We start from the raw sequence: 115,343 nt of genomic DNA on the forward strand, positions 1-115,343 counted from the left end.
ACAAAAGGGAGGGACAGGTATGTACAAAGTCGCAATATGTGATGATTCTCAAAGCTACATCTTGTATCTGAAAAATCTGATCATTCAGATGGGGGTACAGAATCTGGAAATATCAGAATACACATCAGGAAAGCAGCTGTTACAGGATCTGTCGCAGATGCATGATATTATCATCCTGGATATTCAACTGGGAGATTCCAATGGAAACCAGGTTGCTGCAAAAGTCAGGAAAGTGAATAAGAATGCCGTGCTGGTGTTGTGTTCCGGAGTGATGCAGCCTACGCCTATGGCATTCGTAGTGGATGCATACAGATATCTCATAAAGAGTGATTCAGATGCAAAGACGAAGCGGGTATTAAAAGAGATCTTTGACGAAGCAGACCGCAGGTTTGCGCGGGATTTTCTGCTTGTCACTGTGGAGAATGCCCAGGCCCGTGTGAGGATCGATGACATCATGTATATTTCCAAGATAAAATACGGCAGTGAGTTGCATATGGATCCCAGGCTCTCATACTTTACCGGGAAACAGGTCACAGTAAAAAAGCATCTGGATGAACTGTATGAGACAATGAAGTCCTACGGATTTGAATATGCCCACAGCAGCTATATTGTCAATTGCAGATGGGTACGCGAGCTGCAAAAAGACCGTGTCATGTTATTCAATGATGAATCGCTGCCGGTGTCCCGGAATATGCGCAAACGTTTTGCAGGAAGCCTGGCAGGCAGCCTTGCAGAAAAATATCACTGATCCGGAATACCAATTTTTCCAAAGACAATACAGTTTTTTCCATAAATATTGTCGAAATCCCTCCCGAAATATAAAGTTAAAGTATTATATTTCGGGAGGGATTCTGTATGAGTACAAAACCAAAAAAGGAGCAGCATAAACAGCATACATGGACACGGCGCGCCTGCAAACAGGCAGTCAGCTGGCTTTTATGCATCAGCATGATCGCGCCCAATATGGCGCCGATCGTGTCCCAGGCGGCGACAGCTCTGGACAACATGCCCCGGCGGGTGGATTTTTCCAGGCAGAAGGCGCTGACCCTGAGGGATATCGGCCTGCGCTCTGCCTCCGGTTCCAACGCCCAGGGAAGCTATGACGTCATTGATATGAACGACCTGATCCTGGATGAGGACAACTGGATGGAGGAGCTGGAGGAATTGGGTTATGGCTATATGCTCCCCTATGCATCCGACTCTGACCTGGCTACGGACGCAGAGTGGCGTCTGCCGGAGGACTATTATGACCTGGACAGCCTGATCGATGAGCCGGACGGCGAGCTGATCCAGTTCAACGACTATTACCGCACCTATGAGATCGCTGAGCACGAATACATCACCGTGATGGGCGGCTACAGCGGCATGTACCAGGATGAGAACGGCGAGGTCTGCCAGACCGACAATACCCTGCGTCTGGCGGGGAACCGTTCCCGCTCTGCATCCGGCATGAAATATTACAACACCGCGGGACGCTGGGATATCGTGATCCCGGCGCAGATCACGTCCTCCGACGGGATCACCATGGAGAATAACGACATCCGCATCGAGCTGGTCCCGGAAGGCGACTTTACCAGGAGCCTGGCTGCGGGCAACGCAGTGCGCTTTGCGGATGTGTACGAAAACATCGACTACCAGTACACGGTGCTCGGCGAGACCTTAAAGGAGGATATCATCCTTCTGGAGCCGTCCGATAGGAACACCTTTACTTACCGTCTGAAGACTCCGGGCCTGAAAGCGGCAAAAGAAGGGCGTTCCATCATCGTCTACAAGTCCAGGAAATCCGAGCCGCTCTTTACCCTGGAGGCTCCTGTGATGATCGATAACGCGGGGGAGACCAGCGCGGATCTAAAGCTTGCCCTGACCGGCACGGACGGGAACTACACGGTGCGGCTGAAGGCAGATGAGGACTGGCTGAACGCGGCGGACCGCAGCTATCCGGTGCGGATCGACCCTGCGAACATGGTGCCGTCCAATGAGTTCCTCCTGTGCCTGACGGCGGAAGATAAACCCGGCCAGGTCCTGGGCTGGAACCAGGACGCTTATGTGGGATATTTGGATGGTATGGGCAACTGCCGCCTTTACATTGCGTTCAATGAGACCAACTGCCCGTCCATCCTGTCATTTTTTGACGGGTCGGGCGCTGTGGCGGAGGAAGCCATCCTGCGGATGACCACCCAGACGGGGAACGCTGTGGGAAAGACGGTATTCCAGCTTGCTTATCCGACCACCGCATGGAATGCCCATTCCGTGACCTGGAACCATGCCCCGGCCTTAGATGAACAGCCCGAGGGCGCGCCCGCTCCGGGGCCGGACCAGTTCATCGAGTTTCATATCACGGACCGTTTAAATGAATGGATCCAGGGGACGAAGCTCCAGGCGGGATTTGCGGTCAAGGCCATGATCGAGGCCGGGCCGGACCACCGTCCGGAAGACATCATGCCGGCGGAGCGTTTCTACAACCAGAACCATGAGTCCATGGGGCCGCGGATCGAGGTCCACTGGACCGGCGAGGCCATCGAGACGGATATGGCATCTTACCCGCTGGCAGACACCACGACGGAGGTAAAACCATCCATCATCAAGACCGGCATCGAGGGAAGGACAGCCACCGGCGTGATCGCCCATGGCAAGACCACCGCGGATGCAGAGGTAGAGTATACACTGATCGACGAATCTGAAGATGAGGTTGACAACGGCAAGGACACGGCCCATGGTTCCCTGGATCGTCCGGACTTTGACGAGGCAGGCCTGGAGCATGACCAGATATTCTTAAAGCAGTCCAACTGGCAGAGCGCCGGTTATCCGTCGGATAGCCTGGAGTTGGATACAAAGTACCATTTCAGTGTCACAGCCACAGCCCCGCCTGAGGAGGAAGAAGGGGAAGCGGGCGGTGACGGCGGCGATGAGGAGCCGGAGACCTTCGGCCCGAAGGACACCGACACGTTCCTGTTCTACGAGGTCCAGTTAAATGACATCGTACAGCGGATCGCCCAGCACTACGGCGTCAATCCCAATGTCATCGGCAGGGACAACTCACTGTACCGGGGACAGCTCACAGAGGCGGGCACGATCCTGTTTATCCGCGAACCGCAGACCAGCGATCCCTATACGCCAAAGCCCATGTCGACCTTGGAGCAGGACATCTTAAACGGCCTGCTTTTAGGAGCGAACCCGGAGTGCCTGATCGACTTAGAGCCGGTGAACATCAATACCGGTAACTTTTACATGAACCAGTCGGACGCGGAGATCCCGGAGTTAAACGGTGACTTCGGCGTTTCCAGAAGCTACAACTCCCTGATCCCGGACCGCCGTTCCGAGTTCGGCATGGGCTGGTCATCGCCCCTTGGCGAGCGCCTGACCATACTGGGGGACGGACGTATCCTCTATAAGCGGGAGGACGGCGCGTTCATCACCCTGAAGAAGGACGGGGACGTCTATAAAGGGGAGAACGGACGGGACCTGGTCTTAGAGACCCTGGACTCCCTGGACGTGGATATGGCGACCCGTTCCAACGCATGGGAGGACGACGGGGACGAAGAGGAAGACGAAGAAGGGGAGAGCGGAGCGTACAGAAGCTCTGCCGGATACAGCACAGCGGCGGCCGGATCTGCGCAGGACCCTGCCGCAGAGGATGATGCTGACGGAGATCCGGACAGCGATACAGAAGAAGGCGGGGAAGAGGAAGAACCCGTACCGGCTATGCCGAACGTGGCGGGCTTTAAGCTGACCTCTTTAGACGGCAGCGTGCGCGTGTTCGATGCCCTGGGCTTTATGCAGTACCGGGAGGACCGCAAGGGGAACCGTACCACCTTTATTTACGACGAGGACTATAACCTGCTCCAGGTGATCTCACCGACGGACAAGATCCTGGAGATCACCATGGACGAGGAGTACCGGATCACGGAGATCGGCCTTCCGGACGGCACCAGCCTCACCTATGAGTATGACGATGACGGTAATCTTATATCCTTCACAGACCAGAAGGGCGACTCCCGCCACTACGAGTATGATGCCATGCATCATATGACCGCATGGCAGGATGAGAACGGCAATACCGTTGTAGAGAATCTTTACGATGAAAATGGCCGGGTGACCCAGCAGACGGACGCAAACGGCGGCACGGCCTCCATCCGCTACGAGGATGACCGCAGCATCATGACCGATAACCGTGGAAATGACACGGTCGTATACACGGATGAACTGGGCCGGAGCATCCGCGTGGAGTATGCGGACGGGACCGGGACGGAGAGTAGCTACGATGCAGAAGGGCATCTGGCATCCCACACGGATGAGAATGGAGCCGAGACCCGTTACACCTATGATGAGAGTGGAAATATCCTGACCGAGACCCGGGATGACGGAAGCAAAGCTGTCTATACCTACAATGAGTCCAACCTGCCGCTGACGGCGACGGATTATGAGGGGAATACCACCCGTTTCACCTATGATGAAAAGGGCAATCTGACCTCCATGACCGACGGGGAAGGCAATACGACCCGATACGGGTATGATGAGATGAGCCGTCTGGTCTCTATCACAGATGCCAATGGCGGGACCAGCAGGTTTGAGTATGATGGGGCGGCAGTGACTGCTTACACCGACCCGGAGGGCAATACCAGTACCTTCACCTACGATGAGATGAACCGGGTCCTGACCCAGACCGACCCGGAGGGCAATACCACAGAGCATGATTACAATGCAAACGGCTGGGAGACCGCAGTGACGGCCCCGGACGGCGGCGTGACCGCCTACGAGTTCAGCCCCGCAGGGGAAGTCCTCTCCATCACCGACCCCATGGGCGTGGCGACCACCTTCACCTACGACGCCATGCACAACATCCTCTCCGGTGAGGACGCACTGGGCAATACCCTGCACTATGAGTACGACGCCAACTACAACAAGGTGGCGGAGACCAATGCCAAGGGGGACAAGACCGCCTATGAATACGACGCCCGCGACCGGATGGTGAACGTGACCGACGCCCTTGGGCAGACCGTCTCTTACACCCTGGACGGCAACGGCAACACTACCGGGATGGCCGACCGCCGCGGCAACACGACAGAGTCCTGGTACCATAAGGTCTTGAACCTGCCCACCATGACGAAGGACGCCCTGGGGAATGAGACCTACTACCAGTACGACCATAATGGCAACCTGACCAAGATCACCTACCCGGATGGCACATCCATCACCTATGCCTACGACCGCGCCGGACGCCTGGTGCGCACCACCGCCCAGAACGGCCTGGTGACGGAGATCGGTTACGACGGCAACGGCAACATCACCCGCATCACCGATGATGAGACCCGCGTCTACCGCTTTGCCTATGACGGGAACAACCGGTTAGTGAAGGCCACCAACCCGCTGGGAGGCGTGACGGAGTACGCCTACGACGGCGCAGGCCGCCAGACCCTTGTGACGGACGCCAACGGCAACAGCACGGCCTATGCCTATGACGCCGTGGGACGCTTAAAGGAGATGCAGGACGCCCTGGGCGGCACCGCTTCCTCTGAGTATGACTTAAACGGCAGGACACTGAGCTTCACTGACCAGAATGACCATACCACTACCTGGCACTACGACGTGATCGGGCAGGTTCTGGCCCAGGTGGACGCTGCGGAAAATATCACCGCCATGGAATACGATTCCCTGGGCAACGTGACGAAGGTCACCGACGCCTTAAAGGGCGAGACCGCCATGGATGTGGACGCCCTGAGCCGTACTGTGAAGATGACCGATGCACTGGGCGGGGAATATACCTACGATTACGATGAGAACGGGAACCTCTTAAAGGTGACCATGCCAGATGGGGATACGGTGAGCATGTCCTATGACGCCAATAACCGGATGACCTACTACCGGGATGAGGCAAGCGTGGTGACCCGCTATGAGTATGATTCCATGGGACGTATCACCAAAGCGATTGATACCGCGGGCAATGTGATGACATATCAGTACGATGAGAGCGGTAACCTGGTGAAACAGACCGATACCATCGGGCGGGACGCTATCTATGAGTATGATAAGTTCAACCGTCTTGTGAGCGTGACCGGAACCGATCTGGCGACCACTACTTACACGTATGATGCCTTAGACCGTCTTGCCAGCGTGACCCAGGCGGACGGGACGGTGACAGCTTACGAGTACGACCCAGTGGGCAACCTGGTCAAGACGACAGAGCCGGGCGAGGCTGTTTATACCTATGCCTATGACGCCATCAACCGCCTGACAGGGAAAGTGAACCCGCTGGGGGCATCCACTGCTTTCCAGTACGATGCCAAGGGCAACTTGACCGGGACTGTGGACGGCGAAGGCAATACCAATGCCTACGTTTACGACGTGATTGACCGCCTGACTTCCTTCACAGACGGCAGGGGCAACGACACGGCCTACGAGTACGATGAGCTGTCCCGCCTGCTGTCCCATACGACGCCGGAGGGCAATAAGACCGAGTACCGTTACGATGCGCTGAGCCGCATGACCAAGGCGAAGGATCCCAACGGCCTGATCACCGAGTACCAGTACGACGTGATGGGAAACCTGGTGGAAGCCATTTCCCCGAAGGGGGCAAGGACTGCCTACACCTATGATAAGCACGATGAACTGACCAGCATCACCGACCCAGCAGGCAACGTCACCCGCTATACGGTGGACTTAAACCGCCAGGTGACGGAGATGACCCAGAAGAACGGGGCGAAGTATGCCTATACTTACGATCCGGTGCACCGGCTCACCAGCATCACCACGCCGCTGGGGCTGAAGCGGGAGCTGACTTATGATGTAGCGGATAACGTGATAAAGGATACGGACAACCTGGACCGGAGCAATACTTATGAGTATGACATCATGCACCGGATGACGAAGTCCACCAATGCAAAAGGCGGCGTAACGGAATTCGGTTATGATATCCGGGGTAATCAGAATCAGATGACCAATGCCATGGGACATACATGGAACTACCGGTATGACCTGATCGACCAGCTGACGGCCAGTGTGGACCCGGAAGGGAAAGCGACGGAGGCGGTCTATGACCTGGTGGGCAATATCACCAGCATCACCAGGCCGGGCGAGCGGACCACCAGCTATACCTATGACCAGAATTATAATCAGACCAGCATTTCCGATCCGAAGGGCTATCTCTACGGGTACACCTACGACCGGGATAACCGCCTGACCGGAACTGTGGACCCGTTAAACCAGACCCAGAGTGTCACCTATGACCCGGGCAGCCGCGTGACGGAGCTGAAGGACAAGATGGGCCTTACCCAGGCATTCACCTATGATCCGCATGGAAATGTGCTGACCAGCCGGGCCACTAACGGTCTGATCACCCAGTTCCAGTATGACATCCTGGACCAGCTGGTGCGTGTGACCGATCCTATGGGTTATCAGACGGCTTACCAGTATGATGTGATGGGCAATATCACATCCATGACCAACGCGAAGCTGAAGACCACCACCTATGAGTATGACGCCGAGGGCAACATGACCTCCCTCACCAGCCCCATGGGACGTAAGGAGCAGTATACGTATGATGTGGGCGGACGGATGACCGGGCGTCTGACCCCGTCCGGCGGAAGGATCTTCTACGATTATGACACCTTAAATGCCCTGGCGGATAAGTCCTACAGCAGTGCAAACGAGCTGGGCAATGACCGCCCGGTGAAGATGGTCTATAACGTGATGGGCCAGCGGATCTCCATGGAGGATATCACAGGGGAGAGTACTTATACCTATGATTCCTTAGGCCGCTTAAAGACCGCGACTAATGGCTCCGGGAAAGTGGTGGAGTATTTCTATGATGAAGCGGATAACCTGGAAGCCATCCGCTATCCGGACGGCGGGGAAGTAAGCTATGAATATGACAAAAACGACAACATCACCAAACTGACCGACCGTGATGGACGGGCGACCGCCTATGAATACGATCCGTTAAACCGTCTGACCCATGTAATACGTGCAGACGGCAGCGAGAGCGTATACACCTACAACGCCAGGAACCAGGTGCTGGAGGCAAAGAACACCTGTGTCTGCGGCATTTTGATTAGTGATTACCAGTATACGTACAATGACGCAGGACTGATCACGAAAGAAGTGGCAAAGGAAGACCTGTTCACCTCCAACAAGGATCACGGTCACAATGGAGGAGATAAGGACAAGTGCGCCCATGCAAATGGAAGCGGCGGCAGCGGCAATGACCCGTGGTGGAACGGCTGGGACAGCCAGAACCCGTGGCAGAACCAGAATCCGGAGTGGGAGACCACAGTGCGCACCTTCACTTATGACGATAACGGCGAGATGACCGGCTGTGAGGAGAGCAAGGGGCAGTTCCATAAGGTGACCTATACTTACAAGTATGATGAGGCGGGAAACCGTACTTTTGCAAAGAAAGCCAAGACATTCCCATACAGTTACCTGGAATCCTGGCAGAATATTTACACCTACAATGATGACAACCAGATGGTGGCGGCGACGGTCTGCGAAGGAAATCTGACGAAGGACTACACGTTTACCTACGACGCCAACGGCAACCTGACCCATGAGTGTTACCAGAAGCAGGCGGAAGTGGTGTACCAGTATGATACAGAGAACCGTCTGACGGCAGTGTATGACCAGCAGAAGCTCCTTATGGCGTCCACCTATGACGGCGACGGGAACCGCGCGTTCCAGCTGAACTACAACCCGGCGGCGGAATGCGGCTACGGGATCGGCTGGGGCGGTGAGATCTACATGCCGGAGCACAGCCGGAATGAGGATGAGAGCCTGACGGCGGAAGGCCAGCTGTTCAGCTATATCTGTTCGGATACGGGAAGGGCCTATGACCTGACCGAGTATGTGAATGATACCAACCGGGAGTATACGGAAGTGCTGACGGCCTACACAGTCAACAGCGGTGCGACGGAGTCTTACAGCTATGCAGGTACCATGCGCAATTCCAGGAATGATATCTGGACGGAGGCGCGGGATGTGGTGCGGAATGAGATGAGCTACTACCTGTATGACGGACGGGGGAGCGTGACGGCGAACACCTGGTATAATGGCAGAGTGACGGATGTGTACCAGTATGATCCTTATGGACAGGTGACGCTGGGAAGTACGGAGCATAGGGACTTCTACGGGTATAACGCGGAGAGCTATAACCCGAATACCGGGCTTGAGTTCTTAAGGGCGAGGTATTATAATGCTAAGCAGGGGAGGTTCTTCCAGGAGGATACTTATCTTGGAAATATCGCGGATCCGCTGACGTTGAACCGGTATGCATATGTGAAGAATAGTCCGCTGAATTATGTTGATCCGAGTGGACATGATGCAATGAGTAATCCTAATACTGGGACCTCTCCGTATTATAAACCAGAAACTTCGAATGGAAGTGAACCCATCACTCAATTAAGAAAGTGGGTTGAGGATAAACTTTTTGATAGTAATAATAGGTTTATAGTTCTGGAATCAAGTAAAGCTGAAGCCAGTATACGGGTGTATATGGAGAAGGCGGCAGAGAGCGGCGAAGTGACAGTATGTATGGATACGGATTCCAAAGCACTGGTCAGCATGTATCTGGGAATGTTGATGGGCATTGATTGGAACTCTAATTCGATATCAAACTTTACCAAGCCGACAGATAGACTTGTTAAAAAACTTTTAAATCTGAACAGGATAGAAGATACACTGGTAAATCAATTTCTGGATGCAGAATCTTATTATTATGGGAAATATTTAAGCAGCGTTATACAAATGTATGCTGTTGGGATTATGACAATATCAGAATTTGCGGCAGCATTTTCTATGATACCATCGACAGGACCGATGGTAAGTGCAGCGGTGTCTGGTGATTCCATGATTTTAAGTATAGTGCTTTCAGAAAATGCTGTGGCAACTTTGGAATTAGCAGGGGTTGCTGTGGTAGAAATCGCGTCCGAGGCAGTGGGTATATCATATTTTAAAGATGAGGCGCAGAGAAACCAGAATAAGATTAAGCAGGCAATTGAAGGCAAGGGGGAATCTGATGCCAAGGTATCTAAAAGTAAACTAAAACATATTAATAATCGACATAATCCAAATAGTTATGCTCAGCAAATAAAGAATAGACCAGAAGCTGATGTGTTAAAGGAATTAGAGAACACCTCATTCTTTAATAAGGATTGGAGTGCGGCACAAATAGAAGAAGCTGTAAATGCAGGATATAAAGAGGCATTAGAGAAAGGAATTACTTCTGGGCAATATACATTCTCTTATGCCGGAGAAAATGTAACTGTCGCATTAGAAAATGGAGGACTTAAAACAGCTTTTGGAGATTTCCAATATACGTATGAGCAGTTATTAAATTTAATAAAGTAGGTGATAAAGAAGTGTTTGAAATAAAATATAGAATTGTGGATGATTTTCAACAGTTGAAAGTGATTACAGCTGATGATTTTAATGATGAACGGAACCAAATTACGGGCTTTTTTCAAATTTGTTTTAATGAACATCAAGAAGGCTCATATTATCATGACAATCCATTGGCTGATGGGGAGGAAGGAGGAGAGTTATTAGATTACTGGTTTGAAAAATTATTACAGGTCATTATTTTGTTTAAATCCAAATCCGAATACGTTGCGATTAAAGAAATCGAAACAGTTAATAGATGGTTGGAGTTTAAAAAGCAAGGTGATAACATTTTGATTAACGTTGCAGTAGATGACTCATGCCAAAACAATAAGCTGCTAATAACTGAAAAGGGAGAGTTTTCTTATATTACACCACTGGATTTTGGAATTCCATATAAGTGTTTAGAAGAACAAATAGTATTGATTTCGTCAAAATTCTTGAATGAATTAAAATGTATGAATCAAAAGTTATGTGATACAAAAATGTTTGTGGAGCTAAGCCAAAAAGTCTGGAATTGTCAAGAAGTAATTTATTAAATATTCGCCCGGCTTTGCCGGGCGATGTCCCCAGAGGTTATGCGTTTTCCAGCATAACCTCTTTAACCTGCTCACTTTTCGACCCTGATTATATTGGCCGATTTGGGGAGAAATGCCTCTGTTTCACATTGGCTCAACGAGCCAGAATACTTGCTTCATGGTATATCTTTCCGAGCAGGGGCTTAAAACCGGCACACAGGCCGTCACAGTGCGTCACAGGGCTAAGAGATGGCGGGCCGGAGCCGCTTGTTGGCATAGGATTGGGATATCCCCCCTGTTTTGCACGGAAAAGCCGGGAATCCGCTGAATATTGTGGTTGAATCAAAGGATTCCCCTGCCAGAAGCCGGAAAACGCCTTAAAACCGTTGGCTTTGGTAAGATCAGCTCTGGCTCGTGGCATAAGTTTTTCTGAAATGCCGGAAAAAAGTATTCAAAAATCAGGGGCATCCAGCATAACAAATCCGGGCTTTTTCACCCGGCAGTTTTCTCATTTTCAGCGGTGGTTTAGAAGGACTGAAGTAAGTTTTCAGTAAGAAAAACGCAAGAGAATCGAAATTGACAGTCACCCCGACGCTATGTTACAATGGCGCACACCCGGGGGTTTAAGGGGGTGGAAACACACCGGAAAAATCCCAGCAAGACAAACACACCGGCTGCTCCAAGATGGATCTGGTCGGTGTGTTTTCTTTCTGCTGTTACAGACCGTTGATAAATTTCACAGACCAGGCTTCGTCTTCCAAGCCGTAAACCTGTCATCCATTCTTCTGTTAGCTGCTTCATATATTTTTTCAGCTTGTGAGGAAGTCGATACCACAATGGAACAAATATCTGCTCCATAGATGAAGCACCTTACACAAATCGAAAAAAGAGCCGGGAAAGGACTTGAATCCACCTGTCCCCAGAGGTAACATACGACACACTTCCAGAGTGGTTTTCTCCGGAAGAATAACCTGTGAAGTTCGTAGGTTGTGGAGATGGATAGGCTTATTCCCCCTTGCGATGGCCGTAGCCCTGGGCGTAAATCGGCACATAACGCTTATCAGCTGAGGTTGCCGACAGATTTACAGTTACGGATGGAGGCAGGAAAAGAAGGAAGGATGGCATCTGAGAAAAGAAAACATCATCTATGTGGGGATTGACCTGCATAAGGAAACCCACACAGCGGTCATGCTGGACTGCTGGAATACGAAGCTGGGAGAGATTACGTTTGGTAATAGACCATCGGAGTTTCCGAAGCTGATCAGAAAAGTCAGCCGGTTTGTAACCGAAGAAAAGACGGCGGTCTATGGTTTGGAAAACGCCTATGGCTATGGACGTGCCCTGGCGGTATGGCTGATTGAAAAAGGATTCCATGTCAAGGATGTAAATACAGCATTGTCCTATGCCCAGAGAAAAAGCGTACCGATGTACCAGAAAAGCGACAGCTATGATGCAGAAGCGGTTGCTCTGGTACTGATCAATATGCTGGATAAGCTGCCGGACGCGATACCGGATGATAAGTATTGGACGCTGGGCCAGTTAGTGAACCGGCGGGATAATATCTGTACCCATCTGCACAGGCTGAAGAACCAGCTCCATGAGCAGCTTTGCATGGCATATCCCAGCTATAAGCAGTTTTTCAGCGATATCAGCCGTGCAACAGCATTATATTTTTTCAAGGAATATCCATCGCCGGAACATCTGCTGGGAAAGACAGCGGAGGAATTGGCAGAGGAGCTGCGCCCGGTCAGCCACAATAACTGCTCGGTCAAACGGGCGGAGAAGATACTGAATCTGGTTAAATCTGATGGCGAGACAAGACGAGAACACCAGGAGAGCCGTGATGCCATAACTCGGAGCTTAGTCAGCGATTTGGAGCATTACCGTGCCCAACTGGAGGAAGTAAATGAGGCAATCGAAAGCCTACTCCCGGAATTTAACTGCACCCTGACCACCATGCCGGGGATTGACGTGATAACGGCGGCGAATATGCTGTCAGAGATAGGCGAAATCACCCGATTCCCCAGTGCGGATAAGCTGGCGAAGTTCGCCGGGATAGCGCCAGTCAATTTTTCGTCGGCAGGGAAAGGAAAGGATATGTGCCCGAAGCAGGGAAACAGGCGGTTACAGGCGATTTTCTACTTTGTGGCAATCCAGATGATACAGGTTTCAATAAACGGGACTCCGAGAAATAAGGTATTCCGGGAGTATTATCTGAAGCGGGTTGCGGAAGGCAAAAATAAACAGCAGGCATTGATCTGTGTATCCCGGCGTTTGGTAAATATCGTGTATGGAATGCTGAAAAACCATACAGAATATCGGGAGCCGGAGTAATAAAGGCTGTTGGTTATGAACAGTTTGTGCTAAGATAGAACCAGAAGAAACACAATGATTGGTTTACCACCTTTTCCAAAAGAACAGAGAAAAAGGTGCGAAAGTTATAAGCTGAATGACTCAGTGCCAAGGGGGAATCTGAGGCTCCTACAGTGGATTATAAAGGGGAAGAGCGCCCAGTATATCGTGGAGGTGACGATTTTACCGTAAAAAACAATGAAATAAAAATAAATCCTGAAACAGGTAATGTAAAAACTTCACATGGTGTTTCGCTAGATGTAAACTCAGAAACGGTTTCTAAATTTGGAGGTGCATATAAGATTGAATCACTTCCTGAAGGATTAAAGATAGTCCAAAGAGGCGCAAGAGCGGAACATTTTGAAATTGTGCCCGCTTATGAAATGCCATTGGATACTTTCCAAAATTTATTAAATCAGATAGTTGTTTCAGGACCGTATTAAGAGTTAAAGGAGGCTATAATGGAACTAGAAATAATTTTTGAAGATGATACAGAACTAGCAGAATTTGAAGCCTTAAATAAAGGATATAGAGGGGATGTGATAGTAAAGGTTGATAAAAAGGTTTATAAGGTATATGTTATTTCGATGATTAGATTACAGCAAGATTTTGAAACGGAAATTCAGGATTCCGGGTACTATCTTTCTGAACCTAATATGATAATCGTAAAAGAAACTACCAAACAAGAAATAGAAGAGACTATTATTCATATGTTTAAATGCAAGTATTTTGAAAGGATTGATAATTGCGGGTTTTAATAATCAAGTATCGCCCGGCTTTGCCGGGCGATGTCCTCAGAGGTTATGCGTTTTCCAGCATAACCTCTTTAACCTGCACACTTTTCGACCCTAGTCATATTGGTTAATTGGGGGAGAAATGCCTCTGTTCCACATTGGCTCAACGAGCCAGAATACTTGCCTCATGGTACATCTTTCCAAGCAGGGGATTAAAACCGGCACACAGGCCGTCACGGTGCGTCACAGGGCTAAGAGACGGCGGACCGGAGCCGCTTGTTGGCATCGGATTGGGATGTCCACCCTGTTTTGCACGAAAAATCCGGGAATCCGCTGAATATTGTGGTTGAATCAAAGGATTCCCCTGCCAGAAGCCGGAAAACGCCTTAAAACCGTTGGTTTTGGTGAAATCAGCTTTGGCTTGTGGCATAAGTTTTTCTGAAATGCAAGAAAAAAGTATTCAAAAAACAGGGGCATCCAGCATAACAAATCCGGACTTTTTCACTCGGCAGTTTTTCCATTTTCAGCGGTGGTTTAGAAGCACTGGGGGCAGAATCCGGAATACGGGAAAAACCGGATGCCGCCGCGCCACCCATGTAAGACATGTTCGACCTTTTGAAATTCATGGCAAGTAAGTTTTCGGTAAGAAAAACGCAAGAGAATCGAAATTGACAGTCACCCCGATGCTATGTTACAATGGCGCACACCCGGGGGGTTAAGGGGGTGGAAACACACCGGAAAAATCCCAGCAAGACAAACACACCGGCTGCTCCAAGATGGATCTGGTCGGTGTGTTTTCTTTCTGTTGTTACAGACCGTTGATAAATTTCACAGACCAGGCTTCGTCTTCCAAGCCGTAAACCTGTCATCCATTCTTCTGTTAGCTGCTTCATATATTTTTTCAGCTTGTGCGGAAACCGATACCACAATGGAACAAATATCTGTTCCATAGATGAAGCACCTTACACAAATCAAAAAAAGAGCCGGTAAAGGACTTGAATCCATCTGTCCCCAGAGGTAACATACGACACACTTCCAGAGTGGTCTCTCTCCGGAAGGAATAACCTGTGAAGTTCGTAGGTTGTGGAGATGGATAGGCTTATTCCCCCTTGCGATGGCCGTAGCCCTGAGCGTAAATCGGTGCATAACGCTTATCAGCTGAGGTTGCCGGCAGATTTACAGTTACGGATGGAGGCAGGAAAAGAAGGAAGGATGGCATCTGAGAAAAGAAAACATCATCTATGTGGGGATTGACCTGCATAAGGAAACCCACACGGCAGTCATGCTGGACTGCTGGAATACGAAGCTGGGAGAGATTACGTTTGGCAATAAGCCATCGGAGTTTCCGAAGCTGGTCAGAAAGGTCAGCCGTTTTGTGGCAGAAGACAAAATGGCGGTGTATGGTCTGGAAAACGCCTACGGTTATGGCCGCGCCTTGGCGGTATGGTTGATCGAAAAAGGATTCCATGTAAAAGACGTAAATACTGCTTTGTCTTACGCCCAGAGAAAAAGCGTGCCGATGTATCAGAAAAGTGACAGTTATGATGCGGAAGCCGTGGCTTTAGTGCTGATCAATATGCTGGACAAACTGCCGGATGCGATACCGGATGATAAGTATTGGACGCTGGGCCAGTTAGTAAATCGGCGGGATAATATCTGTACCCATCTGCACAGGCTGAAGAACCAGCTTCATGAGCAGCTCTGTATGGCGTATCCCAGCTATAAACAGTTTTTCAGCGATATCAGCCGTGCAACAGCACTGTATTTTTTCAAAGAGTACCCATCGCCGGAACATCTGCTGGGAAAGACAGTAGAGGAACTGGCGGAAGAGCTGCGCCCGGTCAGCCATAATAATTGTTCGGTCAAACGCGCAGAGAAGATATTGAATCTGGTAAAGTCTGATGGCGAGACAAAACGGAATCATCAGGAGAGCCGGGATGCTATAACCCGGAGCCTGGTCAGCGATTTGGAGCATTACCGCATCCAGCTGGAAGAAGTAAATGAGGCAATTGAAACCTTACTTCCAGAATTTAACTGCACCCTGACCACTATGCCGGGAATTGACGTGATAACGGCTGCTAATATGCTGTCAGAGATAGGAGAAATCACCCGATTTCCCAGTGCGGATAAGCTGGCAAAATTCGCCGGGATAGCGCCAGTCAATTTTTCGTCGGCAGGGAAAGGAAAGGATATGTGCCCGAAGCAGGGAAACAGGCGGTTACAGGCCATCTTCTATTTTATGGCGATTCAGATGATACAGATTTCAACAAACGGAACTCCAAGAAATAAAGTATTCCGGGAGTATTATCTGAAGCGGGTTGTGGAAGGCAAAAATAAACAGCAGGCATTAATCTGTGTATCTCGGCGTTTGGTAAATATCGTGTATGGAATGCTGAAAAACCATACAGAATACCGGGAGCCGGAGTAAGAAAGGCTGTTGGTTATGAACAGTTTATGCTAAGATAGAACTAGAAAAACACAACAATGGGTTTACCACCTTTTCCAAAAGAACAGAGAAAAAGGTGCGAAAGTTATAAGCTGGATGACTCAGTGCCAAGGGGGGATCTGAGACTGAATATAAGAAACCTGTATCTGGAAAGACAGGAAAAGAGGCGGCAAATGATGTGCCAAGTTGGGCAAAAGGTAATCGTCCATATAAAGGTGAAAGTGGTAAAGATTTTGCGAAACGTTTAATGGACGAGAAATATGGTGCTGGTAATTATAAGACTGGTCCAGCAAGTGAATACAATAAAATTAAAAAGTGGGGTGATCGCGGATTTGAATAGAATTATACCAAAAGAACTTTATATTATAAAATTTAAAATAAAGCAAGAGGAGTATTATACTTTTTGGTATACAGACGATGTGGATGGATTCCTTTTAGAAAGTAATGAAAAACTGAAATCTTTCGCAAGCGAGAAAGAGGCAAAACGTTTTGCGGAAGACAATAAATTCAAACTAGATAATGAAATTCTACTAATATCGTCGGATATACTAATTAGTTTAAAAATGGAAGAACTAGATTGCAACCTTGTTCTAACATATTGGAATATAATGTCAGATATGGCTCAATCAGTGCACGGTAAGTTTTTAGGAGATAGTGAAGACGATGAAGTTCAAAGCATTTATAATAAACTTTTTTATGGATGCAACTTACCAGCACTTAAAAAGGATGGAGAAGATTTTTCGCCAAAATGGAACGGATATGAAAAAAATTGGATTGTTAAAGTAATTGAAAACGGATTTGAACTTTTATTAAAAGCGTTAAATTAAACTGTTTTCCGCCCGGCTTTGCCGGGCGATATCCCTCGGTCGGGTGGCGTAAAGCCACCTGACCTTTAACCTGCACACTTTTCGACCCTGGCAATATCGGTGGATTTGGAGAGAAATGCCTCTGTTCCACATCGGCTCAACGAGCCGAAATACTCGTTCCATAGTACATCTTTCCGAGCCGGGTCTTAAAACTGGCACCCAGGCGGTCACGCTGCGTCACAAGGCTAAAAGAAGGCGGGGGAGGAATCGCTTGACGGCATACGGCAGGGATATCCGCTCTGCTTTGTAGGAAAAATCCGGAAATCTGCTGGATATTGCGATTGAATCAAAGGATTCCCCTGTTTGATGCCGGAAAATGCCTTAAAACCGATGGTTTGGGCGAAATCAGCTTGTCTGGCGGCATAAGTTTTTTGGGAATACAGGAAAAAGTTATTCAAAAAACAGAGGCCTCCAGCATAACAAATTCGGGCTTTGCCACCCGGTAGTTTTCTCATTTTCAGCAGCATTTTAGAGGCGCCGGGTGGCAGAATCCTGCACATTAAAAAACTGGGTGCCGCCAAGCCACCCATGAATAACGATTGATATCTTTTTTCGACCCATTGAAATCCATTTGTCAGTAAGATTTCAGAAGGAAAACGCAATGGAATCGAAATTGACAGCTACGGCTGCTCTATGTTACAATGACGCACACCCGGGGGTTTAAGGGGGTAAAAACACACCGCTTTCCATACCCCGGAAAAACAGATATTGCAGGAAAAAAACAGAAAAAAGAACACAGCCGGTTCTCCTGCACCATGGAGAGTGGCAGTGTTCTTTTTTTCTGCTGTTACAGGTTGTTGATAAACTTCATAACCCGGATGCCATCACGGAATCCGCCGGTGTGCAAAGCTGGCTCCACATCGGCCATGCGGTCTGTCATGGAATCCAGATACTGTTCCATGAGAGTGTGTTCCTGCTTTGACAGCCGGTTCAGTATGCCCTCTGCCTGGTCCATCAGCAGGCGGGAGTTTTCCTGTTCTGCCGGAGTCCGGGCCGACTTCATTTCCTGCACAAGAATTGAATCCGCTCTGTAACCATCATGTCCAGTAATTCTTGCTCGTTTATGGCAATCATCTCCTTCTGTACGACAGAGGATACCGGATATCTGTTTCAAAGTCCATACTGCTATGTGACAAACCAGAGCGTCCATACTGCATCACATTTCACAAATCGGAGAAATCAACGATAAAAGATTTGCAATCACCGGAAACCAGAGCTAACATACACTACACCTCGAAAGAGGAGTAACCTGTAAAGTTTGTAGGTTGTGGAGATGGATAGGCTTATTCCCCCTTGCGATGGCCGTAGCCCCAAGGCGTAAATCGGTGCATAACGCTTATCAGCTGAGGTTGCCGACAGTTCGGCGATTAGGGATGGAGACAGGAAGAGAAGGAAGGATGACATCTGAGAAAAGAAAACATCATCTATGTGGGGATTGACCTGCATAAGGAAACCCACACAGCAGTCATGCTGGACTGCTGGAATACGAAGCTGGGAGAGATTACATTTGGCAATAAGCCATTGGAGTTTCCAAAGCTGGTAAGGAAGGTCAGCCGTTTTGTGACAGAGGATAAGGCGGTGGTATACGGTCTGGAGAACGCCTATGGATACGGACGTGCTCTGGCAGTATGGCTGATTGAGAAAGAATTTCATGTAAAAGACGTAAACACGGTATTATCCTACGCCCAGAGAAAAAGCGTACCCATGTACCAGAAAAGTGACAGTTATGATGCAGAAGCCGTGGCTCTGGTGCTAATCAATATGCTGGACAAACTGCCGGATGCGATACCAGATGATAAATATTGGACGCTGGGTCAGTTGGTGAACCGGCGGGACAATATCTGTACCCATTTGCACAGGCTGAAGAACCAGCTCCATGAGCAGCTTTGCATGGCATATCCCAGCTATAAGCAGTTTTTCAGCGATATTAGCCGTGCAACAGCATTATATTTTTTCAAGGAATATCCATCGCCGGAACATCTGCTGGGAAAGACAGCGGAGGAATTGGCGGAAGAGCTGCGCCCGGTCAGCCACAATAACTGTTCGGTCAAACGTGCGGAGAAGATACTGAATCTAGTTAAATCTGATGGCGAGACAAGACGGGAGCATCAGGAAAGCCGGGATACGATAACAAAAAGTCTTGTCAGCGATTTAGAGCATTACCGCATTCAACTGGAGGAAGTAAACGAGGCAATCGAAAACTTACTGCCGGAATTTAACTGTACCCTTACCACCATGCCGGAGATTGATGTGATAACGGCGGCGAATATGCTGTCAGAGATAGGTGAAATCACCCGCTTTCCCAGTGCGGATAAGCTGGCGAAGTTTGCCGGGATAGCGCCAGTCAATTTTTCATCGGCAGGAAAAGGGAAGGATAAGTGTCCGAAACAGGGAAACAGGCGGTTACAGGCAATCTTTTATTTTATGGCAATCCAGATGATACAGGTATCAACAAACGGAACTCCGAGAAATAAGGTATTCCGGGAGTATTATCTGAAACGGGTTGCGGATGGAAAGAATAAACAGCAGGCATTAATCTGTGTATCCCGGCGCTTGGTAAATATTGTGTAGGGGATGCTGAAAAACCATACAGAATACCGGGAGCCGGAGTAATAAAGGCTGACAGTTACGAGCAGTTTGTGCTAAGATAGAACCAGAAGAAGCACAACGATTGGTTTACCACCTTTTCCAAAAGAACAGAGAAAAAGGGGCGAAAGTTATAAGCTGGATGACTCGGTGCCAAGGGGGATTCTGAGACTTAATATTCAGGAGAATTAAAGAAAGTAGATAGTAAAGATGCCGCAGCGGATGCTTTAGCAGAAAGAATTGGCGGAGAATCCAGAGTAAAGTTCTCTAATGACCCCAACGGGCGAGAATTTGATGTAGTAAGTGATGATTATATTGCACAAGCAAAACCAGATTTGAAATCTTATGGTCAAAGTTGGAGAAAACAGACTAAAGCAACCTTTGAGGCAGCAAAAGCAACTGGAAGGAAGGCATATTTCCAATTTGAAGGTACACCTGCAGATGATATATTACGCAAAATCGCTAAATATGGTGAAAGATATTGGAAGTCCTGAGGAAATGCGGGAAAAAGCAAAAGAAGGTTATTTTGTCAGAGATCCGGAGAGAAACCAGGTATACTGTCCGGCAGGAGAGATTCTGAGACAGAAGAGCATAAAGAAAAACGGAAACATTCGCTATGTGAATAAAAATGCCTGTAAACACTGCCCAAACCGTAATAAGTGTTACAAGGGAAAAGGTGAATGGAAAGAGATTGATTTTACCAAAGACCAACGGATAAAACCATGTAAGGACTGGCTGAAAGCAGAAGGAAAGAAAGCGGAGGAAACGAGAGCAGATGAAAAATGGCACTATGAGAAAAGAAAGGTTGTGAAATTTTTTCTGAAACCAGACAAAGAAAAAATGAGCCAGAGAATGTGCCTGTCGGAGCATCCATTTGGAACAATAAAACGAGCGATGGGAGCCACTTATTTTCTATTGAGAGGGATACGAAAAGTGGCTGGGGAGTTTGCGCTCTTTTGTCTGGGATATAACCTGGAACGGGCGAAAAATCTCCTTGGATTTCAAAAAATGATGGAATTGATGGAACAGGCATAAGCCTCTTTGTTCACTCTGTGTATTTTATTCAGTTTTCAATGTCACAGATGAAAGAAAGGGGCTAAATTTATACCTAAAGATAAGGTTTTCGGACAGACTGAGGGGGGAACTTTGATGAAGAACATATTGAAATACTGTACTTTGATTTTTCTGCTTAGTGCCATTTCTTTTCCTGCATATGGCGGAACTTGGCTTCGTTATGGGGTGAACTATACTTTTACGGCGGGCAGCCGGGGAACCGTGGTGCAGTGATTAATGCATCTGTCAAAGAAGTGTGGAACGATGTATATGAGGCCAAACTGGATGGGCAGATTATGAAAAGCCAATGGTTGGGATACTGTCATCCAATCTATAATCCGGACGAGCCTAAATGGTGCTATTTTAAAGAGAATGGCAAGGAGGCTATGGATTGGACTCAGATTGATGGAAATTGGTATAATTTCGGCGGCGGCGGAACAATGATTACCGGTTGGTATCGGACGGATGGAAATTATTATTATTTTGACCCGGTTACTGGAATTATGCAGACATCTGGAACAGCAATGCGAGATGGGGTAACCTATGAATTTCAACCGGATGGACTTTCCCAAAAAATCGATGGACTTCTGATAGCGGAAGCGGGCGATACCGATGGTTGGGTTGAAGAAAATGGGATATGGTATTACTTGCGTGACGGTCAAAAAGTGATGAATGAGTGGCTGCAGGATGGGGATAACTCTTATTATGTAGGGGAAGATGGCGCTATGTATACCGGTAGTCATATTATGGACGGCTGTCTATATATGTTTTCTTGGAATGGCAGGTTGATGAAGGACGGAAAACAAACATATAGTAATGGAGTGAAGTATGTTTTTGATGGGACTGGGAGAGGTGTCCCGGCAGAAATGAACGCTGAGGAACGTATGCGCTATTCAGCGAGTACTATTTGGTGCGAAATGACGTATGAAAAGAGTACCCTTTTCCGAAAATGCGTTGCATTTTGCTTGTTGGGAAGTATCCCAAACCCTCTGAAAAATCTCTCAAACCTTATCTGTCTGGATAAGGGGGATCTGTTGCATTTCTTCCCTCACTATATACAACACCGGACAAGGCGGTTTTGCCGAAGTTTTGAGGAAAAATCGCAATGCCTTTATGGTTTATTTTACTGTCTACTCCACACTACAAAGTTTGTAATTTCCTTTCCCGATTTTCATTACAATTCCGTCTGCTTCATATTGATTTAGGATTCGCTGTAACTGGCGTGCGCTGCAATTTAAGTGAAAAGCCGCCTGCTGCAAGCCTTTCATTTCTCCGCCGCTGCATTTATATTTCATGTATGTTAAGACACGCTGCTTCAAACTTGCCGGGGCAGCGTCAAGTATGGTAATAGATTCCATTTTTTGAGTTAAGGATTCACATACCAGTTGTAAGAATTTGCAGTTTTGAAGCAGTGCGCTTTTACTTGCTTCGACAGACAAGGTAAGACAAACGACATCATCATTTGCTTCTGCATAAACATTGCTTGGTTTACTTGGGAAAATTTCCATTTCGCCGAGCAAATCATTTTTTCTGCCGTTTGCAAGAGAATACACCGACCCATCATCTCTGATAAAATAAATACTTACTATACCTTGAATAATGATTTGGAATAGGTGTTCTTTTTGCAATGGGGTGGAAATAAATTCGCCCTTTTTATACTGCGTAACAAATAAATATTCTCTTAAGTTGCCCATTACGGATTCAAATTTGGTTTGCTTCAAATAAGTTTCAATGCGTGCACTGTCATAAAATCTTTTCATACAATTTCTCTCCAAACAAGACACATGTCCGGTTCTTTCTTTGTAAGTATAGCGTATAATGATGACGATTACAAGAAGCAGAATGTGGAGGTTTGGGATTGATGACAACAGTATTTGAAGAAGAAAACATTTCAAAAGCAATTTTGCGTATGGGATTACCCGCCATGTTAGGGCAGCTCACAACGCTGATTTATAATATTGCAGACACCTTTTTTGTGTCCTTGATGAAAGAGCCTGCAATGATTGCCGCAGTGACGCTATGCACACCAATTCTTTTGATTATCATGTCGATTGCGTCCATTTTTGGCATGGGCGGCAATAGCGTGATTGCAAGGCTATTAGGAGAGGATAAATCCAAAGAGGTCAAAAGAACACTGAATTTTTGTTTGTACGCAATGGCATTTGCTGGGATTACCATTCTGCTCGTCGGCATTCTCTTTATGGGGCAGATTGCAAAGCTGTCGGGTGCAGACGCAGAAAATATAGCTTATACCAATGATTATTTGAGATATGTTTTTCTGGGCGCACCCTTTATTATCCTTTCCAATGGATTAGTCCACTTATTTCGCTCGGTTGGATTTATTAAAGAAAGTACGATTGGATTGGCACTCGGAAACTCTATCAATATCGTGTTTGACTTTGTTTTTATCGTATTATTTGGCTGGGGAACGGCGGGTGCTGCTCTTGCCACGTCCTTTGGTTTCTTCGGTTCCACGATTTATTACCTGGTCTGTATGATAAAAGCGGAGAGAAACGGAAATCCGTTGGTATCACTTGCGATAAAAGATTTTGCACCGAACAGAAAAATGGTGGACAGCGTAGTAAGTATCGGAATCCCCGGTGCGCTGATTACCGTTCTGCTCAGTGTTTCCAATATCGTTCTCAATAACTTTATTGGAAATTACGGCTCCGACGCGGTTGCATCATACGGAATTGCCTATAAAGTGGATATGGTTCCGATTATGCTGTCGGTTGGTCTTTCACAGGGCGTTGCACCGTTGAGTGGGTATTATTACGGCGCAGGGAAAAAAGAGCGTGTGTCGCAGGCGATGAACTTATCTATTATTTATGGAATCTGTTTGGGAGCAATCTTTTTAGTAGTATTTTGTTTGTTGGGGGCAGAACTGGCAGGCGTATTTCTTCATGATGAGTCATTGGTACAGCAAGCGGGATATTTTATCAGCATTTTAGGTTTGTCAGCCCCCATGCTCGGTATCATCAACATGGTAACAAGCTATTTTCAGGCGCTGGGCGTTGCGATAAAGTCTTTGATTATTACAATGATGAGAAACGTTGTTTTGTTTATCCCGGCAGTGGTACTTTTAAACAACTTGTGGCAATTAAACGGTGTTATCGCTGCACAGCCGGTTGTGGAAACGGTTTTGGCGATTGTCTGCATTGTAATGTATGCAAGAGATTCAAGTTTGAAAAAGATTGTACAGACTGCGGGGTAAACTGATCCATAGTAAGATTAGTGCCACCTGCAACAAAGCCGTTACTCTAACGGAAAACGATTGTTACAGCGTTAAGCGGCGGTATCAAATGCTTAACGTATTGGGAGGTATTGCCATGTCCTGTTTTTATGTGCTGAATCATTGTGAATCATCAAAAAAATCCTGTTTCCTGCAAAGGGATTTTGCGGCTATGAAGATGAACAAACAAATCATATTGACTGCTTAAATAATTCATATTACCCAAATGCCTATGCCGTTTTATGCAGTGTGGGCGTTTGTTGTAATACCCCCTACCGGGAAGAAAGAGGGTGATTTCAGATGATTTATTCCGAGTAGTACAAGGAGCGTATAGAATGTGCTTTTGCCGCCTTTTGCAAGGTTGTCCTTCGCCATACCGCTTTCAATGCCTATCGTGACATTGGCAGAAAGCAGAAGCATGAAATATCCCTTGAATATCTCATGGAAGAAAAATATTTCAAGCCGTCTACAACAGACAGCTACTTTGAGAAGCAGAGCAAGCCAACTGTCTATCATGTATGTGGTAAGACTGTCATTATCGGGAATGAGCAGTTAGGACAAGCCTTTTCTGTTCTGTCAGAGCAGAGGAAAAACGTGCTTGTTTTGTACTTCTACTGCCATTACACAGACGCAAAAATCGGGCAGATATACGGGAAGAGCAGAAGCACAGCAAACTACTGGAAGTTAGCGACGTTGAAACAGTTGAGAAGAGAATGGGAGAGGTTGGAACATGAGCGAGAAGCTGATACCATTTGAAACGATTGAAAAGGCAGTTGCCGGAGAACCGGAAGCGGTCAATGCTGTCCTGCAACATTACCGAGGGCGCATAAAGTATCTGTCTATGTATCAAGGACACTTCAATAGCGACATTCAAGACAGTTTGTAAATGCAGCTTGTAAAAGCAATCCTTAAATTTCGCATTGACAGGTAGTGAATAGCAAAGCCTTGCAGCCTTTCGTTTCCATTCCGGCAACTTACAGGTAGAAAAGAATTGGGAGAACGGAAAGGAAGGGAATTGATTAAATCAGTAATTATTTCATCTTTACTTTATATATCTTTATTTAATTGCGTTGGATTTTCCAACGTAGGTTTTTCCAATGTTGGAAAATCCAATGTAGGTTAATCCAACACTGGAAGTCGTAACTGCACGATCACTTTATTTCATGTAAACAACTGCATGAATTGCCATAGTATTGTTACGCAGTAGGGGGTAAAAAAGCCTTGATTTATGCGCTTTACAGACACGAAAATATCAAGAGCAAGGGTTTTATACCTTTTCCCTCAAAAATGACGTTCTACTGCGTAAGAAAATAGAAAAACGGTGTGTACCGTTTTCTTGCAGTACACACCGCTTTCGTTGCAATCCTGTTTGTCAGCCGTTAAGTTAGTTTTCTTGTGATACTTCCTTATCGGTGTTCATCATATGGAAATCCCCTGGATAGTTCGTTAAATATACATAGACCTTACCGTTCTTCCATTGCATGTACCAGCTCCACGATCAGTTCATGGGTGGGAGCAGGCACGCCGCATTTTTTGGATGCGCGGACTACGGAACCGCTGATGGTATTGACCTCGGTCTTCCGTCCGGCGCGCAGGTCGGCGCAGATGGAAGTGATGCCCTCCGGTGAATTCTCGGAGGCGGAGCGCACTTTTTCTGTGATGGCCGCCTCATCAGCAGTAAGGCCGAGACCATGCGCCACCTCTACGGCTTCGTGGATCAGGCGCCTGGTGATGTTCCATGCATGTTCATTTCCGGCGATAAAGCCCATGGGAACCTGCAGCACCCCGGTCACTGCGCTTAAGGAAACGTTGGTGAACAGCTTATCCCAGATCAGCTGTTGGATATTGTCATGGATATGCCCCTGAAAGCCGCAGTTATCCAGTACTTCGGCAAGCTTTGGGAGAAAGCCTTCCCTGTCTGCTTCCAGCATTCCGATGTTGGTGTTGCCTGCTCCGCCGCGGCGCACATGGCCAGGCGCCAGGACCGCGCCGTTGTCCCCTGTGGTTCCGATGATAATACGGTCCACCGGGACAAATTCAGATAAAATGTCTTCATGGCCGGAGCCGTTCTGCAGGGTCATCAGATAGGTATCCGGTCCGATGATGCCCCTGTTGTTGTCAAGCGCAGAACGGGAGAACAGGGCCTTTACAAACAGGATGATCAGATCCATCGGCTCCAGTCCCGCTGTGGAGGTGACGGCCGTCGGGTGATAGACGACGTCATTTCCGCCCTCCTGGACGGTCAGGCCGTGCTCATTGATGTGATCCACAATTGCCTGGTTGGTGTCCACCAGATATACATCGTTATGTAAGGATAAATGTCCGCCGTAGATGGAGCCCATGGCTCCGGCGCCGATTACTGCTATTCTCATAAGAATTACCGTCCCTTCTACATCTGTGCTTATCTGGAGAATTCAGCCAGCCCTTCGATCGCATAGGCGCGGATCGGGCAGGAATCCAGTCCCTTGATCGGAAGCGGGGAGTAGGACATGAAGAAGGTATCGGTGGTCAGCTCCTCTAAGTTCTTGAGCACTTCCAGGAACACACAGTTTACTTCCATCAAAACATCATGGAATGCACATACATCCGTGTTGTTGCTCTCGATGGAGACGCCGTCGCCAAAGCCCACGCATTTTACCTTTTTGTCACGGAACCACTCGGCGGTCTCACGGCAGATGAAGAGACGTTTGTCCTTTTCCGTGTTGGAATCCGGGGTAAACGGAGCCAGCTTCATCGGGGAATCGATGATAACAATATCGCCCTCCTGGATGCGGTCGCCGCAGGCTTTTTCCAAGTCCTCACCGGTGATCTTGTGGTTCGGCTCGCAGCCTTCAATGTTTACATAAATAGCACGTCCCATAAAGGTGGTGATCGGAAGGGCTTCTACGTCCGCCCAGTTGTCATTGTGATGATACGGACACTCCACATGGGTTCCCAGATGGCTGGTCAAGTCCATGATCGTGTGGAAATCCGGGATCGGGCCTCCGGTGTTGAAGCGGGTCAGCCCGCAGCGCCTGCTCTCGGTCTTCGGATCTAAAACCTTCGTTAAATCTACTACACGTAAATTGCCTAACTGAAATGCACTCATCTTGAAATACCTCCTGAAAATATTTGATAGTGGGACTGCAAAAATTCCTGTATGCCGGAATCCTTCTGCTACCTGCATTATAGCAGTATACCGGTATACCGGTCAAGCGTTTTTTTGTTGACGGGAAAAGAAATTTAAGTTATGATGGTATATATTGATAACAGGAAGATGCGCTGCGGGTTCAGGGCAGAGGAGAAGCAGGGCAGCAGGGGAGCAGGAGGATACATACATGGTCAGCAAAAGTCCATTGCAGATTCAGGCATACGATTATCTGAAAGAGATGATACTTTCCGGGAAGCTGGACCCGGATGTGCTGTACTCAGAAACACGTATGTCTGCGGAGATAGGAGTTTCCAGAACACCTATGCGGGAAGCCATCCAGTGCTTGAGCCAGGATGGTTATATCACTGTAGTACCCAGCAAGGGTTTTATGCTGAGGAAGCTGAACGAGAAGGATATGGAGGAGACCATTCAGATCCGCTGTGCGATCGAAGGCTTCTGTGTCCATGTGGCTGCAGCAGAGGCAGATACAAAGAAAGGGCAGAAGCTGTTGGCGGTTTTGGAAAAACTGCTTGATAAGCAGGAGAAGGCGTTAAACAGTAAAAATGGTCCCAGCCGGGACAACCTTGAGAATGGGATCTGGAGTACAGCCAGCTTTAACCAGTTCATGGAATATGATCACCAGTTTCATCTGGCGCTGGTTGATTATGTTGGGAATCAGGAGTTTAAACAGACGTTCCAGCGTCTGATGTATTTGATCCATCTGACAACAAAGGGTGCATTGGCGGTTCCTGGCCGGACAGAAGATACACTGAAGGAGCACCGCCTGTTCTATTCTTATCTGAAAGAGGGGGATGGAGATGCGGCATATAAGCTGATGATGGTACATCTGATGATGCCGCTGACGATGCATATTGCGTGATGATTTCAGCGATCAGCCTTTTCCAACTGATTTCCACCTTGCCTGCCCCACGAAAATAAGCTATAGTAGATACAAAATGTAAAGATACGGGGTGTTTGCCAATGACAATTTATGATATAGCAAAAGAAGCTGGTGTGGCAGCCAGCACAGTTTCCAGGGTGATCAATGAGAAACCGGGCATCAAGGCGGAGACAAGGCAGAAGGTACAGGAGCTTTTGAAAAAGTATAATTACATACCGGATGCAGCGGCAAGGGGGCTGGTGATGCAGTCCACTAAAATCATCGGGATACTGATCGTGGATATCCGTGTGACCCATCATATAGACAGTGCATTTGTGATCGAACAGGAGCTGACGAAGCGCGGCTACTGCTGTATTACCATGAGCACCGGCCCAACGGATGAGAAGAAGGCAGAATACATCCGCATCCTGGAGCAGCGCCGGGTAGAGGGCGTGATCCTGATGGGATCCATGTTTACAACGGATGCAGTCAAAGAAAGCATCCAGCGGCATCTGCCGAAAGTCCCGGTGGTGATGGTGAACGGTTACCTTGATCTGCCGAATGTTTCGGGGGTGATCGTGGATGAGGACGCCGGGGTGATGCAGTGCGTGGACCTTCTCATGAAAAAGAACAAGCGGAAGATCGGTTTTATACTGGACTCCCATTCGCCGGCCAACTCAAGGAAACAGCAGGGATACCGTGACGGGATGCGCCGCGCTGGTATGCCGGAGGAGGCACTGTGGATGTACGAGGCTGAGGAGAGCTCCGTAAAGGGTGGTTATGATACCACAGTACGGTTGATAAAGGATCATCCGGATGTGCAGGGGATCATCTATTCTATTGATCTTGTGGCTGTTGGAGGGATCCGCGCGGCATATGACTGTGGATATTCGGTGCCGGATCAACTGGGGCTGATCGGAATTGACAACAGTATTTATGGGGAGATCTGTATGCCCAGGCTTACGACTCTCAATAACAAGCTGCAGGAGCTGAGCGAGGCGGCAGCGGGGATTCTCCGGGAAGGGCTGGAGGGAAAAGTACAAAGTAAAAAAATGATGCTGTTCTCGGAGATCATTGAACGGGAGAGCACTTGAGATGGAACAGGAAAGACCCGGAGGGCGGCAGTAAAAAGATGTATTCTTTTTCTGCCGTTCGCCGGGTCTGTTGTTTTTGGCGGAGGTAAATCGTGATGCAGAAATGATTTACTGTATGGAGATTAGGAGAATACAGAGCGACATAAACTGCAATCGATTTCTAAATTGAAAGAGTGGGAAACTCTATGGGTGTACAATGTGCATAAAAATAAGCCAAAAAAAACGTGCAAAAGTACAATAAATATATACTTGAAAACCATAAATCCATATGATATTATAAAAATACAAACCGCAATCGATTGCAAAAAAACAAAACATCTACAAGTGTAAAGCAGTAGAGATGCAGATGACCATAAAGGTTGTTTTAAGACATGACCGCATCACAGGTCTGAAAAAAGCGGCTGAAACTGCCAGGAATATTTCCAGGGGAGCAGTGAAAGCGTAATTTGTACATAATACGACCATACTTGACAAGGTTTGCATAATGTGTACGTGAATTTCGCAAAACATATAAAATCTTAACAAAATATTTATGGTTATTTTGTATAATTTTGCGATAAAAAGTAATTGAAACAGTTAAAAAATTGTGATAAAATCATAACACAATCGATTGCAAAAATTGTAGATGTACCAAAATGACGTAGAAGGGGATTAAAACAATGTTAAGAATCAAGTACGAGGATCTGGCAGCAGAATTCAAGCGTGTATTGGTCAGCAGAGGTTTTAACGACAAGAATGCATTGGACGCAGCAACAGTTTTTGCACAGAATAGTCTGGATGGTATTTACAGCCATGGGATCAACCGCTTCCCAAGAGTGGTTGAGTATCTGGACAAGGGTGAGATCGATCCTGATGTGGTAGCTACCTGTGAACTGTCTATGGGCGCGATCGAGCGCTGGGAAGGGCACAGAGGTTTCGGTCCGCTGAATGCAAAACAGGCGATGGACCGGGCCTGTGAGCTGGCAAAGCAGTATGGGATCGGTATGGTCGCGCTGGGGAACAGCAATCACTGGATGCGCGGCGGCAGCTATGGCTGGCAGGCAGCCAATGCCGGTTGTATCGGTATCTGCTGGTCCAACACCATGCCCAATATGCCGGCATGGGGCGGCAAGGACCGGAAGATTGGCAACAACCCGCTGATCCTTGCGGTACCGAAGAGCAATGGAGACCATGTGGTTGTGGACTGTGCGGTGTCTCAGTTTTCTTATGGAAAGATAGAGGAGGCCAGGCTTAAGGGACAGCAGCTTCCGGTACCGGGCGGTTATGATGAGGAAGGCAATCTGACTACAGACCCGGCGGCGATTGAGAAGACCTGGAGGGTGCTTCCGATGGGATACTGGAAGGGCAGCGGCATTTCCATCCTGTTGGATCTGATGGCTACGGTTCTGACGGATGCCAATTCGGTACAGAAGATCGGGACCTTTGGCGATGAGATCGGATTGTCACAGATCATGATAGCCATCGACCCGGGCAAATTCAACGACACAGAGACCACTGACCGGATCGTGGATGAGCTGGTAGCAGATATTAAGTCCTCCACGCCAATCCAGGCGGGCGGCAATATATTCTATCCGGGTGAGATAGAGATCAATACCCGCAGGGACAATTTGGAAAATGGCATTCCGGTCATCGAAGAGAAATGGGAAGCAATCCTTAAAATGTAAAGGAGAGAGCAATGATTTTTTCATCTATATATGCAAAGGATGGTTTCGGAAAATATCCGCAGGCGATCCAGACTGCACTTGAGTATTTAAAAGCGAATGATTTTACAAAGATGGAGCCCGGTGTTTATGAGATCCAGGGCAGGGATATCTACGCCCAGGTTATGGATGCCCAGACCGGGGATATCACGGAGAAACGTCCAGAATGCCATGAGAAGTTTGTGGATGTGCAGTTTTTGGCATCCGGAAGGGAACGCCTGGGATTCACTCCGGACACCGGAGACTATGAGGTGGACGAGCGCTTTGACGACAGGGATCTGATCTTTTACAAGGCTGTGGAACATGAAGGCTTTGTGGAGGCAGTACCGGGATGCTACAGCATCTTTTTCCCGGCGGATGTACATCGTCCGGCTATCGCGTCCGGCGAGCCTATGAAGATCCGTAAGGTTGTGGTAAAAGTGAGTGTGGACCTGCTGTAACGACGGCTGGGATGAGCGCCGCCAGGGTCCGTGCGGCATTGGAAAATATGTGATTTACGGCACTGCCTAAGGGAGGGCGGGCGTAAAAATATTATAAAAAGAGAAGGGAAAGAGTTATGAAGAAAAAAGTATCACTTGTATTGGCAGGAGCTATGGTAATGGCATCACTGGCAGGCTGCGGCGGAGGAGCATCTGCTACCGCAACGACAGCAGCGCCGGCAGCAGGCGGGGATGCGGCAGGAACCACTGCAGCAGCGTCTGATGTGAAGGCAGACTTAAACCTGATCATTGCCTCCAACCAGACTTCTTTAGACAATCCTTATTCTTATGGTATGGACAAGTTCAAAGAGGTTGTGGAGGAGAAGTCCGGCGGCAAGATCCAGGTAACCGTACATAAGGGGACCCTGGGGGAGAACGAGAACGAGCTGGTTGAGAAGCTGGAGATGGGCGCTGTTTCCATGGTAGTTGCGTCCCCGGGCTTTATGACTGCGATTGGTGTTCCGGAGGTGGATATCTTCTCCTTAAACTACCTGTTTGACAGCTTCGACCACTGGGAGAAGTGCCTGGACGGTGAGTTCGGCGCCAAGATGAAGGATATCGTAAAAGAGAAGACCGGAAATAACTTCCGTATCATGGCATACTGGTCCTCCTCTGTGCGTGATTACTATGGTAAGAAAGCAGTTACCAAACCGGAGGATTTAAAGGGCATGACCATCCGTACCCAGTCTTCCCAGGTACAGCAGGAGTTCTGGAAAGCCTGCGGCGCTATCCCCACTTCAGTAGCATGGGGCGAGCTGTATCAGGCACTGCAGCAGGGCGTTGTGGATTCCGCAGAGAACGACTACACCAGCTTCATGCTGAAGGAGCACCACAAGACCCCCAACGGGCATTTTATCTCTGAGACCCACCATGACTACACCACCCGTCTTCTGCTGATGAACGGCAGCTTCTATGACAGCCTGACCGACGAACAGAAGCAGTGGATCGACGAGGCGGTTGAGGCCTGCACCAAGGAAGAGCGTGAGGTTGTTTACCGCATGTTCAAAGAGTCCAAAGAGAAAGTTATTGCTGACGGCGCAGAAGTAACCAACTTTGAGGATGTGGATATCGATGCATTTAAGGCGCTGGCCCTTCCGATCCAGGACAAGTTCGCAGCAGACAACAATATGGCTGCAGAGCTGGAGATGGTTCGTGCGGCAGCAAAATAAAAATATCAGATGATTCATGAGACTCAGCAGCCACCTGGGAGACTGGGTGGCTGCTGCTCCGTTTGAAAACCGGCTGTGTACCGGCTGAGAGCGTGTTGAGATTATAAAAGGAGAACCAAGTATGAAGAAAGCGATTGATTGGTTGCAGAAAATCCAGATTGCAGTCGGCGGCTTCTTCCTGTGTGTATTCCTGCTTACTGTTGTCTATCAGATGTTTTCCCGCTATTTGGGGATTGCGGCTACCTGGACCGAGGACGTGTCCATGTATTCCTTTATCTGGGCAGTATTCATGGGCGCAGGCGCCATGGTATATGAGAAACGTCACTTTGCCTTCACTTCTATCAGTGACATGATGAAGAATGACAAGATCAAAAGCATCATTGCGGTTATTATTTCCCTTATCATGCTGTTTTTTGCCATACTGATGGCGTATTACGGATATAAGGTGACAAAGCAGTTCTGGAACTATACCTGGAACAATATCCCCTCTTTCAAGAGAGGGCCGACCTGGCTGTGCCTGCCGATCTGCGGCGTTACCTCGGCTATTTATCTGGTGCAGCAGATCATTGAGGAGATTGGCAGTATTGTGAAAGGAGGCGGAAACTGATGGGTGCTTTGTTGGTTATCATGTTTGTTGTTTTTGTGGCGATCGGTGTTCCGATCTCCTTTGCACTGGGAGTTGTGTCCTTTACCGGTATCGCTTCCCTGGCGCAGATCCCGAACACGGTTGTGTTCTCCAAGATGTTCAATGGTTTAAACAGCTTTACCCTTTTAGCGGTCCCGCTGTTCATTCTCGCGGCGAACCTGATGAATGAAGGTGAGATCACCGAAAAGCTGATCGACTGCTGCAACTCCATGGTCGGACATTTCCGCGGCGGCCTGGCTTATTCAAACGTATTGGTATCCATGATCTTTGCGGGGATCTCCGGTTCATCCCAGGCGGATACGGCCGGTGTCGGCAAGATCTTCATCCCGGCTATGGAAAAGCAGGGATACGACAAGGGGACTTCCGTTGGCGTCACAGCGGCGTCATCTACCTTGGGGTCGATCATTCCGCCCAGTATCACCATGGTCGTGTACGCGGGTATTGCCAATGTCAGTACGGGAGCGCTGTTTATGTCCGGCCTGGTGCCAGGTATCTTGCTGGGCCTTGCCATGATGGCGGTGGTCAAATTCTATTCCAAGAAAAAGAATTTCCCGAAATGTGAGCGGGTGCCGGTGGCAACGGTGATCCGTCAGACATTGCAGTCCTTACCGGCCCTGTTTACTCCGATCATCCTGATCGGCGGTATTGTATCTGGTATGTTCACTCCGACAGAGTCCGCGGCTTTTGCCTGTATCTATGCGCTTTTTGTAGGTATCTTTTTCTACAAGACCATTAAGGTGAGGAACTTACCCAGGATCCTGATCGAGACCATGAAGCTGTCCTCCCTGTCCCTGTTTGCGCTGGCTACGGCAAACGCGCTGGGCGAGCTGCTCAGCTACTATCAGCTGAACGTGGTGGTACAGCAGTTCTTTACCAACATGCCTGGCGGCAGACTGGTATTCTTACTGGTGGTGGTTGCATTCTTCATGTTTGTTGGTACCTTTATGGATGCGGTCCCGGCTATGATCCTGTTCGTGCCGATCATCCTGCCGTCATCTACGCTGTTGGGGATCAGCCCGATCATCCTGGGCCTGATCATCGTTGTTACCCTGGCTCTGGGCCTGGTAACTCCGCCTTACGGCCTGTGCCTGCTGATCGCTTCATCCATCAGCGGGATCAAGATCGAGGACGCGTTTAAGGGAACCTTGCCTTACTTCCTGTCCTCCCTCGCAGTATTGTTTTTACTGGTACTTTTCCCAGATCTGTGGCTGGCGATCCCGGCTACCCTTTTCCCGGGGTTGTTCTAAACAAAAAGGAGCCTGTCCTGGATGCGCGGGCAGGCTCCTTTTTGTTTTACATCAGGTGAGCTTTCCTGCATATCCGCAGCAGCTTTCCGTCCAAAGGGCATATCCGTCAGTTCCTCCTCCGTGACAGTTTTTGTCAGGATAATAAGGATGCCGTAGATCACCATGGCAAGCGGAACGCTTACAAGGAGGCCAAGCTGGTAGCGATGGGTTACTGATGTGACAGCCGTGTATACACCGTATGCGGCTGCGCCCATAACTGCGGAAGAGACAAGGGGGAGAAGGAAGGTGGTCTTTACTTCCTGCTTATAATCCAATGTTTTTCCAATGGCGATCCAGTTGAGGATGCACACCACCAGGGCGAAGGTCACGTTGCCGATCACAAGGCCGTAAACGCCCATGCCCATAAAGTTCAGCATGATATACACTAACGCTGCGTGGATCACCAGTGAGATGGCGGAGTGGGTGACCGACTTGCGCATCAGGTCAACGCCCTGCAGCACCGAGTTGGTGACGGTGGAGAGGGAGAAAAAGATGACGGCGGGAGAGCCGATCATCATCAGTTCAGCAGTCAGCTTCTGGCTGTCTCCAAAGATCAGGCGCATGATGGGGGCGGCTAAGACGCCCATACCCACAGCGCAGGGGATGGCGATCAGCATGTTGAACTTGACTGTCAGGCTGATCTTATACTTGACCTCATCATGGTTTCTCTGCACCCGGGAGTGCACGATGCTGGGGATCATGGAGGTGCCCAGGGCGGAGGCGATGGCGACCGGGACATTGCTCAGCAGACGGTATTTGCTGCTGTAGATGCCTAACAGGTTGGCCCGTTCTTTCTCCACAAATCCCTTTGCGTCCATGATCTGGCCGAACATGGCGTTGTCCACGGAGCCGCTGAGCTGGTAGACGAACTGGCTTAAGATGATGGGGGTCAGGGTCAGAAACAGCATGGTGTAGGTGCTTTTCCAGGACTCCACCGGAATGGACTGAGGCTGGCTCAAGATCCGCGCGTTCTGCCTGCGGTACCGGATCATTAAGATCACCAGGAAGACCAGGGCGGCGACCGCGCCGGATAAGGTACCCAGGGTACCGCCGGATGCCCCGTAGGAGCCCACATTTTCCCGTGCCGCAAACCAGTTCATGAAGAACCAGGATGCAGTAATGCTGACAATGGCGTTGACCACCTGCTCGATGATCTGGGAGATCGAGGTGGGTACCATATTGCCCTGTCCCTGGAAATATCCGCGGATCACCCCCATAATGGAAAATACAAGGATCGTTGGAGCCATGACTTTAAGGGGAAGGGCGCTGTTGGGGCTCTTGAAGATGGTCGTAGTGATCCAGTCTGCTCCAAACAGCAGAATCAGGGTCATCAGGCCGCCGGCTGTGATGCCGAACATCAGACCGCTTTGAAATATGCGTTTTGCGTCCTGATACTGTTCCCGCACCCGCCTGGCTGCGATCAGCTTGGATACCGCCAGCGGCAGGCTGTAGGAGGAAAGGATCAGGCCAATATTATAGATCTCATATGCCGTGCTGTAGTAGCCGTTGCCGTCCGCGCCCAGGATCCGGGTCATGGGGATACGGTACAGCAGACCGATGAACCTTACGATGATCCCGGCGGCAGCCAGGATACTTCCCTGTACTAAGAAATTGCCGGCGCTATTCTGCTTTCCTGGTGCATGATTTGTCTCATTGCTCATAATGGATTCTCCTCATATGTAACTGACGTGGCAGATCATTACTGCAAAAACTGTGGTTCCTCCGGTTAGTATCCGCCGGACCGGCAGGAAATAAACGGAAGGAGCAAAAAAATCTGTCCGTTATAGTATAGCGCAATCCGGGCGGACAGGCAAATAAAATATCGGCCTTAAGTAATTTGCGGCGGTCTGGCGTCAGTCTGGACTGAGTAACCGGGAAATGCCAGTGGAGGAAAAGCAGATGTAGGTTTTGGGGAGTTCCGTCGCTTCGCCGGAAGACATATACTTACCGGAGGCTAGCAGATCCAAATCCACGTCGCCATACACCACGGTCACATTGACAGCAGGCAAATTAAAATTCCAGCCTTCCTTAAGACGGTAGGTGCTAAACTGGTTAAATATATTTGCCAGGGTCTTGTCTAAACCGGTATGGTCCTCTAATTGCCCCCACTTGAGGGCAAGGTGCACTTCATATTCGTCGTCAACCCATACCTTTCCCGGAACTTGATTCTGACGCGCGAAGGCCAGGAATATCTCCGGTATATAAGTGGATGCTAAAAGCCGGTAGGTAGAGGGATTCGTTCCGGTCTTTTCAATGTAGAGCCGGTAAGTGATCTCGGGCGTGCCCTCACGAGTGATCTCGGGTATGCCCCCACGAGTGATCTGATAGATGGCAGGCTGCTTCATGGTGGCCTCCTGGATACAGTCAACCATTGCATCCGGTTGACGGTTTTCCAGTAGATATATGTCTATCAGAAGCTGGTCCCCTTCAGCAATCTTTCCGCTCTTTTCTTCACTCTCAGTCAATGGATAGCCATCCGGGAACGCCCGGGTAAACAGGTCATCGGACTGCCACGGGCTGGCGGTTCTGTTAAGATGGTATGCGGTGGTATAAGCTTCCGGCACAACAGCTTCCCGGGAGAAAAGCTTGCGGGACAGATACAGCGGCATGGTCACTAAGAGCAGCAGAAGGATGCAGAAGCCGCACAGCAGGAAGTTGCGCCGCTTCTGTTTCCGCTCCAGCTCTGTGGCCGGATCCGGCCCGGAGTAAGAGGCAGCCGGGGCTGGCATTCCTGCATAGGAGATCAGATCCGGCCCGTATTTGCCGGTCAGGGACAGGATCATTTCCCGCAGGGATGCTAAGGGTTCTGAAACATCGGGCGGAAGAACGTCCTCTTCCGGGAGCCGTTCCAGATGATAGACCCGGTAAAAGGAGATGACCTCAGCGCGGTTAAGCTCCTCCAAGTGTTCATTCAGCCAGCCGGTCAGGGCGGATAAAAAGTCCGCCTGCCACTGGCAGCGGAAGAACAGCTCTGATTGAAACAGCTCGTCCCAGCGGTCCATGGCCCGGTGCATGTTGCTGGTATAGATATCTACGCCGGACGGCATGTGCTCATGGATGAAACGGATCTTGCCCATGAGATGGTCCACACGCCCGGCAGCGTCCTTTTCCATGCCCTGGAGGATGAGTTGTTCTATATCCGGGGGAGCGCCGGTGTCTCCGGAAGTCCCGGTGTTGGCGGAAGTTCCGGTGTCGGCGCCATCGGAAGTCCCGGAGGCACTGCCGGAATGACCGTAACTATTCTGGCCGCCCCCATGTTTAGCCGCGTCAAGAGCGGCTTCGTAGGCGTCATGAAGCCGTCTGAATTCCTCCGGATGTTCTTCCGGGTGGCACTCACTGCTCTTGCGGGCGTATGCCTGGCGTATGATCTTCTTATCTGTGGTAGGGGAAATTCCTAATTCCTCCCAGCAGGTTTTCAATTTCATCATGTGCTCCGTATGATCTTCCCGGTTTGGGACCGGTCAATAATCCTGATTTTCCAAATAATCAAAGGTTTCCTCAAGCTTTTTTCTGGCGGCAGCAACAGATGCGGGGCTGCCGGTTTTTAAAATATCCGAAAACCACTTAAGCAGGGCAACGATGGTTTCCCGGTCCCGCCCGGTAGTTTCCGTATAGAGCCGTTCTCCACGGGCGATCAGAAGCTGTGCGCCAGCATCCTCCGCCTGATTGAGCTTTACTTTTTGCAGTTCTTTGACCCGGGCGTTCAGTTCCTCGCCGCTCATGCGGAACCGTTTGCTGACAATGACGGTCTCGGCGGTTTCCCCTTTCCGGTTCTGAACCTCCACCTGAAGGATCCCGTTGATATCATAGGTGAACCGTACCAGTACGTCCTCCATGCCCTGCCGCGCAGGCGGCACCGGAAGCTCCAGGGAACCGAGAAACAGATTGTCCCGGCAGTTCATGGACTCACCCTGAAAGACCCTGATCATGATCTTTGTCTGGAAATCCCGGGTGGTGGTATATACCCCGGTCTTACTGACCGGAAGGACGCTGTTGCGCTCAATGAGCGGCGACATGAGAAGATCGTCGGGCGAGCGGTCGCCTAAAACACCGACCCCTAAAGTAAACGGGCAGATATCGGTCAGGATCACATCCTTGATACCGTCCTTCCGTTCTTTGATCCCCGCGTAGATCCCTACGCCCAGGGCGACGGTCTCGTCCGGATTGCCTGCCAGATAAGGTTTCTTGCCGAGAATCGTGGCTATGTACTGCTGCACGGCGGGCATCCGGCAGCTTCCTCCCACCAGGACGATCTGGTCAATGTCGGAAATATGCTTTCTGGCATCCCGCATGGCGCGACGGATAATGCCGTCTAAACGGGTCAGCAGCGGTGCACAGATCTCAATCAACTGGGCCTGGGTCAGAAAAAGGCCCAGCTTTTCACCGTTTCGCTCAAACTCCATCATGGCGGCGGACGTGCAGGTCAATGTCCGTTTGCACTGCTCTGCCCTTTTTAAGAGGAGTGTCTTTTCTTCGGCGGAAAGTTCCTCAAAGACCAGATGATGCTCCCGGCAGAAATGTTCGGCAATGCACTGATCGAAATCATTTCCCCCCAGATGATTGTCTCCGGAGACCGCCTGTATCTCAATGATCTGTTCAAAACATTCCACTACGGACACGTCAAGAGTGCCGCCGCCAAAGTCAATGACCAGGAATTCGGAATTCTCCTCCCCGGTCTGCATCCGGCAGGCCAGGGCGGCAGCAGACGGTTCATTTACCAGGCGCTCTACCTTAAGGCCCGCCAAAAGCCCGGCTTCCCTGGTGGCATAGCGCTGCTCGTCATTAAAATAGGCCGGAACGCTGATCACGGCCTCCTCCACCGGTTCCCCTAAAAATGCTTCCGCGTCCTGCTTAAGCTGTTTTAATATCAGGGAGGACAGTTCCTGGGGGGTGAAACGCCGGTTCCCGATGTGAAATACCTTTTCGGTTCCCATATGACGCTTGAAGGAGGCTGCGCCCCGGTCAGGGGAATGCAGCAGCTTCTCCTTTGCCATGGCCCCTGCCCAGACAGAACCGTTCTCCTCCGCAAACACGATGCTGGGGGTCAGAAATTGTCCCAGAGCATTGGGGATCAACGTAGAGATGCCGTCCCTCCAGACTGCGGCAAGACTATTGGTAGTTCCCAGATCAATACCGATGATTGCCATAGTGTGAAAACCTCCTGAATTAATACCTTTATTTTACATGATGAAGGCATGTTTGCCTACCCTTAAGTGTGGAAAAGAATACGCAAAAAACAGCTGTTATACTAAAGAAAATATGCTATATTTAATAGGCATTGTATCTGTCGGGCAGGGATTTTGTCTGCAGATGCCGGAGGGCTAAAAAATAACTTTTGAAAGGGGAAATGCAAAATGAAAAAAATAGGATTTATCGGCGTGGGGATCATGGGCAAATCCATGGTACGCAATTTGATGAAAGCGGGATTCGAAGTGGCGATCTATACCAGGACGAAAGCGAAAGTGGAAGATGTGATCGCGGAGGGCGCCGTTTGGCGCGGCACAGTAAAGGAATGTGTCGAGGATCGGGAAGCTGTCATTTCCATCGTTGGTTATCCAAAGGATGTGGAAGAGGTTTATCTGGGGGAAGGCGGTATCATAGCTAACGCGCCGAAGGGCACTTATGTGATTGACATGACCACCAGCAGTCCGAAGCTGGCGGTAAAGATTTATGAGGCAGCCAAAGCAGCGGGGCTTTATGCTCTGGATGCTCCGGTCACCGGCGGAGACAGCGGAGCCAAAGCGGGGACCTTAACGATTCTGGCGGGCGGAGATAGAGATGCGTTTGATGCCTGTCTGCCGGTATTTGAGGCCATGGGGAAGAATATTAATTATGAGGGCAAGGCGGGCAATGGACAGCATACCAAGATGTGCAACCAGATTGCCATTGCAGGAGCCATCGCAGGAGCCTGCGAAGCCCTTGCTTATGCCAATGCCGTGGGATTAGATCCTCAAACTATGCTGGATTCGATCTCCACCGGCGCGGCAGGCAGCGCGCAGATGAGCAATGTGGTTCCGCGGATCTTAAAGGATGATTATGATCCGGGATTTTTTATCAAACATTTTATTAAGGATATGAAGCTGGCGGAAGAAGAAGCCACAGGTGCGGACGCGAAGCTGGGGACGCTGGAATACGTGCTTGGCATGTATGAAGAGTTGGAACGACGGGGAATGGGAGACCTGGGGACACAGGCGCTTATCAAATTTTATCGGTAGGTGGTTTTTAGTGGTGAAGGGGGTTCGTCCGAGAATGGGGGCGGGGAGGCGGAAAAACGGGATCGGCGGCGGATTGTCGTCGGTGAGCCCGTTTTTCCCCTCCCCGCGCTTACGTTACATTCGCGAAGCTGCATCATAGGCCAGATCTGATCTCTCGCATTCTTCTGATTTCATGGTGATCTGGAAGCAGAGGGGGCTGCCTTTCATGCGGTCGGAGGCATAGCTTAAGCCGTTGGTCCGCTCATCCAGCAGTGGGTTGTCTATCTGCATCGGGTCGCCTAACAGGATGACCTTGGTGCCGGAGCCTACGCGGGTGATGAGGCCTTTGGCCTGTTTTGGGGTCAGGTTCTGAGCTTCGTCGATGATCAGGTAGGTTTGGGATATGGAACGCCCGCGGATAAAATTCATTGCTTCGGTGGTGACGATCCCGCGGGCAAAAAGTTCTTCTACCTTGCCGCTCAATTCTTTTTCATTGCGGTAGCGCTCTCCGTCGTCCTGGTCAACTAAGAGCTCCAGGTTATCGATGACGGGGCGCAGGAGCGGGGCGATCTTATCCTGCTCAGAGCCGGGCAGGAATCCAATATCGTCGTCGAACTGGACATTGGGTCTGGTTATCAGGATCTTGCGGTATTTTTTGGAGTCTTTTTCGAAGGTACGCTGCAGGCCGACAGCGAGGGAATAGAAGGTTTTTGCGGTGCCGGCGGCGCCTTTTACGATGACAAGGGGCGCTTCTTCCGCACTGAGCATCAGGGCTTCCTGTAAAAATCGCTGTCCCACATTGCGCGGGCATACGCCGAATGGCTTTTCTTTCAGATATTTCAGAGGTATGACGTTCTTTCCGTCAAAACGGCCCAGAACGGTTTTTTTATCACTGGTTTCAGAATGAATGATGAAAAACTGGTTTGGTACAGGTGAGACGGGAAAACGCTTTTCATCCTGTATGATGTAGATTTCCTGGGGCGGGATCCCTTTTTTACGGAAACTGTTGATGGATTCATCGGGGGCGTAAACGTCCATGCGTCCTGTATATTGTTCTTTAATCGAGGGGGATTGTTCATTGGTGAAGTCTTCGGCAGGAATGCCCAGGCTCTGTGCCTTTAAACGGACCATGATGTCCTTGGTGACGAGGATCAGAGAGCTGCAGGTGGGGGCGAGACCCACGCAGATCTGCAGGATACGGTTGTCATTTATGTCGTTTCGGAAATCATCCGGGAGCCTGACAGAGGTAAAGTTGCTTTCAATGCGTAAGGTTCCGCCGGATTCTAAGGTTACACCTTCTAACAGATTGCCGGACTGGCGGAGCTGTTCTAAAAAGCGGATCACATGGCGGGCGTTGCGGCCGCGCTCGGCATCGTCGCTTTTGAACTTGTCCAGTTCCTCCAGGACAACCATGGGAAGTATGATCTGGTTATCTTTAAAGGCTAGGAGAGCAAGCGGAGACTGGATCAGTACGTTTGTGTCCAATACGTAGGTCTTCTTCATGGGCGTTACCTCGCTGGGATATTTTATTTACTGCTGTTTCTATTACTAATATGTGAGGGCAAAAGGCTTTTGTCCCTGGTATCATTATATAAAGGGGAAATGGGAAAAACAACCTGTTTCAGGTAAAATTTTTGTTAGGTATATAGGGGATGGCGTAAGGGAAAAATAATTGACCTTGTTTCTTGGAGTGGAATTGAGTATAATGACAGCATACGCGACAAAAAGGAGACGATTATGATTTTCAGGATAAAAAGGCTGGCTGCATGGCTGATCCTGTCTGTCATGGTGCTGTGCATGGCGGCTGGCTGTTCTGTCTATGGGATGGCGCCGGAAGATGAGACAGGGCCGCAGGGCAGTACGGAAGTGATATCGCAGTCAGATGGCAGCGCGGGACTGGAGGAACACGGCAGCTACAACACAAAGGAGGAGGTGGCGCTTTACCTCCATACCTACGGACGGCTCCCGGACAACTATATCACCAAGAAGGAAGCACAGGAGCTTGGCTGGGACAGTAAGAAGGGGAATCTTACGGATGTGGCACCGGGCAGGAGCATCGGAGGCAGTCATTTTGGCAATTATGAGGGGCAGCTTCCGGAGAAGGACGGGCGGAAATACTATGAGTGCGACCTGGATTATGACGGCGGTTACCGCGGGGCAAAAAGACTGATTTATTCCAATGACGGTTTGATTTTTTATACAGAGGATCATTACAAGTCCTTTGAACAATTGTACTGAGGAGGGGCAGGATATGAGAAAGATACTGCTGGATTTTAAAGTGACCGGGACACCGGAGCTGGTGCAGGACTATCTTGCGCTGGTATTTGACTTCCCGGAGCACTATGGGAAGAATCTGGATGCGCTTTACGACATGCTGACGGAGATGACGGAGGATACCTGTGTGGGGATCTTCAAGCCGGAGGAGGACCGGCCCGTGAATGCATACCTTAAAAAGGTAAAGCGGGTATTTCAGGATGCGGAGGAAGAAAATCCGCACCTGTGTGTGATTTTCTCCTGTCTGGAGGACAACTATGAAGAAGATGAAGGTATGTTATTATGAAGATAAAATCCATTCGTGATGTAAAGATCAGCGTCAAATTAATGCTGCTTGGCATAGTGAGCATTTTGGGACTGTTCCTGTTGGGGAGCGAATCTGTCTCAACGGCGTGGAAGATCGACCAGGTCGGCGAAGAGCTGAGTGATGTCTGGATGAATGCCGTGATCGTGGCGGAGGAGCTGAATACCACCACTTCAGATTACCGGATACGTGAGAGCCGGCATGCCATCACAACAGATCCGGAGCTGATGGCGAGCCTGGAAGAAGAGCTGGTACTTCTGGAAAAGGATATTGAAGCCAAGTTCCGCGCTTATCAGATGCTTCCCACCCGGGAGACGGACCAGGAGTATATCAGGCAGGCCCAGGAAGTGTGGAGGGATTATCTGGAATGCAGCCGGAATCTGGTCGAGACCAGTAAAGGCAATGACCGGGAGCAGGCTACCGAGCTGATGATGGGAGAATCCCAGGAGCTGTTTAACAAAGCCAGCGGATTGTTCTTACAGGCGGTGGATTATACGAAAGAACAGACTACGCTGGAGCGGGAGCAGGCCAGCCGCCTCTATCAGAGGCTGTCCCACATGAAGCTTTTAGTGATCGCGGGAGTTTCCCTTGTGGTGATCGTCCTGATCCTTTCCCTGATCCGTTCGATCAAGGAACCCTCTGAAAAACTGGCGGACGCGGCACGGAGGGCGACCAATGGGAACCTGGATATCCAGTTGGATTATCAGTCAGAGGATGAGATCGGTATTTTGACCGAGGCCATGAACCTGCTGATCCAGCGGCTCAAGGATATTATCTATGATGAGACCCGGATGTTCCGTGAGATCGCGAACAAGAATTATGAAGTGCGTTCCAGCTGTGAGCAGGCATACCGCGGTGATTTTGCGCCGCTTTTGTATGCGTTCACCAGTCTGCAGAGCTGCCTTAAGGAGCGGAATAAGCAGCACGAGGAGGAAGTGGCGCAGTTGAAAGCACAGATTACGGAATTGGAGAAAAGGATAGAAGAATATGAGCAGAAATGATCGTCAGAGGAGCAGCGCTGTCTGGATGCTGCGGACGAAACGGGCGGATTTTGCGGCGGTGGCAGAGCGGTTCCATATAAGCCCTGTTACCGCGCGGATCATCCGCAACCGGGAGGTAGTTGAGGACAAGGATATAGAGCGGTATCTGCACGGCACGGTCCGGGATCTTTACGATCCCCATCTGTTAAAGGATATGGACCGTGCCGCTGCTTTGATCCTTACAAAGATCCGGGCAGGCGCTCCGATCCGGATCGTGGGGGATTATGATATTGACGGCGTTTGTTCCACGTATTTGCTGTATACGGGCATTTCCCGATGCGGAGGGAATGTGAGCTGCCAGATCCCGGAGCGGATCAAGGATGGATATGGGATCAACGAATCGATCATCCAGAAAGCGAAGGAGGACGGCATCGATACGATCGTCACCTGTGATAACGGCATTGCGGCGCTGGAGCAGATCAGGCTGGCGAAGGAGCTGGGTATGACGGTGGTGGTCACAGACCACCATGAGGTGACGCGGGGGGAGGACGGCGAACAGATCCTTCCCATGGCAGATGCAGTGGTAAATCCCAAACAGGACGGATGTACCTATCCGTTTAAGGAGATCTGCGGAGGCGTGGTGGCATACAAACTGGTGCAGGTGCTCTACGAACTGGCAGGTATCCCCGCAGAAGAGTGGGAAGAAATGATGGAATTTGCGGCGATCGCTACGGTTGGGGATGTGATGAGGCTGCAGGATGAGAACCGGATCATTGTCCGCCTGGGGCTGCGCAGGATGCCGCAGACCAGGAGCCTGGGCTTAAAAGCCCTGGTGGAGGCGTGCGGTTTGGACATCCGGACGCTGACTGCGTACCATATCGGTTTTGTGATCGGACCATGTTTAAATGCCAGCGGAAGGCTTCAGACGGCGAAACTGGCTCTGGAGCTTCTGCTCTGCCGGGAAGAAACTGCGGCGGGAGCGATGGCGGAGGAGTTAAAGCTGCTCAACGAGGAGCGGAAGGACATGACCCAGGACGGGGTGGAGAAAGCCCTTGCTCAGGTGGAGGAACAGCTTTCGGAGGACCGTGTTCTGGTGGTCTTCCTGCCGGAATGCCATGAGTCCCTGGCGGGGATCATCGCCGGACGTGTGCGGGAGGCGTGGAACCGGCCCACCTTTGTGCTGACCAGGAGCGAGGGCTGTGTGAAAGGCTCCGGCAGGTCTATTGAGGCATATCATATGTATCAGGCGCTGTGCGGTGTCCAGGAGCTTTTGCTGAAGTTCGGCGGGCATCATATGGCGGCAGGATTTTCCCTGAGGGAAGAGGATGTGGAGGAATTCCGCCGCAGGCTCAATGAACAGGCACAGCTAAAGCCGGAGGATTTCGTTTCAAAAATATGGATCGACGTGGCGATGCCGTTGGAATACATATCAGAAAAACTGGTGACGGAGCTGAAGGTGCTGGAGCCGTTTGGGCAGGGCAATGAAAAGCCGCAGTTCGCCCAGAAGAATTTAAATATCCGGAGTGTCCGGGTGCTGGGGAAGAACCGGAATGCGGTAAAGCTGGCTCTGGTGACGGAACAGGGCCTTGCCATGGACGGGATGTTGTTCACGGAAGGCGACCGGTTCCTGGAGGAGATGGAAGGGAAACGGGGGATCGATGTGGTGTATTACCCCGATGTGAACGAGTATAACGGGAACCGGACGCTGCAGATCGTGATACGGGAGTATAAGCTGCATTGAGGATGAGGCATCAGGCCCCATCCCCTTTGATCCGGCAGACCGCCCGCCCTTCCCTTGCATCCAGGATCAGGCTGGCGCCGCTGCCGCTGACATCATAGATTTTTATGATCTCGCCCAGCTCCCCGGCATCTGGACAGATCTCATCCAGCACCTCCGGATAACTTTTAAGCATCTCCGGCTGGTACAGGCGGGTCTTGCTGTTGTCGTTGATCGCACCGTAATACACATCAGCCTCTACCATATCCTGGAACATGTGGCTTCCGTAGGACAGTTCCGGGTGATAACCTGCGTCGTTGTAAGCCACTTCGCAGATGGCGCTGAACTGGCTGATCTCCGCGTAGACCACCGGAACCCCCAACTCCGGCGAGGAGGTCCCGATCCTTCCAGGCACCAGGAGCATGAGCTTTTTGTCCGTTTCCTCAAAGTGTTCGTTGATGCTGCCGATCAGACGCGCCACATCTGTTTTCTTCCCATAAGGATATTCATAATAGGTCTGCGGGTTTACCCACACGATATAGTCGATCCGTTCCTCCTTGGAACGGCGCATGGAGGTCCGCCGGATATCAAATAAGATCTCGTGATCGATTCCGGACGGGATCTTAACCTGCTCGGAGCTTGCTGTCTGCTGGGGGCGGCACTGTAAAAGATTCAGTCTCCAGACGCCGTCCTCCGGACTGGTTATGGCGAATTCCACATCTACCGGGCGTTCGTATTCTGCCTCCAGCATTTTTAGAAGCTTCCGCATCATACGGATAAATTCCCGGTTTTCCACCATCCCCTGGCAGTCCGCAAAATAGATTTTCCGGTATATGTGCCTTTCAGCCAGCATCTCCTCCGCGTCCTCGTCGCGGCTGAGCACCATTTTCTTCTGCCATTTGGGCAGCAGCTCTATGATCTGCTCCAACGGTTTGGTGCAGAGCTTTTTCTGTGTAAAATCAAGCACATCCACCTGGCGCTGTGAGAATTTGTGGCGTTCTGCCATGGTGGTCCTTAAGTTGGCCTGTGCGCGGTCCAGCCCGATCAGTCGCGGGTAGTCGTAGGGCGTCCGTTCCACCGCGCGGGTTCCCAGCCCTGCCACCATACGGAGCATACCGGCTTCCGGATTCAGCGATTCCATCCATTTGTAGGGATTGTAGGAACAGCCGACGCCTGCGGCTACAGGCAGATAGAGGTTTTCATAGCTTTGGCCCGCCACCTGCTGGATCAGCAGAGCCATCTGTTCGTCCATGTCCAGGAGATGGCGTTTTCTGCGGTATTCGATGGCCGACTCGTTCATTACGCTGGAGTATACGCGGCGGATGGCGGCTTCCAGTTCCAGAAGCCGTTCATCTGGCGTTCCCTGATTGATACAGAACACGGATTCATATTTCCCTGAGAATGCGTTGCCGTATCCATCCTCCATGATACTGCTGGACCGCACGATCAGAGGGGTATTCCCGTAATGCTCAAGCATCTTTACAAGCTCTTTCTCTATATCCTCCGGTATCTTTCCGTTTCTGAGCCTTCGCTCCAACTCCTCCGTCTCCTGAAAATGCTCCTTCTCAATGCGGTGCCTGGCCTTCAGCTCTTCGCAGTGATTTAAGACCAGATACTGGTAAAACACGCCAGTCCCTATAAAAAAGGAATTGTGCGGCTCTATCTGCTCTGCATATTCCGGCATATGCGTCCGGATCAGTTTTCTGGCAACCACCAGGCCGCACGCTTTGCCGCCGATCACCCCATCGCCGATCTTGCGCTCCCAGACCCGCCTGAAGTCATCTTCTGTAAAATATTTTAAGATCAGATGTTCCATGTGGCTTTCGGTGGTCATAAGCTGGCTGCAGACATAGTTCCGTTCCTCGTCTGTCATCTGTTCTTTTGAAAGAATTTCCGGTAAACTGTTCATTCTTGTCCCCCATTTTCTGTATGATCTGTATGATAAATGTTTCGCGTACCCTGGAAAAGATCTGTTGTTTTTATTCTAATTTATTTTGTGGGCAGAATCAAGGATAACAGTTCAGACGGCGGGAAAATTGGTGCAGAAAACAGTGTCAAGCCTGAACTGTTGCAATTAAGGACAGATGGCAATGCTTGACATCCATTGATTTTGTGAATTATAATTAGTTTTATCAACAAAAAGCAAAGGCGCTGGCGCTTCGCCGGTGCCTTTGATGCTTTCGCGGGAAGGGATTGAACATGGGAGAAGATAAGAGAGTGATACGTACGGTAGTGATCGGTTTTGGCGGTATGGGAAGCAAATATGCGGAGATTTTGGCGGGAGGAAAAGTGAAGGGCTTATGTCTCCAGGGAATATGCTGCCGGAATGCAGCAGGGCAGGAGAAGATACGGGCCCTGTATCCTCAGGCGGCGGTCTATAAGGACGTGGAAGACACCTTTGCGCACAGCGGGGATTTTGACGCGGTGGTGATCGTGACGCCTCATGCCACCCATGTGGAGATCGGGAAAATGGCGTTTGCCCACGGAAAACATGTGATGTGTGACAAGCCCGCCGGTATCAGCGCAAAGGAAGTGCGGGAACTGTTGTCGGCAAAACGCGACGATACAGCTTTTGCCATGATGTTCAACAACCGGACGTCCCCGGCCTTTAAAAAGGCGAAGGAGCTGTTGGACGGCGGCATACTGGGGCGGATGACCCGCGCGGTATGGGTGTGCAACAACTGGTTCCGTTCTCCGGCTTATCACCACAGCGCCCCCTGGAGAAGTACCTGGAGCGGGGAGCACGGCGGTCTTCTGATCAATCAGTGCCAGCACTATCTGGATCTGTGGCAGTGGCTTTTGGGGATGCCGGATGCGGTGGACGCAGATATTGATTTCGGGAAATACAATGATTTTGATGTGGACGACAGTGTAGATATCCGTTTTTTATATCGTGGAACAGGAGACAGGCCGGTCCTGCGCGGTAGTTTTATAAGTGCCAGCGGGGAGAATCCGGGGGTAAACCGCTTTGAGATCTGGGGAACAGGTGGACGGCTTACGATCGATTGTGGAAAAACACTGACCCTGGACAAGAATCTTGTGGATACAGACATCTTCAACCGGGAGAATGCAGAGATCTACGGGCAGCCCGAGCATGAACTTCAGACGATCCATGTGGAGGAGGAACCGGAGGCATATGCAGTGATGTTCCAGAATTTCAGTGACCATTTAAGATACGGCGTTCCCCTGATTGCACCGGGAGAAGAGGGGCTGAAAAGTATTCTGTTAGCCAACGCCTCCTATCTGTCTGCCTGGACCGGCGCTAAGGTGGAATTTCCGATGGATGAGGATCTGTACGTGAAGCGGCTGGAGGAGCTGATCGATCCGCCGGTATAAAAATGTGGGTCTATTTGTGGTAGTTCAGGCCGTTGGTCAAACGGAAGATCATTTAAATATCAACTAAAATGTCAATAAGGAACGTCGACTAAGAGGCAGCTGGAAGATGTTCCTTTTTGATTGCTTACAGATAAATTTTGTGTTATACTGAGTCCCATCCGATAAGCTTTCTTCGCTTATCAGTAATCTGGTATCATGTCCGGGTTTCACCGGCAGATTCCAAACTTAAAAACTACAACACAGGAGGGAACAGCATGAGAAATAAGAATGCAGTTTCAAAGAGTTATCTGTCGGACAGCCAGCGGTTTGCACAGATCTGCAACAATCAGTTGTTTGGCAGCAGAAGGGTCATTGAGCCGGAAAGGCTGCGGGAGCTGGATACGGGCGAACTGGCAATCCTAGGAGACCGGGCTCCAGCTCTGGAGGTTTTAGAGAAATACAGGGATGTGCTGCGCATTTATGACGATCAGGTCATGTTTCTGATTCTGGGCATCGAAAACCAGGAGGAGGTACATTATGCGATGCCGCTGCGCCAGATGCTTTACGACGTGTTAAAGTATGAAAACCAACGCGTCAGGCTTCAGAGGGAGCATCAGGAGAAGAAGGATCTGCAGGGGGCGGAATACATGAGCGGCATGGCAAAGACGGACCGGCTGATGCCGGTGATCACACTGACCGTTTACTGGGGAAAAGAGGCGTGGGACGGGGCAAAAAGCCTTTATGAAATGCTTGACATTCCGCCGGTTTTGTCCCAATATAAAGATATAATAAACGATTACCGGATGAATCTGCTGGAGGTCCATTCCATGGAGAATTTGGAGGCTTACAGCGGAGAATTGAAGGCGTTGTTTGGATTCGTGAGGTACCAGAAGGACAAGACGGCACTCAAGCAGTTTGTCAGTGAGAATGAAGATATCTTTCAGTCCCTGACTTCGGAAACCATACGGGCTATCTCAGTTTTGGGAAACGTGCGGGAACTGGACCGTTATTTGGAAAACAGGAAAGAGGATGAGGAGGTGTATGATATGTGTGAGGCACTGCAGGAGATGATTATGGATGGCAAAGCAGAGGGGAGAGCAGAAGGAAAAGCAGAGGCCGTGGTGGAACTCCTTACAGAACTGGGCGATATTTCCGAGGAACTGCGTGCAGAGATCATGGCGCAGAAGGATCTAGATATTTTAAAGAAATGGCTGAAGCTGGCGGCCAGGGCAGAGTCGGTGGAGGATTTTGTAAGCAGGATGCATACATCTTGACATCCGCCGCTCCCATGTACTATAATCGAAACTATCGATATCAACGAAAGGCGCTGGAGCTTATCCCCAGTGCCTTTGTCACAATCCGGCAGCTGCCGGGCAGTCAAGGACACTCATACAGAGAGAAGGAGTATAACCATGGTTAATGAAGTAATGAGATTTATCACAGAGCATGACCCGGAGGTGGGTAAAGCCATCGAACAGGAAGCCGCGCGCCAGAGAAGGAACTTAGAGCTGATCGCGTCCGAGAATATCGTTTCAGAGCCGGTCATGATGGCGATGGGAACGGTGCTGACCAATAAGTATGCGGAAGGATATTCCGGCAAGCGGTATTACGGCGGCTGCGAGTATGTGGATGTGGTAGAGACTATTGCCATCGAGCGTGCAAAGGAGCTGTTTGGCTGTGATTATGCCAATGTACAGCCCCATTCCGGAGCTCAGGCAAACATGGCTGTCTTTGTTGCCATGTTAAAACCGGGCGATACTGTGATGGGCATGAACTTGAACCATGGCGGTCATCTGACTCACGGAAGCCCTGTGAATTTCTCCGGCCTGTATTTTAACATTGTGCCTTATGGCGTGGATGATAACGGCTACATCGATTATGACGAGATGGAGCGGATTGCCTTAGAGTCCAAACCGAAGCTTATCGTAGCGGGAGCCAGCGCCTATGCGCGGGAGATCGACTTCAAACGCTTCCGTGAGGTTGCGGACAAGGTGGGTGCATACCTTATGGTAGATATGGCTCATATCGCCGGTCTGGTAGCGGCAGGCGAGCATCCAAGCCCGATCCCCTATGCGGACGTGGTGACCACCACCACCCACAAGACCCTGCGCGGTCCGAGAGGCGGTATGATCCTGGCGAATCAGGCGGCAGCGGATAAGTTTAACTTCAACAAGGCGATTTTCCCGGGTACCCAGGGCGGTCCTTTAGAGCATGTGATCGCAGGAAAGGCTGTGTGCTTCGGCGAGGCCCTGAAACCGGAGTTTAAGGAGTATCAGAAGCAGGTGAGAAAGAACGCCGCGGCGCTGGCTGAGGCTTTGACAGCTCAGGGCTTTAAGCTCTTGACCGACGGGACCGATAACCACCTGATGCTGGTTGACCTGCGGGGCATGGACATCTCCGGTAAGGAACTGCAGAACCGCTGCGACGAGGTCTACATCACCCTCAATAAAAATACCGTGCCCAACGAGCCGAGAAGCCCGTTTGTCACCTCCGGCGTGCGCATCGGTACCCCGGCGATCACAACCCGCGGCTTAAAGGAAGAGGATATGCCGAAGATCGCTGAGTGCATCTGGCTGGCAGCAACTGATTTTGAAAATAAGGCAGATTATATCCGTGCGGAAGTGACAAAGCTGTGCGAGAAGTACCCGATCTATCAGTAGGAGATCTGATTTGCCGGTAATATCAGTGCGTAATCATATAAAGAATACAAACATTCCCGGAATTAGCAGAGACGCTGGTTCCGGGTTTTTTTGCTGCGAAAATGTTTCTTCCATATAGATTTTACATTCTCACTTTCGGATTTTACATTCCCATATGCATAAAATCAAAACTTTACACACATTTTACATAACGACCCTTTTGGATTTTACATAAGAATTTTACAATGCACAGTGTAAGGCAAAAGGCTTTGAAAACCCAGGGCTCCCCCACAAAAAAGCCCTTTGATCATGATAGATTATTATGGAAAGAAATGTGTAAAGACCAGACTACAAACTAAAAAAGAAAAAGAGGAGAAACAAAGATTATGAAAAAGACATTGGCAATGATTTTAACCATGGGGATGATCGCAGCCAGCCTGACCGCATGCGGCGGCAGCAATGCAGAGACGAAAGCAGCAACCGAGGCGGCAACGACGGCAGGCAGTGCGTCAGATCAGGCAGCGGATGAGGCTGGTAGCGAGGCGGGAAACACCACGGCAGCAGAAGCGGGGAATGGAGCCGGAGCTGCAAAAGGACCGATCACGGTGGTATCCCGCGAGGACGGGTCCGGCACCAGAGGCGCCTTCATCGAGCTGTTCGGCATCGAGGAGAAAAATGATGCGGGAGAGAAGGTGGACAACACCACAGAGGATGCAGAGATCACCAACAGCACCTCGGTCATGATGACCACGATTTCCGGTAATGATGAGGCGATCGGATATATTTCCCTCGGTTCTTTAAATGATACCGTAAAAGCGGTAAAGATTGACGGCGCAGAGGCGACCGTGGACAATATCAAGTCCGGCGCGTATAAGATCTCCCGTCCGTTCAACATTGCGACGAAGGAAGGCTTAAGCGATGTGGCGGCAGACTTCATCAAATACATCATGAGTGAGGATGGACAGAAGGTTGTAGAAGAAAACGGGTATATCAGCCAGGGGAATGAGGGCGCTTACACCGCGTCCGGCTTAAAGGGCAAGGTTGTAGTAGCAGGTTCCTCCTCCGTAAGCCCGGTCATGGAGAAGCTGAAGGAAGCGTATGTGGCTCTGAACCCGGATGTGACTGTCGAGGTGCAGCAGTCTGATTCCACTACAGGTATGACTTCCGCTATCGAAGGCGTATGTGACATCGGCATGGCATCCAGGGAGCTGAAGGAGAGCGAGACCAGCGCAGGTCTGACCCCATCCGTGATCGCCATGGACGGTATTGCAGTGATCGTAAACAACGACAGCCCGGTGCAGGAGCTGACCAGCGATAACGTAAAATCCATTTTCACCGGCGAAGTGACTGATTGGGAAGATGTGAAATAACTGAAAATACGAGCAGCTTTAGTCCGACCCCCTCTGCAGACCATTTACAGAGGGGGTTTTGAAGAATTGGGAGTTGTTTATGAGAAATGTGAAAGAAAAGGGAATGCACATGGTATTTTTGATCTCCGCCTGTGCATCCATCCTGTCGGTGGCGATGATCTGCCTGTTTTTGTTTGCAAACGGTGTCCCGGCGATCGGAAAGATCGGAGTCTTCCAGTTCCTTCTGGGAGAAAAATGGAAGCCGGGCAATAATATATACGGGATCCTGCCGATGATCCTGGGAAGTATCTACGTGACTGCCGGTGCCATTGTGGTGGGCGTGCCGATCGGAATCCTGACGGCGGTGTTCATGGCAAGATTTTGTCCAAAGCCATTGTACCGGGTGATCAAGCCGGCCATCAACCTGCTGGCGGGAATCCCGTCGGTGGTATACGGATTTTTCGGTATGGTGGTCATTGTGCCGGTCATGTCTGTATTGTTCGGCGGCAGTGGAAAAAGCATGGCGACGGCATCCGTACTTCTTGGGATCATGATCCTGCCGACGATCATCGGAGTGTCGGAGTCGGCGATCAACGCAGTTCCGTCCAGTTATTATGAGGGCGCTCTGGCACTGGGAGCCAGCCATGAGAGGAGTGTGTTTTTTGCCACTCTGCCCGCAGCAAAGTCCGGCATCCTGGCCGGTGTCATCCTGGGAGTGGGCCGCGCCATCGGAGAGACTATGGCGGTCATCATGGTAGCGGGAAATCAGGCGCGGATGCCAAAAGGACTGTTTAAAGGCGTGCGCACTATGACGGCGAATATTGTACTGGAGATGGGATATGCCACGGATCTGCACAGAGAAGCGCTGATCGCCACTGCGGTCGTGCTGTTCGTGTTTATCCTGATCATCAATCTATCCTTCTCCGTTCTCAGCAGAAAGGAGGGCACGTGATGAGTGAGAGACATACCAGGGAGGATCATCCCGAAACAGATAATCCGGGATCTGCCGCTTTGGCGATCAACCGCCAGACATTGCGGCAGCGCATGAAATCTTACCGGCGGAGTCCATTGTCATTCCTGCTTCTGTTGCTGGTGAGCCTTTCAGCGCTGGTTACCGTGCTGACCCTTTTATTCCTGATCGCGTATATCCTGATAAAAGGAGTTCCCTACCTGACGCCCAGCCTGTTTGCCTGGGAATACAACAGTGAAAACGTATCCCTGATGCCGGCGCTGGTCAATACCGTTATCATGACGGGCCTGTCCCTGCTGATCGCCGGGCCGCTGGGAGTCTTTGCGGCAATCTATCTGGTAGAGTATGCAAAACGGGGCAACCGTCTGGTGGCGCTTGTGCGGGTGACTGCGGAAACTCTGTCAGGTATTCCTTCTATTGTATACGGCCTGTTTGGATTCCTGCTGTTTGCAGTAACGCTGGGCTGGTCCTATACGATCATCGGCGGAGCCATGACCCTGGCGATCATGATCCTGCCTCTGATCATGCGGACTACGGAGGAGGCATTAAAGTCCGTACCGGATTCTTACCGGGAGGGCAGCTTTGGTCTGGGGGCAGGAAGGCTGAGGACCGTGTTTCAGATCGTACTGCCGTCAGCGGTGCCGGGAATTCTTGCCGGGATCATCCTTGCGGTGGGCCGCATTGTGGGTGAGACCGCAGCTCTTATGTACACCGCCGGCACGGTGGCGGGGATTCCGGATAACCTGTTCGGCTCCGGCAGGACCCTTGCGGTGCATATGTATGTGCTGACCAACGAGGGGCTTTATACCAACCAGTCCTATGCAACAGCGGTGGTGCTTCTGATCATCGTGGTATGCATCAATGCTCTGTCCGGGATCATTGCAAAAAAGGTAGCCGGCCGGTCGTAGGCGAAAGGAAGGCTAAAAAACTAACAGCAGGCCGGTCGGGCAAAGCACCGGAAACACAGAAAGGGATATTATGGATAAGCTGACGATCAAAGATATGGAATTATATTACGGGGATTTCAAGGCTTTAAAGGGGATTGATTTGAGTATCCAGGCAAATGAGATCACCGCATTTATCGGGCCTTCCGGCTGCGGAAAGTCCACATTGTTAAAATCCTTAAACCGGATGAACGATCTGGTGGAGGGCTGTAAGATAACCGGGAGTATCCTGCTGGACGGGGAGGATATCTACGGGGATATGGACATCAACCTGCTGCGCAAGCGGGTGGGGATGGTATTTCAGAAACCGAACCCGTTTCCCATGAGCGTTTATGACAACATAGCCTTTGGCCCGCGGACCCATGGGATCCGCTCCAAGATGCAGCTTGACGATATTGTGGAGAAATCTCTGCGGGATGCGGCGATCTGGGATGAATTGAAGGACCGGCTGAAAAAAAGCGCTCTGGGGCTGTCCGGCGGGCAGCAGCAGAGGCTGTGTATTGCCCGAGCCCTTGCGGTGCAGCCGGAGGTGCTTCTGATGGATGAGCCGACTTCGGCCCTGGATCCCATTTCCACCTCCAAGATTGAAGACCTTGCTGTGGAGCTGAAAAAAGATTATACTATAGTCATGGTTACGCACAATATGCAGCAGGCTGCCCGTATATCTGACAGGACCGCTTTTTTCCTGCTGGGAGAGGTGATCGAGTTCGGGGAGACGGAAAGCTTGTTCTCCATGCCGAAGAACAAGAAGACAGAGGATTATATTACGGGGAGGTTTGGTTGATATGCGCAATCGTTTTGATGAACAGCTGGAGATATTAAATGTGGAATTGATCCGTATGGGGGCCCTGTGTGAGGATGCCATCTCTTATGCGTCCAGGACCCTGATGGGCGAGGGGGATTTTTCAGAGGACGTATACAGCACGGACAAGGAAATCGATCAGAAAGAGCGGGATATTGAGAACCTGTGTATGCGGCTTTTGCTCCAGCAGCAGCCGGTGGCGCGGGACTTACGCCAGGTATCTTCGGCCCTCAAGATGATCTCCGACATGGAACGGATCGGAGACCAGGCGTCGGATATTGTGGAGATCTGCGGATATATTCAGGGACGCGAGGCGGAGAGCCGCCTGCATATCCGCGATATGGCGGAGGCCACCATGAAGATGGTGACCCAGAGTATTGATTCCTATGTAAAGCGGGATCTGAACATCGCTCATGAGGTGATCCGGTATGATGACGTGGTGGATGATCTGTTCGGGAAAGTAAAACAGGAACTGATCGGGCTTTTGAGCCAGGGCAGTACAGATGAGAAAATGGGAGAATTCTGTATTGACATGCTGATGATCGCCAAATATTTTGAGCGTATCGGCGACCATGCCACCAACATAGCGGAGTGGGTGGAATTTTCTATCACAGGAGCGCATATGGAGTGATGGCTCGATCATAAAAAGGAGACAGATTATGATATATCTGGTTGAGGATGACAACAGTATTCGTGAGTTGGTGATCTATACGCTGCAGACAACAGGATTTGCGGCGAAGGGATTTGCATGTGCGAAGGATTTCTGGGATGAGATGAAGCAGGAGGCGCCGTCCCTGGTGCTCCTTGATATCATGCTTCCGGATGAGGATGGGCTGACGATCCTTAAGAAGCTGCGGGCGGGCAGCCACACGGCAAAGCTCCCGGTTATTATGCTGACGGCCAAAGGCACAGAGTATGACCGGGTGGTAGGGCTTGACAGCGGTGCAGATGACTATATACCCAAACCCTTTGGCATGATGGAGCTGGTTTCCAGGGTGCGGGCGCTTTTAAGGCGGACAGAACCGGAGAAGAAAAACGGGACCCATCAGGTGGGGCCCATCGTGGTAGATATGGGCAAGCACACCGTCAAGGTGAATGACAATCCGGTGACTCTGACGTTTAAGGAATTTGAACTGCTCTGTTATCTGATGGATAATGAGGGCATTGTGCTCACAAGGGACCAGCTTCTGTCGAAGATCTGGGGCTATGACTTTGACGGGGAGACCCGGACTGTGGATGTGCATATCCGTACGCTGCGCCAGAAGCTCGGAGTGGCCAGCAGTTACATTGAGACCATCCGTGGAGTGGGCTATAAGATGGAGGAGATCGGATGAAACGGAAAATATACTGGAATATGTGCCTGGTGGCGCTGTTTTCCATGGCGCTCGGCACGCTCCTCACCACCTGGCTGCTGTGCCATGACCTGCAGAAGCAGATGCGTCAGGCGGTAGCCACGGAGGTGCGCTATCTGGAATCGGCTGTGGAGGTGTCGGGAGAAGCATACCTGGCCCATCTGGCAAGCCGTGGCGACGGAAACAGCATCAACCGCATTACCTGGGTGGACGCAGATGGAGAAGTGCTCTATGACAGCTACGCGGACAGTGAGAGCCTTGAGAACCATAAAGAACGGCCGGAGATCATCCAGGCCTTTCAAAATGGAAGAGGGCAGAGCATCCGCCTCTCCAATACGCTTGCAGAGCAGACCTATTACAATGCGGCCCGCCTCTCGGATGGGACGGTCATCCGCGTGGCGAGCACAACCCGGAGCGGGCTGGCAGCTCTTGTTCAGACGGTTCCGTGGATGATCCTGATGGCGGCGGGAATATTTGGAGTGACCATGATCCTGGCGGAGGTGCAGACCAAGAGGATCGTGGACCCGATCAACCGGCTGAACCCGGACTGCCCGCAGGAAGAAAAGGTGTATGACGAGCTTTCTCCGCTGGTGCGGCGGCTGGAGAAACAGAAGGTGACGATCAAAGAGCAGATGGAAACCCTCAGGGAAAAGCAGGAGGAGTTCACTGCGATCACGGAAAATATGCGGGAAGGGTTTATTGTGGTGGACAGCAAGGCGGATGTGATCTCCTACAATTCAAGCGCGATCCGGATTCTGGGAGGCGGAAGAGGGTTTCGAGACGGAGACGCCGACAGCGAAGAAAACGCCAACGAAGGAGAGGATGACGACAGAAAAGAAAATGCCGACAGCAGGGACCGCGCAGACAGCAGGCGCGGCGCGAATCTTCATGTTCTCAGCTTAAACCGTTCAAGCAGCTTCCGGCAAGTGGTGGACGCCGCTCTCAAAGGGCAGCGTGGAGAGCAGGTCCTGGAATTAAATGGCCGTCATTATCAGATCATCGCCAACCCGGTGGTGGAGTCCGGCGACAAACGGGGCGCCGTGGTAGTGATCCTGGATGTGACGGAGCAGCAGAGCCGCGAGGAGCTGCGCCGTGAGTTTACAGCCAACGTTTCCCATGAGCTGAAGACCCCGCTGACCTCTATTTCCGGTTATGCGGAGATCATGAAGAGCGGTCTGGTGCAGCCGGAGGATATGGGCAGGTTTTCGGAAAAGATCTATATGGAGGCACAGCGTCTCATCACACTGGTGGGAGATATCATCAGGCTGTCGCAGCTTGATGAGGAAAAGATTGAGGTGGAGAAGACGGCTGTGGATCTGTATGCGGCGGCATTTGCAGTGGTGGAACGTATGAAGGATGTGGCGAAGAATGCGGGAGTGTCCATTGCCCTGGGCGGCAGGCCTGCGGTGGTACAGGGTGCGCCCCAGATCCTGGATGAGATGATCTTTAACCTCTGCGACAATGCGATCAAGTATAACAAACCGTCCGGCAGGGTGGAGGTGACCGTAGATATGGAGGCGGGTCACCCGGTCCTTACTGTGGAGGACAACGGTATCGGCATCCCCGCGCAGGATAAGGAGCGCATCTTTGAACGTTTTTACCGGGTGGATAAGAGCCATTCCAAACAGATCGGCGGCACCGGCCTGGGGCTGTCCATTGTGAAGCACGGCGCTATTTATCATAAGGCAAAGGTGGAGATGGAGAGCGAGCTGGGAAAAGGGACCCGGGTGCGGGTGGTGTTTTAAATCAGGTATACCATAGAAGCTTTCTGGAGCCAGGTCTTTTCGTGGGCCTGGCTCCAGAAAGCTTTTTTTTTGAACAAAATGGAAATAAGAGCTGCGTATAGCAATACGATCGTTGGACAGCTGCGTTACTCTTCCTTACCCAGCCTTCGCCACCACAGGTAGGATGCAATATAGACTGCGGCAGTCGAGCCGAATACCAGCACCATCAGAATGACCACGGTGATCTGCATTGGCAGAAACAGGGCGGACAGCAGGATGATGATACCGCTGCCTACATACAGCTTGCCGCCAAGCCGGTGGGTCTTGCGCCAGATATCCTCATTGCTGAGGGTCCACGGCGTTTTGATACCCATGAAAAAGTTACTCTGTATCTTGGGCATGAAGTTCCCGATGCACAAGAACAGGATGGACAACATCAAAAGCACGATCTTGCTGGCGTTGATCCTGCCGGGGTGAAAGCTCTCGCTGACAATGATCCCCACAGTGATCGTCAGGAAAACCTGCATCCCGACGCAGAAATAGTCGTATACTGCCCCGAATTTCTGGTAATTTTTTCTCCGGGGATCAATATAGGGAAGGTAGTCATATAAAAAAGAAAAACACACAAGCATCCCGGTTATGGTCCAGATGGTTCTTTTGGGACCATAGCTCACATGCCCGTCAAAGCCCCACTGGGTAGGGATTTCAGCGGGCAGATGCGGGTAGATGAAGAGGATGCATATCAGGACCAGCAGGGAGATCCCGTAATTGATGGCCCGAAGCTTTTTATTTTTCATGAGAATCGTCTCCTTTCAGTGAAATCATCCAGCTCAAAACATCGTCCAGAACTGAAGTGTTTAAATAATAATAAATATACTTCCCACGTTTCTCGTCATCTATGATCCCTGCCTGTTTCAGGATGGACAGATGGTGGGAGATGGTGGCTCCTGTCATATCAAAATGTTCCACGATCGCTCCGGCTGCAAGCGGCCCGTCTCTCAACAGATTCAGGATCTCCCGCCGGGTTGGGTCTGATAGAGCCTTAAATGTTTCTGCAAATCCCATGGCCTCCTCCTTTCCGGTGCAGCATGGTATAAGTCCTACATTTAGATATTTAGAAAAACATCTAAATGTAGGATACAACAACCAGCTGGATATGTCAAGCGTCCGAATCATCCAGAAATGGAAATTTGTGTGTTTTGCAAATAAAAAACCGGCATACAAGACCGCAATGGCCTTGTATGCCGGCAATATGCCGGTCACATATTAATAAGATGATACCCAATCTGATTGGCCGTCAGCATCTGCGCCTCCCTCCTGTGGCAGGTGAAGATGATGATCTGGGTGCTGTAAGCCCCTGCCAGCCATTTCAGGGCGGTGCGCAGCCGTTCATCGTCATAGAGCACGAAGCTGTCGTCAAAAATGAGCGGCATCTGGTCGCCTTCCGGCTGGATCAGGCGGGCGGCTGCCAGGCGGAGCGCCAGGTAAACCTGATCCATGGTGCCGCTTGAGACCTGGTCCACGGGGACCAGCTTGGTGCGGGTATTCATAAAGATATTGAGGTTTTCATCCACGCTCATGCTGTTGTAGATGCCTCCGGTAATGCCGTCGATCAAGTCGGAGGCGGTCTTGTTTAAGTAGAGGCCAAAGGAATCCCGGATGGTGGCGGAAAGCTCCGTCATGGTATCCAGCGCAAGATCGATGGCGGTGATCTCTTCGCGGATGCGTTCATTTTCCGTCAGAATCCGTTTCAGGGCTTCTACCTGGTCTTTGCAGTGAGTCAGATGGTCCAGTTTCTTCTCCAGCTCCCACTGGGTCCTCTGCTGCTTGGAAATCACGTCGTCACAGTTGGTTTCCCGTTCCTGGAGGGAAGCGATCTCCGCCGCCTGTTCCGCCACGGAAGCCTCTGAGCGTTCCAGAACCTGGCTGAGGCGGAGAAACTCGGTCATCCGCGCCTCAAACGCGCTCATGGCTTCATCTGATATGGCAGAGTCCCCCAGGTGTCTGGAGAAGATCTCCTGCAGGATCTTGCTGACCATGGCAACCTCTTTTTTCAGGCTCTTGTTTTTAAGGAGCAGGGCGATCCCTGTGATGGCAAAGAGAAGGGCCAGGATCGCAGACACCATGGGCAGGATGCCTGCGCCGCCTGCAAGAAAGCTGCCAAAGCTGCCGACTGCGGCAGTCATGGATGCGTTGGAGGCGGAGGGAAGCATGGCATCCGACATTACATCGGGAGTGAGCCATACCAGCCGTCCGGCGTTCTGGAGCGTCATCACCACAGCGGCGCCGCCCAAAAGGATGCCGAACAGGAAGGCGATCATGGCAAATACGGTTCGTGATTTCTTCTCGCTGGCTGTCTTCACGTTACAATATTCCGCATATGTGTTTTTCGCCTCGTCCCGGTAAGCGGTGATGGAGGCTTCATCGGTAAACTGCGCCCCGCTGAGGGCCTGCCTGCCCTTTGCGATCTTCTGCAGCAGAGCCTCCCGTTCCTCCTGTTTTTCCATCAAAAGGTTCTTCACCTGAGAACGCATATCCTGGTAGGCTTTCAGCTGGTTTTCATATTCCGGCGAGGCGATCTCTTTTTCGATATTTCGGATCTCCCCAAGCAAAGAGGTGTAGTTCCTGGCGGCCTCTGCGTCCAACTGACGCTCAAAATCCTTCCGTCTGGCTTTTAAGTAGGCGGTGGCTTTGGTAATGTTCAGAGCCATGTTGCCGGAAGTGTTCATGTTGGCGATATAGTTGCGCAGCTCCGCCACCATGCCGCCGTCCGTGGCGCTTTTCAGCTGTCCAATGCTGATGGTGTTGTTGTAGGTGGTCTCTGTCAGCCCGCCAAGCAGAGAATCCATGAAGCTTTTGGTGGGTTCCACTTCCCTGCCGGCAGTCTCATTGATGACGGTAAGGGATCTCTGGTCCTTCTGAAAATTCCTCTCGATGCGGTAAATGATCCCGTTTTTCTCCAGCCGGAGCTGCCCGCCGTAGGCGGCCTTGTTCTGCCATGGCTCACAGCGGCTGTACAGGTCATTTCTGGAGGCGCGTCCCCGTCCGCGCTCCAGGCCAAACAGCATACAACGGATGAAGGTATGGAGTGTGGACTTGCCGGCTTCATTTTTGCCGTACACGATGTTCATGCCATCTTCAAATTTGACGGTGCGGTCATGGAATTTACCGAAACCGTCAATATGTAAATCCAGTAATCGCATGGCTAACTCCTCTCATCCGTTGTACGAAGCAGTGCGTCAATTCCGTAGTACAGCGCTTTTTTCTCCACAGGGCTTGATTCTTCCTTCTGGAGAGCGCGGATATAAAAGCCGATCATGTCGCTGGGATGTTCTGCGAACAGACGGCTGAAATCATACTGGGGTTCCGACTCATCGATCACTTCGATCACCTGCAGCCGTCTTGTCAGCGGTTCAAAATCAAATTCAATGTCAGGGTCGCGCATTCCGCGGACACGGAACCGGTAGATATGTTCGGTCCCGCGCTTCTGGATCTCATCTGTGATACGCGCATTTAACTCGCCGTTTGTGGTGGCGGGGGTTACGTGGACCACCAGCGGGACATATTGGGCCTGCGCCATCGGCACAAACTCCAGAGAGGTCACGCGGAAGGTGGAATTGCTGATCTCACCCACGATCATGCCGTGCTGCCCGGTCTCAGTTTTGTCCAGGGGCTCCAGAGAACCGGGATAGGCGTAGGAGTGGTCCGGCGCCAGCTCCGGCTTGTGGATATGTCCCAGAGCAACATAGGAAAAACCGGCTCTGGAAAGCAGGGTCTTGTCCAGGGGGAGATGCGCCGCGTCACCGCCGTGAGCCAGCAGGATGTGGATGCGCCGTGTGGCGGGAGCCTCGATATTGTTGAGCCTGGACTCTGTGATCTCGGCAGTGTGGTAGGAAAATCCGGTCACTTCCATATTCAGTTCGTCAAAGCAGACGGTGGTCAGTTCATCCTCCATGATAAAAGTCACGTTGGGACACCAGGTAAAACTCATCAGGGCAGAGCTGGGCCGCACCCGGTCATGATTGCCTGCAATGATGACAATCCGGATGCCGGGTATGGTGGAAAACAGATAATTCAGCTCTTTTAAGTCCCGCAGAAGAGGCTGGCGGTGGAATAAGTCGCCTGCGATGAACAGGCAGTCCACGTCCCTGGCCCTGGCCTGCCGTATGACTTCGGCGAAGGTGTCTTTGATCGCCTGCGCCCGGTCGCGGCTCCACGGCCTGTCATTGTCGGGGTTCATGCCCCAGTGGACATCTGCAATGTGGATGAATTTCATGGAAATGCTCCTTAATCAGTGTACATTTTTACAGTTCGCAGTCCCTGCGGTCCCAGCAGACAGCCTTACAGTTCGCAGGTACCAACGGTGCGCGGGAACGGGATGACGTCGCGGATGTTGCCCATGCCGGTCAGATACATCACACAGCGCTCAAAGCCCAGCCCGAAGCCGGAGTGGCGGGTGGAACCGTATCTGCGCAGATCCAGATAGAACCCGTAGTCTTCTTCCTTCAAGCCCAGCTCGTGCATACGTTCTAAAAGCTTGTCATAATTGTCTTCACGCTGGCTGCCGCCAATGATCTCGCCGATGCCCGGCACCAGGCAGTCCATAGCCGCCACGGTCCTGTTGTCCGGGTTCATCTTCATATAGAAAGCCTTGATCTCCTTCGGATAGTCGGTGACGAAGATCGGCTTTTTGAACACTTCCTCGGTCAGGTAACGCTCATGTTCGGTCTGAAGATCGCAGCCCCAGGAGACTTTATAGTCAAAGTGGTCGTTGTGTTTCTCAAGGATCTCGATGGCTTCGGTGTAGGTCACATGCCCGAACTCAGAGTTTAAGACCCCGTTTAACCGGTCTAAAAGCCCCTTATCCACAAACTGGTTGAAGAATGCCATCTCCTCCGGTGCATGCTCCAGCACATACCGGATCACATATTTTAGCATACCCTCTGCCAGAGCCATGTTATCATCCAGATCCGCAAATGCCATCTCCGGTTCGATCATCCAGAACTCAGCCGCATGGCGGGTGGTATTGGAATTCTCCGCGCGGAATGTCGGCCCGAAGGTATAGATGTTGCGGAAAGCCATGGCGTAGGTCTCACCATTTAACTGTCCGCTCACGGTCAAGTTGGTGGGCTTTCCGAAGAAGTCCTGGCTGTAGTCCACGGCGCCGTCCTTTGTCGTGGGGATATTCTTCAAATCCATAGTGGTTACCTGAAACATCTCGCCGGCGCCTTCGCAGTCGCTTCCGGTGATCAGCGGGGTGTGCACATACACAAAGTCCCGGTCCTGGAAATACTGATGGATCGCATAAGCGATCAGGGAGCGGACGCGGAACACGGCCTGGAAGGTGTTGGTCCTGGCGCGCAGATGGGTGATGGTGCGCAGGTATTCCAGGGTGTGGCGTTTCTTCTGGAGCGGGTAGTCCGGCGCGGACGGCCCCTCCACGCAGACCTCCGTGGCCTGGATCTCAAACGGCTGCTTCGCCTGCGGCGTTGCCACAAGTGTACCCTTTACGATGATGGCTGCGCCCACGTTCAGCTTGCAGATCTCATCGAAGTTGGACATGGTGTCATGATACACGATCTGAAGCGTCTCAAAATAACTGCCATCGCTTAAGACGATGAACCCGAACGCCTTGGAATCCCGGACACTGCGGACCCAGCCGCCCACGGTGATCTCTTTGTCCAGATAAGCTTCCCGGTTCTTATACAATTCTCTTACAGTCACTAAATCCATTTTGCTTCTCCTTCATATTAAATAATTCTGTTTGAACAATATTTTTTTGCATACCTAAACAAGAGTATACTGTATTTTTCGTTTTGATTCAAGGGTGGGAAGGCAAATTCTGCCGTGCTCTGTCATGTTTCTGCTATTTTTTGCAGTGATGGGGCAGATTCGCAGTATTACGGCATTATGCAGAGACGTCTGTAATTGGTGCCGCAATCAGACAGTAGCACCATATATTGACAAAATTGTAAACAATACGAAAAATGTCGGAAAATGCACAAAAAATCTTAAGATTAATTACAATATTTGTTCACTATTTGGAAAATGTGTGCTATAATAACAAGTACAAGAAAATTCTACAGCGAGGTGATAACGTGATTAAAAAAGAAATGATTGCCATGCTTTTGGCGGGAGGACAAGGCAGCCGTCTTGGTGTATTGACACAGAAGGTGGCAAAGCCGGCTGTTTCATTTGGTGGTAAATACAGAATCATTGATTTCCCACTCAGCAACTGTATCAATTCAGGTGTTGACACGGTTGGGGTTTTAACACAATATCAGCCATTACGTTTAAATACCCATATCGGTATCGGTATACCGTGGGATTTGGACCGTAATGTGGGCGGTGTTACCGTACTTCCACCGTATGAGAGGAGCAAGGGCAGCGACTGGTATACCGGTACCGCCAACGCGATCTTCCAGAACCTGGAGTACATGGAGACCTACAATCCGGACTATGTCCTGATCCTGTCCGGAGACCATATCTATAAGATGGACTATGAGGTGATGCTTGAGTACCACAAGGCGAACAACGCGGACGTGACCATTGCGGCCATGCCTGTTCCGATCGAGGAGGCCAGCCGTTTCGGTATTGTTATCACCGATGACAACAACCGTATCACCGAATTTGAGGAGAAACCGGCCCAGCCCAGGAGCAACCTGGCTTCTATGGGGATTTACATATTCAGCTGGCCGGTATTAAAGGAGGCCCTGATCAAGCTGTCAGACGAGCCGGGCTGCGATTTCGGCAAGCACGTGATTCCGTACTGCCACGGCAAGGGCGACCGGATCTTTGCGTACGAGTACAACGGTTACTGGAAGGATGTAGGTACTCTTGGTTCCTATTGGGAGGCCAATATGGAACTGATCGACATCATTCCTGAGTTCAACCTGTATGAAGAATACTGGAAGATCTATACCAAGAGCGACATCATCCCACCTCAGTATGTAGCAGAAGACGCGGTTATTGAACGGAGCATTATCGGCGAAGGTACGGAAGTGCACGGGGAAGTTTATAATTCTGTTATCGGAGCCGGCGTTACGATCGAGCCGGGTGCGGTTGTCCGGGATTCCATTATCATGCGTGATACGGTGATCGGAGCAGGGGCAGTTGTGACCAAGGCGGTCGTGGCAGAGGATACAAAGATTGGCGCAGGAGCTGAGCTGGGCGTAGGCGAGTATGCGCCGAGCAAATATGATCCGAAGGTGTACCAGTTTGATCTGGTGACGATCGGTGAGCACAGCGTAATTCCGGAAAATGTAAAGATCGGCAAGAACACTGCCATTTCCGGCCCTACGGCTGCAGAGGACTATCCTGACGGATTACTGGCAAGCGGAGATTACATTATAAAGGCAGGTGACGTACGATGAGAGCGATTGGTATAGTATTAGCAGGCGGAAACAGTAAGAGAATGCGGGAATTATCCAACAAGCGGGCGATATCCGCCATGCCGGTTGCAGGAAGCTACCGGAGTATCGACTTCGTACTCAGCAATATGAGCAACTCCCATATCCAGAACGTTGCCGTATTCACCCAGTACAACTCCCGCTCCTTAAATGAGCATTTAAGCTCCTCAAAATGGTGGGATTTCGGAAGAAAGCAGGGGGGACTCTTTGTATTCACTCCAACCATCACAGCAGAGAACAGTGACTGGTACCGCGGCACGGCAGATGCCCTTTACCAGAACCTGACCTTCTTAAAGAACAGCCATGAGCCGTACGTTGTGATCGCTTCCGGCGACGGCGTATACAAGCTGGATTTCAACAAGGTCCTGGAGTATCACATCGAGAAGAAAGCCGACATCACCGTGGTCTGCAAGAAGATGGCTGAGGATGAGGACGTGACCCGGTTCGGTCTGGTGAAGATCAATGACGACGGCCGCATCGTGGAGTTTGAGGAGAAACCTATGGTGGCAACCTCCAACACCGTTTCCTGCGGGATCTATGTGATCCGCCGCCGCCAGCTGATCGAGCTGATCGAGCGCTGCGCAGCAGAGGACCGCGTAGACTTTGTACGCGATATCCTTGTCCGCTACAAGAACTTAAAGCGCATTTATGCGTACAAGATGGATCATTACTGGAGCAATATCGCGTCTGTGGAGTCCTACTACAAGACCAATATGGATTTCCTGAAGCCGGAAGTGAGAAATTATTTCTTCAAGGAATATCCGGATATTTACTCCAAAGTGGACGATCTTCCGCCGGCTAAGTACAATCCGGGCGCCAAGGTGAAGAACAGCCTGATTTCCAGCGGTTCCATCATCAACGGTACGGTTGAGAATTCCATCCTGTTCAAGAAAGCTTACGTGGGGAACAATTGTGTGATCAAGAATTCCATCATTCTGAATGACGTTTATATTGGAGACAATACGGTGATCGAGAACTGCATTGTGGAGAGCCGTGATACCATCCGTGCGAATACCACTTATATCGGTACACCGGAAGATATCAAGATCGTGATCGAAAAGAACGAACGGTATACATTATAACAGTAACTATTCGGGACGGCGGGGATATAGACACAAAAGGCGGCGTCAAGCTTGCTTGTAAGCAGACTTTTGTGTCTATATCCCCATCGGAGGAATCTCCGATGCTTCTTGTATGGCCGCAGGTCATGCAAGAAGATAGCCCGTCCTGAGTAGTTACTATAAACGTACATAATGAGGCATAGTGTGTGGGGATGCACGTGCCAACGGAAGGGGCTTACAGGAATGCAGATTACAGACGTAAGAGTGAGAAGGATTGAAAAAGAAGGTAAAATGAAAGCCATCGTTTCCATTACCCTGGACAACGAGTTCGTGATCCACGATATCAAAGTGATCGAAGGGGAGAAAGGGCTGTTTATCGCTATGCCGAGCCGCAAAGCTGCGGACGGTGAGTACCGCGATATTGCCCATCCGATCAATTCGGAGACCCGCGATATGATCCAGAGCGTGATCTTAGATAAGTATGAGACTACGGCGCTGGAGAGTGAGGCGCTGGCGTAAAAGCAAAGCAGCATGATATTTAAACAAGCAAACAGAAACACCATGTTCTATGAACCTGAAGACAGGGGACAGGACATGGTGTTTTTTTGCGTTGGTTTTTGAAACTCATTTTAAACGTTATTCTTCCCGGAACTCATCCAGATAGCAGTCCACCGACCGGCTCATCTCACGTGAAAACTCGGAATTGTACTTGCGGTCCAGGAACCGGCGGCACCACTCGTCAAAGGAGAGCTCTTTTGCCTTATAGCCCAGCATATCGCGCAGCTCCTGGCCGTCCATGTGGCGGTATGTATTTTCGTGGACGATATGTTTTAAATCGCAGCGCTGCGGCTTCTGGCGGTCTTTCTGCTGCTTGGTGGGATAGCCGAATACCACCATGGCGGCGGGAAACACATAGGGCGGGAGATTTAAAAGCTCCCGGTGCTTCTCGCAGTGCTCCATGATGTCCCCAATATAGCAGGAGCCGATGCCAAGGCTCTCGGCAGCGGTCACAGCGTTCTGGGCGGCGATGGCGGCGTCGGTGACGGCAAGCATCAGGTCGCCTGCGCCCGGATGGCGCGGGGAGCAGCCGGCTTCTAAGTAGGCGTCATACCATTTCTGGCAGTCGGCGCAGAATATGAGAACCATAGGCGCCCTGGCGATAAATGGCTGGTTGTCGCAGGTGACGGCAAGGGTCTCCTTAAGCTTCGGATCCGTGATGTCCAGGATCGTGTAAAGCTGTTGGCAGCCGGCGCTGGGAGCTTCCGTGGCGGACTGAAGGATGATCTGTTTGGCCTCTGCCGGGATCGGACGGTCCTCGTAGGCGCGGACGGATTTGCGGGATTTCAGGTTTTCGGTAATGGGATTTGTATTCATAGTTATAAACTCCTTTCAAGTGAGATTAACAGGCGTTGAATGCCCGGCAGCGAGGATGTCAGCTTAACGGGCAACACGTTCCCCGGGCACCGGTGCATTTACACAACAATCTGCGCAGTGTACCACGCGGCCGCGGCAAACAGCAGTATAATGGCGGCGGCGATCCAGATAACGGCGTGATCCCACCAGTAGCGGATGTTGCGCAGCTTGTTTTCCAGAGAGACATTGCGCTCCTCAAAACGCAGGTAGATCTCGCCGAGAAGCTGTGTGGCGCCGTCCTCAGCGGGGCGGATGGATGCGACGGCCTGCTGCCACTGCTCATTTCCTGGCTCTTTAGCGCCCTTTGGCCCCTGCGGTGTTACGAAAGTCTTGTGCGAAGCGTTTTTTGTTAAATCATTTCCTTTCAAGATAAGCCGGGTGCGCTCTGGGGCAAAACCGAGATAATCGTTAAAAAAGACCGCCGCCTTTTTCTGTAACGGCAGCCCTAAAAGTTCCCACAGGCTGTCGGAAACCGGGAATGGAACCTCCTGTTCAAAGAGCTCCCGCCGTTTTTTTCGCCGTATCTTTCGATAATAGTAGTCTGTACAAGTGCGGACGCACCAGCTAAAAAGAGCGTTCTGCTCTGCGGTTTCATCCGGGAATGGTTCGGCTATTGTCCCCATATACAGAAAAGTCTGAAAGGCAGTCTGCCACGCGCTTGAGGGATCTTTGGTGAGCAAAAAGCACAGCCGGTAGACATCCGGGAAATGATTGGTCACCAATTGGTCGAAGGAGGGATAGGATATCTGCATAAAACCCCTTTCTTTAAGCAAAAAATGTAGATAATTTTCAACTTGTTATTGCCAAAATCGGCTTAATTATGTTACCATATAACAATATACCATATTTTTATTGCCGGTACAAGTTACAGCAAAGAGATGGTAGCAGAAAGAAAAGAGGAGGAATTTGTATGAGAAAACGATTTATAGCTCTGACACTGGCATGTGTTATGGCTGCGTCCCTCGCAGGATGCGGCGGCGGTGGCGCTGCTCAGACCACAACGGCAGCAACGACTGCGGCAGCTGAAGGCGGAAGCAGTGCGGAAGGCGGAAACACAGCAGAAGGCGGAAATGCTGAGGGCGGTGCCGCAGCGGCAGCCGGCATGGTGAACCCGAATGCAGGAAAAGGCATGTATATGGGTACTTCAGAGCCGGGAGCGATCAATGTGTGGATCCAGACTATGTCTGTGTTAAACACCACCCTGATGACTTATGCGGATGAGAACACGATCGCACGTCATTGCTGGGATGCGCTTGTTAAGCTGGATGCGAACAACAACGTGACTCCGGCGGCGGCTGAGTCCTGGGAGTCCTCTGAGGACGGCATGAAGTGGACCTTCCACCTGCGCAAGGATGCCAAGTGGGTAGACCACACCGGCAAAGAGGTAGGCAATGTAACTGCAAACGACTTCATCTTTGCATGGAGCGAGCTGTTAAATCCTGAAAATGCAGCAGAGTACTACCAGTTTGCAACTGTATTTAAGAATGCACAGGCATATTATGACTACAAGTCCGGCGTATCTACCGAGGAGGTTACCCTGGATCAGGTAGGCTTTAAGGCAGTTGACGATTATACCCTGGAGATCGAGCTGGAGACCTTCCTTCCGTATTTCCTGCAGTATATGAAGTTTGAGGTTATGAGCCCGATCTACCAGCCGTTCTATGAGCAGGTTGGCGCGGACAAGTATGGCACCTCTCCTGACACCGCAGTTTACAACGGCCCGTTCTATATGAGCAACTGGGTGATCGAGAACAGCGTTACGGTTGAGAAGAACGAACTGTGGCGTGATGCGGCTAATGTTGAGCTTCAGAAGATCAACTTCGTAAAATACACTGACTTCAACGCCCGTTACAATGCATTCTTAGGCGGCGAGCTGGATGTGACCGAGGTTACCGGCGAGGAGCGTGCAGCTCTTGAGGCTGAAGGCTTTGACGTGAGCTCTTATGTAGGCGGCTACAGCTTCTACGCATGGGTGAACACACAGGATACTTCTGATTTCAGAAGTGCGAACCTGCGCCATGCAGTGGATGAGGCGCTGAACCGTCAGCAGCTTATCGATACTGTATTTAAGAATGACAATGAAGTTCCGAAGAGCTTTGCCCTTGGTATCAGCGGTGTAGAGACAGATACTTTCTCTGACGCGGTGGTAGCTGAGAACGGCGGCCAGGGCCTGTATTCTGATACTGCTAATCCGGACAAGGCGAAGGAATATCTTGCAAAGGCGCTGGAAGACTTAGGCTACAGCGATCCCAGCCAGATCAAGATCAGCCTGATGACCAGTGAAGGCACCCAGAACGAGCTGTTATCACAGGTTGTTCAGGAGCAGCTTCGCCAGAACCTTGGCATTGAGATGGATATTGAAGTTCTGACCATTACCGAGTGGCGCGCACGCCGTAACGCGAAGGAATTTGACTTCTGTATCGGCGGCTGGGGCCCGGACTACAACGATCCGATGACCGATCTGGAGCTGATGTACAGCACCAACGGCAACAACCACACCGGCTATGCGAATCCGGAGTACGATGCGCTCATCGATTCTACCAAGGTAGAGACCGATCCGGTTGCACGTGAGAAGATCTTTGTGCAGTGTGAGTTCATGATTAAAGAAGATTTACCGATCATCCCGATCTACTGGCGCCATGAGGACTATGTGGCAAGTGAGAAGCTGGAAAGCGGCTACGTGAAAAAAGCATTCCAGAAAGACAACATGATCTATACCAAACTGGCGAAATAAGATTACATATTGATCAAGTATGAAAAGCGGGCGGGCCGTTACAGGCCTGTGATGGAATCGGGCAATGCGGCTGAGGCTATTCAGCCGCATTGCGCGTTATTCGACAGGGCGATGACATCGCTTTTTTACGGGGGAAATATTCACGAAGGAGGTTTCTGCGTGCTGCGTTATACATTAAAAAGGATTGCATACGCGATCCTGACATTATTTGCTTTGATATCACTCACCTTTTTTATGATGCGCATGTTGCCTGGTGATCCGTTTTTGGGCGATAAGGCCGTAACGGGCGCGGCGCTTGCCAACATGCAGGCCAAATATGGTCTGGACAAGCCGGTGATCGTACAATATTTTATGTATTTAGGGAACTGTATCCGGGGTGACCTGGGCACTTCCATTGTTTATAACCGTTCTGTTAATGAGATTGTTTCTGAAGCGTTCAAAGTGTCTGCGGATCTGGGTCTCCGGGCGCTTTTATTTGCGACTATTATCGGTGTTCTCCTGGGAACTATCGCTGCGATCAAGAGAGGGACTGTTTGGGATTCCTTTTCCATGTTCATCGCTATGGTAGGCGTTTCTGTGCCGAGCTTTATCCTGGGCGCGCTGTTTCAGTATTTCCTGGCCCTGCGGCTCAACAAGCTTCTGGGCTTTACACTGTTCCCGATCCAGGGCTGGGGCAGGTTCGTGCAGACTATCCTGCCGTCCTTTGCGCTGGGGCTTGGTTCCCTTGCCACCGTATCCAGGCTGATGCGTACCAGCATGCTGGATGTTTTAAGCCAGGATTATATTAAGACGGCGAAGGCCAAGGGACTCTCCCAGAAGATGATCATCTGGAAGCATACCATGCGGAATGCGATCATGCCGGTCATCACGATCCTGGGACCGACCGTGGCTTCCGTTCTGACCGGTACCTTTGTTATTGAGAGTATTTTTAATATTCCGGGACTTGGAAAGTATTTTGTAACCAGCATCAAGGACTTAGATTACACGATGATCTCAGGGACGACGGTGTTCTACGGTTCACTGCTTATTTTATGCACATTGATCGTGGATCTGCTGTACGGCTTTATCGATCCGCGCGTGAAACTGGAGGAATAGAGTATGGAACATATAACGAAAGACAGTTTCTCTTATGTGGGCGAGGATGCCAGCAAGCGGGAGGCCATTACCCGCCCGAGCGTGACCTTCATGCAGGACGCCATGCGCCGTCTGCGCCAGAATAAGGTAGCGCTTGTCTGTGCGGTGGCGATCGTGATCATGATCGTAGCCTCTACAGTGGCCCCGATGCTCTGTCCCTTTGATTACCGGGAACAGCATTATTCCCACACCAATGCGGCGATGATGACCTTGTGTACGGAAGCGGGCAGCGCGGGCGCCGGCCATATGCATATTTTTGGTACGGACACCCTGGGCCGCGACATCTTCACCAGAGTGTGGATGGGCGGAAGGGTATCCCTGACCATTGCGATCGCCAGTGCGATCATTGACTTTTTCCTTGGCGTGATCTATGGCGGTGTGTCCGGTTACTTCGGCGGCACTACGGATATTATCATGATGCGTATCCTGGAGATCATCAACGGGATCCCGTATCTGATCATAGTCATCCTGTTGATGATGATCCTGCCGCCGGGTATGGTGACGATCATCATAGCCTATTCGCTGGTGGGATGGATTCCCATGGCGCGGCTGGTCAGAGGACAGGTGATCGCCTTAAAGGAGCAGGAGTTTGTCACAGCCGCGGAAGCGCTGGGAGCCAATGCCTCCCGCATTATCGCAAGGCATCTGCTGCCCAACACCCTTTCTGTGGTTATCGTCCGGATCACTCTTTCGATCCCGGCTGCTATTTTCTCGGAGGCTTATTTAAGCTATTTGGGACTTGGCGTGAAGCTGCCGATGTGTTCCTGGGGCTCTCTTGCCCAGGCAGGCATCGAGAACTTCCGGATCTATCCGTCGCAGCTTATTATACCGGCTGTCTGCATCAGTGTGACCATGCTCGCCTTCAATATGTTTGGCGACGGTCTGCGGGATGCGTTTGACCCGAAACTGAGGAGGTAGCAAGATGGGAAATAGAGTACTAGATATGGAAAACCTGCATGTATCCTTCGATACCTATGCAGGCGAGGTACAGGCAGTCCGCGGCGTCACGCTCCATGTGGATGAGGGCGAAGTGCTTGCCATCGTAGGCGAGTCGGGCTGCGGCAAGTCCGTAACGGCACAGACCATTATGAAGCTGAACCCGATGCCTCCGGCAAGGATTAAGGAGGGCTCCATCCGTTTAGGGGAGCATGACATCGTGGCAGCCAGTGAAAAAGAGATGCAGTCGATCCGCGGCAAGGAAGTGGCGATGATCTTCCAGGACCCGATGACCTGCATGAACCCCACCACCCAGGTGGGCAAACAGATCGTGGAGGCCATCAAGCTCCACAAGCATCTGTCGAAAAAAGAGGCATTTGAAGAAGCTGTAAGATGTTTAAAACAGGTAAATATCCCGAACCCGGAAGAACGGGCCAGGCAGTATCCCCATGAGTTTTCCGGTGGTATGCGCCAGCGTGCCATGATCGCCATGGCCTTAAGCTGCAATCCGAAGCTTCTGATCGCGGATGAGCCGACTACAGCCCTGGATGTGACGATCCAGGCTCAGATCATGGATATCCTGATCGAGCTGAAAGAGAAGATCAATACGGCTATCATCCTGATCACCCATGATTTGGGCGTGGTGGCGGGATCGGCCGACCGGGTAGCAGTTATGTACGCAGGCAAGGTGGTAGAGACCGGGTCCTGCGAGGATATCTTCTACCGGGGCGTGCATCCGTATGCGCTTGCGCTTTTGAAGAGCCTGCCTTCTGTGGATACCACAAAGGCGGAACCGTTGACATCGATTCCCGGCACGCCGCCGGATCTGTTAAGCCCGCCGAAGGGCTGCGGCTTTGCGGCGCGGTGTTCCCACTGCATGAAGATCTGTCATGAGCAGGAACCGCCGGAATTTACTGTGGGCGAAGGACATACGGCAAGCTGCTGGCTGCTGCATCCTGACTGCCCGACAGCAGAGGAAAGGGGGGAACACCAGTGACAGATGAGATCCTGGTACAGGCAGAAGGCCTGTGCAAATACTTTAAAGTGAGCGGTGGGCGTACCCTGCGTGCTGTAGATAACGTAAACTTAACGATCCGCCGCGGTGAGACCCTGGGTCTGGTAGGCGAGTCCGGCTGTGGAAAATCCACCTTGGGACGTACCATGATGGGGATCTATCCCCCGACCAAAGGGAAGCTGATCTATGATGGGAAGGAACTGAATCTGAACAATAAGCGTGAGCGGTTTGAGTTCACGAAAAAGGCCCAGATCGTATTCCAGGACCCTTATGCGTCCCTGGACCCGCGTATGACGGTTGGTTCGATCATTGAGGAGGGCATGGTCATCCACAATATGTACGATGCCGCCAAGCGCAAGGAGCGGGTGGAGCGTTTCCTGGATATCGTGGGACTGAACCGGGAACATGCGGGACGGTTCCCTCATGAGTTCTCAGGCGGACAGCGCCAGAGGATCGGTATCGCCCGCGCCCTGGCGATCGAGCCGGAGTTCATCGTCTGCGACGAGCCGATCTCCGCGCTGGATGTGTCGATCCAGGCACAGATCATCAACCTGCTGCACGAGCTTCAGAAGAGGATGAGCCTGACTTACCTGTTCATTGCCCATGACTTAAATATCGTCAAATATATTTCAGACCGTATTGCTGTTATGTACCTTGGCAGTGTGGTGGAGCTGGCAGACAGCCATGAGCTTTATATGGACACGCTCCATCCTTACTCCCAGGCGCTCTTGTCCGCGGTGCCGATCCCGGACCCGGCCAAAGAGGCCCAAAAGCAGCGCCAGATCATCGACGGCGATGTGCCAAGCCCGATCAACAAGCCGAAGGGCTGCGCATTCTCCAGCCGGTGTCCGCGTGTCTGTGGCAAGTGCCATGAAAGCGTGCCGGAGCTTAAAGAGGTGAAGCCGGGGCATTTTGTGGCTTGCCATTTGGTGGAATAGGCAGGAGCGGTGTATGACCGGATAGAACCGGAGGAATCTGCGGGAAATGAGAGCAGATTCCTCCGGTTTTCTGCATTTAAGGGATCGGGCGCTTTATGACTATCCGCCGCTGTGGGAGGAAACTCAGGGAGCGGCGGTTGCCTTAATCGGAAAAATGTGATATAATGTTGAATTATAAGGGAAAACAACAAAAAACCAATTGCTTAAAATAATCGGGCGGGGGGAAAAGATTTGATTTCAGCGGAGCGGAGAGAACAGATTAAGATGATACTGCTTCAGAAAAAAAGTGTTACGGTAGCGGAGGTGGCACAGAATTTTGATGTCAGTACAGAGACGATACGGCGGGATTTTGAGGCTCTGGCAGCAGAGGGATTTCTGATCAAATCCTATGGAGGGGCGACGCTGGCAGTCCGCAAGAACATGACCGTATCCCAGAAGCTAAAGTCCGGGATCCTGATCGAGGCGAAACGGCGGATGGCGAAGGAGGCTGCCAAGCTGGTGCACCCCAATGACTGTATCTTTTTAGACCACTCTACAACGGTTTATGAGATGTGTGATGAACTGGCAGGGATGCCGCTGACGGTTATGACCAATTCCCTGGCCGTGATGAACCGCATGTCGGAACAGCCGAATATCAAGCTGGTGATACCGGGCGGCAATTTTGATGCCAAGAACCAGGCTTTTTTTGGCCTGGAGGCGGTACAGTATTTGAAGCGCCACTCCTTTGACAAAGCATTCCTGTCCTGCCGGACTCTGGATATCCGCAGAGGACTTGGAGATGCGGAGGAAATGGTCGCAGATATGCGACGGAATATCATAGACAGTTCTGATTTTAACTGTCTTTTGATCGATTCTACGAAGCTGGGAAGGTCGGCGTTCGTGCAGACGTGCGGCTATGATAATGTTCATGTGCTCATAACAGATAAGAAGCTTGAGGATACCTGGCCCCGCTTTTTGGAGGAACAGGAGATCCGTTTTATAGAATGTCTGGAAGATGAGAAGTAGCGCAGCTTTAAGCTGACCAGCAAGCAAATTGGTAAAAGTGCCTGACAACCAGGAAATAAATTCTGGTTGTCAGGCACTTTTTTGACTACTTATTTGGAATAATATGGAAATTACGCCCGAATGTGTCAGAAATCAATAAAAAAACTTAAAAATCAACAAAAAATCTATTGAAATCAACAAAGCACTGTGCTATAATCCAATCATACATCAAGAAACGGCAACAAACAACTAAAAACAAGAACAAAAGCAACAGAAAAACAACAAGAAACCAAAAACCATGCACTCAGCAACCAAAAACAACAATTAAGAGGAGGTAAGTTTCATGAGGAAAATTTTGTCAGCGGTATTGGCAGCATCGATGATCGTGTCCCTGACGGCATGTGGCAGCGGCAGTTCGGGGTCTGCCGCGGGGAACACAGCGGCGCCGGCAGCTACATCAGCGGGAACAGCAGCGTCGGACACAACAGGCATAACAGATACGGCAGATGCTTCAAGCGCAGCAGGGGGAAGCGGCGAGGCAGCGGGGGCGCCTTTAAGCGGTGAGGAATTTGTAAAGAAGGGATACCGGATCGCTTACATATTGAACGTGGCGTCCTCTGATATTTTCCAGATGGCAGTCTCGTCTGCAAAGGAAACGGCAGAAGCCCTGGGGATGACGGTGGATGTGTATTTTACTGATACGGACAATGTTAAGTTTCAGGACTTTGTTAATACCTGTGCGGGGCAGGGATATGATGCGATGTTCCTCTCCCATGGGAACCAGGAGACCGCTTATGACCTGGTCACGATGCTGCAGGAAAAAGGGATCAAGGTCGTCTGCTTTGATACACAGCTCACAGACGCCAACCGGAACAGCGTGACCGTGCCGGGCGTGACCCAGATGTTCCAGAATGACCAGATGATGGCGGACCTTCTGCTGGATTATATCTGCAACACGATCTATCCGGAAAAGGTCGCTGCTAAAGAACCGGTCAAGATCTTGAAGATATGGAGAGGCCCCGGCGTATCACCTTTTGACCGCCGTCAGGAGACTTATCTGAAATATGAGCAGGAAGGCCTGATCGAGACTCTTGAGACCTTAGGGCCGATCGACACAGCCAATGGGGAAGCCAGCATGGCGCAGGTGGTTGCTTCCGCGCTGCCGAAATATCCGGAGGGGACGGTAGATGCGATCTGGGGCTGCTACGACGCCTATACAAGAGGCGCATATGTGGCGCTCATGGAGGCAAACCGTAAGGATATCCCGGTTGTGTCCGTGGATATCTCCAACCAGGACATCAACTACATGCTGGACGGCAACAACGTATGGCGCGCCTGTTCCACGGTGGATTTCTCGACGATCGGCGAACAGGGAATCCGTATCCTGGCTATGAAGCTGAACGGGGATGAGACGGAGGATGTGTATAACTTAACGCCTTCTCTGGTGCTTGCAGAGGACTTAAAAGCGGATTCCAACGTGCTGAACTTAAAGGATTCGATCGAAGGGTACGGCGTGAACAATGACCACATTGCAGAGTGGATGGAGCCGTATATCGACAAGAAATAAAATACTGCCGATGATAACATGACAGATTGTTTGTGATAAAAGTGGCCGGAAGGGGTCACTTTTATCGCAAATGGAGAAAAGGTGGGATGATATGCAGAATACAGAACGAATCAAACTGGAAGTAAGAGGAGTCTCGATCGAGTTTCCGGGGGTCAAAGCATTGTCGGATGTGAATTTTACCATAGAGACCGGGGAGATCCGGGCGGTTGTGGGCGCCAATGGCGCGGGAAAATCCACGCTGATGAAGGTGCTGGCGGGCGTCAATCCCGGTTATACAGGAGACATCCGGTATAAGGGGGAACCGGTGGAGGTCCGGACTCCGCAGGCGGCAAAGGAACTGGGGATCGAGATCGTGTACCAGGAGGTGGACATGGCATTGTTCCCGGACCAGACCGTAGCGGAAAATGTCATGATGAACAAGCTTATCCGGGGCATGAAAAATCCATTTGTCAACTGGAAGGGACTGAGAAAAGAAGCAAAGGAGACCCTGGAGCGCTTACACATCAATGTGGACGAGAATAAGATGGTGCGGCAGCTTTCTCTGGCGGAAAAGCAGATGGTGCTGATCGCCAGGGCAGTCCGGGAAAAATGCAATTTCCTGATCCTGGACGAGCCGACGGCGCCTTTAAGCGTCAGCGAGACAAAGGAACTGTTCCGGATCGTCAGGAATTTGATGGAGGCTGAGAATATTGCGGTGATCTTTATCTCCCACCGGCTTCAGGAGGTGCTGGAGATCTGCGATAAGATCGACGTGATGCGGAACGGCCAGATGGTCGGCCAGCTTGAGGTCACGAAAGACTTGACCAGCAAGATGATCGTGGATAAGATGCTGGGCCGGAGCTTCCAGGAGGACTTCCCAAAGGCGGATGTAAAATTGGGAGAGGTGGCATTTGAGGCAAAGCACCTGCAGGATGAGGACGGCATGGTAAACGATGTGTCCCTGACAGTGCGTTCTGGGGAGATCGTGGGAGTCAGCGGACTGGTGGGAGCCGGCAAGACAGAGCTGTGCAAGCTTTTATTTGGTGACAGCCGCAAAAAAAGCGGGCAGGTCTTTCTGCATGGGAAGGAGCTGAACATCAAGTCCCCCACAGATGCGGTGCGCGCAAAGATCGGGCTGGTGCCGGAGGAGCGGAGAAAAGAAGGAGTATTGGTGGATGAGCCTGTATTTTTCAATCTGTCTGCGGCGACCCTTTCTTCCTTCTGTACGGCGGGCGGATTTGTAAAGAAAAAAGAAGAAGTGGAAAATGCCAGAAAGTATATACAGTCACTGGGGATCAAGACACCGTCGGAATTCCAGATGGTTCGGTATCTGTCGGGCGGCAATCAGCAGAAGGTGGCAGTGGGAAAATGGCTGGCTGCCGACTGTGAGATCTACATTTTTGATGAGCCAACCAAGGGCGTGGACGTGGGGGCAAAACAGGACATTTATGAGCTGATCACAACGATCGCAAAGGCTGGGAAATGCGTGCTCTATGTTACATCGGAGAACTCGGAGATCCTGGCGATCACAGACCGCACCTACGTGATGTATGGGGGCCGGATCATGGCGGAGCTTGAGACAAAAAACACATCGGAAGATGAAATCATGTACTATTCGACAGGAGGAAAATAACAGTGGGTGCAAAAATAAAGAACAATCTGAGTGTGGGAAAGATCATCCGGGACTGGGCGGCAGTCATAACGGTGATATTTTTGTTTGCGTTTTTCTCGGTGAGGATGCCGAACACCTTTGCGACCAGCGATAACTTTACCACGATCTTCCGTTCCATCGCAGTGACGACGGTCATGGCTATGGGACTGACCATGACCCTGGCGGTGGGCGGCTTTGATCTGTCTGCAGGCTCCACAGCCACCATGTCCAGCTTTATCATGATGAGCTTTCTCATCTGGCACAACGTGAACGTCTGGCTGTCCATCCTGATCACGATCGCGGGAACGCTGGTGATCACCCTTGGTTCCATGTTCCTGATCGTAAAATGCAAGATCCCGGATCTTCTGGCGACCTGTGCCATGATGTTCTTTCTGGATGGTTTAAGCCTTACTTACTCAGGCGGCGGCGCTATCAGCGCCGGTATGCCGAAACCGGACGGGACGCCGTCCCTGGGGATCGTGCCGGATGTGTTAAAAAAGATGGGAACCTCGCCCACGATCATTATCATTATGCTGGTGGCTGTGGCATTTGTCCATGTATTTCTCAATTACACCAAGTACGGAAGATATATCTATGCGGTGGGCGGCAACAAGATCGCGGCAAAGCTCTCCGGCATTCCGGTGAACAAGTACCGGATCATTGCGGGCCTGATGGCGGGAACCTTCGTGGCCCTGGCGGGAATCCTGGTGGCGGCAAGAAACCAGTCCGCCCAGATCAACGGCGCATCCTCTTTCAGTATGCCGGCCCTTTCGGCTGTATTTATCGGCCGTTCCTTTGCCGGGCAGGGGAAGCCCAATGCGGTAGGCACCCTGATCGGCGCGGCTCTGGTAGGGGTTCTGGACAACGGCCTGGTCATGATGTCGGTCCCGTACTATTCCCTGAATGCGATCAAGGGGCTGGTTCTGGCGATCGCACTGGCGTCGGCTTATTATTCGACGAAGGAAGACTAAGGAGCGTAGAAAGGAGAGCAAATGGGTAAATTTGATCAGCATTTTAAAATGCAGGAAGCTGACGCCATGGAGTATGCCGTGGAAAAAGGCTTTTTTGACAGGAATGCCGCGTTGTCCTGCAAAGAGATCGGGGACGGCAATATCAATTACGTGTTCCGTGTGCAGGAGGAGGACGGAGAAAAATCCATCATCATCAAACATGCAGATATCCGCATCCGCTCGTCCCAAAGCCTGGCAGATACAGACCACAACCGGATCGAGGCGGAGATCCTGAAGCTTGAGGGGGAACTGGCGCCAGGTCTGGTGCCGGAGGTTTACTTATACGATCCGGTCATGTGCTGCCTGGTGATGGAGGATTTGAAAGATTATAAAAATATGCGGTATGAGATGATCGCACATCATGTCTACCCCACGTTTGCGGAGGATATTTCCACCTTCATGGCGCGGACCCTGATGATGACCACGGATCATGTCATGGATCCGGACGAGAAGAAAGGGCAGGTAAAGAACTTTATCAATCCGGCCCTCTGCAAGATCACGGAGGATCTGGTCTATACGGATCCTTATACGGACTGCCACGGGAAGAACCGCCTGAACCCGGACAACCGGGAGTTCTTTGAGACGGAGCTGTATAGAGATGAGGCTCTGCGCCTGGAGGCTGCAAAGCTGAAGGATGGATTTAAGGCAAATGCACAGTCGCTGATCCACGGGGATCTGCATACCGGTTCCATTTTTGTAAAAGAGGGGGCCACAAAGGTCCTTGACCCGGAGTTTGCGTTCTACGGGCCGGCTGGATATGATGTGGGGAATGTCATTGCCAACCTGATATTCGCCTGGGCAAGTGCGGAGGCGGCCGCTCATCCGGCAAAGGAACCTGCTATGGGACCGACCATGGAACCGACTATGGAGCCGGAAGAGGTGCGGGAGGATTTTCAGGGCTGGCTGGAAAACACCATCGAGGCGGTGGTGGACCGGTTTGCTGAAAAATCCGTGAAGATCTTAAAGGAGCAGGCCACGGATGTGATGGCGCAGACAGAAGGTTTTGCGGAGTGGTTCGTGGACGGTGTACTGTCAGATACAGCAGGCGTGGCGGGCCTGGAGCTGAACCGGCGGATCGTGGGCAGTGCGAAGGTGAAGGATATCGATGGGATCGCGGACGCCGCGCAGAAGGCATACGCGGAGCGGATCTGTGTGCTTGCGGCGAAACGGTTTATTATGGAGAGGAACACATCTTACCGCCGCGGACGGGATTATATTGATACGCTGAGAGCGGTCCGGGAGGGACTGGAGGAGAAAGAGAGGGCAAGATCATGACAACACAGTGGGGAGACAGAAGAGAGCAGCTGCTGGAAATGAGCCGCCGGGCTTATGGGCAGGCTCTGTTTGCGGGGACAAGCGGGAACTTGAGCATCTACGACCGGGAGAGCGGGCTGATGCTTATCACGCCCAGCTCAGTCCCCTATGAGACAATGGAAAAGGATGACCTGGTGCTTATGAAGCTGGACGGAGAGGTGGTCGAGGGAACGAACCGTCCGTCTTCCGAATGGCGGATGCACGCAGTGATCTACCAGGAAAAGGAGGAGGTCAGCGCGATCCTGCACACCCATTCCCCCTATGCCACTTCCTTTGCGGTCAACAAGCAGGAGATCCCGGTGATCCTGATTGAAATGGTGCCGTTTTTGGGCGGCAGCGTCCCGGTGGCGGAATTTGCCCTTCCGGGGACGGAATCCGTGGGGGAGGAAGCGGTGAAAGCCCTTGCGGGGAGAAACGCCTGCCTGATGGCAAACCACGGGGTGCTGGCTGTGGGAACGACTCTGGAACAGGCCCATATCCGGGCAGTTTACGTGGAGGATGCGGCAAAGATCTATTCCCTTGCCCTTTCCAACGGGGAGACTTACGAGGTGCCGGAGGAATTTGTACAGATCATGCTGAACAGGAATAAAGGGTAGTGGATGGAGAAGGAGGAGAAAGATGGGGATCAATCGTTTTTTTGCACCCAAGTGCAGTTTGTTTGGTTATGGAAGCTTGATCGGACTTGGGGATGAGATAAATAAAAGGGGTTATAAAAAGGCGCTGATCGTGACGGACCGGTCGCTGGTGGAGCTGGGAATCGTGAAACAGGTATCGGACGTGTTGGATCAGAGTGGAATCTGCTATTGCCTTTATGACGGCGTGAAGCCTAACCCGACCGTGAAAAATGTGGACAGCGGCCTGGCGATCCTGAAGGAGGAGGCCTGTGATTTTGTGGTATCGATCGGAGGTGGGTCGGCCCATGACTGTGCGAAGGCGGTCACGATCCTGGCGGCGAACGGGGGCAGCATCCTGGATTACCGCGGGCTGGACCAGAGCAGGGTGCCGGCCCTTCCGTTGATCGCGGTGAACACCACGGCGGGCACTGCCAGCGAGACCACGAGGGCTTACGTGATCGTCAACGAGGAGACAGGGGAGAAGTTCGGCTCCAGGGACCAGTATGTGATCCCGGCGGTCGCTGTGGACGATCATCAGCTGATGATGGGGCTGCCAAAAGGCCTGACGGCGGGAACCGGGATGGACGCCCTGACCCATGCTGTGGAGGCTTATGTTTCGGTCAACGGGTTTGTGATCACCTCGGAGCTGGCTCTGGGTGCGATCCGTCTGATCTTTCAAAATCTGGAAAAAGCGGCCCTCTGCCCGGATGAGGAGAGCCGTGAGGGGATGGCGGCAGGACAGTATCTTGCGGGCCTGGCCTTCGGAAACGCGGGCTGCGGTCTGGTACATTCCATGTCCCATCAGCTCAGCGCCGTCTACGACCTGCCCCATGGTCTGTGCAACGCGGTCCTTCTGCCTGCGGTATGCCGGTTCAACTTAAGTGACGGAGAGGCCAGGAGAAAATACGCGCAGATCGGGGAGATGCTTTTTCCGTTGGCGGTGCACGGCAAGACAGATCAGGAGAAGGCAGAGTACCTGATCGGGCAGATCGAGGCCATGTCAGACCGGATCGGGACGAAACGCCGCCTGTCTGAGCTGAATGTGAAAGGGGAGGATATTTCCCTGCTGGCGGAGAAGTCCCTGTGTGACGGAAGCCTGGGGAATAATCCGGTGCAGCCGACGAAGGAGCAGATTGAGGAGCTGTTTGCTTCTTTGATGTAGGCGTGAACAATACATGGAAACGGAGGTAAAAGAATGGTCAGAGCAGATGAGGGAATGGGTTTCCTTCTGAAATATGAAAATGTAGCATGGTACGAGGACGGGGCTGTCCGGATCCTGGACCGCAGGATCTACCCGGTGCGGGTGGAGTATGTGGTCTGCCGCAGACATGAGGAGGTGGCGAAGGCCATCGCGGACATGGTGACCCAGAGTGGAGGGCCATACACCGCGGCAGCCATGGGCATGGCGCTGGCGGCCTATGAGGCAAAGGATATGGCGGAGGCGGAGCTTCTGGCCTATATGGAGCAGGCGGCGTATACCCTTTCTCATGCCAGGCCCACCACGGTTGAGAAAATGAAGCGGGTGACGGAAGGATCCATGAACGTGGTGCGGGAGGAAGTGCAGGCGGGCAGGGCAGGACAGGCGCTGGTGGATGCCCTGGCGGACTATGCATTTTCCTATATCAACGGCAACTATACGCGGTTTCAGTCCATTGGGAAATACCTTGCGGATAAGATCCCCAGGGGCGGCACCATCATGACCCAGTGCTTTGCGGAGACAGTCATCGGGACGCTTCTCAATGAGTGCAGGAAGCAGAATAATGAGATCAAGGTGATCTGCCCGGAGACCCGGCCGTATTTCCAGGGGGCAAGGCTGACCGCCAGCGTGGCTTATGACATGGGCTTTGATGTGACTGTAATCACGGACAATATGCCGGCCTATGTGATGCGGGAGAAAAAAGTGGACGTGTTCACTTCGGCGGCGGATGTGATCACGGTGGACGGTCATATCGTCAATAAGGTTGGCACGTTCCAGATCGCCCTGGCTGCCCAGTACTGGGGTATCCCCTACTATGCGACCGGAACCCCCAACAGGGCGCATCCGGACATGAGCTCGGTGAAGATTGAGCTGAGGGACCCGGAGCTGGTCATGGACGCCATGGGGACGAAGGTGACGAAGGACGGAGTGAAGGGATTTTACCCGGCCTTTGATGTGACGCCGCCCAAACTGTGCAACGGCGTGGTGACGGACAAGGGGATCTTTTCACCGTATAACCTTGGTGCGTATTTTGAATCTTGAATCGTAGCTGTGAGGGGACGGAATGTGGGTGCGCTGGACAGTTACGGATAGAAGAGGGAGGGGCAGATGCTGACCTTTATGATCGCGGTGGGGGCTCTCGCAGGAGCCTTTGACTGTATCCGCGGGAACCGTCTGGGTCTTGGGGAAAAATTCGAGGAGGGGTTTCTCTGCCTGGGAGCCGCGGCTCTGGGGATCGCGGGGATTATCTGCATCGCCCCGGTCCTGGGCAATCTGCTGAGACCGGCGGTGGTACCGCTTTATCATCTGCTGGGCATGGACCCGGCTATGTTCGGGAGCCTTTTGGCAAACAACATGGGCGGTTATCCGCTGGCTATGGAGCTGGCTGACGACAGCCGGATGGGGCTGTTTTCCGGACTGGTCGTGTCCTCCATGCTGGGGGCGGCGCTGGTGTACACAATCCCGGTGGGGCTGGGAATGGTACAGGAAGACAGGAAGGAATCTTTTACCAAAGGGATCATGATCGGGATGATTCCCATTCCGGTTGGATCAGCCGTTGGCGGGATCATGATGGGGCTTCCCCTGGTGAAAATCCTGTGGAACAGCATTCCGACCATCCTGGTGACGGCGGTGCTGATCGCGGGATTTGTATTTTGCCCTGCCCGGCTGGTGAGCGGTTTCCTGGCAGCGGCAAGGGGCATCCGCGCGGTATCGGTCTTTGGGCTTGGAGTGGGGGCTTTTACAAGCCTGACCGGATACCGGTTGATCCCGGGGATGGAAACATTGGAATACGCCATGGGGATCGTGGCGGGGATGGGGATCGTCCAGTTGGGAAGCATTCCTCTGGCGGCGCTGTTTGTACGGTTCTTTAAAAAGCCCCTGGCCCGGCTGGGGGAGAAGCTTTCAGTCAATGCGGTGTCCGTGGCGTCGCTTCCTGTGGCCTGCGTCAATGTGATCTCCGTGTTTACCATGGTAAAAGAAATGGACCGCAGGGGGATCGTTATCTCGGCGGCCTGGTGCACCAACGCGATCGCGCTGTTTACGGCCCATCTGGCGTACACGAAGGCGGTCTCGCCGGAGATGGTGGCGCCGGTCCTTACAGCCAAGGTGGTCAGCGGCCTGGCGGCGGTTGTGATTGCCTGCCTGATGGAGCGGGCAGGAGAAGGAGAGGGATAAAACATATGAAAATAACGAGTGTGGATATTATAAAGACATTTAGGGAGCCTTCCAGGAATGCGGAGATCGCTGTGGGCGGCGTGCCCTGGCATCCGGTCTGTGTGAGGATCAATACGGACGAGGGGATCAGCGGTTACGGCGAGATCGGGGTAGCCTACGGCAACGCCCAGAACGCCGGGTTTGGCATGGGGGTGGATTTCGCAAAGTGCATCATCGGCCTGGACCCGCTTAACAGCGAGGAGATCTGGGACCGCCTGCACCGTCTGACCTTTTGGGGGATGGGAAACGGCGGCGTCATCATGGCGGGGATCAGCGGGATCGATATTGCCCTGTGGGATATTAGGGGCAAGGCGTTCCAGGCGCCGGTATATCAGCTGTTGGGCGGCAGGACCAATAAGAAGCTGCGGGCTTATGCGAGCCAGCTCCAGTTTGACTGGGGAAAGATCAGCAGGGCCTTATCAAAGCCGGAGGAGTACGCGGAGGCGGCAAGAAAAGCCATGGCGGATGGTTTTACCGCAGTGAAGGTAGATCCGATCGGATTTGACAAGGATGGCAACTGGATGGGATGGAGCAGCAGAGGGATCCTTAAGCGGGAGCAGCTCGAAATGGCGGTGAAGCGGGTGGAGGCCATGCGGGAAGCGGGGCCGGATCTGGATATCATCATTGAACTGCATGCGCTGACGGATGCCAACACGTCCGTCCAGTTGGGCAGGGAGTTGGAACGGCTTAACTGCTTCTACTATGAGGAGCCGACCCAGCCGCTCAATCCGGCCCTGTTTAAGGAGATCAGCGCAAAAGTAAAGATCCCGGTGGCAACAGGGGAGCGGGTGTATACCAGGTGGGGTTACAGGCCGTTTTTTGAAGATCACTCGATTGGGATCATCCAGCCGGATCTGTGCAACACCGGAGGGATCACGGAGGGGAAAAAGATCTGCGACATGGCCCATGTGTACGATATCGGGGTCCAGGTGCACTGCTGCGGCGGCCCGATCTCTGCGGCGGCAGCTCTGCAGCTTGAGGCGGTCATCCCGAATTTTGTGATCCATGAGCTGCACGCCAGTGCGTTGATCCAGGATAATATCGATCTTTGCAAGTATGATTATCAGGCAGTGGATGGGTATTTTGAGGTCCCGGACCGTCCGGGGATCGGGCAGGAGCTGACCGAGGAGGCGATCGCGGGCAGCGAGGTGGTTACGGTGAAGTGAACGGGAGAAGGCGCGTTCATATATACGGCAAAAAGTTGCTTGAAAGCGCCGTTATTTTCGTGAATTTGCGGATTGCAGACAGGAGCGCTCCTATAGTAAAATACTGATTTGTAGCTTTTGAGTGAGAACGTATTTTACATAGTAGATATAGGAGACGTATGGAAATATCACAGAAGAAAGGCAGTTCCCCGATCCGGGATATGACGGAGGGGAATCCGGTGACGCTGATCCTTGGGTTTGCCATCCCCATGCTTTTGGGAACCCTGTTCCAGCAGTTTTACAGTATGGTGGATACGATCATCGTCGGGAAGTTCCTCGGCGTGGATGCGCTGGCGGCGGTCGGTTCCACCGGGGCCATCAATTTCATGGTAAACGGATTTGTTATCGGGGTATGCGCGGGCTTTGCGATCCCGGTGGCGCAGCGGTTCGGGGCGCGGGATCATAAGAGCATGAGGAAGTACGTGGCGAACGCCATGTGGCTGACGATCGTGTTTGCCGCAGTGATGACGGTGGTGATCGGAGCGCTGACCGGGAATATCCTGGTGTGGATGAAGACTCCGGAGAATATCATAGAGGGCGCTTATAAGTATATTTTTATTATCTTTTTGGGCATTCCGGTCACCTATCTTTACAATATAACCGCCAGTATCATCCGCGCGCTGGGGGACTCCAAGACGCCGGTGTATTTCCTGATCCTGTCTTCACTGGTGAATATTGTGCTGGACTATGTGACCATCCGGTATCTTGGCATGGGCGTGGCGGGACCGGCTGTTGCCACTGTGATCTCCCAGGCGGCGTCCGGGGTCCTGTGCGTGGTTTACATGAAAAAGAAGTTTACGATCCTTCGTTTTGAGAAGGGGGAGATGGAGCTGGACGGGCATATCTGCCTGAACCTGTGCAATATGGGGATTCCCATGGGGCTGCAGTATTCCATCACGGCGATCGGTTCTGTGATTCTCCAGACTGCGGTCAATACCCTTGGTTCCGTGGCGGTGGCGTCTGTGACGGCAGGTCAGAAGATCACCATGTTCTTCTGCTGCGTCTTTGACGCGCTGGGCGGGACCATGGCGACCTATGTGGGGCAGAACGTAGGAGCCGGGAAACTGGACCGCATTGAGAGCGGCGTAAAGGCGGCGACGGTCATCGGCTCGGTTTATTCTGTGGCTGCGTTTGCGGTGCTGTTTTTCTTCGGCGGTTATATTCCGCTGCTGTTTGTGGATGCGGACCAGGTACAGGTGATCGCCCAGGCGCACCAGTTTTTGATCTTGAACTCCCTGTTCTTTGTACCGCTGGTGTTTGTGAATGTGTGGCGGTTCGCGATCCAGGGGCTGGGGTATTCGGGATTTGCGATCCTGGCGGGAGTCTGCGAGATGGTGGCGCGGGCGCTGGCCGGGTTTATCGGGATCCCGCTGTTTGGGTATACGGCAGTGTGTCTGGCCTCGCCGTTGGCGTGGATATTCGCAGACTGTTTTTTGATTCCGGCGTTTAAGCATTGTATTAACAGGCTGAGGAAGCTGTTTGCGGGGCGGGAGACGGTTGGGGGCGGGGAAGAAAAGTGAAAAGTGGAATTGTGAATTGTTCGCGATGGCAAATGTTTAGTTGGGAAATATTTGCTGTCGCGAATTTTTGGGTCAAAATATTTTTAGGTTTGGCTGCGAAGATCTCGGCCCTTTACATTTCCTCTCCAACCTGCTAGAATAAAACCACGCAGCGTTAATTTTCACCCCCCCATGGGAAGAAAATTAGCGCTTTTGGTGCGTTGCACGAGCAGGCAGAAAACTGGCAGCATAAATGGCGAGAGAGCAGGGAGAATAAATTATGTATCTGATTGCAGGACTTGGAAACCCCACAAAGGAATATGATAAAACAAGGCACAATGTAGGTTTTTCGGTGATTGATGTGCTGGCGGACAAGTATGGTATCGATGTCAGCGAACGGAAGCACCGGGCGTACTGTGGGAAGGGCGTGATAGAGGGGCAGAAGGTGCTCCTTGTGAAGCCGCAGACCTTCATGAATTTAAGCGGGGAGAGCCTTCGGGCGGCGGTGGATTATTATAAGATCCCGCCGGAGGAGATCATCGTGATCTATGATGACATCAGCCTGGAGCCGGGCCAGCTCCGGATCCGGTTGAAAGGCAGCGCAGGGGGACACAATGGGATTAAAAATATCATTGCCCAGCTTGGAACCCAGGAATTTCCCCGGATCAAGGTAGGGGTCGGAGCGAAGCCGCCGAGGATGGATCTGGCGGACTATGTTCTCAGCCGTTTTTCCAGGGGAGAGCAGGCGCAGATGGATGATGCCTTTAAAGAAGCGGCGGACGCTGCCGTCATGATGATGACGGACGGAGCTGAGCGGGCTATGAACCATTATAATGCAAAAAAGCGGATCGAAGAATGAGACAGTACGACAGACAGTACGACAGACAGTACGCTGGACGGGACACGGGACGGGACACGGGACCAGAGACAGTGCGGGGATGACCGCAACATGACAGGAGTGCAGGATGAGTAAGGTATTTGCCAATCCATTGATAGAATTAATTGAATATGAGGACTTAAACAGCGATTTAAAGAAGGGCAGAGGTCCGGTGCAGGTCAGCGGCTGCATGGATTCCCAGAAGGTCCATCTGATGCAGGAGACTGCAGATGAGGTGCCGTGGAAGCTGGTGGTGACTTACGACGAGGCGCGGGCAAAGGAAATCTATGATGATTTTGGATGTTTCCGGCAGGATGTGTGGCTGTACCCGGCCAAGGATCTTTTGTTCTACAGCGCGGACATCCACGGGAACCTGCTCACAAGACGGCGGATCCAGGTGCTGCGCCATCTGATGGAGGATGAGACCGGCGTGGTGGTGACCACCTTAGACGGGCTGATGGACCATCTGCTTCCGCTTGCTCAGATGCGGGGACAAACTTTGCATCTGGAGACAGGACAGGAACTGGATCTGGAGGCGTGGAAAACGCGGCTGGCAGGTCTTGGCTATGAGCGGACCGGGCAGGTGGACGGCATGGGGCAGTTCTCGGTGCGCGGCGGGATTCTGGATATTTATCCGCTTACGGAGGAACAGCCGGTGCGGATCGAGCTGTGGGATACGGAGGTGGATTCTATACGGACCTTCGACCTGGAGAGCCAGCGTTCCATCGAGCAGCTGGACAGCATCGACATCTACCCGGCGACGGAGATCGTTCTGACGGGAGAGCAGCTTTTAAAAGGTACAGAGCGTATCCGGAAAGAAGGAAAGGCCCATGAAAAGAAACTGCGGGATGCAATGCAGACCGAGGAGGCACACCGCATATCCGGAATTGTGCGGGAGCTTACAGAAGGGATCGAGGAGGGCTTAAAGCAGCATGGACTGGATGCATGGCTGTCCTATTTCAGCAATGAGACCGTTTCCTTTCTGGATTATTTTGATCCTGGGGCCAGCATGGTGTTTCTGGATGAGCCGGCCCGCCTTAAGGAAAAAGGCGAGGCGGTGGAACTGGAGTTTCGGGAGAGTATGGCCCATCGTCTGGAGAAGGGGTATCTGCTGCCGGGACAGACGGGCCTGCTTTATCCGGTAAAAGAGGTGCTTGCCCGGGCGCAGCGCAGCAATACGGTGTATTTAACCGGCCTGGAACAAAAGCTTCCGGGGATGACCGTGGAGAAGAAATACAGTATCAGCGTAAAGAATGTAAGCTCCTATCAGAACAGCTTTGAAATGCTGATCAAGGATCTGCAGCGCTGGAAGAAGGAGAATTACAGGGTTATCCTGCTGTCCGGGTCCCGTACCAGGGCGAGCCGTCTGGCGGGGGATCTGCGGGAATACGACCTGCGTGCATTCTGCCCGGATACGGAGGAACGGCAGGTGCAGCCGGGGGAGATCCTGGTCACTTACGGAAACCTCCACCGGGGCTTTGAATATCCCCAGATCAAATTCGTGGTGATCACCGAAGGCGACATGTTCGGCACGGAGAAGAAAAAGAGGAAACGGAAAAAGACTACCTACGAGGGCAAGAAGATCCAGAGCTTTACCGAGCTTTCAGTGGGCGATTACGTGGTGCATGAGGACCATGGCCTGGGCGTCTACCGGGGGATCGAAAAGATCGAGCGGGATAAGATCGTCAAGGATTATCTGAAGATAGAATACGCCGACGGCGGCAACCTGTATCTGCCCGCCACCCGTCTTGACGGGATCCAGAAATACGCGGGGGCAGACGCAAAAGCCCCCAAGCTCAACAAGCTGGGCGGTGAACAGTGGAACCGGACTAAGACCAGGGTCAAGAGCGCGGTCAAGGAGATCGCCAAAGATCTGGTGGAACTGTATGCAGCCAGGCAGGAGGTAAATGGCTATCAGTATGGTTCAGATACCGTGTGGCAGAAAGAATTTGAGGAGCTGTTCCCTTACGAAGAGACGGACGACCAGATGGACGCGATCGATGCCACCAAGAAGGACATGGAGAGCCGGAGGATCATGGATCGTCTGATCTGCGGGGACGTGGGCTATGGGAAAACGGAGATCGCCCTGCGGGCGGCATTCAAAGCGATCCAGGAGGGCAAGCAGGTGGTATACTTAGTGCCGACCACGATCCTGGCCCAGCAGCATTACAATACGTTCCTGCAGAGAATGAAGGACTTTCCGGTTCGGGTGGACTTGATGTCCAGGTTCCGCACACCGTCGGAGATCAAAAAGACGGTCGAAGATCTCCAGAAGGGGTGGGTGGATATTGTGATCGGTACTCACCGGGTTTTATCAAAGGATGTGAAGTTCAAGGACCTGGGACTTTTGATCATCGATGAGGAGCAGCGGTTTGGGGTGGCTCACAAGGAGAAAATCAAGAAACTCAAGGAAAATGTGGATGTGCTGACTCTGACGGCGACGCCGATCCCCAGGACGCTGCACATGAGCCTGGTGGGGATCCGGGACATGAGCGTTTTAGAGGAACCGCCGGTGGACCGGGTGCCGATCCAGACTTATGTGATGGAGTACAATGACGAGATGGTCCGCGAAGCCATCAACCGGGAAATGGCGCGGGGCGGACAGGTGTATTATGTATACAACCGTGTCAAGGACATTGATGAGATAGCCGCCCATGTGCAGGAGCTGGTGCCGGATGCATCGGTGGTTTTTGCGCATGGGCAGATGCCGGAGCACCGTCTGGAGAAGATCATGTTTGATTTTATAGCCGGGGACATTGATGTGCTGGTGTCCACCACGATCATTGAGACGGGGTTGGACATTCCCAACGCCAATACCATGATCATCCATGATGCGGACCGGATGGGGCTGTCCCAGCTCTATCAGCTGCGTGGGCGCGTGGGTCGTTCCAGCAGGACCTCTTATGCATTTCTGATGTACAAGCGGGATAAGCTTTTGAAAGAGGAGGCGGAAAAACGCCTTCAGGCGATCCGGGAATTCACAGAGCTTGGTTCCGGCATCAAGATCGCCATGCGGGATCTTGAGATCCGCGGGGCCGGGAATGTGCTGGGGGCAGAGCAGCACGGCCATATGGAGGCGGTGGGATACGACCTCTACTGCAAGCTGCTCAATCAGGCGGTGAAAGCGCTCCGCGGGCAGCGCAGCGAGGAAGATGAGTTTGAGACGGTCGTGGAGTGCGATATTGACGCGTACATTCCGGCGACGTATATCAAAAACGAGTACCAGAAGCTGGATATCTACAAACGGATCTCCGGCATTGAAAATGAAGAAGAGTACATGGATATGCAGGATGAGCTTCTGGACCGTTTCGGAGACATTCCGAAGCCGGTGGAGAATCTCCTGGTGGTTGCGGCGCTGAAGGCATTGGCCCACCGGGCTTATGTGACGGAAGTGAAGGTAAACCGCCAGGAGGTGCGCCTCATCATGTTCCAGAAGGCAAAGCTGGATACCACCGGCATTCCGGAGCTTATCGGCCGGCAGAATGGGGCGCTCAAGTTCCAGATGGCGGACCAGCCGTATTTCCTCTATGTGGATAAGAAGAATAAGAACAAGGACTGCGCGGCAATGATGGATAAGGCCAAGGAGCTTTTGGACGGAATTGGGGCGCTGGCGGAGAAGTGATGGAAAGCAGAAACAGAGGATAGGGCAAATGAGTAAAACTCTCAGGCGGCAGCCGGGGATCATGGCGTTTTTTTCATCACTGGGGGCGGCCATCCTGGTGATGGCGATGGTGGTGATCGGAACAATGGTATATGGGGTGACGGTACAGAGCCGTCAGCAGGTGCAGTTCTTAAACCGTACGGCGGCCTGCAGCGAAATCCTGGCGGATCTATATGATATGGAACAGGAGTTTATTGAATTTGGTCGGAACTGGTCGGAAGCGGGATATGAGGCTTACCTAAAATCCTGCGGACAGCTGGCAGAAGACCTGCAGACATTCCAGGCCTACTGCCAGGATGTCCAGCCAACGCTCAACGATATCCGGCGGATTGAAAGCTTTAACCTTTACCAGCAGCAACAGATCCGGGAAGCAATGGAAGGGGAGCGGATCCACTACGATGTGTACATCTATGTAGTGAATGGTTTAAACAGGCACCAGCAGCAAGCCATGGAGATGGCCCAGAGCGACATGGTGTCTGCCAGCAACGCCTATGAAAATGTTTCCCACAGGTTGTCCCGGCGGATGTTTTTTATGGCGGCGGTGTTTGCTGTGATGGCGGTGATGATGGGAGTGGTGCTGACACGTTTTTCCATCGTGACAAAGCGGGCCATGGACAGCATGACGGGGTATTTTGACCGGCTTGCGGCCAGGGAGTGGGATACGCCGGATCTGGAGGACTCCCAGTACCGGGAATTTACGCTGATCTCCCGTACCGCCAACAGGATGAAGCAGGAGATCCGCAATTATGTGCGGGAGATCAAGAACCAGGCAAGGCTGGAAAAACAGCTGGGTGAGGAGCGGCTGATCAATGAAAAACAGCAGGCGATGCTGATCTCTGCCCAGATGTCTGCACTGAGGGCGCAGGTGAACCCGCATTTTTTATTTAATTCTCTGAATCTGATCGGAGTGACGGCGCTTGTGGGGGATTCCAAGACGGTAATGCAGATGGTGGAGGCTACCGGCAGGATCCTTCGCTATTCCCTGTATCACAGGGAGCTTATGACAGGCCTGGATGAGGAACTGGAGATTGTGTCCCAGTATCTGTTCCTGCAGAAATGCAGGTTCGGGGATGCGGTGAAGGTGGAAATACATAATGAACTGGAGGAAGAACAGATACGGATCCCCACCATGACGATCCAGCCGATCGTGGAAAATTGTTTTAAGCATGGTTTTGGAAATAAGGAGAACCTGCATATCCATATTTCCGTCACATGGGAAGGGGAGCAGGTATCAGTCTGTGTTATGGATGACGGGATCGGCTTTGATCCGGAAATGAGCCTGGATAAGGATGAGGGCGGCATTGGTTTAAACAATATCAGAAAACGTCTTGAGCTGATGTATGGGGATGGCAATGCAGCCATGGAGATTGAAAGTGAGCCGGGGGTCTACAGCAGTGTCACGCTGCTCATCCCGCAGAAAGGAGGGGCAGATGAAGGTCCTGATCGTTGAGGATGAGGTTTTGGAGCGCAAAGCCATGGTCCATTTGATCCAAGAAGGCTTTCCCCAGGTGGGGCAGGTGCTGACGGCGGATAATGGCGAACGGGCAGTGGAGACAGCGGTCAGGGAGAGACCGGATCTGATCCTGATGGACATCAATCTGCCGCTGCTGGATGGCATCTCTGCCGCCGGAAGAATACGGAGAGAGCTGCCGGAGATCCGGATCATCATGGTGTCCGCCTACTCTGACTATGAGCATTTAAGAGGCTCTCTTTTGAACCAGGCGCTGGATTATCTGGTAAAGCCTTATTCTGTGGAGTCTTTTCATGAGTCGGTGAGCCGCGGGCTGCAGACGGAGAAGGAAAAAGAGGAGGCCATGCTGTATGGCAGGGCGGGTACGATCCGGAAGATCAAAAAATATCTGGAAACCCACTACGAGGAAAACCTTACGCTTCAGGATGCGGCGGATGTGGTGTGTCTGGAAAAATCTTATCTGGGCAGGCTGTTCCGCGAGGAGAGCGGCACTACGGTCATGGGTTATCTGAGGGAGGTGCGGATCTCCAGGGCGAAAGAGCTTTTATCCTGTGGGATGAATCCCGGGGAGGTGGCGGAAAAGACAGGATTTGGTGATCCTGCTTATTTTGCAAAATCTTTTAAACAGGCGACAGGGCTTTCTCCGGTAAGATACAGGGAGAGTCAGGGGAAACAGGAGGCTGGTGGCTGAGTAGCTGCCGGCCTCCTGTTTTTGTTGCACGGATATCTGTGTAAAATCCATTAAAAAAGACCCTGTAATGTTAAAAAAATGTGAAAAATGTCGATTCTGTCATAAGATGGGTCGATTTTTTCCGTGGCACGTACAGGAATTACTTGCTAAAATGGAACCATCATAACAGGGGCGCGCTTGTGAGATAGTTCAGAAAAACATAAAGGGGAAAGAAAGACAGGAGGAGTTAAGGTATGAAAAAAACGATGGCAGTGATACTTGCATGTACCATGGCGGCAGCATTGACAGCATGCGGCGGATCGGGAAAGGCGGACACCACGGCGGTGCAGACCGCGGCGAAACCGGGGGCCGGTACTTCCGCAGAAGCCTCAGCGAAAGCGGGAGAAGCGGGAGGCACAGCGGAAACGGCTGCGGAAGGCGAAAGCTACACGTTTAAATTTGCGCTTCAGAATGGTGAGAATCATCCACTCTGCCAGGGAATCGCAAAATTCGGAGAAACCTTAGAGGAGAAGAGCGGCGGCAGGATCAAGCTGGAGCTGTTTTACAGCGGTTCCCTTGGGGACAAGGCGTCCACGGTCCAGGGGCTCCAGACCGGGACGATCGACGCAGCCATGCTGATGAGCGGTGTGATCGCCGACTACGGCAGTGAAAAACTGGGTGTATTTACACTGCCTTACCTGTTCGATTCCGTGGCCCATGCCAGGGCGTTCGAGAACAGTGACGCGGGACGGGCGCTGTTGGATACGGTGCAGTCTTCAGGCAGCAAAATGGTGTGCATCGGGGCATACCAGGAATCTGCAAGAAATTATTTCTTTACGAAAAAAAGAGTAGAAAAACCGGAAGATATGAAAAATATGCTGATCCGGTGCCAGGAAGGCTCTATCTATTATGATTCGGTGGAGGCCATTGGGGCTGCTGCCGAGTCGGTGGCATTTTCGGAGCTGTACAGCGCGCTGCAGTCCGGCGTAGTGGACGGAGCGGAGCAGCCATTATCTGGATTTGTGAACAATGCGTTCCAGGAGGTTTCCAAATATTATGTGATGGACCAGCATGAGATCAGCCCCAACCTGATCCTGTTTTCAGAGGTGACCTGGAACCGGATGAGCGATGCGGACCGCCAGATGATCCAGGAAGCGTTTGCAGAGTCAGTGCCGTATTTTGAGGGCCTGTCCGATTCCAAGGACAAAGAATATCTCCAGACCATCAAGGATTCCGGCACGGAGATCATCGATGTGAATATCACTGAATGGCAGGAGGCGTGCAGCAGCGTTTATGACAAATACGGCAGTAAATATGCGGATATCATAGAGCAGATCAAGAGCACAAAATATTGATACAGCCGTGGAAAAAGGGGACTTTGTGGACCGCGAATCCGCAGGGGCCCCTTTTTTAAACCGGGCAAAAGCGGTTTATGGATTTATTCCAAATTGTGCCGCGGGGCGGCAGATGGGAGGGAATTATGGAACAGATGAGTGGAAATGTTAAGGCGCGCCTGAGCCTTCTGGATAAGATCGCGGATGCATTATCCGGATTTATGATCCTGGCGTGCATTGTGGTATTTGGTGTGATGGTATTTTCTGTATCATATGGAGTGTTGGGGCGCTATCTGCCCTTTGTCCGCAATCCGCGGTGGACGCAGGAGCTGGCGATCCTCTGCATGGTCTGGCTGTGCTTTATGGGCGCAGGCTACGCGATCAAGGAAGGGCTGCATGTGCGGATGACGGTGATCAGCTTTCTGGTCCCGAAGAAGGCGGCGTCCTTCCTGCATGGATGCGCATATGGGCTGCTTCTGGTGGTGAATCTCATGTGGGTCATCTATGGAGTACAGCTTCTGGATCTGACGAAGATGGCGAAAATGCCGGCCACCGGCTGGCCCATGAGCATCACCTACCTCTCTGTTGTGGTAGGGGGGATCTACGGGGCTGCCATGTCTGTATACCGGCTGATGAAAGGGGGATTTTAGTAAATGGATACGACAGCGATCATCCTTCTTCTTGCATCATTTTTTATTATGATCATCCTTGGATTTCATATATCCTACGCGATGATGGCTTCCGCGGGTATCACGATCCTGTATCTGGGACTGTCTCCGACACAGATCATCAATACGATGGTGGACAGTGTAGATGGATTTACCTTCCTTGCAATCCCGTTTTTTATCCTGTCCGGCGATATTATGGCGCACGGCGGGATCTCAGACCGGCTGATCCTTTTAGCGGATGCGCTGGTGGGCTGGATGCGCGGCGGGCTGGCTATGGTAAATGTGATGGCGTCCATCTTTTTCGGGGGTATTTCCGGATCGGCAACGGCAGACACGGCCTCCCTGGGCGCGATCCTGATCCCCATGATGCACAAGCAGGGGTATGACAAAGAGTTTGCTACTGCGGTCACCATGACCAGCAGCGTGCAGGGCATGTTGATCCCGCCCAGCCACAACATGATCATCTACGCCATGGCGGCGGGCGGGATCTCCGTCAGCGCCCTGTTCATGGCAGGGATCGTGCCGGGCGTTCTCCTGGGGCTGGCTCTGATGGTGTTCAGCTATTACCTGTCGGTAAAACGGAATTATCCAAAGGGGACCCCGTTTTCTGTGAGACATCTTCTGACGGCGCTCAAAAAATCCATATGGGGCCTGGGGACGGTGCTCATTGTGGTGGTTGGCGTGGTTGCAGGGGTATTCACCGCCACCGAGAGTGCGGCGATTGCCTGTGTATATGCCCTGGTGGTATCCATGGTGGTTTACCGGGAGATGAGCTGGAGAGAGCTGCTGACGGTCTTAAAGAGCAGTATTAAGACATTGTCTACTGTACTGATCCTGATCTCTGCATCCGGGCCGTTCGGTTTCTGTATCACATACCTAAAGATACCGACTATGGTGGTCAATGGCCTGTTGGGCCTGACGGACAGTAAGTTTATCCTGCTGCTTTTGATCAACCTGATTATCCTGGTGCTGGGGACGATCCTGGGGATGGCGTCCATCATCGTGATCGTGACACCGATCCTGATGCCCGTACTTTTAAGCATTGGTTTAAGTCCGATCCAGTTTGGTGCGATCCTGATCTTAAACTGCGGCATCGGCCTGATCACCCCGCCGGTGGGCGGCGTACTGTTTATCGGCAGCGGGATCTCCGGCGTGCCGATTGAGCGGCTGTTCCGCCATACACTGCCGCTGATCGCAGTGATGCTGGTGGTATTGCTGCTGATCACGTATATTCCGGCGTTTACGCTGGCGCTGCCGGGCGCACTGGGACTTTTGTAAAATGAGAGAAAAACGACCAGGAGAAAATGATCAGGAGGAAATGACATGAGCGACAGGAAAAATGACAGAAAAAATGTTCTGATGATCTGTACAGATCACTGGTCCGCGTCCCTGATGGGATGTGCGGGCCGCAGCGATATCATGACGCCGACCCTGGATTATCTGGCGGAAAACGGCGTGCGGTTTGAGAACTGCTACAGCGAGTGCCCGGTCTGCATCCCCGCAAGGCGCACGCTGATGACGGGGCTTTCGCCCAGAAGCCATGGGGACCGGGTCTACTCGGACCGCATGGAAATGCCCCCGGTGACCACGCTTGCGGAGGCATTCCGGGATCATGGCTATCAAACCATGGCCGTGGGAAAGCTGCATGTGTATCCACAGCGCAGCCGTATCGGCTTTGAGGATGTTATCCTGGCGGAAGAAGGGCGGTATGAGCTGGGGGCGGTTGACGACTACCAGATCTGGCTGGGGGAGCACGGCTATCTGGGACAGGAATTTATGCATGGTATGGGAAACAACACTTACTATACCAGGACCTGGCATCTGGATGAACAGGCGCACCCGACCAACTGGGTGACCATGGAGATGATACACCAGATCAAACGGAAAGACCCGACCAAGCCGTTTTTCTTTTACTGTTCCTATCAGTTCCCGCATCCGCCGCTGGTCCCGCTTAAGACCTTCTGGGATATGTATGACGACTCAGAGATCGATCCGCCCGCAGGACAGGACTGGATCGACGACAGCTATATCTTCAAGGCTTTGTGTGAGCAGGCGCGGATCTATACTGACAAGGAGAAACGCCGCGCCAGAAGAGCATTTTTTGCCCAGTGCACCCACATTGACTACCAGATCCGGCTGCTGATCGGCACCCTGCGGGAAAGCAATCTGCTGGATGACACGATCCTGGTATTCACCAGTGACCACGGGGACATGCTGTTTGACCATGAGATGGTGGCAAAGCGGTGTTTCTATGAGGAAGCTGCCTGCGTGCCGCTGATCCTTTCCGGGAAACCTCTTCTGCCCTGGCGGGGGACGGTGGAGAAGAAGCTGGCTCAGCTTGGGGATATCATGCCGACGTTGCTGGACCTCTGTGGGCTTCCGATCCCGGATACCGTCGAGGGGATCCCGCTGTTGTCGGAGAGGACTCACCCCTATCTGTACGGGGAGGTCAGCGAAGGCGACAAGGCCACCCGCATGATCCGGTGGGACAGGTATAAACTGATCTATTATCCCTGCGGAAATGTACTCCAGTTATTTGATCTGGAGAAAGACCCGGCGGAGACCCATAATTGTGCGGGGGAAGCAAAGTACGCTCAGACGCTTGAAACGATGGAGCGGTATTTGGTCGAATCCCTTTATGGTAAAGATCTGGAATGGGTTTTGGAAGGCAGGCTCGTGGGTTTTGAACCGGGGACGTACACAGTCAAAGCGGACTATGGCCTTTATAATCAGAGGGGCTATCACTGGCCGACTCCGGCGGGATATTCAAATCAGGGGAAGAATGCATGAGGCTTTCGGGTAATAACAAAACACCGGGCAGGAAATAAAGGGGATCGAAATATGAGGGAGATGCGTCACAGCATCTCCCTCTGGAATATCCCTTTCGCCAGCTCGATCAGATCCCGTTCCGGCTGCCCAAGGTAAGCGTTCTTTCGTGTCCAGACCTGCACATCCCAGGTGACCGGCTCTGCGCCTATGGAAAACAGTTCCATAGGCTGTTCACACCGGGTCAGACGGGTGGTCAGGTATGGGATGATCGTGACGCCCATACCGGTGGAGGCCATCCAGTAGCTGGTGATATTGCTGGAGAACTCCATCTTCACCGGCGGCTTGATCCGGTGCGCCCGGAACAGGGCGTTGATGGCATAGCGGCTGCGGTGTTCCTGGAACAGCAGGAAAAACGGCATGTCTTTACATTTCTTAAGATCAATGGAACCGGGATGTCCGGGGACCCGCTGCTTAGGCGTAACGTATCCTTCCCTTGCGGCAAATATCAGCTCTTCTGAATAGATCTTCCGGGTCTCGATGCCGGGGAAGGATTCGCTCTTATAGACAGGCAGCAGTACCAGGTCGATCTTGCCTGCCCGCAGCGCCTCGGTCAGTTGGTAGCCGCTCTCTGTAACCACCTCCACCTCGATTCCGGGGTATTGCCTTGCGAAATCCGGCAGCAGCCGGGGGATCGTGTAGGAAGCCCGGTCCCTGGAGGTGCCGATGCGCAGCTTGCCTGTCATGTGGTGGGTGATGTCCCGAAACACCTTCATGAGCTGTTCATTTTCCAAAAGGATCCGCCGGGCGGTCTCCACATAATGCTGCCCTGCAAGGGTCAGCGTGATGGGGGAAGTGGAACGGTCAAACAGCACGATGCCAAGCTCCTGCTCGGCCTTCTGGATATAATGGCTTAAGGCGGACTGGGAGATGAACAGGGCGTCCGCGGCCTTTGTGATATTTTGGTATTCTGCTACGGTGGTGATATATTGTAACTGGCGAAAGTCCATCCTGTTCCTCCCAATTGATCCGTTTCTTTCAGTATACTCTCTTTATCCTGTAAATTCAACTTATACCATGAGAAAAAACTCATGGTAATTCAGAATATAATGACATTTTACAACTGGAAAGTGTCTTGTTATAATAAAATTATCAAAAAGGTAATCCGTTATTAAAAAGGAGAAGAAGAGTATGGCGCAGAATCTGACAAGGAAAATCCTGGCGGCGCATTTAGCGAAGCCGTCGGAGATGAAACCGGGGGAAGAGATCTTCCTGAAAGTGGACCAGACACTGACGCATGACATCAATGCGGTCATGACGTATCTGGCATTTGAGGCGGTTGGGCTGGACCGGATCCGGACGGAATGCAGCGTGAGCTATCTGGACCACAATCTGTTGTATCTGGACAACAAGACGCCGGACGATCACATTTATCTGCAGTCGGTGGCAAAGCGTTATGGGGTGCATGTTTCCAAGCAGGGCAACGGGATCTGCCATGCAGTGCAGGTGGCGAGGTTTGGTGCGCCTGGCAAGCTCAGTATGGGCGGCGACAGCCACACGCCCCACGGCGGTTCCATCGGCATGATGTGTATCGGAGTGGGCGGTATGGACGTGGCGACTGCCATGACCGGCGTGCCCATGCGGCTTAAGATGCCGCAGGTGATCCGGGTGAATCTGACTGGAAGCTTAAAGCCTGGCTGCAATGCGAAGGAGGTCATCCTGGAGATGCTCCGCCGCGTCACGATCAAAGGCGGACTTGGCAAGGTCTTTGAGTACGTGGGACCGGCGGTGAAGGATTTAGAGGTTTCCGCCCGCGCGACGATCGCCAACATGGGGGCGGAGATGGGGGCTACCACATCTATTTTCCCGGCAGATGAGCAGGTGCGTAAGTTTATGAAGGCCCAGGGACGGGAGGATGAGTATATCGAGCTTCTGCCGGATGAGGGCTGTGAGTACGACGGTGAGATGGAGATCAACTTAAGCGAGCTGGAGCCGCTGATCGCATGCCCGCACCAGCCGGACAACGTGATCCCGCTGCGGGAAGTGGAGAAAAAGAAGGTGCAGCAGGTATTTATCGGAAGCTGTACCAACGCAAGCTATACGGATATCGCAAAGGCGGCGCTGGTGCTGCAGGGACGCCATGTGCATGAGGATGTGAGCTGTACCTGTGCGATCGCATCAAAGCAGATCTACAAGCAGCTCATGCATGACGGATACATCGATATGCTGCTGGATGCGGGAGTGCGCCTCTTGGAGCTGGCCTGCGGCCCCTGCTGCGCCATCGGGCAGTCCCCTGCCACCAAGGGCGTGGCGGTGCGCACCACCAACCGGAACTTTAAGGGACGGGCAGGCAATCCGACGGCGGAGATCTACCTGGTAAGCCCGGAGAGCGCGGCGGCAACCGCAGTTGTGGGGACCTTTGCCAGCGCGGAGGATATCCTGGGGGCGGACGTGGTGAAGCTTTCAGAGGTTCAGGAGCCGGAAGCATATCCGGTGGACGATTCCATGATCATCCGCCCGCTGCCCTTAGAGGAGGCACAGAAGGTAGAGATCGTGCGCGGACCCAACATCCAGCCGCTCCCGGTGCCGGATGCGCCGGAACAGAATCTGTCTGCGCAGATCAGTTTAAAGACTGTGGACAATATCACCACCGACGATATTACCCCGGCCAGCGCAGAGTTTTCCAGTATGCGCTCCAATATCCCGTTAATGTCCCAGTATTGCTACCATCGTTATGATTCCGGCTTTGCGGCCAGGGCCAAAGAGATGGGAAAGAGCATTATCATCGGCGGAGAGAATTATGGACAGGGATCTTCCAGAGAACATGCGGCGATCAATCCGATGTACCTGGGCGTAAAGGCGGTGATCGCGAAAAGTATTGCAAGGATCCACAAGGGGAATCTGGTCAACCATGGGATCATTCCGATGATCTTTGCGGATCCGGCGGATTATGATAAGGTGGATCTCTATGACGAGCTGGAGATTGAGAACCTGCGTGACCAGATGCGGACACGGAAGATCACAGTGAAGGACAAGACAAAGGACATTGCTTTTAAGGTGAAGCTGGAATTATCTGACAGTGAGCTTGAGGTCATCTTGTGTGGCGGACAGCTACGATATCTGAAAAAAGAGCTGGAAGAAATGGATGAACATGTACAGTGATGGCGGATGAAGGCCAATGTGCGGGTGTGCAAACGAGTGAATGAAACAGAAAGACGAGGGAAATGTCATGGGCGAGATGAATGAGAGCAGCAAGATGAATGAGATCAATATGGATCATGAGATCGCAGCTGCGCAGGAGAAATTTGCAGAGCTGATCAGATCGGAGTTTGAGCGTATCGAGCGGATGAAACAGGATAAGGAAGTAAAAGATTTTTCTAAACTGGATAAGATTGTTGTGGGCGTACTGCCAGGCGATGGGATCGGGCCGATCATCATGAAGCAGGCGCTCCGGGTACTGGAAGTCCTGATGAAGGAAGAACTGGCATCCGGCAAGCTGGTGATCCGCCAGATCGAAGGGATGACCATAGAGAACCGGGCGGCGAAGCTTCAGTCTCTGCCGGATGAGGTGCTGGCGGAGGTGAAGGAATGTGATGTGATCCTTAAGGGGCCGATGGTGACCCCGAGAGCCGGTGAGCCATGGCCGAACCTCTTAAGCGCCAACAGCCTGCTGCGCCGCAGCCTGGAGCTGTTTGCAGCGGTCCGTCCGATCCGGATCCCGGACAAGAACATTGACTGGACGTTCTTCAGGGAAAATATTGAGGGCGAATATATCTGGGGCAACAAGGGCATCCAGGTAAATGAAGACCTGGCGGTGGATTTTAAGGTGCAGACCGCGCAGGGAAGCGAGCGGATCGCCCGGGCCGCGTTTGATTTTGCCAAAAAGAACGGCAAGAAGAATGTGACCATCGTCACCAAGGCCAACATTGTGAAGCTGGCTGACGGCAATTTCATCAAGGCAGTGCGCAAGGTGGGCGAGGAGTATCCGGAGATTGAGATCCAGGAACGCCTGGTGGACGCCATGTGCGCGAAGATGCTGGATCCGGAGTTCAACAAGGGGATCGAGGTCATCGTGCTTCCGAACCTGTACGGCGATATCGTGACAGATGTGGCAGCAGAGCATCAGGGCGGTCTGGGGACCGCGTCCTCCTCCAACATTGGCAATAAATATGCCATGTTTGAGGCGATCCATGGCACCGCGCCTTACCTGATCTCCCATGGCAGAGGCGATTATGCGGACCCCAGCAGCCTGATCCGGGCCGTCGGCATGATGCTGGCCCATATCGGATACGCGGACCGGAAGGAACTCCTGGAGAAGGCGCTGGATATCTGCACGGTCACGGAGCGGAAGGTCGTACTGACTACCTTTGTGGAGGATGCCAGCGCGGCGGAGTATACGGATTACCTGATCGGGACGATCGAGAAGATCAGATAGACCGGGTTTGTGTCGCCAGCTTCAAATACACTTAATGATGTGTGTCGCAAAATATTGTATGAGCCCTGTTGATCTCAACGGGGCTTTTTCATGATGAGATAACGTGAGTATTCCGGGGCGGCTTACATGTCCTTGCCAGTTGGTAAAAGGGATGCAATCCAAGTTTCGACCGCCTGGGCCAATATATACTGCTGCTGTAAGACCGCCATACCTGTCTCGGGAACATCAGGTGCGTTTTCTTTTTCCCGTATATTTTTTTCCAGATAAGTTTTTAGGGTTTTCACGTTCCCTTCGATGCTTTCCAGACAGGCTTTTTGTCCCTCTGGCGAAAGGCTGTGCAGATTTACGATCACTGCGTTGAAGTCCAGGAAAAAATGTATCGGCTGCGCCGCGATTTTATTCATCAGGTTTTCAAACTCCTTTGCTCCGCTTTCCGTCAGTGAATAGACTGCTTTCTCCGGCATTTTCCCCTCTTTGACGATGTTGCTTTTTATCAGCCCTTTTTCCTCAAGTTGTATCACCTTTTTATAAATGGAAGGCGTGCTGATTTTCACCCATTTGGAGATATTGCGGTACTCAACTAATTTTTGAATGTCATAGGCGCTGAGCGATTGCCTTTTCAATATTCCCAATACAATTAAATCTATGGTCGCCATGAGTTCCTCCCTTTTCTATTGACAACTGGTATAAAGTATAGTAGTATAATCACCAGCATGAAAAATGCTATAATTTATACTACTATATTTTATGATTTGTGTCAAGTGAAAGGAGAGCCGAACACATGAATGAACCAAACAAAAAAATGGCGCTGCTGGGGAGCGCGCCGATTCCCCAAGCACTGTTGGCATTAGGGCTTCCAACCATGATTGGAATGCTGATCAACGCGCTGTACAATCTTGTAGACACCTACTTTGTTGGTGGACTGGGAACCGATCAGATGGGCGCCGTCACGGTGGCATTTCCCCTCGGACAAGTGATCGTAGGCTTGGGCTTGCTATTTGGAAATGGAGCTGCCGCCTATCTTTCAAGACTGCTCGGACGGGGGGACAAGGAAACAGCAAACAAGGTAGCCAGCACCGCCGTATACAGCAGTGTATTGATCGGCGCAATTCTGATTCTTTGCTCTGTCATTTCCCTAAAGCCGATTTTAAGACAACTCGGCGCATTGGAAAGCATCATGCCTTATGCAATTTCTTATACCAGTATCTATATCACGTTTTCCATTTTTAACGTATTCAACGTCACCATGAACAATATCATGTCAAGCGAAGGGGCCGCCAGGACAGCTATGTGTGCATTGATGGCAGGCGCCTTATTGAACGTGGTTTTAGACCCCATATTTATCTATGTGCTTAACTTTGGCGTAGCAGGTGCCGCGATTGCCACGGCTATTTCGCAAATGGTTTCCACAGTGGTCTATTTATGCTATATCCTCCGCAAAAAAAGTGTGTTTGATTTCCGTATCAAAGAATGCTGTTTTTCCAAAGAGATCATGTCCGAGATTTTGAAGATTGGGATTCCTACCTTACTATTTCAGGTATTGACCAGCCTTTCCATCGGTATGATGAACAATGCTGCGAAAGAATATGGAGGTTCCGCGCTGGCCGCGATGGGGCCGCTCACAAAGATCATGTCTATGGGGAGTTTGATCGTTTTCGGTTTTCTGAAAGGCTTTCAGCCAATCGCCGGATTCAGCTACGGGGCGAAGAAGTTTGACCGCCTGCATGAAGCGATCAAGATCTCTATCATCTGGTCCACCATATTTTGCGTGGTGTTTGGATTGGCCGCTGCAATTTTTTCCTCGCAGATCATGGCCCTGTTTACAAAAGGTGACATGGAGATGATTCGTGTCGGTTCGGCTGCTTTACGGGCAAACGGCCTCTCCTTTATCCTTTTTGGCTTCTACACGGTATATTCGTTCTTGTTCCTTGTAATGGGAAAAGCGGCGAAGGGTTGTATCCTTGGCGCCTGCAGGCAAGGGATTTGCTTTGTGCCTGTCATTCTGTTTCTTCCGACGGTCTGCGGTTTAAGCGGTGTTCTTTATGCCCAGCCGGTTGCTGATGTTCTTTCTGCAGCCGTGGCAGCACTGATGGCAGTTGATCTTCACAAAGAATTATCTGCAGCAAAAGCAAGCCTGCACTTGTAATTAATAAGGGACATATGGTATGATAAAGGACAAAATATCAGGCTTTGGCAGGGAATGCTGCATTTTCTGCCAGAGCCTCGGGGATGGATGAGGGATGACAGGATGATATTAAAGGATATATGGTTGGATGTGAAAGCGGTTCAGGCGCGGGACCCGGCGGCGCGGAATGCGCTGGAGGTGCTCCTTTTATACCAGGGTGTCCATGCGCTCATATGGCACCGGTTTGCCCACTGGTTTTATAAGCATCACATGTTTTTTATCGCCAGGCTGATCTCGCAGCTGGCCCGGTTCTTTACGCTGATCGAGATCCATCCGGGAGCGGTGATGGGCCATGGGATACTGATCGACCACGGCTGCGGCGTGGTGATCGGCGAGACTACTGTGGTCGGCGACAACTGCACCATCTACCAGGGGGTGACCCTGGGAGGCGTGGGCTTAAACAAGGGCAAGCGCCATCCCACCCTGGGCAGCAATGTGACCGTTGGTGCGGGAGCCAAGATCCTGGGTGCATTTGAGGTGGGGGATAACTGTACGATCGCTGCCAACGCGGTGCTTTTAAAGCCCCTTGAAAATGACACAACGGCAGTCGGGATACCGGCCCGTCCGGTGAAGGTGGCAGGCGTGCCGGTCCCGAAAAAAGATAAGCCGGTATCCATGGAGCATTATTGCAGGATGGAGAGCCGGGTGGAGGAACTGGAAGCAGAGCTTAAGAGGCTTCAGGAGCAGTTGGAGGCGGTAAAAGATGAACGCGCAGGAAAATAATCAGGCCGTCCGCTGCCGCGATATCGAGCGCAGCATTATCAAGCAGTTCCGCAAGGAGATCTGGCGTCCGTTTGTGAAGGCACTCAATGAATACGATATGATAAAGCCGGATGATAACATTGCGGTGTGCATTTCCGGCGGTAAGGATTCCATGCTGCTTGCCAAGTGCATGCAGGAGATCCTGCGCCATGGGAAGATGGAGTTCGGTCTGAAATTTATCGTGATGGATCCGGGCTATCATCCGGCCAACCGCAGGCTGATCGAAGAAAATGCAGCTCTTATGGGGATTCCCATCCACATTTTTGAATCAGACATTTTTGATTCCGTGGTGGATGCGGGCGGTTCGCCCTGTTATCTCTGCGCGCGCATGCGCCGGGGGAATCTCTATGCCAATGCGAAAGCTCTGGGATGCAATAAGATCGCGCTGGGACACCATTTTGACGATGTGATAGAGACGATCCTCATGAGTATGCTCTACGGGGCGCAGGTCAATACTATGATGCCCAAGCTGCACAGCACGAATTTTGAGGGTATGGAGCTGATCCGGCCGCTGTATCTGGTCAAGGAGCAGGATATCCTTGCCTGGAAGGAGTACAATCATCTGCGTTTCCTCCAGTGCGCCTGCCGTTTTACAGAGCAGATCGCGAAGGAAAAGGCCCTGGAGGAGGAAGTCCATACCTCAAAACGCCAGGAAATGAAGGAGCTGATCAACCGGTTCCGGCAGATCAACCCCCATATTGAGACCAATATCTTTAAGAGCGTGGAGAATGTGAACCTGGACGCCTGTATCGGGTACGTGAAAGATGGAGAGCGGCATCATTTTCTGGAGGAATATGACCGGAAGGACAGGGAGGCTGGAGCAGAGCTTCTCTGATCTCTGGACGCTGATAATCCTTCTTTTATGGAGCGATCACAATCTGGTTCCCATTGTTACCAAATACCTCGTAATATTCCGCCGGGACTTCCTCATCTGTCAGCAGATGGTGGATGCGCTCGGTGGGAGCGTAGGTCAAAAGGGAGGAGATGCCTATCTTTTTATGGTCTGCCAAAAGGTAGATGTCCTGCGCACATTCTGAAGCAGTGCTCTTTATATAACATTCCAAAGGCGTTGAATTGGTAGCACCCCGTTCTAAGGAAAATCCGGTGCTGCTCATGAACGCCTTTTTGAAATTCAGGGATTTCAAATATTCCGTGGAAAATGTATCTACAAAAGAGTAGGAACGCTGGTAAAATACACCCGGAAGCACGATCAGGGTGATATTCGGCTTGCGGATGCACGCTTCTATGATGTGGCAGGAATGGGTGATGACCGTGCAGCAGACCGTATCAGGGATGTAGTTGGGAATCTGCTTTGTAGTTGTGCCGGAATCAATAAATACGATATCATCCGAACTGATATAAGATGCGGCCAGACGCGCAATCCGGTCCTTTCCATCGGGACTTGCCACAGCACGGTCGGCGTCAGTGTAAAAGACACATGCGGAGTTGTCCACAGTGACGCCTCCGTATATTTTATTGATATAAGGTTTTTTTGCAAGCTCATCTACATATTTTCTGACCGTGTTCATGCAAATGTTAAACTTGCTGCTCAGTTCTTTTAAAGTTACAGTCTGTTTATTTACAATATAGTTCTCCATATCCCGGAGTCTGGAATCTTTCATCTCTGATATCTCCAAATATTTAATTTATTACTATAACAATATCATATAAAACACAAAATTACAACTGCTGCAGGTGTAAATATGGTATCAGTCAAACAATAAAAATGGTATATTTGTTATATTTAATAATTTTAACTCAAATATAACAGTAATTATTCTGGAAAAATATGAAAAAAGTGAAAAAATACCAAAGATAGTGCTTGAAAAGCTCAAAAAATGTGATATAATATACACACAACATAACAAATATACCATTTTCGGAAATGGCAGGAAGGAGGTTAAGATGAACATAGTTGGCATTACAGCCTGTCCAACAGGGATTGCTCATACGTACATAACAAAAGAAAAGCTTGAAGCGGCGGCGAGAGCAAGGGGACATGGCTGCAGGATTGAAACCCAGGGCAGTATTGGTGCGGAGAACGAGCTTACGCCGGAGGAGATTAAAGCGGCAGATGTGGTTATTCTGGCGGTGGATGTAAAGATATCTGGCGAGGATCGTTTTAAAGGAAAACCGACGGTGAAGGTTCCGACAGAGACCGTGATGCAGAATGCCGGGGGGCTTATTGAGACGGTGGAAAAGAAACTGAAGGCTGCGGGAAGGATTTAGAAAACAGGGGGGATTTACGATGAAATTTAAAATTACTACAGTTAAAAAGCATGTTATGACCGGCGTGTCGTTCATGATCCCGCTGGTAGTTGGATCCGGGCTCTGTATGGCGATCGGCGTTATCCTGGGCGGGCCTAATATTAAGGACGTGGAAGGTTCGTTTCTGAATTTTGTGTACAGTGTAGGCAGCAGAGGACTTGGGATCGTTGTGCCGGTGATCTGTGCGGCGATCTCTTATTCGATCGCGGATAAACCGGGCATTGCGCCGGCGTTGATCGTAGGATACATAGCAGGGGATATCAAGGCCGGGTTCCTTGGAGGTATCGTAGGCGGATTTTTTGTGGGTTACTTTGTGAACTGGCTGAAAAAACTGCTGAAAAATGTGCCTGGCGCGCTGAAGGGGCTGGTGCCGATTTTATTGATCCCGTTGATCGCAACATTTACCTGTACCATTATCATGCGGTATGTGATCGGGGTTCCGATTGCTGCATTTATGGATGTGCTGACAAGATTTTTGCAGAACATGCAGGGCGGAAGCAAATTCCTCTTCGGTGTAGTGCTTGGAGGATTTACGGGAACCGATTTTGGAGGGCCGATCAACAAGACGGCCAGCCTTGTAGCAAATGGATTTATGGTGGACGGCATCTGCGAGCCGGAGGCAGTCAAGCTTTTAGGATGTATGATCCCTCCCATGGGGATTATTGTTGCATACCTGCTTGGAAAAAAGAAATTTACAGTGGCGGAGAGGGAAGCGGTCAAGGCCTGTTTCCCCATGGGAATCTGCATGATCACGGAGTGCGTGATTCCGCTGGCTATGAACGACTTGTGGCGTGTGGTGCTTTCCAGCGTAGCAGGCTGCAGTATTGCGGGAGGCGTCAGTATGCTGATGGGAATCCAGGCTTATGTGCCGCATGGGGGATGGTTTATCATACCCACGATGAATAAGCCCCTGGCTTATGTACTGTGTATGATCATCGGGTCAGTGATTATGGGGGTACTGCTGGCTGTGCTCAAAAAGCCGTTGTCGGAGACAGAGCTGAACGGCGGGCTGGATCTGGGCGCGGATGTGCTTCCGTCTGGCGGGTCCTCTTCTCTGGATGACATTGACATTATCAATTTGTAGAAAAAGGCAAGGGAGAACGCGTATGTTGATGAATTTGAAACAGATGCTTGAGGTGGCGGAGGAGCATGATTTCACGGTCGGGGCCTACAATGTGACAGAGAGCAGTATGTTCCGCGCAGTGACGGAGACGGCGGAGCGGCTGCACGCTCCTGCTGTCATCGCCGCAGCCACCAATGAATTTGCTTTCGCCGGAAGCGAATTTTATACATATGTAGTAAAGCGTCTTTCCGGTTCTGACAATCCGTTTGTGCTTCATCTGGATCATGCCCACACCTTCCAGGAGTGTGTTCAGGCGGTACAGGCCGGATTTACCAGCGTGATGATAGATGGTTCGCTGCTTCCCTATGAGGAGAATGTGGAGCTGACCCGGAAGGTAGTTGAGATGGCACATTCAGCAGGGGTCTCGGTGGAGGCTGAGATCGGCACCATAGGGGCGAACATGGGGACGGAGGAAGCTGACGGAGTGGAAGGGATTACTTATACCGATCCGGCGGATGTAGTTGATTTTGTGAGCCGGACGGGAGTAGATGCACTGGCGATCGCTATCGGTACGGCGCATGGACAGTATCCAAAAGGGTATGAACCGCGGCTGCAGTTGGACTTGATCCGGGAGATCAGGAATTTGACAAAGGTGCCTTTAGTCCTCCATGGCGGATCCAATAACCCGGATGAAGAGGTAGAAGAAGGATGCCGTATGGGGCTGCGGAAGGTCAATATATCCAGTGATTTCAAAGTGGCGTATTACCGCAGCATTCAGAACTATCTGAATGAGACCAATGATTTCTATCCTGCCAATATCCTGCCACACGGAATGCAGGAGGTGGAAAAAGTTGTTTCTCATAAAATGCAGTTATTTCACTGCATAGACACCGCTCGCTATTACAGATGAGCGTCTGTCGTTTACCAAAGCGGGGCCTGATTGCCGCAGGTCCCGCGCCCCCTCTTTCGGCCTTTACACATATTTTCAAAGACACCCACATAAACTTACTGTAAAAGATGGTTCCGGGCACTCTGACCAGACGGCGCCGGAATCAAATCTGGAAGGTAAGGTGGGTGCTTTTTCTATGCTGGAACTGGTGAAACAGAACATACATATGAACCGGTGGAAGAATCAGGTAAATACCCAGGTGACTCTGGACGATGATTTCATTGTGCCGGATACCATGAGCGATATTGCGCAGGTGATCCTGGAAGCGGGGGAGATCCAGCTTGAGCCGGTGAAGACCCAGGCGGAAAAGGTGGTGGTCCGCGGCAAGCTGGATTTCCATGTATTATATCGGAAAGAGGAGGGCGGTCTGCAGACGCTGGGCGGCATGATCCCATTTGAGGAGACCATCAACGTGCCGGGGCTGGAGGAAAAAGATTTTGTCAGCGTTTCCTGGCAGCTTGAGGATCTGGATGCGGGCATCATCAATTCCAGAAAATTGAGCATAAAAGCAGTGGTGACACTGGAGGTAAAAGTAGAAACGCTTTTTGACGCGGAGGCGGCTGTAGAGCTGGGGGCCGTACAGGACAGCGGCAGCAGCGAGCCTCAGATCGAGACCCGCAGGCAGTCCATGGAGGTGGCGGCGATCGCCCTGCGGCGGAAGGACACCTACCGGCTCAAGGAGGACATCACCCTGTCCGGCAGTAAACCGGCCATCGACCGGATCCTGTGGACGGAAATGCGTTTAAACGGCGCAACGACGCGTCCCTTAGACGGCAAGATCCACTTAGAGGGCGTCCTGATGATATTCGTCATCTATGAGGGGGAAGGGGAGACGGAGACCATCCAGTGGGTGGAGGAGAGCATCCCGTTTTCCGGCGAGGTGGAGATGCAGGGAGCGGTGGAGGAAATGATCCCGGCCATTGACCTGCGGCTGATACATAAGGGCATTGAAGAAAAGCCCGATTACGACGGGGAAATGCGGGAGCTGGACGTGGATGCGGTGATCGAACTGGACATCCGGCTGTATGAGGAACAGGAGCTGGAGGTGTTGAGCGATCTTTATGCCACCAACCGGGAACTGACCATGGAGACCGGGGAGGCGTGCTTTGACCAGATATTGACCCGCAATACGGGAAAATGCAAGGTTTCAGAAAAGATTGAGCTGGGCGGCGACCAGCGCGTTCTGCAGATCTGTCACAGCACCGGCGCGGTGAAGCTGGATGAGGTTGAGACAAAGGACGATATGCTGGTGATGGACGGCGTGCTGGAGGTGAACATCCTTTACTTAACGGATGATGACAGCCGTCCGGTCCAGTCGGTTACAGAGCCGGTCCCATTTCATTATGAAGCGGAGGTTCCCGGAATCCGGCCGGACAGTATCTGGTATCTGGAAAATGGCGTGGAGCAGCTGACCGCCGTCATGGTAGGCGGAGAGAACGTGGAGGTGAAGGCGGTTCTCGTGCTGGATATGCTGGTGCTTCAGCCGGTGTGCCAGCAGGTGATCAAACGGGCGGAGATCGCGCCGTTAGATACGAAAAAACTGCAGCAGATGCCCGGGATCGTGGGATATCTGGTGCAGGAAGGCGATACTTTATGGGAGATCGCCAAACGGTTCCACACGACGGTGGACAATATCATGACCACCAACGGCCTGTCGTCCGATGTGATCCACCCCGGAGACAGCCTGATCCTGGTAAAAGAAATTACCAGGCAGTAGCGTGAATGAAAATCAGGCTATAAGGGAAATACTAAGCCCTGGATATCTGACCAGGCACACTTTCAGCAACTGCGGTATATGATAGAGTATGGCAACCCGCATCCGGCTGGTGCTTCAGATAGATCAGGGCAACCTGGGCGCCATCCGTGTACTTGCAAGCACGGATGACGCCTACATAGATTCATGCATTTGCAGGCACGGGTGACGCAAGTGCAGCTTTTGTGTGTATTACCGGTCATCACAGGCCTTTAAAAATAATTTCAGCAAATCCAGCGCGTATCTGCGTTTCTGTTCGCTGCAGGTTCCCAGCATATTAAGGACCGTTTCCTGTGTTTGCAGCATCTCAGGCGTTCTCGCCGAATAATCATCCTGATAACCATAGATCAGATAGTCGAGAGAAATATTGAGACTAGACGACAGCTTAAGCAATGTATCAATGGACATGCCGCAGGTTCCGCGTTCAATATCCTGGCAGTACTTGTAAGCACGCCCTACCTTTTCTGCCAGTTCTTCCTGGGTCAGCCCCAGTAAAATGCGCCTTTTTCGGATCCGTTCCCCCACTGCAATACGATTGTATAATTCCATATCCTAATTCCTTCCATAAGAGCTAAAAACAAGTTGCGATAAAAGTCCATCGAGATACTATTATCTGCTATAAAATCAGAGGCAATACACCTGTTAATAACGTAATATAAACACCTGTTTTAAACGCAAAAATTATTGACTGGGTAAAAGAAACGTGTTAACATAGTTACATGGATTTGATAATCCTCAATTGCAAAGCAGATTTGTAAGTGGGGGAAAAGGAGGAAACTGTATGAAAGGTTTTAAGAGAAAGCTGTCCTGGCTGCTCATCTTGTCGATGATATTGGGACAGGCGTCGTTTTCATCCCTTGCGGATTCGGATGACGACGACTATGACGACACGGAGATTGTGTTGATCAACGACTTGTTTGGAGGAAGCTCCGGAAGGATGGGAAGCGCACGGACAGGAGTGGCGGTGCCGGAATTTAAGGATGTCAAATGGAATGAGCTGGCATCTCCCAGCGTGACATGGGAGGAGGACAGTGAAAGTACTGCCTATTACGCCAACGGCAAAGCAGTCACCATCATTGCATCCGGTTCCAACACCTATATTGTGGAAGACGCCAACGGTGCATTTACAGAGGTGAATGGGAGTAAGACCAGTTATGTATATGGAGGGGCGACTGCGTCCAATGCCCAGATCAGGTCAACAGACATCACACTGCAGGGCGGAAGGGTCAATACGATCATTGGAGGCAACAAGTATGCCGGTACGATCGATCAGGTAAAGATCACGATCAACAGCGGCGGCGCAGGAGTGGTATATGCCAATGCCAGCTCCGGTGCAGGAAAGACCGGCATCGGTGATATCAGCGGCGCATCTTCCTATGCAGCTCGTCAGGACCGGACTGTGAAACATGCGGAGATATCTGTATATGGCGGCTCTGTCAGCACACTGCTGGCTGGAAATGCAGGTTACTCTTATACGGAGGATCTAAAGATCCAGATCGCAGG

At 51.5% G+C, this 115,343-nt stretch carries 99 protein-coding genes and 1 pseudogene (1 of these 100 running past the window's edge); 76 read left to right on the forward strand and 24 right to left on the reverse strand.

All coding sequences use genetic code 11. The features are described from left to right. Positions 1 to 19 precede the first annotated feature (19 nt). The 3 genes from AB1I67_RS07190 to AB1I67_RS07200 all read left to right on the forward strand — a co-directional run bounded on the left by AB1I67_RS07190 (position 20) and on the right by AB1I67_RS07200 (position 10,907). Positions 20 to 748: a LytTR family DNA-binding domain-containing protein gene (locus AB1I67_RS07190; protein ID WP_367029178.1), complete on the forward strand. Its 729-nt coding sequence runs from the start codon at positions 20 to 22 to the stop codon at positions 746 to 748. Between the two features lie 107 nt (positions 749 to 855). Continuing rightward, positions 856 to 10,338: an RHS repeat-associated core domain-containing protein gene (locus AB1I67_RS07195; RefSeq protein ID WP_367029179.1), complete on the forward strand. Its 9,483-nt coding sequence runs from the start codon at positions 856 to 858 to the stop codon at positions 10,336 to 10,338. 11 nt (positions 10,339 to 10,349) lie between these two features. Next, positions 10,350 to 10,907 (forward strand): hypothetical protein, encoded by a 558-nt coding sequence (locus AB1I67_RS07200; protein ID WP_367029180.1) that lies wholly within the window; start codon positions 10,350 to 10,352, stop codon positions 10,905 to 10,907. Between the two features lie 573 nt (positions 10,908 to 11,480). Here the strand turns inward: AB1I67_RS07200 and AB1I67_RS07205 are convergent. Continuing rightward, the gene (locus AB1I67_RS07205; RefSeq protein WP_367029181.1) at positions 11,481 to 11,744 is read right to left on the reverse strand and encodes a hypothetical protein; all 264 of its coding nucleotides are present in this window, start codon (positions 11,742 to 11,744) and stop codon (positions 11,481 to 11,483) included. Positions 11,745 to 12,035: 291 nt separating this feature from the next. Here AB1I67_RS07205 and AB1I67_RS07210 point away from each other — a divergent pair, with 291 nt between their 5' ends. The 3 genes from AB1I67_RS07210 (at position 12,036) to AB1I67_RS07220 (ending at position 13,996) form a co-directional block, all read left to right on the forward strand. Beyond that, on the forward strand, positions 12,036 to 13,220 hold the full coding sequence (locus tag AB1I67_RS07210; RefSeq protein ID WP_367029182.1) for an IS110 family transposase: 1,185 nt from the start codon (positions 12,036 to 12,038) through the stop codon (positions 13,218 to 13,220). 152 nt (positions 13,221 to 13,372) lie between these two features. Beyond that, entirely contained in the window at positions 13,373 to 13,681 is a 309-nt protein-coding gene (locus AB1I67_RS07215) for a hypothetical protein (protein ID WP_367029183.1), read from the forward strand. Positions 13,682 to 13,699: 18 nt separating this feature from the next. Further along, positions 13,700 to 13,996 (forward strand): hypothetical protein, encoded by a 297-nt coding sequence (locus tag AB1I67_RS07220; RefSeq protein WP_367029184.1) that lies wholly within the window; start codon positions 13,700 to 13,702, stop codon positions 13,994 to 13,996. Positions 13,997 to 14,658: 662 nt separating this feature from the next. On the opposite strand, the gene AB1I67_RS07225 is transcribed toward AB1I67_RS07220, so the two are convergent. Beyond that, positions 14,659 to 14,922: a hypothetical protein gene (locus AB1I67_RS07225; protein WP_367029185.1), complete on the reverse strand. Its 264-nt coding sequence runs from the start codon at positions 14,920 to 14,922 to the stop codon at positions 14,659 to 14,661. Between the two features lie 299 nt (positions 14,923 to 15,221). Between AB1I67_RS07225 and AB1I67_RS07230 the strand changes: the two genes are divergently transcribed. The 3 genes from AB1I67_RS07230 to AB1I67_RS07240 all read left to right on the forward strand — a co-directional run bounded on the left by AB1I67_RS07230 (position 15,222) and on the right by AB1I67_RS07240 (position 17,245). Then, entirely contained in the window at positions 15,222 to 16,400 is a 1,179-nt protein-coding gene (locus tag AB1I67_RS07230) for an IS110 family transposase (protein WP_367032578.1), read from the forward strand. Between the two features lie 196 nt (positions 16,401 to 16,596). Beyond that, entirely contained in the window at positions 16,597 to 16,758 is a 162-nt protein-coding gene (locus AB1I67_RS07235; RefSeq protein WP_367029186.1) for a hypothetical protein, read from the forward strand. Beyond that, positions 16,751 to 17,245, forward strand: coding sequence for a hypothetical protein (locus tag AB1I67_RS07240; protein WP_367029187.1), 495 nt, complete (start codon positions 16,751 to 16,753; stop codon positions 17,243 to 17,245). The genes AB1I67_RS07235 and AB1I67_RS07240 overlap by 8 nt, the downstream gene beginning before the upstream one ends. Before the next feature lie 224 nt (positions 17,246 to 17,469). Here the strand turns inward: AB1I67_RS07240 and AB1I67_RS07245 are convergent, their stop codons facing one another. After that, positions 17,470 to 17,751 carry a hypothetical protein gene (locus AB1I67_RS07245; protein ID WP_367029188.1) on the reverse strand — a complete coding sequence of 94 codons (282 nt, stop codon included), beginning with the start codon at positions 17,749 to 17,751 and terminating at the stop codon, positions 17,470 to 17,472. A 320-nt stretch (positions 17,752 to 18,071) separates the two neighbouring features. Continuing rightward, positions 18,072 to 18,296 carry a hypothetical protein gene (locus tag AB1I67_RS07250; protein ID WP_367029190.1) on the reverse strand — a complete coding sequence of 75 codons (225 nt, stop codon included), beginning with the start codon at positions 18,294 to 18,296 and terminating at the stop codon, positions 18,072 to 18,074. A 416-nt stretch (positions 18,297 to 18,712) separates the two neighbouring features. Between AB1I67_RS07250 and AB1I67_RS07255 the strand changes: the two genes are divergently transcribed. The 5 genes from AB1I67_RS07255 to AB1I67_RS07275 all read left to right on the forward strand — a co-directional run bounded on the left by AB1I67_RS07255 (position 18,713) and on the right by AB1I67_RS07275 (position 22,128). Beyond that, complete coding sequence (locus AB1I67_RS07255; protein WP_367029192.1) at positions 18,713 to 19,855, forward strand: IS110 family transposase; 1,143 nt, start codon at positions 18,713 to 18,715, stop codon at positions 19,853 to 19,855. A gap of 254 nt (positions 19,856 to 20,109) precedes the next feature. Then, on the forward strand, positions 20,110 to 20,364 hold the full coding sequence (locus AB1I67_RS07260; protein WP_367032580.1) for a restriction endonuclease fold toxin: 255 nt from the start codon (positions 20,110 to 20,112) through the stop codon (positions 20,362 to 20,364). Further along, positions 20,312 to 20,905 (forward strand): transposase, encoded by a 594-nt coding sequence (locus AB1I67_RS07265; RefSeq protein WP_367029193.1) that lies wholly within the window; start codon positions 20,312 to 20,314, stop codon positions 20,903 to 20,905. The genes AB1I67_RS07260 and AB1I67_RS07265 overlap by 53 nt, the downstream gene beginning before the upstream one ends. Positions 20,906 to 21,019: 114 nt before the next feature. Next, positions 21,020 to 21,157: a hypothetical protein gene (locus tag AB1I67_RS07270; RefSeq protein ID WP_367029194.1), complete on the forward strand. Its 138-nt coding sequence runs from the start codon at positions 21,020 to 21,022 to the stop codon at positions 21,155 to 21,157. 62 nt (positions 21,158 to 21,219) lie between these two features. Beyond that, positions 21,220 to 22,128 carry a hypothetical protein gene (locus AB1I67_RS07275; protein WP_367029195.1) on the forward strand — a complete coding sequence of 303 codons (909 nt, stop codon included), beginning with the start codon at positions 21,220 to 21,222 and terminating at the stop codon, positions 22,126 to 22,128. On the opposite strand, the gene AB1I67_RS07280 is transcribed toward AB1I67_RS07275, so the two are convergent. Further along, positions 22,054 to 22,683 (reverse strand): cyclic nucleotide-binding domain-containing protein, encoded by a 630-nt coding sequence (locus AB1I67_RS07280; RefSeq protein ID WP_367029196.1) that lies wholly within the window; start codon positions 22,681 to 22,683, stop codon positions 22,054 to 22,056. The genes AB1I67_RS07275 and AB1I67_RS07280 overlap by 75 nt on opposite strands. A 101-nt stretch (positions 22,684 to 22,784) precedes the next feature. Between AB1I67_RS07280 and AB1I67_RS07285 the strand changes: the two genes are divergently transcribed. The 3 genes from AB1I67_RS07285 (at position 22,785) to AB1I67_RS07295 (ending at position 25,041) form a co-directional block, all read left to right on the forward strand. Beyond that, complete coding sequence (locus AB1I67_RS07285; RefSeq protein ID WP_367032582.1) at positions 22,785 to 24,137, forward strand: MATE family efflux transporter; 1,353 nt, start codon at positions 22,785 to 22,787, stop codon at positions 24,135 to 24,137. Between the two features lie 348 nt (positions 24,138 to 24,485). Beyond that, on the forward strand, positions 24,486 to 24,911 hold the full coding sequence (locus tag AB1I67_RS07290) for a sigma factor-like helix-turn-helix DNA-binding protein (RefSeq protein ID WP_367032584.1): 426 nt from the start codon (positions 24,486 to 24,488) through the stop codon (positions 24,909 to 24,911). Further along, positions 24,886 to 25,041, forward strand: a complete 156-nt coding sequence (locus tag AB1I67_RS07295) for a helix-turn-helix domain-containing protein (RefSeq protein WP_367029197.1) — start codon at positions 24,886 to 24,888, stop codon at positions 25,039 to 25,041. The genes AB1I67_RS07290 and AB1I67_RS07295 overlap by 26 nt, the downstream gene beginning before the upstream one ends. Before the next feature lie 164 nt (positions 25,042 to 25,205). Here the strand turns inward: AB1I67_RS07295 and AB1I67_RS07300 are convergent. The 3 genes and pseudogenes from AB1I67_RS07300 to AB1I67_RS07310 form a co-directional block, all read right to left on the reverse strand. Then, a pseudogene (locus AB1I67_RS07300) lies at positions 25,206 to 25,289 on the reverse strand (helix-turn-helix domain-containing protein); the annotation flags it as partial. A gap of 329 nt (positions 25,290 to 25,618) precedes the next feature. After that, complete coding sequence (locus tag AB1I67_RS07305; RefSeq protein WP_367029198.1) at positions 25,619 to 26,527, reverse strand: ketopantoate reductase family protein; 909 nt, start codon at positions 26,525 to 26,527, stop codon at positions 25,619 to 25,621. A gap of 29 nt (positions 26,528 to 26,556) precedes the next feature. After that, entirely contained in the window at positions 26,557 to 27,243 is a 687-nt protein-coding gene (locus AB1I67_RS07310) for a cyclase family protein (RefSeq protein ID WP_367029199.1), read from the reverse strand. A gap of 229 nt (positions 27,244 to 27,472) precedes the next feature. On the opposite strand from AB1I67_RS07310, the gene AB1I67_RS07315 reads away from it, so the two are divergent. From AB1I67_RS07315 to AB1I67_RS07345, 7 genes are all read left to right on the forward strand, one after another. Continuing rightward, positions 27,473 to 28,165 (forward strand): GntR family transcriptional regulator, encoded by a 693-nt coding sequence (locus AB1I67_RS07315; protein WP_367029200.1) that lies wholly within the window; start codon positions 27,473 to 27,475, stop codon positions 28,163 to 28,165. Between the two features lie 101 nt (positions 28,166 to 28,266). Further along, entirely contained in the window at positions 28,267 to 29,259 is a 993-nt protein-coding gene (locus AB1I67_RS07320) for a LacI family DNA-binding transcriptional regulator (RefSeq protein ID WP_367029201.1), read from the forward strand. Positions 29,260 to 29,918: 659 nt separating this feature from the next. After that, the gene (gene yiaK, locus AB1I67_RS07325) at positions 29,919 to 30,923 is read left to right on the forward strand and encodes a 3-dehydro-L-gulonate 2-dehydrogenase (RefSeq protein ID WP_367029202.1); all 1,005 of its coding nucleotides are present in this window, start codon (positions 29,919 to 29,921) and stop codon (positions 30,921 to 30,923) included. A gap of 11 nt (positions 30,924 to 30,934) precedes the next feature. After that, positions 30,935 to 31,399, forward strand: coding sequence for a YhcH/YjgK/YiaL family protein (locus tag AB1I67_RS07330; RefSeq protein WP_367029203.1), 465 nt, complete (start codon positions 30,935 to 30,937; stop codon positions 31,397 to 31,399). 116 nt (positions 31,400 to 31,515) lie between these two features. After that, on the forward strand, positions 31,516 to 32,607 hold the full coding sequence (locus AB1I67_RS07335; protein ID WP_367029204.1) for a TRAP transporter substrate-binding protein: 1,092 nt from the start codon (positions 31,516 to 31,518) through the stop codon (positions 32,605 to 32,607). Between the two features lie 121 nt (positions 32,608 to 32,728). Continuing rightward, positions 32,729 to 33,214, forward strand: coding sequence for a TRAP transporter small permease (locus AB1I67_RS07340; RefSeq protein ID WP_367029205.1), 486 nt, complete (start codon positions 32,729 to 32,731; stop codon positions 33,212 to 33,214). Beyond that, complete coding sequence (locus AB1I67_RS07345) at positions 33,214 to 34,500, forward strand: TRAP transporter large permease (protein ID WP_367029206.1); 1,287 nt, start codon at positions 33,214 to 33,216, stop codon at positions 34,498 to 34,500. The genes AB1I67_RS07340 and AB1I67_RS07345 overlap by 1 nt, the downstream gene beginning before the upstream one ends. On the opposite strand, the gene AB1I67_RS07350 is transcribed toward AB1I67_RS07345, so the two are convergent. From AB1I67_RS07350 to AB1I67_RS07360, 3 genes are all read right to left on the reverse strand, one after another. Next, a complete protein-coding gene (locus AB1I67_RS07350) occupies positions 34,497 to 36,200 on the reverse strand; it encodes a polysaccharide biosynthesis protein (RefSeq protein WP_367029207.1) in 1,704 nt (567 codons plus the stop codon). The genes AB1I67_RS07345 and AB1I67_RS07350 overlap by 4 nt on opposite strands. Before the next feature lie 192 nt (positions 36,201 to 36,392). Further along, on the reverse strand, positions 36,393 to 37,967 hold the full coding sequence (locus tag AB1I67_RS07355; RefSeq protein ID WP_367029208.1) for a hypothetical protein: 1,575 nt from the start codon (positions 37,965 to 37,967) through the stop codon (positions 36,393 to 36,395). Between the two features lie 33 nt (positions 37,968 to 38,000). Further along, positions 38,001 to 39,686, reverse strand: a complete 1,686-nt coding sequence (locus tag AB1I67_RS07360) for a molecular chaperone HscC (protein ID WP_367029209.1) — start codon at positions 39,684 to 39,686, stop codon at positions 38,001 to 38,003. 207 nt (positions 39,687 to 39,893) lie between these two features. Between AB1I67_RS07360 and AB1I67_RS07365 the strand changes: the two genes are divergently transcribed. Beyond that, positions 39,894 to 40,754: an NAD(P)-dependent oxidoreductase gene (locus tag AB1I67_RS07365; protein ID WP_367029210.1), complete on the forward strand. Its 861-nt coding sequence runs from the start codon at positions 39,894 to 39,896 to the stop codon at positions 40,752 to 40,754. Positions 40,755 to 40,868: 114 nt separating this feature from the next. On the opposite strand, the gene AB1I67_RS07370 is transcribed toward AB1I67_RS07365, so the two are convergent. Further along, positions 40,869 to 42,236, reverse strand: coding sequence for a PhoH family protein (locus AB1I67_RS07370; protein WP_367029211.1), 1,368 nt, complete (start codon positions 42,234 to 42,236; stop codon positions 40,869 to 40,871). A gap of 234 nt (positions 42,237 to 42,470) precedes the next feature. Between AB1I67_RS07370 and AB1I67_RS07375 the strand changes: the two genes are divergently transcribed. Genes AB1I67_RS07375 through recJ form a run of 4 tightly spaced genes read left to right on the forward strand, consistent with a single transcriptional unit; the run spans position 42,471 to position 46,032 of the window. Next, complete coding sequence (locus tag AB1I67_RS07375) at positions 42,471 to 42,971, forward strand: ribonuclease domain-containing protein (protein WP_367029213.1); 501 nt, start codon at positions 42,471 to 42,473, stop codon at positions 42,969 to 42,971. A 13-nt stretch (positions 42,972 to 42,984) separates the two neighbouring features. After that, the gene (locus AB1I67_RS07380; RefSeq protein ID WP_367029214.1) at positions 42,985 to 43,293 is read left to right on the forward strand and encodes a barstar family protein; all 309 of its coding nucleotides are present in this window, start codon (positions 42,985 to 42,987) and stop codon (positions 43,291 to 43,293) included. Next, complete coding sequence (locus AB1I67_RS07385; RefSeq protein WP_367029215.1) at positions 43,290 to 44,312, forward strand: methyl-accepting chemotaxis protein; 1,023 nt, start codon at positions 43,290 to 43,292, stop codon at positions 44,310 to 44,312. Before AB1I67_RS07380 ends, AB1I67_RS07385 begins: the two co-directional genes overlap by 4 nt. Continuing rightward, positions 44,299 to 46,032, forward strand: a complete 1,734-nt coding sequence (gene recJ, locus AB1I67_RS07390) for a single-stranded-DNA-specific exonuclease RecJ (RefSeq protein WP_367029216.1) — start codon at positions 44,299 to 44,301, stop codon at positions 46,030 to 46,032. Before AB1I67_RS07385 ends, recJ begins: the two co-directional genes overlap by 14 nt. Before the next feature lie 10 nt (positions 46,033 to 46,042). On the opposite strand, the gene AB1I67_RS07395 is transcribed toward recJ, so the two are convergent. After that, the gene (locus AB1I67_RS07395) at positions 46,043 to 47,917 is read right to left on the reverse strand and encodes a PEP/pyruvate-binding domain-containing protein (protein WP_367029217.1); all 1,875 of its coding nucleotides are present in this window, start codon (positions 47,915 to 47,917) and stop codon (positions 46,043 to 46,045) included. A 290-nt stretch (positions 47,918 to 48,207) separates the two neighbouring features. Here AB1I67_RS07395 and AB1I67_RS07400 point away from each other — a divergent pair, with 290 nt between their 5' ends. The 10 genes from AB1I67_RS07400 (at position 48,208) to AB1I67_RS07445 (ending at position 59,124) form a co-directional block, all read left to right on the forward strand. Next, positions 48,208 to 49,344, forward strand: coding sequence for a Gfo/Idh/MocA family oxidoreductase (locus tag AB1I67_RS07400; protein ID WP_367029219.1), 1,137 nt, complete (start codon positions 48,208 to 48,210; stop codon positions 49,342 to 49,344). A 254-nt stretch (positions 49,345 to 49,598) separates the two neighbouring features. Next, a complete protein-coding gene (locus tag AB1I67_RS07405) occupies positions 49,599 to 50,597 on the forward strand; it encodes a hypothetical protein (protein WP_367029220.1) in 999 nt (332 codons plus the stop codon). 138 nt (positions 50,598 to 50,735) lie between these two features. Then, positions 50,736 to 51,983 carry a serine hydroxymethyltransferase gene (glyA, locus tag AB1I67_RS07410; protein ID WP_367029221.1) on the forward strand — a complete coding sequence of 416 codons (1,248 nt, stop codon included), beginning with the start codon at positions 50,736 to 50,738 and terminating at the stop codon, positions 51,981 to 51,983. 365 nt (positions 51,984 to 52,348) lie between these two features. Continuing rightward, positions 52,349 to 53,332, forward strand: coding sequence for a substrate-binding domain-containing protein (locus AB1I67_RS07415; RefSeq protein WP_367029222.1), 984 nt, complete (start codon positions 52,349 to 52,351; stop codon positions 53,330 to 53,332). 79 nt (positions 53,333 to 53,411) lie between these two features. Continuing rightward, the gene (gene pstC, locus AB1I67_RS07420) at positions 53,412 to 54,263 is read left to right on the forward strand and encodes a phosphate ABC transporter permease subunit PstC (protein ID WP_367029223.1); all 852 of its coding nucleotides are present in this window, start codon (positions 53,412 to 53,414) and stop codon (positions 54,261 to 54,263) included. Positions 54,264 to 54,355: 92 nt separating this feature from the next. Then, positions 54,356 to 55,189, forward strand: coding sequence for a phosphate ABC transporter permease PstA (pstA, locus tag AB1I67_RS07425; protein ID WP_367032585.1), 834 nt, complete (start codon positions 54,356 to 54,358; stop codon positions 55,187 to 55,189). A 70-nt stretch (positions 55,190 to 55,259) separates the two neighbouring features. Next, the gene (pstB, locus tag AB1I67_RS07430; RefSeq protein ID WP_367029225.1) at positions 55,260 to 56,009 is read left to right on the forward strand and encodes a phosphate ABC transporter ATP-binding protein PstB; all 750 of its coding nucleotides are present in this window, start codon (positions 55,260 to 55,262) and stop codon (positions 56,007 to 56,009) included. Between the two features lies 1 nt (position 56,010). Next, the gene (gene phoU, locus AB1I67_RS07435) at positions 56,011 to 56,658 is read left to right on the forward strand and encodes a phosphate signaling complex protein PhoU (RefSeq protein WP_367029226.1); all 648 of its coding nucleotides are present in this window, start codon (positions 56,011 to 56,013) and stop codon (positions 56,656 to 56,658) included. 28 nt (positions 56,659 to 56,686) lie between these two features. Then, positions 56,687 to 57,361, forward strand: coding sequence for a response regulator transcription factor (locus AB1I67_RS07440; protein WP_367029227.1), 675 nt, complete (start codon positions 56,687 to 56,689; stop codon positions 57,359 to 57,361). Next, on the forward strand, positions 57,358 to 59,124 hold the full coding sequence (locus AB1I67_RS07445; RefSeq protein WP_367029229.1) for an ATP-binding protein: 1,767 nt from the start codon (positions 57,358 to 57,360) through the stop codon (positions 59,122 to 59,124). The genes AB1I67_RS07440 and AB1I67_RS07445 overlap by 4 nt, the downstream gene beginning before the upstream one ends. Before the next feature lie 125 nt (positions 59,125 to 59,249). Here AB1I67_RS07445 and AB1I67_RS07450 read toward each other — a convergent pair whose 3' ends face one another. The 5 genes from AB1I67_RS07450 to asnS form a co-directional block, all read right to left on the reverse strand. Next, positions 59,250 to 59,900: an SdpI family protein gene (locus AB1I67_RS07450; RefSeq protein WP_367029230.1), complete on the reverse strand. Its 651-nt coding sequence runs from the start codon at positions 59,898 to 59,900 to the stop codon at positions 59,250 to 59,252. Further along, positions 59,890 to 60,168: an autorepressor SdpR family transcription factor gene (locus tag AB1I67_RS07455; RefSeq protein WP_367029231.1), complete on the reverse strand. Its 279-nt coding sequence runs from the start codon at positions 60,166 to 60,168 to the stop codon at positions 59,890 to 59,892. The genes AB1I67_RS07450 and AB1I67_RS07455 overlap by 11 nt, the downstream gene beginning before the upstream one ends. Positions 60,169 to 60,362: 194 nt before the next feature. Then, positions 60,363 to 62,306: an AAA family ATPase gene (locus AB1I67_RS07460; RefSeq protein ID WP_367029233.1), complete on the reverse strand. Its 1,944-nt coding sequence runs from the start codon at positions 62,304 to 62,306 to the stop codon at positions 60,363 to 60,365. A gap of 2 nt (positions 62,307 to 62,308) precedes the next feature. Further along, positions 62,309 to 63,379, reverse strand: a complete 1,071-nt coding sequence (locus AB1I67_RS07465) for a metallophosphoesterase (RefSeq protein WP_367029234.1) — start codon at positions 63,377 to 63,379, stop codon at positions 62,309 to 62,311. A gap of 65 nt (positions 63,380 to 63,444) precedes the next feature. Beyond that, positions 63,445 to 64,836, reverse strand: coding sequence for an asparagine--tRNA ligase (asnS, locus tag AB1I67_RS07470; protein ID WP_367029235.1), 1,392 nt, complete (start codon positions 64,834 to 64,836; stop codon positions 63,445 to 63,447). 365 nt (positions 64,837 to 65,201) lie between these two features. On the opposite strand from asnS, the gene AB1I67_RS07475 reads away from it, so the two are divergent. The 3 genes from AB1I67_RS07475 to spoVG all read left to right on the forward strand — a co-directional run bounded on the left by AB1I67_RS07475 (position 65,202) and on the right by spoVG (position 68,092). Continuing rightward, a complete protein-coding gene (locus tag AB1I67_RS07475; protein ID WP_367029236.1) occupies positions 65,202 to 66,476 on the forward strand; it encodes a glucose-1-phosphate adenylyltransferase in 1,275 nt (424 codons plus the stop codon). Further along, entirely contained in the window at positions 66,473 to 67,594 is a 1,122-nt protein-coding gene (gene glgD / locus AB1I67_RS07480) for a glucose-1-phosphate adenylyltransferase subunit GlgD (RefSeq protein WP_367029237.1), read from the forward strand. The genes AB1I67_RS07475 and glgD overlap by 4 nt, the downstream gene beginning before the upstream one ends. A gap of 222 nt (positions 67,595 to 67,816) precedes the next feature. Continuing rightward, positions 67,817 to 68,092, forward strand: coding sequence for a septation regulator SpoVG (spoVG, locus tag AB1I67_RS07485; RefSeq protein ID WP_367029238.1), 276 nt, complete (start codon positions 67,817 to 67,819; stop codon positions 68,090 to 68,092). Between the two features lie 117 nt (positions 68,093 to 68,209). On the opposite strand, the gene AB1I67_RS07490 is transcribed toward spoVG, so the two are convergent. Both AB1I67_RS07490 and AB1I67_RS07495 read right to left on the reverse strand, forming a co-directional pair. Continuing rightward, a complete protein-coding gene (locus tag AB1I67_RS07490) occupies positions 68,210 to 68,947 on the reverse strand; it encodes a nitroreductase family protein (RefSeq protein ID WP_367029239.1) in 738 nt (245 codons plus the stop codon). Positions 68,948 to 69,045: 98 nt separating this feature from the next. Further along, positions 69,046 to 69,738: a hypothetical protein gene (locus AB1I67_RS07495; RefSeq protein ID WP_367029240.1), complete on the reverse strand. Its 693-nt coding sequence runs from the start codon at positions 69,736 to 69,738 to the stop codon at positions 69,046 to 69,048. 158 nt (positions 69,739 to 69,896) lie between these two features. Here AB1I67_RS07495 and AB1I67_RS07500 point away from each other — a divergent pair, with 158 nt between their 5' ends. From AB1I67_RS07500 to AB1I67_RS07615, 24 genes are all read left to right on the forward strand, one after another. After that, positions 69,897 to 71,720, forward strand: coding sequence for a peptide ABC transporter substrate-binding protein (locus tag AB1I67_RS07500; RefSeq protein WP_367029241.1), 1,824 nt, complete (start codon positions 69,897 to 69,899; stop codon positions 71,718 to 71,720). Positions 71,721 to 71,879: 159 nt separating this feature from the next. Further along, complete coding sequence (locus AB1I67_RS07505) at positions 71,880 to 72,815, forward strand: ABC transporter permease (RefSeq protein ID WP_367029243.1); 936 nt, start codon at positions 71,880 to 71,882, stop codon at positions 72,813 to 72,815. Positions 72,816 to 72,818: 3 nt separating this feature from the next. Beyond that, positions 72,819 to 73,772, forward strand: coding sequence for an ABC transporter permease (locus tag AB1I67_RS07510; protein ID WP_367029244.1), 954 nt, complete (start codon positions 72,819 to 72,821; stop codon positions 73,770 to 73,772). Between the two features lie 4 nt (positions 73,773 to 73,776). After that, positions 73,777 to 74,787 (forward strand): ABC transporter ATP-binding protein, encoded by a 1,011-nt coding sequence (locus tag AB1I67_RS07515; RefSeq protein ID WP_367029245.1) that lies wholly within the window; start codon positions 73,777 to 73,779, stop codon positions 74,785 to 74,787. After that, on the forward strand, positions 74,784 to 75,743 hold the full coding sequence (locus tag AB1I67_RS07520; RefSeq protein ID WP_367029247.1) for an oligopeptide/dipeptide ABC transporter ATP-binding protein: 960 nt from the start codon (positions 74,784 to 74,786) through the stop codon (positions 75,741 to 75,743). The genes AB1I67_RS07515 and AB1I67_RS07520 overlap by 4 nt, the downstream gene beginning before the upstream one ends. A 231-nt stretch (positions 75,744 to 75,974) precedes the next feature. Continuing rightward, positions 75,975 to 76,748 carry a DeoR/GlpR family DNA-binding transcription regulator gene (locus tag AB1I67_RS07525; RefSeq protein WP_367029249.1) on the forward strand — a complete coding sequence of 258 codons (774 nt, stop codon included), beginning with the start codon at positions 75,975 to 75,977 and terminating at the stop codon, positions 76,746 to 76,748. A gap of 322 nt (positions 76,749 to 77,070) precedes the next feature. Continuing rightward, positions 77,071 to 78,294, forward strand: a complete 1,224-nt coding sequence (locus AB1I67_RS07530) for a substrate-binding domain-containing protein (RefSeq protein ID WP_367029250.1) — start codon at positions 77,071 to 77,073, stop codon at positions 78,292 to 78,294. 91 nt (positions 78,295 to 78,385) lie between these two features. Beyond that, a complete protein-coding gene (locus tag AB1I67_RS07535) occupies positions 78,386 to 79,906 on the forward strand; it encodes a sugar ABC transporter ATP-binding protein (RefSeq protein ID WP_367029252.1) in 1,521 nt (506 codons plus the stop codon). A gap of 2 nt (positions 79,907 to 79,908) precedes the next feature. Continuing rightward, positions 79,909 to 80,895 carry an ABC transporter permease gene (locus tag AB1I67_RS07540; protein WP_367029253.1) on the forward strand — a complete coding sequence of 329 codons (987 nt, stop codon included), beginning with the start codon at positions 79,909 to 79,911 and terminating at the stop codon, positions 80,893 to 80,895. 21 nt (positions 80,896 to 80,916) lie between these two features. Beyond that, on the forward strand, positions 80,917 to 82,209 hold the full coding sequence (gene mtnK / locus AB1I67_RS07545) for an S-methyl-5-thioribose kinase (protein ID WP_367029254.1): 1,293 nt from the start codon (positions 80,917 to 80,919) through the stop codon (positions 82,207 to 82,209). Then, the gene (locus tag AB1I67_RS07550; RefSeq protein ID WP_367029256.1) at positions 82,206 to 82,844 is read left to right on the forward strand and encodes a class II aldolase/adducin family protein; all 639 of its coding nucleotides are present in this window, start codon (positions 82,206 to 82,208) and stop codon (positions 82,842 to 82,844) included. Before mtnK ends, AB1I67_RS07550 begins: the two co-directional genes overlap by 4 nt. A gap of 22 nt (positions 82,845 to 82,866) precedes the next feature. Next, positions 82,867 to 84,024 carry an iron-containing alcohol dehydrogenase gene (locus AB1I67_RS07555; RefSeq protein ID WP_367029257.1) on the forward strand — a complete coding sequence of 386 codons (1,158 nt, stop codon included), beginning with the start codon at positions 82,867 to 82,869 and terminating at the stop codon, positions 84,022 to 84,024. Between the two features lie 33 nt (positions 84,025 to 84,057). Next, entirely contained in the window at positions 84,058 to 85,101 is a 1,044-nt protein-coding gene (locus AB1I67_RS07560; RefSeq protein WP_367029258.1) for an S-methyl-5-thioribose-1-phosphate isomerase, read from the forward strand. Between the two features lie 66 nt (positions 85,102 to 85,167). Beyond that, the gene (locus AB1I67_RS07565; RefSeq protein WP_367029259.1) at positions 85,168 to 86,235 is read left to right on the forward strand and encodes an ethanolamine utilization protein EutH; all 1,068 of its coding nucleotides are present in this window, start codon (positions 85,168 to 85,170) and stop codon (positions 86,233 to 86,235) included. A 5-nt stretch (positions 86,236 to 86,240) separates the two neighbouring features. Beyond that, positions 86,241 to 87,440 carry a mandelate racemase/muconate lactonizing enzyme family protein gene (locus AB1I67_RS07570; protein ID WP_367029260.1) on the forward strand — a complete coding sequence of 400 codons (1,200 nt, stop codon included), beginning with the start codon at positions 86,241 to 86,243 and terminating at the stop codon, positions 87,438 to 87,440. A 158-nt stretch (positions 87,441 to 87,598) separates the two neighbouring features. Beyond that, a complete protein-coding gene (locus tag AB1I67_RS07575; RefSeq protein WP_367029262.1) occupies positions 87,599 to 88,999 on the forward strand; it encodes an MATE family efflux transporter in 1,401 nt (466 codons plus the stop codon). Positions 89,000 to 89,258: 259 nt separating this feature from the next. Then, positions 89,259 to 89,837, forward strand: a complete 579-nt coding sequence (pth, locus tag AB1I67_RS07580) for an aminoacyl-tRNA hydrolase (protein WP_367029263.1) — start codon at positions 89,259 to 89,261, stop codon at positions 89,835 to 89,837. A gap of 106 nt (positions 89,838 to 89,943) precedes the next feature. Then, positions 89,944 to 93,477, forward strand: a complete 3,534-nt coding sequence (gene mfd, locus AB1I67_RS07585) for a transcription-repair coupling factor (protein WP_367029264.1) — start codon at positions 89,944 to 89,946, stop codon at positions 93,475 to 93,477. A gap of 28 nt (positions 93,478 to 93,505) precedes the next feature. Continuing rightward, positions 93,506 to 94,966, forward strand: coding sequence for a histidine kinase (locus AB1I67_RS07590; RefSeq protein ID WP_367029265.1), 1,461 nt, complete (start codon positions 93,506 to 93,508; stop codon positions 94,964 to 94,966). Beyond that, on the forward strand, positions 94,947 to 95,678 hold the full coding sequence (locus tag AB1I67_RS07595) for a response regulator (protein WP_367029266.1): 732 nt from the start codon (positions 94,947 to 94,949) through the stop codon (positions 95,676 to 95,678). The genes AB1I67_RS07590 and AB1I67_RS07595 overlap by 20 nt, the downstream gene beginning before the upstream one ends. 233 nt (positions 95,679 to 95,911) lie before the next feature. Further along, a complete protein-coding gene (gene dctP, locus AB1I67_RS07600) occupies positions 95,912 to 97,012 on the forward strand; it encodes a TRAP transporter substrate-binding protein DctP (protein WP_367029267.1) in 1,101 nt (366 codons plus the stop codon). Positions 97,013 to 97,137: 125 nt separating this feature from the next. Further along, on the forward strand, positions 97,138 to 97,641 hold the full coding sequence (locus AB1I67_RS07605) for a TRAP transporter small permease (protein ID WP_367029268.1): 504 nt from the start codon (positions 97,138 to 97,140) through the stop codon (positions 97,639 to 97,641). Positions 97,642 to 97,644: 3 nt separating this feature from the next. Next, positions 97,645 to 98,937: a TRAP transporter large permease gene (locus tag AB1I67_RS07610; protein ID WP_367029270.1), complete on the forward strand. Its 1,293-nt coding sequence runs from the start codon at positions 97,645 to 97,647 to the stop codon at positions 98,935 to 98,937. 45 nt (positions 98,938 to 98,982) lie between these two features. Continuing rightward, positions 98,983 to 100,449 carry a sulfatase-like hydrolase/transferase gene (locus AB1I67_RS07615; RefSeq protein WP_367029271.1) on the forward strand — a complete coding sequence of 489 codons (1,467 nt, stop codon included), beginning with the start codon at positions 98,983 to 98,985 and terminating at the stop codon, positions 100,447 to 100,449. Positions 100,450 to 100,514: 65 nt separating this feature from the next. Here the strand turns inward: AB1I67_RS07615 and AB1I67_RS07620 are convergent, their stop codons facing one another. Continuing rightward, the gene (locus AB1I67_RS07620; RefSeq protein ID WP_367029272.1) at positions 100,515 to 101,435 is read right to left on the reverse strand and encodes a LysR family transcriptional regulator; all 921 of its coding nucleotides are present in this window, start codon (positions 101,433 to 101,435) and stop codon (positions 100,515 to 100,517) included. A gap of 181 nt (positions 101,436 to 101,616) precedes the next feature. Here AB1I67_RS07620 and AB1I67_RS07625 point away from each other — a divergent pair, with 181 nt between their 5' ends. Beyond that, a complete protein-coding gene (locus AB1I67_RS07625) occupies positions 101,617 to 103,587 on the forward strand; it encodes an aconitate hydratase (RefSeq protein ID WP_367029273.1) in 1,971 nt (656 codons plus the stop codon). A 40-nt stretch (positions 103,588 to 103,627) separates the two neighbouring features. Continuing rightward, a complete protein-coding gene (locus AB1I67_RS07630) occupies positions 103,628 to 104,860 on the forward strand; it encodes an isocitrate/isopropylmalate family dehydrogenase (RefSeq protein WP_367029274.1) in 1,233 nt (410 codons plus the stop codon). A gap of 122 nt (positions 104,861 to 104,982) precedes the next feature. Here the strand turns inward: AB1I67_RS07630 and AB1I67_RS07635 are convergent, their stop codons facing one another. Beyond that, positions 104,983 to 105,516, reverse strand: a complete 534-nt coding sequence (locus AB1I67_RS07635) for a PadR family transcriptional regulator (protein ID WP_367029276.1) — start codon at positions 105,514 to 105,516, stop codon at positions 104,983 to 104,985. 125 nt (positions 105,517 to 105,641) lie between these two features. Between AB1I67_RS07635 and AB1I67_RS07640 the strand changes: the two genes are divergently transcribed. The 3 genes from AB1I67_RS07640 to AB1I67_RS07650 all read left to right on the forward strand — a co-directional run bounded on the left by AB1I67_RS07640 (position 105,642) and on the right by AB1I67_RS07650 (position 108,642). After that, positions 105,642 to 107,006, forward strand: coding sequence for an MATE family efflux transporter (locus AB1I67_RS07640; RefSeq protein WP_367029277.1), 1,365 nt, complete (start codon positions 105,642 to 105,644; stop codon positions 107,004 to 107,006). Between the two features lie 87 nt (positions 107,007 to 107,093). Beyond that, positions 107,094 to 107,768, forward strand: a complete 675-nt coding sequence (gene cysE, locus AB1I67_RS07645) for a serine O-acetyltransferase (RefSeq protein ID WP_367029278.1) — start codon at positions 107,094 to 107,096, stop codon at positions 107,766 to 107,768. Beyond that, positions 107,749 to 108,642 (forward strand): ATP-binding protein, encoded by an 894-nt coding sequence (locus AB1I67_RS07650; RefSeq protein ID WP_367029279.1) that lies wholly within the window; start codon positions 107,749 to 107,751, stop codon positions 108,640 to 108,642. The genes cysE and AB1I67_RS07650 overlap by 20 nt, the downstream gene beginning before the upstream one ends. Positions 108,643 to 108,667: 25 nt before the next feature. On the opposite strand, the gene AB1I67_RS07655 is transcribed toward AB1I67_RS07650, so the two are convergent. Next, positions 108,668 to 109,429, reverse strand: coding sequence for a DeoR/GlpR family DNA-binding transcription regulator (locus AB1I67_RS07655; protein WP_367029281.1), 762 nt, complete (start codon positions 109,427 to 109,429; stop codon positions 108,668 to 108,670). Positions 109,430 to 109,712: 283 nt separating this feature from the next. Here AB1I67_RS07655 and AB1I67_RS07660 point away from each other — a divergent pair, with 283 nt between their 5' ends. The 4 genes from AB1I67_RS07660 (at position 109,713) to AB1I67_RS07675 (ending at position 113,804) form a co-directional block, all read left to right on the forward strand. Further along, positions 109,713 to 110,036, forward strand: a complete 324-nt coding sequence (locus tag AB1I67_RS07660; protein WP_367029282.1) for a PTS fructose transporter subunit IIB — start codon at positions 109,713 to 109,715, stop codon at positions 110,034 to 110,036. Between the two features lie 19 nt (positions 110,037 to 110,055). Then, the gene (locus tag AB1I67_RS07665) at positions 110,056 to 111,159 is read left to right on the forward strand and encodes a PTS fructose transporter subunit IIC (protein ID WP_367029283.1); all 1,104 of its coding nucleotides are present in this window, start codon (positions 110,056 to 110,058) and stop codon (positions 111,157 to 111,159) included. A gap of 22 nt (positions 111,160 to 111,181) precedes the next feature. Next, entirely contained in the window at positions 111,182 to 112,048 is an 867-nt protein-coding gene (locus AB1I67_RS07670) for a ketose-bisphosphate aldolase (RefSeq protein WP_367029284.1), read from the forward strand. 175 nt (positions 112,049 to 112,223) lie between these two features. Then, positions 112,224 to 113,804 (forward strand): SPOCS domain-containing protein, encoded by a 1,581-nt coding sequence (locus AB1I67_RS07675; RefSeq protein WP_367029285.1) that lies wholly within the window; start codon positions 112,224 to 112,226, stop codon positions 113,802 to 113,804. A gap of 228 nt (positions 113,805 to 114,032) precedes the next feature. Here AB1I67_RS07675 and AB1I67_RS07680 read toward each other — a convergent pair whose 3' ends face one another. Further along, positions 114,033 to 114,389: a helix-turn-helix transcriptional regulator gene (locus tag AB1I67_RS07680; protein ID WP_367029287.1), complete on the reverse strand. Its 357-nt coding sequence runs from the start codon at positions 114,387 to 114,389 to the stop codon at positions 114,033 to 114,035. A gap of 232 nt (positions 114,390 to 114,621) precedes the next feature. Between AB1I67_RS07680 and AB1I67_RS07685 the strand changes: the two genes are divergently transcribed. Beyond that, a protein-coding gene (locus AB1I67_RS07685) for a hypothetical protein (RefSeq protein ID WP_367029288.1) crosses the window boundary here: on the forward strand, positions 114,622 to 115,343 show its 5' portion. Its footprint extends 2,704 nt past the window's final position; the window shows 722 of its 3,426 coding nt (coding positions 1–722); it begins with the start codon at positions 114,622 to 114,624; its stop codon lies off the right edge, out of view.

Origin of the sequence: Clostridium sp. AN503, from assembly GCF_040719375.1 — a bacterium.
Classification (GTDB): Bacteria; Bacillota; Clostridia; order Lachnospirales; family Lachnospiraceae; genus Brotaphodocola.

Excerpts from the sequence above, each read along its gene's own strand:
- AB1I67_RS07220 (WP_367029184.1), top strand. The coding sequence starts at position 13,700 with ATGGAACTAGAAATAATTTTTGAAGATGATACAGAACTAGCAGAATTT.
- AB1I67_RS07560 (WP_367029258.1), top strand. The coding sequence starts at position 84,058 with ATGGTCAGAGCAGATGAGGGAATGGGTTTCCTTCTGAAATATGAAAAT.
- AB1I67_RS07530 (WP_367029250.1), top strand. The coding sequence starts at position 77,071 with ATGAGGAAAATTTTGTCAGCGGTATTGGCAGCATCGATGATCGTGTCC.
- AB1I67_RS07635 (WP_367029276.1), bottom strand. The coding sequence starts at position 105,516 with ATGGCGACCATAGATTTAATTGTATTGGGAATATTGAAAAGGCAATCG.
- AB1I67_RS07320 (WP_367029201.1), top strand. The coding sequence starts at position 28,267 with ATGACAATTTATGATATAGCAAAAGAAGCTGGTGTGGCAGCCAGCACA.
- AB1I67_RS07615 (WP_367029271.1), top strand. The coding sequence starts at position 98,983 with ATGAGCGACAGGAAAAATGACAGAAAAAATGTTCTGATGATCTGTACA.
- AB1I67_RS07385 (WP_367029215.1), top strand. The coding sequence starts at position 43,290 with ATGAAGATAAAATCCATTCGTGATGTAAAGATCAGCGTCAAATTAATG.
- glgD (WP_367029237.1), top strand. The coding sequence starts at position 66,473 with ATGAGAGCGATTGGTATAGTATTAGCAGGCGGAAACAGTAAGAGAATG.
- cysE (WP_367029278.1), top strand. The coding sequence starts at position 107,094 with ATGAGGGATGACAGGATGATATTAAAGGATATATGGTTGGATGTGAAA.
- recJ (WP_367029216.1), top strand. The coding sequence starts at position 44,299 with ATGAGCAGAAATGATCGTCAGAGGAGCAGCGCTGTCTGGATGCTGCGG.
- AB1I67_RS07565 (WP_367029259.1), top strand. The coding sequence starts at position 85,168 with ATGCTGACCTTTATGATCGCGGTGGGGGCTCTCGCAGGAGCCTTTGAC.
- AB1I67_RS07650 (WP_367029279.1), top strand. The coding sequence starts at position 107,749 with ATGAACGCGCAGGAAAATAATCAGGCCGTCCGCTGCCGCGATATCGAG.
- AB1I67_RS07490 (WP_367029239.1), bottom strand. The coding sequence starts at position 68,947 with ATGAATACAAATCCCATTACCGAAAACCTGAAATCCCGCAAATCCGTC.
- AB1I67_RS07590 (WP_367029265.1), top strand. The coding sequence starts at position 93,506 with ATGAGTAAAACTCTCAGGCGGCAGCCGGGGATCATGGCGTTTTTTTCA.
- AB1I67_RS07460 (WP_367029233.1), bottom strand. The coding sequence starts at position 62,306 with ATGCGATTACTGGATTTACATATTGACGGTTTCGGTAAATTCCATGAC.
- AB1I67_RS07495 (WP_367029240.1), bottom strand. The coding sequence starts at position 69,738 with ATGCAGATATCCTATCCCTCCTTCGACCAATTGGTGACCAATCATTTC.
- AB1I67_RS07655 (WP_367029281.1), bottom strand. The coding sequence starts at position 109,429 with ATGAAAGATTCCAGACTCCGGGATATGGAGAACTATATTGTAAATAAA.
- AB1I67_RS07445 (WP_367029229.1), top strand. The coding sequence starts at position 57,358 with ATGAAACGGAAAATATACTGGAATATGTGCCTGGTGGCGCTGTTTTCC.
- pstA (WP_367032585.1), top strand. The coding sequence starts at position 54,356 with ATGAAATCTTACCGGCGGAGTCCATTGTCATTCCTGCTTCTGTTGCTG.
- AB1I67_RS07395 (WP_367029217.1), bottom strand. The coding sequence starts at position 47,917 with ATGAACAGTTTACCGGAAATTCTTTCAAAAGAACAGATGACAGACGAG.
- AB1I67_RS07295 (WP_367029197.1), top strand. The coding sequence starts at position 24,886 with ATGAGCGAGAAGCTGATACCATTTGAAACGATTGAAAAGGCAGTTGCC.
- AB1I67_RS07550 (WP_367029256.1), top strand. The coding sequence starts at position 82,206 with ATGACAACACAGTGGGGAGACAGAAGAGAGCAGCTGCTGGAAATGAGC.
- AB1I67_RS07195 (WP_367029179.1), top strand. The coding sequence starts at position 856 with ATGAGTACAAAACCAAAAAAGGAGCAGCATAAACAGCATACATGGACA.
- asnS (WP_367029235.1), bottom strand. The coding sequence starts at position 64,836 with ATGGATTTAGTGACTGTAAGAGAATTGTATAAGAACCGGGAAGCTTAT.
- AB1I67_RS07660 (WP_367029282.1), top strand. The coding sequence starts at position 109,713 with ATGAACATAGTTGGCATTACAGCCTGTCCAACAGGGATTGCTCATACG.
- AB1I67_RS07190 (WP_367029178.1), top strand. The coding sequence starts at position 20 with ATGTACAAAGTCGCAATATGTGATGATTCTCAAAGCTACATCTTGTAT.
- AB1I67_RS07465 (WP_367029234.1), bottom strand. The coding sequence starts at position 63,379 with ATGAAATTCATCCACATTGCAGATGTCCACTGGGGCATGAACCCCGAC.
- AB1I67_RS07225 (WP_367029185.1), bottom strand. The coding sequence starts at position 14,922 with ATGGAACAGATATTTGTTCCATTGTGGTATCGGTTTCCGCACAAGCTG.
- AB1I67_RS07380 (WP_367029214.1), top strand. The coding sequence starts at position 42,985 with ATGAGAAAGATACTGCTGGATTTTAAAGTGACCGGGACACCGGAGCTG.
- pth (WP_367029263.1), top strand. The coding sequence starts at position 89,259 with ATGTATCTGATTGCAGGACTTGGAAACCCCACAAAGGAATATGATAAA.
- AB1I67_RS07265 (WP_367029193.1), top strand. The coding sequence starts at position 20,312 with ATGATATATTACGCAAAATCGCTAAATATGGTGAAAGATATTGGAAGT.
- AB1I67_RS07415 (WP_367029222.1), top strand. The coding sequence starts at position 52,349 with ATGAAAAAGACATTGGCAATGATTTTAACCATGGGGATGATCGCAGCC.
- AB1I67_RS07455 (WP_367029231.1), bottom strand. The coding sequence starts at position 60,168 with ATGGGATTTGCAGAAACATTTAAGGCTCTATCAGACCCAACCCGGCGG.
- AB1I67_RS07370 (WP_367029211.1), bottom strand. The coding sequence starts at position 42,236 with ATGAAGAAGACCTACGTATTGGACACAAACGTACTGATCCAGTCTCCG.
- AB1I67_RS07365 (WP_367029210.1), top strand. The coding sequence starts at position 39,894 with ATGAAAAAAATAGGATTTATCGGCGTGGGGATCATGGGCAAATCCATG.
- AB1I67_RS07310 (WP_367029199.1), bottom strand. The coding sequence starts at position 27,243 with ATGAGTGCATTTCAGTTAGGCAATTTACGTGTAGTAGATTTAACGAAG.
- AB1I67_RS07620 (WP_367029272.1), bottom strand. The coding sequence starts at position 101,435 with ATGGACTTTCGCCAGTTACAATATATCACCACCGTAGCAGAATACCAA.
- AB1I67_RS07285 (WP_367032582.1), top strand. The coding sequence starts at position 22,785 with ATGACAACAGTATTTGAAGAAGAAAACATTTCAAAAGCAATTTTGCGT.
- AB1I67_RS07345 (WP_367029206.1), top strand. The coding sequence starts at position 33,214 with ATGGGTGCTTTGTTGGTTATCATGTTTGTTGTTTTTGTGGCGATCGGT.
- AB1I67_RS07245 (WP_367029188.1), bottom strand. The coding sequence starts at position 17,751 with ATGCTGCTGAAAATGAGAAAACTACCGGGTGGCAAAGCCCGAATTTGT.
- AB1I67_RS07640 (WP_367029277.1), top strand. The coding sequence starts at position 105,642 with ATGAATGAACCAAACAAAAAAATGGCGCTGCTGGGGAGCGCGCCGATT.
- AB1I67_RS07630 (WP_367029274.1), top strand. The coding sequence starts at position 103,628 with ATGAAACAGAAAGACGAGGGAAATGTCATGGGCGAGATGAATGAGAGC.
- AB1I67_RS07670 (WP_367029284.1), top strand. The coding sequence starts at position 111,182 with ATGTTGATGAATTTGAAACAGATGCTTGAGGTGGCGGAGGAGCATGAT.
- AB1I67_RS07675 (WP_367029285.1), top strand. The coding sequence starts at position 112,224 with ATGCTGGAACTGGTGAAACAGAACATACATATGAACCGGTGGAAGAAT.
- AB1I67_RS07625 (WP_367029273.1), top strand. The coding sequence starts at position 101,617 with ATGGCGCAGAATCTGACAAGGAAAATCCTGGCGGCGCATTTAGCGAAG.
- AB1I67_RS07610 (WP_367029270.1), top strand. The coding sequence starts at position 97,645 with ATGGATACGACAGCGATCATCCTTCTTCTTGCATCATTTTTTATTATG.
- glyA (WP_367029221.1), top strand. The coding sequence starts at position 50,736 with ATGGTTAATGAAGTAATGAGATTTATCACAGAGCATGACCCGGAGGTG.
- AB1I67_RS07405 (WP_367029220.1), top strand. The coding sequence starts at position 49,599 with ATGAGAAATAAGAATGCAGTTTCAAAGAGTTATCTGTCGGACAGCCAG.
- mtnK (WP_367029254.1), top strand. The coding sequence starts at position 80,917 with ATGGGTAAATTTGATCAGCATTTTAAAATGCAGGAAGCTGACGCCATG.
- AB1I67_RS07510 (WP_367029244.1), top strand. The coding sequence starts at position 72,819 with ATGGAACATATAACGAAAGACAGTTTCTCTTATGTGGGCGAGGATGCC.
- AB1I67_RS07570 (WP_367029260.1), top strand. The coding sequence starts at position 86,241 with ATGAAAATAACGAGTGTGGATATTATAAAGACATTTAGGGAGCCTTCC.
- AB1I67_RS07205 (WP_367029181.1), bottom strand. The coding sequence starts at position 11,744 with ATGGAGCAGATATTTGTTCCATTGTGGTATCGACTTCCTCACAAGCTG.
- AB1I67_RS07350 (WP_367029207.1), bottom strand. The coding sequence starts at position 36,200 with ATGAGCAATGAGACAAATCATGCACCAGGAAAGCAGAATAGCGCCGGC.
- AB1I67_RS07440 (WP_367029227.1), top strand. The coding sequence starts at position 56,687 with ATGATATATCTGGTTGAGGATGACAACAGTATTCGTGAGTTGGTGATC.
- AB1I67_RS07340 (WP_367029205.1), top strand. The coding sequence starts at position 32,729 with ATGAAGAAAGCGATTGATTGGTTGCAGAAAATCCAGATTGCAGTCGGC.
- AB1I67_RS07270 (WP_367029194.1), top strand. The coding sequence starts at position 21,020 with ATGAAGAACATATTGAAATACTGTACTTTGATTTTTCTGCTTAGTGCC.
- AB1I67_RS07450 (WP_367029230.1), bottom strand. The coding sequence starts at position 59,900 with ATGAAAAATAAAAAGCTTCGGGCCATCAATTACGGGATCTCCCTGCTG.
- AB1I67_RS07355 (WP_367029208.1), bottom strand. The coding sequence starts at position 37,967 with ATGATGAAATTGAAAACCTGCTGGGAGGAATTAGGAATTTCCCCTACC.
- AB1I67_RS07315 (WP_367029200.1), top strand. The coding sequence starts at position 27,473 with ATGGTCAGCAAAAGTCCATTGCAGATTCAGGCATACGATTATCTGAAA.
- AB1I67_RS07535 (WP_367029252.1), top strand. The coding sequence starts at position 78,386 with ATGCAGAATACAGAACGAATCAAACTGGAAGTAAGAGGAGTCTCGATC.
- AB1I67_RS07680 (WP_367029287.1), bottom strand. The coding sequence starts at position 114,389 with ATGGAATTATACAATCGTATTGCAGTGGGGGAACGGATCCGAAAAAGG.
- AB1I67_RS07555 (WP_367029257.1), top strand. The coding sequence starts at position 82,867 with ATGGGGATCAATCGTTTTTTTGCACCCAAGTGCAGTTTGTTTGGTTAT.
- AB1I67_RS07515 (WP_367029245.1), top strand. The coding sequence starts at position 73,777 with ATGGGAAATAGAGTACTAGATATGGAAAACCTGCATGTATCCTTCGAT.
- AB1I67_RS07360 (WP_367029209.1), bottom strand. The coding sequence starts at position 39,686 with ATGGCAATCATCGGTATTGATCTGGGAACTACCAATAGTCTTGCCGCA.
- AB1I67_RS07305 (WP_367029198.1), bottom strand. The coding sequence starts at position 26,527 with ATGAGAATAGCAGTAATCGGCGCCGGAGCCATGGGCTCCATCTACGGC.
- AB1I67_RS07665 (WP_367029283.1), top strand. The coding sequence starts at position 110,056 with ATGAAATTTAAAATTACTACAGTTAAAAAGCATGTTATGACCGGCGTG.
- AB1I67_RS07575 (WP_367029262.1), top strand. The coding sequence starts at position 87,599 with ATGGAAATATCACAGAAGAAAGGCAGTTCCCCGATCCGGGATATGACG.
- AB1I67_RS07275 (WP_367029195.1), top strand. The coding sequence starts at position 21,220 with ATGAAAAGCCAATGGTTGGGATACTGTCATCCAATCTATAATCCGGAC.
- AB1I67_RS07605 (WP_367029268.1), top strand. The coding sequence starts at position 97,138 with ATGGAACAGATGAGTGGAAATGTTAAGGCGCGCCTGAGCCTTCTGGAT.
- AB1I67_RS07595 (WP_367029266.1), top strand. The coding sequence starts at position 94,947 with ATGAAGGTCCTGATCGTTGAGGATGAGGTTTTGGAGCGCAAAGCCATG.
- AB1I67_RS07335 (WP_367029204.1), top strand. The coding sequence starts at position 31,516 with ATGAAGAAAAAAGTATCACTTGTATTGGCAGGAGCTATGGTAATGGCA.
- AB1I67_RS07330 (WP_367029203.1), top strand. The coding sequence starts at position 30,935 with ATGATTTTTTCATCTATATATGCAAAGGATGGTTTCGGAAAATATCCG.
- dctP (WP_367029267.1), top strand. The coding sequence starts at position 95,912 with ATGAAAAAAACGATGGCAGTGATACTTGCATGTACCATGGCGGCAGCA.
- AB1I67_RS07500 (WP_367029241.1), top strand. The coding sequence starts at position 69,897 with ATGAGAAAACGATTTATAGCTCTGACACTGGCATGTGTTATGGCTGCG.
- AB1I67_RS07375 (WP_367029213.1), top strand. The coding sequence starts at position 42,471 with ATGATTTTCAGGATAAAAAGGCTGGCTGCATGGCTGATCCTGTCTGTC.
- spoVG (WP_367029238.1), top strand. The coding sequence starts at position 67,817 with ATGCAGATTACAGACGTAAGAGTGAGAAGGATTGAAAAAGAAGGTAAA.
- pstC (WP_367029223.1), top strand. The coding sequence starts at position 53,412 with ATGAGAAATGTGAAAGAAAAGGGAATGCACATGGTATTTTTGATCTCC.
- mfd (WP_367029264.1), top strand. The coding sequence starts at position 89,944 with ATGAGTAAGGTATTTGCCAATCCATTGATAGAATTAATTGAATATGAG.
- pstB (WP_367029225.1), top strand. The coding sequence starts at position 55,260 with ATGGATAAGCTGACGATCAAAGATATGGAATTATATTACGGGGATTTC.
- AB1I67_RS07280 (WP_367029196.1), bottom strand. The coding sequence starts at position 22,683 with ATGAAAAGATTTTATGACAGTGCACGCATTGAAACTTATTTGAAGCAA.
- yiaK (WP_367029202.1), top strand. The coding sequence starts at position 29,919 with ATGTTAAGAATCAAGTACGAGGATCTGGCAGCAGAATTCAAGCGTGTA.
- AB1I67_RS07400 (WP_367029219.1), top strand. The coding sequence starts at position 48,208 with ATGGGAGAAGATAAGAGAGTGATACGTACGGTAGTGATCGGTTTTGGC.
- phoU (WP_367029226.1), top strand. The coding sequence starts at position 56,011 with ATGCGCAATCGTTTTGATGAACAGCTGGAGATATTAAATGTGGAATTG.